The organism is Polaromonas sp. P4_F6, assembly GCF_056401275.1.
Window position 1 is genome coordinate 332,700 of record NZ_JBFUJQ010000002.1, and the last position, 115,343, is coordinate 448,042.

At 64.1% G+C, this 115,343-nt stretch carries 92 protein-coding genes and 1 riboswitch (2 of these 93 cut by a window edge); of the genes, 38 read left to right on the plus strand and 54 right to left on the minus strand.

Annotated elements, in window-relative coordinates; translation table 11 throughout:
• Positions 1 to 380: the 3' end of an RNA polymerase sigma factor RpoD gene (gene rpoD, locus AC1DUN_RS07485; RefSeq protein WP_477663971.1), read on the plus strand. The gene continues 1,792 nt to the left of window position 1, outside the view; only the last 380 of its 2,172 coding nucleotides appear in the window; its start codon lies off the left edge, out of view; it ends in the stop codon at positions 378 to 380.
• A gap of 331 nt (positions 381 to 711) precedes the next feature.
• Here rpoD and AC1DUN_RS07490 read toward each other — a convergent pair whose 3' ends face one another.
• The 14 genes from AC1DUN_RS07490 to AC1DUN_RS07555 all read right to left on the minus strand — a co-directional run bounded on the left by AC1DUN_RS07490 (position 712) and on the right by AC1DUN_RS07555 (position 15,163).
• Positions 712 to 1,614: a dienelactone hydrolase family protein gene (locus AC1DUN_RS07490; protein WP_477713408.1), complete on the minus strand. Its 903-nt coding sequence runs from the start codon at positions 1,612 to 1,614 to the stop codon at positions 712 to 714.
• Between the two features lie 54 nt (positions 1,615 to 1,668).
• On the minus strand, positions 1,669 to 2,742 hold the full coding sequence (locus tag AC1DUN_RS07495) for an aldose epimerase family protein (protein ID WP_477713409.1): 1,074 nt from the start codon (positions 2,740 to 2,742) through the stop codon (positions 1,669 to 1,671).
• 20 nt (positions 2,743 to 2,762) lie between these two features.
• Positions 2,763 to 3,731 carry a TRAP transporter substrate-binding protein gene (locus AC1DUN_RS07500; protein ID WP_477713410.1) on the minus strand — a complete coding sequence of 323 codons (969 nt, stop codon included), beginning with the start codon at positions 3,729 to 3,731 and terminating at the stop codon, positions 2,763 to 2,765.
• Between the two features lie 150 nt (positions 3,732 to 3,881).
• Positions 3,882 to 4,859 carry a Bug family tripartite tricarboxylate transporter substrate binding protein gene (locus AC1DUN_RS07505; RefSeq protein ID WP_477713411.1) on the minus strand — a complete coding sequence of 326 codons (978 nt, stop codon included), beginning with the start codon at positions 4,857 to 4,859 and terminating at the stop codon, positions 3,882 to 3,884.
• 97 nt (positions 4,860 to 4,956) lie between these two features.
• Complete coding sequence (glxR, locus tag AC1DUN_RS07510) at positions 4,957 to 5,847, minus strand: 2-hydroxy-3-oxopropionate reductase (protein WP_477713412.1); 891 nt, start codon at positions 5,845 to 5,847, stop codon at positions 4,957 to 4,959.
• A 53-nt stretch (positions 5,848 to 5,900) separates the two neighbouring features.
• The gene (gene garL, locus AC1DUN_RS07515; protein ID WP_477713413.1) at positions 5,901 to 6,683 is read right to left on the minus strand and encodes a 2-dehydro-3-deoxyglucarate aldolase; all 783 of its coding nucleotides are present in this window, start codon (positions 6,681 to 6,683) and stop codon (positions 5,901 to 5,903) included.
• Positions 6,684 to 6,734: 51 nt separating this feature from the next.
• Positions 6,735 to 7,727, minus strand: coding sequence for a Bug family tripartite tricarboxylate transporter substrate binding protein (locus tag AC1DUN_RS07520; RefSeq protein ID WP_477664012.1), 993 nt, complete (start codon positions 7,725 to 7,727; stop codon positions 6,735 to 6,737).
• A gap of 52 nt (positions 7,728 to 7,779) precedes the next feature.
• The gene (locus AC1DUN_RS07525) at positions 7,780 to 8,883 is read right to left on the minus strand and encodes a lactonase family protein (RefSeq protein WP_477713414.1); all 1,104 of its coding nucleotides are present in this window, start codon (positions 8,881 to 8,883) and stop codon (positions 7,780 to 7,782) included.
• A 41-nt stretch (positions 8,884 to 8,924) separates the two neighbouring features.
• Positions 8,925 to 10,499, minus strand: a complete 1,575-nt coding sequence (gene garD, locus AC1DUN_RS07530; RefSeq protein WP_477713415.1) for a galactarate dehydratase — start codon at positions 10,497 to 10,499, stop codon at positions 8,925 to 8,927.
• A gap of 14 nt (positions 10,500 to 10,513) precedes the next feature.
• Positions 10,514 to 11,812 (minus strand): TRAP transporter large permease, encoded by a 1,299-nt coding sequence (locus tag AC1DUN_RS07535; protein ID WP_477713416.1) that lies wholly within the window; start codon positions 11,810 to 11,812, stop codon positions 10,514 to 10,516.
• Positions 11,813 to 11,819: 7 nt separating this feature from the next.
• Positions 11,820 to 12,308, minus strand: coding sequence for a TRAP transporter small permease (locus AC1DUN_RS07540; RefSeq protein ID WP_477713417.1), 489 nt, complete (start codon positions 12,306 to 12,308; stop codon positions 11,820 to 11,822).
• A 103-nt stretch (positions 12,309 to 12,411) separates the two neighbouring features.
• Positions 12,412 to 13,383, minus strand: a complete 972-nt coding sequence (locus tag AC1DUN_RS07545; RefSeq protein WP_477713418.1) for a TRAP transporter substrate-binding protein — start codon at positions 13,381 to 13,383, stop codon at positions 12,412 to 12,414.
• 62 nt (positions 13,384 to 13,445) lie between these two features.
• Positions 13,446 to 14,339 (minus strand): SMP-30/gluconolactonase/LRE family protein, encoded by an 894-nt coding sequence (locus AC1DUN_RS07550; RefSeq protein ID WP_477713419.1) that lies wholly within the window; start codon positions 14,337 to 14,339, stop codon positions 13,446 to 13,448.
• 14 nt (positions 14,340 to 14,353) lie between these two features.
• A complete protein-coding gene (locus AC1DUN_RS07555; protein ID WP_477663983.1) occupies positions 14,354 to 15,163 on the minus strand; it encodes an NAD-dependent epimerase/dehydratase family protein in 810 nt (269 codons plus the stop codon).
• 154 nt (positions 15,164 to 15,317) lie between these two features.
• Here AC1DUN_RS07555 and AC1DUN_RS07560 point away from each other — a divergent pair, with 154 nt between their 5' ends.
• From AC1DUN_RS07560 to AC1DUN_RS07585, 6 genes are all read left to right on the plus strand, one after another.
• On the plus strand, positions 15,318 to 16,163 hold the full coding sequence (locus AC1DUN_RS07560) for a FadR/GntR family transcriptional regulator (RefSeq protein ID WP_477713420.1): 846 nt from the start codon (positions 15,318 to 15,320) through the stop codon (positions 16,161 to 16,163).
• Between the two features lie 64 nt (positions 16,164 to 16,227).
• Positions 16,228 to 17,604 (plus strand): glucarate dehydratase, encoded by a 1,377-nt coding sequence (gene gudD / locus AC1DUN_RS07565; protein WP_477713421.1) that lies wholly within the window; start codon positions 16,228 to 16,230, stop codon positions 17,602 to 17,604.
• Between the two features lie 163 nt (positions 17,605 to 17,767).
• Positions 17,768 to 18,757, plus strand: a complete 990-nt coding sequence (locus AC1DUN_RS07570) for a sialic acid TRAP transporter substrate-binding protein SiaP (protein ID WP_477713422.1) — start codon at positions 17,768 to 17,770, stop codon at positions 18,755 to 18,757.
• 16 nt (positions 18,758 to 18,773) lie between these two features.
• The gene (locus AC1DUN_RS07575) at positions 18,774 to 19,766 is read left to right on the plus strand and encodes a Bug family tripartite tricarboxylate transporter substrate binding protein (protein ID WP_477713423.1); all 993 of its coding nucleotides are present in this window, start codon (positions 18,774 to 18,776) and stop codon (positions 19,764 to 19,766) included.
• 27 nt (positions 19,767 to 19,793) lie between these two features.
• Entirely contained in the window at positions 19,794 to 20,855 is a 1,062-nt protein-coding gene (locus AC1DUN_RS07580) for a Gfo/Idh/MocA family protein (protein WP_477713424.1), read from the plus strand.
• A gap of 146 nt (positions 20,856 to 21,001) precedes the next feature.
• Positions 21,002 to 21,316, plus strand: a complete 315-nt coding sequence (locus tag AC1DUN_RS07585; RefSeq protein WP_413328205.1) for a winged helix-turn-helix transcriptional regulator — start codon at positions 21,002 to 21,004, stop codon at positions 21,314 to 21,316.
• 66 nt (positions 21,317 to 21,382) lie between these two features.
• On the opposite strand, the gene AC1DUN_RS07590 is transcribed toward AC1DUN_RS07585, so the two are convergent.
• Positions 21,383 to 22,396 (minus strand): Bug family tripartite tricarboxylate transporter substrate binding protein, encoded by a 1,014-nt coding sequence (locus AC1DUN_RS07590; RefSeq protein ID WP_477713425.1) that lies wholly within the window; start codon positions 22,394 to 22,396, stop codon positions 21,383 to 21,385.
• A gap of 156 nt (positions 22,397 to 22,552) precedes the next feature.
• On the opposite strand from AC1DUN_RS07590, the gene AC1DUN_RS07595 reads away from it, so the two are divergent.
• Entirely contained in the window at positions 22,553 to 23,254 is a 702-nt protein-coding gene (locus AC1DUN_RS07595; protein ID WP_477713426.1) for a GntR family transcriptional regulator, read from the plus strand.
• A gap of 1 nt (position 23,255) precedes the next feature.
• Here AC1DUN_RS07595 and AC1DUN_RS07600 read toward each other — a convergent pair whose 3' ends face one another.
• Complete coding sequence (locus AC1DUN_RS07600) at positions 23,256 to 23,846, minus strand: carboxymuconolactone decarboxylase family protein (RefSeq protein WP_477713427.1); 591 nt, start codon at positions 23,844 to 23,846, stop codon at positions 23,256 to 23,258.
• Positions 23,847 to 23,983: 137 nt separating this feature from the next.
• Here AC1DUN_RS07600 and AC1DUN_RS07605 point away from each other — a divergent pair, with 137 nt between their 5' ends.
• From AC1DUN_RS07605 to AC1DUN_RS07650, 10 genes are all read left to right on the plus strand, one after another.
• Positions 23,984 to 24,319, plus strand: coding sequence for a winged helix-turn-helix transcriptional regulator (locus AC1DUN_RS07605; RefSeq protein ID WP_074575048.1), 336 nt, complete (start codon positions 23,984 to 23,986; stop codon positions 24,317 to 24,319).
• 125 nt (positions 24,320 to 24,444) lie between these two features.
• Positions 24,445 to 25,005 carry a nucleotide exchange factor GrpE gene (gene grpE / locus AC1DUN_RS07610; RefSeq protein WP_413328202.1) on the plus strand — a complete coding sequence of 187 codons (561 nt, stop codon included), beginning with the start codon at positions 24,445 to 24,447 and terminating at the stop codon, positions 25,003 to 25,005.
• A gap of 146 nt (positions 25,006 to 25,151) precedes the next feature.
• The gene (gene dnaK / locus AC1DUN_RS07615) at positions 25,152 to 27,095 is read left to right on the plus strand and encodes a molecular chaperone DnaK (RefSeq protein WP_477663993.1); all 1,944 of its coding nucleotides are present in this window, start codon (positions 25,152 to 25,154) and stop codon (positions 27,093 to 27,095) included.
• Positions 27,096 to 27,283: 188 nt separating this feature from the next.
• Positions 27,284 to 28,426 (plus strand): molecular chaperone DnaJ, encoded by a 1,143-nt coding sequence (dnaJ, locus tag AC1DUN_RS07620; RefSeq protein ID WP_477663994.1) that lies wholly within the window; start codon positions 27,284 to 27,286, stop codon positions 28,424 to 28,426.
• A gap of 161 nt (positions 28,427 to 28,587) precedes the next feature.
• Positions 28,588 to 29,811, plus strand: a complete 1,224-nt coding sequence (locus AC1DUN_RS07625; RefSeq protein WP_477713428.1) for a glycerophosphodiester phosphodiesterase — start codon at positions 28,588 to 28,590, stop codon at positions 29,809 to 29,811.
• A gap of 200 nt (positions 29,812 to 30,011) precedes the next feature.
• Positions 30,012 to 31,118 (plus strand): S-(hydroxymethyl)glutathione dehydrogenase/class III alcohol dehydrogenase, encoded by a 1,107-nt coding sequence (locus tag AC1DUN_RS07630; protein ID WP_477695463.1) that lies wholly within the window; start codon positions 30,012 to 30,014, stop codon positions 31,116 to 31,118.
• Positions 31,119 to 31,228: 110 nt separating this feature from the next.
• Positions 31,229 to 32,101: an S-formylglutathione hydrolase gene (gene fghA, locus AC1DUN_RS07635; RefSeq protein WP_477713429.1), complete on the plus strand. Its 873-nt coding sequence runs from the start codon at positions 31,229 to 31,231 to the stop codon at positions 32,099 to 32,101.
• A gap of 37 nt (positions 32,102 to 32,138) precedes the next feature.
• A complete protein-coding gene (locus tag AC1DUN_RS07640) occupies positions 32,139 to 33,818 on the plus strand; it encodes a phosphoethanolamine transferase (RefSeq protein WP_477713430.1) in 1,680 nt (559 codons plus the stop codon).
• Between the two features lie 130 nt (positions 33,819 to 33,948).
• Positions 33,949 to 34,731, plus strand: coding sequence for a transporter substrate-binding domain-containing protein (locus tag AC1DUN_RS07645; RefSeq protein WP_477713431.1), 783 nt, complete (start codon positions 33,949 to 33,951; stop codon positions 34,729 to 34,731).
• A 93-nt stretch (positions 34,732 to 34,824) separates the two neighbouring features.
• Positions 34,825 to 35,493, plus strand: a complete 669-nt coding sequence (locus tag AC1DUN_RS07650; RefSeq protein ID WP_477713432.1) for an amino acid ABC transporter permease — start codon at positions 34,825 to 34,827, stop codon at positions 35,491 to 35,493.
• A gap of 13 nt (positions 35,494 to 35,506) precedes the next feature.
• On the opposite strand, the gene AC1DUN_RS07655 is transcribed toward AC1DUN_RS07650, so the two are convergent.
• The 9 genes from AC1DUN_RS07655 to AC1DUN_RS07695 all read right to left on the minus strand — a co-directional run bounded on the left by AC1DUN_RS07655 (position 35,507) and on the right by AC1DUN_RS07695 (position 58,285).
• Positions 35,507 to 35,938: a GNAT family N-acetyltransferase gene (locus AC1DUN_RS07655; RefSeq protein ID WP_477713433.1), complete on the minus strand. Its 432-nt coding sequence runs from the start codon at positions 35,936 to 35,938 to the stop codon at positions 35,507 to 35,509.
• Between the two features lie 61 nt (positions 35,939 to 35,999).
• Positions 36,000 to 37,088 (minus strand): PA0069 family radical SAM protein, encoded by a 1,089-nt coding sequence (locus AC1DUN_RS07660; RefSeq protein WP_477713434.1) that lies wholly within the window; start codon positions 37,086 to 37,088, stop codon positions 36,000 to 36,002.
• Positions 37,089 to 37,226: 138 nt separating this feature from the next.
• The gene (locus tag AC1DUN_RS07665; protein WP_477713435.1) at positions 37,227 to 44,522 is read right to left on the minus strand and encodes a calcium-binding protein; all 7,296 of its coding nucleotides are present in this window, start codon (positions 44,520 to 44,522) and stop codon (positions 37,227 to 37,229) included.
• Positions 44,523 to 44,544: 22 nt separating this feature from the next.
• Positions 44,545 to 45,336: an SEL1-like repeat protein gene (locus tag AC1DUN_RS07670; RefSeq protein WP_477713436.1), complete on the minus strand. Its 792-nt coding sequence runs from the start codon at positions 45,334 to 45,336 to the stop codon at positions 44,545 to 44,547.
• Positions 45,337 to 45,388: 52 nt separating this feature from the next.
• Entirely contained in the window at positions 45,389 to 45,625 is a 237-nt protein-coding gene (locus tag AC1DUN_RS07675) for a hypothetical protein (RefSeq protein WP_477713437.1), read from the minus strand.
• Between the two features lie 4 nt (positions 45,626 to 45,629).
• Complete coding sequence (locus AC1DUN_RS07680; protein WP_477713438.1) at positions 45,630 to 53,810, minus strand: calcium-binding protein; 8,181 nt, start codon at positions 53,808 to 53,810, stop codon at positions 45,630 to 45,632.
• Positions 53,803 to 54,441, minus strand: coding sequence for a hypothetical protein (locus AC1DUN_RS07685; protein ID WP_477713439.1), 639 nt, complete (start codon positions 54,439 to 54,441; stop codon positions 53,803 to 53,805). Before AC1DUN_RS07685 ends, AC1DUN_RS07680 begins: the two co-directional genes overlap by 8 nt.
• 116 nt (positions 54,442 to 54,557) lie before the next feature.
• A complete protein-coding gene (locus AC1DUN_RS07690) occupies positions 54,558 to 56,021 on the minus strand; it encodes an HlyD family type I secretion periplasmic adaptor subunit (protein WP_477713440.1) in 1,464 nt (487 codons plus the stop codon).
• The gene (locus AC1DUN_RS07695) at positions 56,018 to 58,285 is read right to left on the minus strand and encodes a peptidase domain-containing ABC transporter (RefSeq protein ID WP_477713721.1); all 2,268 of its coding nucleotides are present in this window, start codon (positions 58,283 to 58,285) and stop codon (positions 56,018 to 56,020) included. Before AC1DUN_RS07695 ends, AC1DUN_RS07690 begins: the two co-directional genes overlap by 4 nt.
• 485 nt (positions 58,286 to 58,770) lie before the next feature.
• Here AC1DUN_RS07695 and AC1DUN_RS07700 point away from each other — a divergent pair, with 485 nt between their 5' ends.
• Entirely contained in the window at positions 58,771 to 59,118 is a 348-nt protein-coding gene (locus AC1DUN_RS07700; protein ID WP_477713441.1) for a DOPA 4,5-dioxygenase family protein, read from the plus strand.
• Between the two features lie 3 nt (positions 59,119 to 59,121).
• Here AC1DUN_RS07700 and AC1DUN_RS07705 read toward each other — a convergent pair whose 3' ends face one another.
• From AC1DUN_RS07705 to AC1DUN_RS07740, 8 genes are all read right to left on the minus strand, one after another.
• Entirely contained in the window at positions 59,122 to 60,189 is a 1,068-nt protein-coding gene (locus AC1DUN_RS07705; protein WP_477713442.1) for an acyltransferase family protein, read from the minus strand.
• A gap of 18 nt (positions 60,190 to 60,207) precedes the next feature.
• Positions 60,208 to 61,170: an NAD(P)H-dependent flavin oxidoreductase gene (locus AC1DUN_RS07710; RefSeq protein ID WP_477713443.1), complete on the minus strand. Its 963-nt coding sequence runs from the start codon at positions 61,168 to 61,170 to the stop codon at positions 60,208 to 60,210.
• 73 nt (positions 61,171 to 61,243) lie between these two features.
• The gene (locus tag AC1DUN_RS07715) at positions 61,244 to 63,034 is read right to left on the minus strand and encodes an acyl-CoA dehydrogenase (protein WP_477713444.1); all 1,791 of its coding nucleotides are present in this window, start codon (positions 63,032 to 63,034) and stop codon (positions 61,244 to 61,246) included.
• A 114-nt stretch (positions 63,035 to 63,148) separates the two neighbouring features.
• Positions 63,149 to 64,081, minus strand: a complete 933-nt coding sequence (locus tag AC1DUN_RS07720) for an electron transfer flavoprotein subunit alpha/FixB family protein (protein ID WP_477713445.1) — start codon at positions 64,079 to 64,081, stop codon at positions 63,149 to 63,151.
• Positions 64,082 to 64,094: 13 nt separating this feature from the next.
• On the minus strand, positions 64,095 to 64,844 hold the full coding sequence (locus tag AC1DUN_RS07725; protein ID WP_477713446.1) for an electron transfer flavoprotein subunit beta/FixA family protein: 750 nt from the start codon (positions 64,842 to 64,844) through the stop codon (positions 64,095 to 64,097).
• A gap of 275 nt (positions 64,845 to 65,119) precedes the next feature.
• Positions 65,120 to 66,436 (minus strand): mechanosensitive ion channel family protein, encoded by a 1,317-nt coding sequence (locus AC1DUN_RS07730; protein ID WP_477713447.1) that lies wholly within the window; start codon positions 66,434 to 66,436, stop codon positions 65,120 to 65,122.
• A complete protein-coding gene (locus AC1DUN_RS07735; protein ID WP_477713448.1) occupies positions 66,421 to 67,224 on the minus strand; it encodes an enoyl-CoA hydratase in 804 nt (267 codons plus the stop codon). Before AC1DUN_RS07735 ends, AC1DUN_RS07730 begins: the two co-directional genes overlap by 16 nt.
• 10 nt (positions 67,225 to 67,234) lie before the next feature.
• The gene (locus tag AC1DUN_RS07740) at positions 67,235 to 68,188 is read right to left on the minus strand and encodes a histone deacetylase family protein (RefSeq protein ID WP_477713449.1); all 954 of its coding nucleotides are present in this window, start codon (positions 68,186 to 68,188) and stop codon (positions 67,235 to 67,237) included.
• 51 nt (positions 68,189 to 68,239) lie between these two features.
• Here AC1DUN_RS07740 and AC1DUN_RS07745 point away from each other — a divergent pair, with 51 nt between their 5' ends.
• The 5 genes from AC1DUN_RS07745 to AC1DUN_RS07765 all read left to right on the plus strand — a co-directional run bounded on the left by AC1DUN_RS07745 (position 68,240) and on the right by AC1DUN_RS07765 (position 75,308).
• Positions 68,240 to 69,160, plus strand: a complete 921-nt coding sequence (locus tag AC1DUN_RS07745) for an AAA family ATPase (RefSeq protein ID WP_477713450.1) — start codon at positions 68,240 to 68,242, stop codon at positions 69,158 to 69,160.
• Positions 69,161 to 69,188: 28 nt separating this feature from the next.
• Positions 69,189 to 70,208: a DUF58 domain-containing protein gene (locus tag AC1DUN_RS07750; protein ID WP_477713451.1), complete on the plus strand. Its 1,020-nt coding sequence runs from the start codon at positions 69,189 to 69,191 to the stop codon at positions 70,206 to 70,208.
• Positions 70,209 to 70,881: 673 nt separating this feature from the next.
• Positions 70,882 to 72,909, plus strand: coding sequence for a transglutaminase TgpA family protein (locus tag AC1DUN_RS07755; RefSeq protein WP_477713452.1), 2,028 nt, complete (start codon positions 70,882 to 70,884; stop codon positions 72,907 to 72,909).
• A 48-nt stretch (positions 72,910 to 72,957) separates the two neighbouring features.
• A complete protein-coding gene (gene mltB, locus AC1DUN_RS07760) occupies positions 72,958 to 74,043 on the plus strand; it encodes a lytic murein transglycosylase B (RefSeq protein ID WP_477713453.1) in 1,086 nt (361 codons plus the stop codon).
• 62 nt (positions 74,044 to 74,105) lie between these two features.
• Positions 74,106 to 75,308 carry a hypothetical protein gene (locus tag AC1DUN_RS07765; RefSeq protein ID WP_477713454.1) on the plus strand — a complete coding sequence of 401 codons (1,203 nt, stop codon included), beginning with the start codon at positions 74,106 to 74,108 and terminating at the stop codon, positions 75,306 to 75,308.
• 72 nt (positions 75,309 to 75,380) lie between these two features.
• On the opposite strand, the gene AC1DUN_RS07770 is transcribed toward AC1DUN_RS07765, so the two are convergent.
• The 10 genes from AC1DUN_RS07770 to AC1DUN_RS07815 form a co-directional block, all read right to left on the minus strand.
• Positions 75,381 to 76,352 (minus strand): Bug family tripartite tricarboxylate transporter substrate binding protein, encoded by a 972-nt coding sequence (locus AC1DUN_RS07770; protein ID WP_477713455.1) that lies wholly within the window; start codon positions 76,350 to 76,352, stop codon positions 75,381 to 75,383.
• A gap of 160 nt (positions 76,353 to 76,512) precedes the next feature.
• Positions 76,513 to 76,947, minus strand: coding sequence for a TIGR02594 family protein (locus tag AC1DUN_RS07775; RefSeq protein WP_477713456.1), 435 nt, complete (start codon positions 76,945 to 76,947; stop codon positions 76,513 to 76,515).
• A 10-nt stretch (positions 76,948 to 76,957) separates the two neighbouring features.
• Positions 76,958 to 77,506 carry a cysteine hydrolase family protein gene (locus AC1DUN_RS07780; protein ID WP_477713457.1) on the minus strand — a complete coding sequence of 183 codons (549 nt, stop codon included), beginning with the start codon at positions 77,504 to 77,506 and terminating at the stop codon, positions 76,958 to 76,960.
• Between the two features lie 75 nt (positions 77,507 to 77,581).
• The gene (locus tag AC1DUN_RS07785) at positions 77,582 to 78,076 is read right to left on the minus strand and encodes a GFA family protein (RefSeq protein ID WP_477713458.1); all 495 of its coding nucleotides are present in this window, start codon (positions 78,074 to 78,076) and stop codon (positions 77,582 to 77,584) included.
• Between the two features lie 81 nt (positions 78,077 to 78,157).
• Positions 78,158 to 78,934 (minus strand): hypothetical protein, encoded by a 777-nt coding sequence (locus AC1DUN_RS07790; protein ID WP_477713459.1) that lies wholly within the window; start codon positions 78,932 to 78,934, stop codon positions 78,158 to 78,160.
• Positions 78,935 to 79,046: 112 nt separating this feature from the next.
• Entirely contained in the window at positions 79,047 to 79,538 is a 492-nt protein-coding gene (locus AC1DUN_RS07795; protein WP_477713460.1) for a GNAT family N-acetyltransferase, read from the minus strand.
• Positions 79,539 to 79,548: 10 nt separating this feature from the next.
• Positions 79,549 to 80,367, minus strand: coding sequence for a transglutaminase family protein (locus AC1DUN_RS07800; protein WP_477713461.1), 819 nt, complete (start codon positions 80,365 to 80,367; stop codon positions 79,549 to 79,551).
• A 40-nt stretch (positions 80,368 to 80,407) separates the two neighbouring features.
• The gene (locus AC1DUN_RS07805; protein ID WP_477713462.1) at positions 80,408 to 81,370 is read right to left on the minus strand and encodes an alpha-E domain-containing protein; all 963 of its coding nucleotides are present in this window, start codon (positions 81,368 to 81,370) and stop codon (positions 80,408 to 80,410) included.
• Positions 81,371 to 81,372: 2 nt separating this feature from the next.
• A complete protein-coding gene (locus AC1DUN_RS07810) occupies positions 81,373 to 82,878 on the minus strand; it encodes a circularly permuted type 2 ATP-grasp protein (RefSeq protein ID WP_477713463.1) in 1,506 nt (501 codons plus the stop codon).
• 90 nt (positions 82,879 to 82,968) lie between these two features.
• Positions 82,969 to 85,452 (minus strand): DNA internalization-related competence protein ComEC/Rec2, encoded by a 2,484-nt coding sequence (locus AC1DUN_RS07815; protein WP_477713464.1) that lies wholly within the window; start codon positions 85,450 to 85,452, stop codon positions 82,969 to 82,971.
• Positions 85,453 to 85,966: 514 nt separating this feature from the next.
• Between AC1DUN_RS07815 and AC1DUN_RS07820 the strand changes: the two genes are divergently transcribed.
• The 3 genes from AC1DUN_RS07820 to AC1DUN_RS07830 all read left to right on the plus strand — a co-directional run bounded on the left by AC1DUN_RS07820 (position 85,967) and on the right by AC1DUN_RS07830 (position 93,450).
• A complete protein-coding gene (locus tag AC1DUN_RS07820) occupies positions 85,967 to 89,569 on the plus strand; it encodes a transglutaminase family protein (protein WP_477713465.1) in 3,603 nt (1,200 codons plus the stop codon).
• A gap of 151 nt (positions 89,570 to 89,720) precedes the next feature.
• Positions 89,721 to 92,492 carry a circularly permuted type 2 ATP-grasp protein gene (locus tag AC1DUN_RS07825; RefSeq protein WP_477713466.1) on the plus strand — a complete coding sequence of 924 codons (2,772 nt, stop codon included), beginning with the start codon at positions 89,721 to 89,723 and terminating at the stop codon, positions 92,490 to 92,492.
• A 22-nt stretch (positions 92,493 to 92,514) separates the two neighbouring features.
• A complete protein-coding gene (locus AC1DUN_RS07830) occupies positions 92,515 to 93,450 on the plus strand; it encodes a transglutaminase family protein (protein ID WP_477713467.1) in 936 nt (311 codons plus the stop codon).
• 183 nt (positions 93,451 to 93,633) lie between these two features.
• Here AC1DUN_RS07830 and AC1DUN_RS07835 read toward each other — a convergent pair whose 3' ends face one another.
• Positions 93,634 to 94,638: a LysR family transcriptional regulator gene (locus AC1DUN_RS07835; protein WP_477713468.1), complete on the minus strand. Its 1,005-nt coding sequence runs from the start codon at positions 94,636 to 94,638 to the stop codon at positions 93,634 to 93,636.
• Positions 94,639 to 94,721: 83 nt separating this feature from the next.
• Here AC1DUN_RS07835 and AC1DUN_RS07840 point away from each other — a divergent pair, with 83 nt between their 5' ends.
• From AC1DUN_RS07840 to AC1DUN_RS07855, 4 genes are all read left to right on the plus strand, one after another.
• Complete coding sequence (locus AC1DUN_RS07840; protein WP_477713469.1) at positions 94,722 to 95,897, plus strand: pyridoxal-phosphate dependent enzyme; 1,176 nt, start codon at positions 94,722 to 94,724, stop codon at positions 95,895 to 95,897.
• 56 nt (positions 95,898 to 95,953) lie between these two features.
• A complete protein-coding gene (locus tag AC1DUN_RS07845) occupies positions 95,954 to 96,919 on the plus strand; it encodes a tripartite tricarboxylate transporter substrate binding protein (protein WP_477713470.1) in 966 nt (321 codons plus the stop codon).
• A 122-nt stretch (positions 96,920 to 97,041) separates the two neighbouring features.
• Positions 97,042 to 97,494 carry a RidA family protein gene (locus AC1DUN_RS07850; RefSeq protein WP_413330199.1) on the plus strand — a complete coding sequence of 151 codons (453 nt, stop codon included), beginning with the start codon at positions 97,042 to 97,044 and terminating at the stop codon, positions 97,492 to 97,494.
• Positions 97,495 to 97,602: 108 nt separating this feature from the next.
• A riboswitch (FMN riboswitch) is annotated at positions 97,603 to 97,758 on the plus strand.
• A gap of 92 nt (positions 97,759 to 97,850) precedes the next feature.
• Positions 97,851 to 98,363, plus strand: a complete 513-nt coding sequence (locus AC1DUN_RS07855) for a 6,7-dimethyl-8-ribityllumazine synthase (protein WP_477713471.1) — start codon at positions 97,851 to 97,853, stop codon at positions 98,361 to 98,363.
• 47 nt (positions 98,364 to 98,410) lie between these two features.
• Here the strand turns inward: AC1DUN_RS07855 and parC are convergent, their stop codons facing one another.
• From parC to AC1DUN_RS07870, 3 genes are all read right to left on the minus strand, one after another.
• Positions 98,411 to 100,768 carry a DNA topoisomerase IV subunit A gene (parC, locus tag AC1DUN_RS07860; protein WP_477713472.1) on the minus strand — a complete coding sequence of 786 codons (2,358 nt, stop codon included), beginning with the start codon at positions 100,766 to 100,768 and terminating at the stop codon, positions 98,411 to 98,413.
• A 142-nt stretch (positions 100,769 to 100,910) separates the two neighbouring features.
• Positions 100,911 to 101,783, minus strand: coding sequence for a lytic transglycosylase domain-containing protein (locus AC1DUN_RS07865; RefSeq protein WP_477713473.1), 873 nt, complete (start codon positions 101,781 to 101,783; stop codon positions 100,911 to 100,913).
• Entirely contained in the window at positions 101,783 to 103,753 is a 1,971-nt protein-coding gene (locus tag AC1DUN_RS07870; protein WP_477713474.1) for a DNA topoisomerase IV subunit B, read from the minus strand. Before AC1DUN_RS07870 ends, AC1DUN_RS07865 begins: the two co-directional genes overlap by 1 nt.
• Before the next feature lie 191 nt (positions 103,754 to 103,944).
• On the opposite strand from AC1DUN_RS07870, the gene AC1DUN_RS07875 reads away from it, so the two are divergent.
• The 6 genes from AC1DUN_RS07875 (at position 103,945) to AC1DUN_RS07900 (ending at position 109,715) form a co-directional block, all read left to right on the plus strand.
• On the plus strand, positions 103,945 to 105,165 hold the full coding sequence (locus AC1DUN_RS07875; protein WP_477713475.1) for an MFS transporter: 1,221 nt from the start codon (positions 103,945 to 103,947) through the stop codon (positions 105,163 to 105,165).
• Between the two features lie 186 nt (positions 105,166 to 105,351).
• On the plus strand, positions 105,352 to 106,164 hold the full coding sequence (locus AC1DUN_RS07880; RefSeq protein WP_074577733.1) for an SDR family oxidoreductase: 813 nt from the start codon (positions 105,352 to 105,354) through the stop codon (positions 106,162 to 106,164).
• A complete protein-coding gene (locus AC1DUN_RS07885) occupies positions 106,161 to 106,742 on the plus strand; it encodes a class I SAM-dependent methyltransferase (RefSeq protein ID WP_477713476.1) in 582 nt (193 codons plus the stop codon). Before AC1DUN_RS07880 ends, AC1DUN_RS07885 begins: the two co-directional genes overlap by 4 nt.
• Before the next feature lie 92 nt (positions 106,743 to 106,834).
• Positions 106,835 to 107,719 (plus strand): 4-hydroxy-tetrahydrodipicolinate synthase, encoded by an 885-nt coding sequence (gene dapA, locus AC1DUN_RS07890; RefSeq protein ID WP_477713477.1) that lies wholly within the window; start codon positions 106,835 to 106,837, stop codon positions 107,717 to 107,719.
• A gap of 85 nt (positions 107,720 to 107,804) precedes the next feature.
• Positions 107,805 to 108,896 carry an outer membrane protein assembly factor BamC gene (gene bamC, locus AC1DUN_RS07895; protein WP_477713478.1) on the plus strand — a complete coding sequence of 364 codons (1,092 nt, stop codon included), beginning with the start codon at positions 107,805 to 107,807 and terminating at the stop codon, positions 108,894 to 108,896.
• 45 nt (positions 108,897 to 108,941) lie between these two features.
• On the plus strand, positions 108,942 to 109,715 hold the full coding sequence (locus AC1DUN_RS07900) for an MBL fold metallo-hydrolase (RefSeq protein WP_477713479.1): 774 nt from the start codon (positions 108,942 to 108,944) through the stop codon (positions 109,713 to 109,715).
• A gap of 75 nt (positions 109,716 to 109,790) precedes the next feature.
• Here the strand turns inward: AC1DUN_RS07900 and AC1DUN_RS07905 are convergent, their stop codons facing one another.
• The 3 genes from AC1DUN_RS07905 to AC1DUN_RS07915 all read right to left on the minus strand — a co-directional run bounded on the left by AC1DUN_RS07905 (position 109,791) and on the right by AC1DUN_RS07915 (position 112,041).
• Positions 109,791 to 110,021 carry a hypothetical protein gene (locus AC1DUN_RS07905; protein ID WP_477713480.1) on the minus strand — a complete coding sequence of 77 codons (231 nt, stop codon included), beginning with the start codon at positions 110,019 to 110,021 and terminating at the stop codon, positions 109,791 to 109,793.
• A gap of 246 nt (positions 110,022 to 110,267) precedes the next feature.
• The gene (locus AC1DUN_RS07910) at positions 110,268 to 110,780 is read right to left on the minus strand and encodes a hypothetical protein (protein ID WP_477713481.1); all 513 of its coding nucleotides are present in this window, start codon (positions 110,778 to 110,780) and stop codon (positions 110,268 to 110,270) included.
• Positions 110,781 to 110,823: 43 nt separating this feature from the next.
• Entirely contained in the window at positions 110,824 to 112,041 is a 1,218-nt protein-coding gene (locus AC1DUN_RS07915; RefSeq protein WP_477713482.1) for a cupin domain-containing protein, read from the minus strand.
• A 14-nt stretch (positions 112,042 to 112,055) separates the two neighbouring features.
• Here AC1DUN_RS07915 and AC1DUN_RS07920 point away from each other — a divergent pair, with 14 nt between their 5' ends.
• A complete protein-coding gene (locus AC1DUN_RS07920; RefSeq protein WP_477713483.1) occupies positions 112,056 to 112,580 on the plus strand; it encodes an FKBP-type peptidyl-prolyl cis-trans isomerase in 525 nt (174 codons plus the stop codon).
• A gap of 42 nt (positions 112,581 to 112,622) precedes the next feature.
• On the opposite strand, the gene AC1DUN_RS07925 is transcribed toward AC1DUN_RS07920, so the two are convergent.
• The 4 genes from AC1DUN_RS07925 to coaBC form a co-directional block, all read right to left on the minus strand.
• A complete protein-coding gene (locus AC1DUN_RS07925) occupies positions 112,623 to 113,174 on the minus strand; it encodes an outer membrane lipoprotein (RefSeq protein WP_477713484.1) in 552 nt (183 codons plus the stop codon).
• Between the two features lie 183 nt (positions 113,175 to 113,357).
• Complete coding sequence (gene dut / locus AC1DUN_RS07930) at positions 113,358 to 113,804, minus strand: dUTP diphosphatase (protein ID WP_074576942.1); 447 nt, start codon at positions 113,802 to 113,804, stop codon at positions 113,358 to 113,360.
• A 3-nt stretch (positions 113,805 to 113,807) separates the two neighbouring features.
• Entirely contained in the window at positions 113,808 to 114,212 is a 405-nt protein-coding gene (locus AC1DUN_RS07935; RefSeq protein WP_477713485.1) for a hypothetical protein, read from the minus strand.
• A gap of 44 nt (positions 114,213 to 114,256) precedes the next feature.
• Positions 114,257 to 115,343, minus strand: the 3' portion of a protein-coding gene (coaBC, locus tag AC1DUN_RS07940; protein WP_477713486.1) for a bifunctional phosphopantothenoylcysteine decarboxylase/phosphopantothenate--cysteine ligase CoaBC. 203 nt of this gene lie beyond the right edge of the window; 1,087 of the gene's 1,290 nt are visible here — the last part of the coding sequence; its start codon lies off the right edge, out of view — the gene reads right to left on this strand; its stop codon occupies positions 114,257 to 114,259.

Sequence of the window (115,343 nt, forward strand, 5' to 3'; positions counted from 1 at the left end):
TCCCGGAAGACAAGATCCGCAAGATCATGAAGATCGCCAAGGAGCCGATCTCCATGGAAACGCCTATCGGCGACGACGACGATTCGCACCTGGGCGACTTCATCGAGGACAGCGCCAACACCGCGCCGCTGGAAGCCGCGATGCAGGCCGGCCTGCGCGATGTGGTGAAAGACATCCTCGACAGCCTGACGCCGCGCGAAGCCAAGGTGCTGCGCATGCGCTTCGGTATCGAAATGTCCACCGACCACACGCTCGAAGAAGTCGGCAAGCAGTTCGACGTGACGCGCGAACGCATCCGCCAGATCGAAGCCAAGGCGCTGCGCAAGCTCAAGCACCCTTCGCGTTCGGACAAGCTGCGCAGCTTTATCGATACGCTGTAAACGCGCTTTCTCCCAAAAGCCCGGCCCCGCAAGGCGCCGGGCTTTTTTATGCCTAAGAACCTGTTCACGGTCTAAACGGGGCCGCGTTGGGGTGCAATCGCGATGAGTGGGCCGACCGGGCATGCCGCATGGGCTCATGCCCATGCAAGGGACCGGGTGGCTCAATCGCGCGATTTCACCCCAACCCGGAGGGCAAGCGCCTTCTCGGGCGGTCTGCGGCGTTGCGGCGCTAGCCCATAGCTGCACTATGGGCGTCGCACCGCGCCTTGCATCCCATCCCGAGAAGGCGCTTGCGCGGCCCCGTTTAGACCGTGAACAGGTTCTTAGAAACTCAGGGCGCTGTCAGCCCTATCTTGCGCACAAATGCATCCAGCGGAACCGACCACATCTTGCCGCCATAGGTCAGCAATGAATGCCCGTCGTGCCCCGCGAGCGCCCCGGTCTGGATGAACTGCGTGTCACTGCCACCTGCCTTGAAGGCCTCGTGCCACTGGCGCGGCGCCTCGGCGCCCCAGAACTGGTCGTTTTCTGCATAGAGCCACAGATTGGGAACCTTGACCAGCTTGCCGAGCTCGCCGTAGGTCTTGCGCATATTGTCCGGGCTGCAGCTTTTGGTGGGCGACGTTTCGGGATTGCCGCCCGAGCCACCCGCGAAATTGACAGCGCCGACGACGCCCGGCAGGTTGAGTGCGGCCACCGACACCGTGGTCATGCCGCCCACCGACTGCCCTTCCAGCAGCAGCCTGTCCTTGCGCACCCAGGGTTGCTGCAGCGCCCAGTGATGCAGCGCGACCACAGTCTGCCCGGCCCGACTGGCGACACCCGTGAAATCGGGGCTTCCGCTGCAGACGCTGCCGCTCCAGCGCGCACCTGAGTCTTCCCGGTCAAAGCCGCCGGTGTCACCGTAGCCGGGCCGCACCGGGGCAATCACGGCCACGCCTTTGCGCAGCCAGTAATTCGCGTGCCCCACCAGCACCGGGTATTCCAGCCTGGCCCTGTCGACGCGCGATGGCGCGCGCCCATGGGAAAAAATCACCAGCGGAAACGGGCCTTCGCCTTCGGGTTTGTAGAGATGGGTGACGACCTCAAGCTGCTTGCCGTCGACAAGCAATGGCAGCTTGACGATCTGCGGCGGCACACGTTCGGGCTGCTGCGCCCAAGCAGGCCAGGCGGCGAGCTGCGCCACCCACAAGACCCCCAGCATCCACCCCAGCTTCAACCACCGCATGTTCATGTTCGGCTCCCTGCTTGTTGCCGGAGCATTCTGACACGCGCAAGCCGTCTGCGGTTATGAAGTGCTGAAGCGGTACAAGGTGTGGCTCTGGCGGGGCTGGCCCGGCTGGTAGACCGCAGAAGGAAAAGCAGGTATGTTGGGCGCGTTGGGGTAAGCCTGCGGTTCAAAGCACAGGCTTTGCTGCTGCACATAGCCCCTGCCGCCCTTGCCCGGCCCGCCGGCCAGGGGTTCGCCGGCCAGCATGCCGGTGTAGAACTGCATGGTGGGCTCGCTCGACCAGACTTCCATCACACGGCCGCTGGCAGGCGCGCTCACGCGCGCGCACAGCGCCAGTTCACCAGCCGTGGCCGCATCGCGGTCTATCGCAAAGCAGTCGTCGTAGCCGGCGACCCCGCCTTCGGCTGGCGATTTGCCCACACGTGTATCGAGCGCCGCGGGCTGGCGCAGGTCAAACGGCGTGTCCTCCACCGGCAGCAGCCTGCCCGTGGCGATCAGTTCAGGGGTCATCTCGAAATAGCGACTCGCGCAAATCGTGACTTCATGCCCCAGCGCGCTGGCGCTGTGCGTGCTGTTCATGCCCTCGAGATTAAAAAAAGCGTGGGTGGTGAAGTTGGCCACGGTGGGCGCATCCAGCGCCACGGCCTCGTAATCGAGCGCCAGCTCGTTGGCCTCGGTCACGCGGTACAGCAGGCGCAAGGCCAGCGCACCGGGAAAGCCCTCTTCGCCGTCGGCAAACACATAACGCATCTCCACGCTGGAGGCGTCGTGCCGCACCGCGTCGAAAACCTGGAAGCGCGAACCCCGCAGCCCGCCATGCAGGCAGTGCGGACCGTTGTTGGCCGCCAGCTGGTGCTCTATGCCACCCAGCATGAAGCGCGCGTTTTCTATGCGCCCCGCATAGCGCCCCACAAAGGCGCCCACGGAGGGCGCGCCGCCCACCACGCCTTCAATGCTGTCGTAACCCAGCACCACATCGTCAAAATGTCCCGCGCGGTCGGGCACCAGCAGCTGCTCTATCTTGGCGCCGTAGTTGGTCACGCAGACTGCCATGCCCTGGCTGTTGCGCAGGGTGAACAGCCTGACGGGTTTTCCGTCGATCTCGCGCGCGAAACGCGCGGGATCGAGCAAAAGGCTAGGGTCCGGGCCGCTCACTTGGCAATAATCGTCAGCAGTTCTTCGCGCGTGGTCGGGTCGGCCATGTACTTGCCGTACAGCGGCCCCATGCGCCTGACCATGGGCGAGACGTCCTTGACCTTGACGAACTGCGAGCCCTGCTTGGTCGTGGCCTCCAGGGCAGCGGCGACGCGCTTGTTCCACAGCTCGCGCATCAGGATCGCGGATTTGGCGCCGGCCTCGGCGAAGGCGGCCTTGTCTTCCTTGCTGAGCTTGTCCCACAGTTTGGTGGACACCACCAGCGCCTCGGGCGAGATCACGTGGTTGGTCACATAGACGTTTTTGGCCACCTTGTAATGCCCCGTGGACTCATAGGAAGGCAGGTTGTTCTCGGCGCAATCGACCTTGCCCTGCTCCAGAGCACCGAGCACGTCCTTGAAGGGCAAGGCCACCGGCTTGGCTTCCATGAGCTTGATCATCTCGATGTAGACCTCGGACTGCTGCACGCGAATGTTCATGCCGGCCAGGTCGCGCAGGTTGTTGACGGGCTTGACGCAGTAAAACGAACGGCCGCCGCCGTCGTACCAGCCCAGCACCACAAAGCCGGCGGCTTTCAGGTTGGCGGAAAAACGCTCGCCCAGCTTGCCGTCCAGGTGGCGGAACATATGGGCCGAATCGGTGAAGAGGAAAGGCAGGTTCAGTACCTTGATGCCCGGCACAGCGTCCGACAGAGGGCCCGAGCTGAACTCGGCCACGTCGATCTCGCCGCTCTTGAGCATTTGCACCGCCTTGGGCTGGTCGCCCAGCGTGCCGCCGTTAAAAAGCTCGATGTTGTAGCGGCCGCCGGTGCTCTTGGCGACCTGCTCCACAAAGCTCTTCATGGCTTCGGAGACCGGGTAGCCCTCGGGGTGGATATTCCAGGCCCGCAGCTTGGTCTGGGCCATCGCGGCGCTCGCGCACAGCGCGAAGGAAAGGCATAAAAGCCCCTTGAAAGATATACGCAATTTTGTCTCCTGGAATGGGGCTAACGGCCGCCTCTGCGGGCTGGCTCGTAGTGTGTCAGTGTTCAAATCCCTGCTGGGATCTTCGCACGGATGACTCGCCTTCATCAAAAGATATCAGGCGATATCACCACTAATTCACGCAAGCGATTTTCAATCCAGCTTGATGTTGCCTTCCGCCACGACCTTGGCCCAGCGGCTGCGCTCCTGGTTGAAGAAACCGTCCTGCTGCGCCGGCGTCATGGTCACGACTTCCGCGCCCTGCCCCGCGAGCTTGGCGCGTATGTCGGGGCTGCGGATGATCTTGATGAGTTCGGCGTTCAGGCGGTTGATGATGGCTGCCGGCGTGCCGTTGGCCACCAGCAGGCCTTGCCAGGTGCCGGATTCGAAGTTGGCCAGGCCTTGCTCGGCCAGCGTCGGCACATTGCCGATCAGCGGCATGCGCGTGCTCTTGGAAACGCCGAGGATTTTCAGCTTGCCGCTTTGCACATGCGGCAAGGTGGCCAGCATGCCGTTCATCAGAATCTGCGTTTGCCCCGCGATGGTGTCGCTGACGGCCTGGGAGCCGCCCTTGTAGGGGATGTATTGCCACTTGGCCTTGCTGGCCCGCTCGACCGCCACGCCGGCCAGGTGCGGCGCGCTACCCATGGCCGTCACCGCGAAGTTCAGCTCGGTCTTGTGCGACAAGGCTACGAGTTCCTTGAGGTTGCTCGCGGGCACCGAGGGATGGACGACCAGCAGGTGCGGCGAATACGCCAGCATGGTGACGCCGCGCAAATCCTTGGACGGATCAAAGCCCAGCTTGGGATAAACCGAGGGGCTGATGGCCAGCGCGCCGGTGTCGCACAGCAGCAGCGTGTAGCCGTCGGGCGCGGACTTGGCCACGATGTCGGCGCCCAGGTTGCCGTTGGCGCCGGCCTTGTTGTCCACGATGACCGACTGCTTGAGAGCCTCGGCGAGCGGCTGCGAAATGGCGCGCGCGATGATGTCCGAAGAGCCGCCCGGCGGATAGGGCACCACCAGGCGTATCGGTTTGGACGGCCAGCCGGCCTGGGCGTTTGCGGCGCCGCTTGCGGCACCCACGCCCACGGCCAATGAAGCCGCGATCAGTTCTCGTCGATTGATAGCCATGTCTGTCTCCTGAATGTTCTCAAAAACGGGGTTGGCCCTCCGCCGCGCCGGGAGCCTCTTTCGGGCTCCTCGCACGCGCCTGTCTGGTCTGTCCGGTTTATGCCGGTTTGGCGACTTCGTGGTTGCCCAGCAATTCCAGCGCCCGCACCAAGGCGGAATGGTCCAGGTCCTGCATGCCGTTGGCGGCGCAGGCTTGCATCAGCTGGGCGGCGCCCGCCGTTTGCGGCAAGGCCAGGCCCAGGGTGCGCGCGCCGCTGAGCGCGAGGTTCAAGTCCTTCTGGTGCAGGCCGATGCGGAAACCCGGCGCGAAGGTGCGCTTGATCATGCGCTCGCCGTGCACTTCCAGGATGCGCGAGGAGGCAAAGCCGCCCATCAGCGCCTGGCGCACCTTGGCCGGGTCGGCGCCGGCCTTGCTGGCGAACAGCAGGGCTTCGCCCACGGCCGCGATGTTCAGCGCCACGATGATCTGGTTGGCTACCTTGCAGGTCTGGCCGTCGCCGTTGCCGCCCACCAGCGTGATGTTTTTGCCCATCAGCTCGAACAGCGGCTTGACGAGGTCGAAGGCCGCCTGCGGGCCGCCCACCATGATGGTGAGGCTGGCCGCCTTGGCGCCGACTTCGCCGCCCGACACCGGGGCGTCCAGGTAGTCGCAACCCAGGGCGTTGATTTTTTGGGCGAACTCCTTGGTGTCCATGGGCGAGATGGAACTCATGTCCACCACCGTCTTGCCCTTGCTCAGCGCGCCGGCCACGCCACCTTCGCCGAACAGCACCTTGGCCACGTCGGGCGTGTCGGGCAGCATCATGAAGATAATGTCCGCCTGCTTGACGACCTCGGCGATGGAGTCGCAGGCCTTGCCCTTGCCGGTCAGAAGTTCCGCGGGCACCTTGCCGCGCGTGTTCAGGAAAACCTCGTGCCCTGCCGCAATCAGGTGCGCCGCCATAGGGCTGCCCATGATGCCCAGGCCGATAAATCCAAGCTTGCTCATTCAAATACTCCAGTCAAAAATCCAGTCAGAAAACAATGCGCCCCTCAGGCGCGTCAGGTTCGGTAACGGTCGCACAGGGCTTGTGTGGCGGAGCGGAACACGCCGAGGTCGCTGCCCACGGCCACAAAGGTGGCGCCCATCTCCATGTAGCGCCGCGCGTCAGCTTCCACCGGCGCGAGGATGCCCGTGGGCTTGCCGCAGGCCTTGGCGTCGGCGAACACACCGGCGATGGCTTTCTGCACGTCGGGATGGCTCGCGTTGCCCAGGTGGCCCAGGCCGGCGGCCAGGTCCGAGGGGCCGACAAAAATGCAGTCCACGCCCTCTGTTTCGGCGATCGCGCGCGCGGCCGCAACACCGGCGCTGCTTTCAATCTGCACCGCGACGCAGATCTGGTCGTTGATGCCCTTGAAGTAGTCGGGCACAGTGCCGTAGCGGTTGCTGCGCTGCGAGACCGACACGCCGCGCACGCCCTGCGGCGGGTAGCGCGTGGCGGCCACCGCGCGCCGCGCCTCGTCGGCGCTTTCGACGAAGGGCACCAGGAAGTTGTAGAAGCCGGCATCGAGCAGGCGCTTGATCTCGACCTCGTTGTTGCTGGTGGGACGCACAAAGGGCGCACTCGGGCTGTCCTTGAGCGCCATCAGCTGCGGAATGAAGGTGCCCACGTCGTTGGGCGAATGTTCGCCGTCCAGCAGGATCCAGTCGAAACCGGCCACGCCCAGCACCTCGGTGGTGATGGCGTTGGCCAGGGAGGACCAGCAACCTATCAGTTTTTTGCCGGCCAGCAGGTCTCGCTTGAAGCTGTTGGGAAAGGATTGGTAGGGAGTTGCTTGTGTCATGGTGGTTTGCTTCTACGATGTCTGTTGCTTCGGTTTGCGGTCAGCCGGGCTTTATTCGGCCTTGATGTTCGCGGCCTTGATGACCTGCGCCCACTTGGCCACTTCCGCGCGCTGGAAGGCGGCGATCTGGGCCGTCGTCATGTTGGCCGGCTCCATGCCGAAGCCCTTGAGTTTTCCCTGCATCTCGGGTTCCGCCAGAATGCGGCCGATTTCCTTGTGCAGGCGATCGACCATGAGGGCGGGCGTTCCCGCCGGCGCAAAAATCGCCTGCCAGGACAGCACCTCAAAATTGGCCAGGCCCGGCAGGCCGGATTCGGCCACCGTCGGCACGTCCGGCATGGATGGCAGCCGGCTGGCGGAGGTCACCGCGATCGCGCGCAGCTTGCCGCTTTGCACATGCGGCGCCGCCACGACGCTGGTGTCGAACATCATGTCGACCTGCCCGCCTATCACGTCCTGGATGGCCGGGCCGCTGCCCTTGTAAGGCACGTGCGTGAACTTCACGCCGGAACGGAAGGCCAGCAGCTCCAGCGAAAGGTGCTGCGAAGTGCCGGTGCCGGCCGAGGCGGACGAGAGGCCGCCGCTTTTGCCCTTGCTGGCCTCAATCACGTCCTTCAGGGTTTTGTAGGGGCTGGCCTGGTTGACCACCAGCACCAGCGGGTTGGTGCCTATCAGCGTGACGGGCACAAAGGACTTGATCGGGTCGTAGCCGATCTTGGGATACAGGCTCACGTTGATCGCATGCGAGCTGACCGTGCCGCCCACCAGGGTGTAGCCGTCCGGCGCGGCGCGCGAGCCGACTTCCGAACCGACGCTGCCGCCGGCCCCGGGCTTGTTGTCGACGATGATGGTGGTGCCCAGCGCGGTGCCCAGCTTCTGCCCGATCAGCCGGCCCAGCACGTCGGTGGTGCCGCCCGCGGCAAACGGCACCAGGTAAGTGATGGGCTTGCCGGTCGGCCAGTTGCCCTGCGCGAATGCGGGAAGCGTTGAAAAACCGCCGGCCATGGCGGCCAGCGCGGTATTGAGCAGGGTACGGCGTTGCATCATGATGAGTCCTTAATATGTGTCAGAAAAAATTGCCCGGCGCTTCGCGCGCTCAGGGCATCTCGACAATTTCAATCCAGTTCGGGTTCTTGCCGACGGGCAGGCGCTTGGGCGCGCCCAGCGCGCCGGTGGCGGCATCAATGGCGTACACGGACACGCTGTGCGAATCCTGGCCCGCCGCGATCAGGTAACGCCCCTGCGCATCGATGGCGAAACCGCGCGGGGTCTTTTCGGTGGGCGTCTGGCCTAGAGGCTCCAGCAGGCCTGTGGCGGCGTCGACACGGAAGGCCGACAGCGTGCTGGAGGTCCGCTCCGAGGCATACAGGAAACGGCCGTCGGGCGTGAGGTGCAGGTCGGCGGCCCAGGGCTTGTCGGTGAAGCCGGCCGGCAGCGTGGTCCGGGTCTGCAGCAGCTTGAGCGTGCCGCGCGCGCCGTCCCAGGCGAAGACCTGGAGTTGCGCGTCCAGCTCATTGAGCAGGTAGGCAAAGCGCTGCGCCTTGTCCCAGACAAAATGGCGCGGGCCGGATTTCGCCGCGCTGGTGGTCAGCGCGGGGTCGTTGGGCGAGAGCACGCCGGTGGCGGCATCAAAGCGCCAGCTCGAGACGTTGTCGTTGCCCAGGCTGGTGGCCAGCACAAAGCGGTTGGCCGAGTCCGCATGAATGGCGTGCGCATTCGCGATCCCGGGAATCAGCTGCTGGATGGCGCCGACCTTGCCTTCCTTGTCGATGCCGTTGACGGTGATCTTGTGGCCGGGATAGGACGCCGCGAAAAGCCAGCGGCCCGTCAGGTCGGTGTCGATGTTGGCCATGCTGTCGGCCAGGGGAGCTTCCCCCAGCTTGCGCAGCTTGCCGCTGGCGCCGTCGATGGCAAAGCTCACGGCACGGAAAGGCTGCGAGCGCAGCGCCGCATACAGAAAACGTTTGTCCGGGCTCACGGCCATCGGCATCACGGTGCCGCCCACGTTCACGGTTTCCACCGGCTTGAGCATGCCCTGGGCGCGGTCCAGCTCAAGCACCGAAATCTCCTGGCTGTCCGCGTTCGACACATAGACCCAGGTGGCGGCGCCGGCCCCGCCGGCGAGGGCCGCGAGCCCGGCCGCCGCCGTCAATTGCAAGGCCAGGCGCAGCGCGCGCAGGCCGGATGGAACGATGGTCATGCTCTGTCTCCTTCTGTTTGTGTTGTGGATGCGGTGCAGGTTCAGGTGACAGGCGCCGGGTTGAACAGCACCAGCGCGTTGTGCAGCTTCCAGTGCTCGGCCCAGGTTTTTTTGCGCCCGCTGGCGACGTCCAGCATGAAGCGGAACAGCTCCCAGCCGACCTCTTCAATCGTGGCGTCGCCGTCGGCGATGCGGCCGGCGTTGATGTCCATCAGGTCGTGCCAGCGCCGCGCCAGGTCGCTGCGCGTGGCCACCTTGATGACCGGCACTTCGGCCAGGCCGTAAGGCGTGCCGCGGCCGGTGGTGAACACATGGATGTTGATGCCGGCGGCCAGCTGCAGCGTGCCGCAGATGAAGTCGCTGGCGGGCGTCGCGGCGTAGATCAGGCCCTTTTGTTTGACCTTCTCGCCGGGCGAGAGCACGCCGCTGATGGGCGCGCTGCCCGATTTCACGATGGAGCCCATGGCCTTTTCAACAATGTTGGAAAGGCCGCCTTTTTTGTTGCCCGGTGTGGTGTTGGCGCTGCGGTCCACCTGCCCCTTTTTGAGGTAGGCGTCGTACCAGGCCATCTCGCGGATCATGGCCTCGGCCACCTCCGGCGTGCTGGCCCGCGAGGTCAGCTGGTCTATGCCGTCGCGCACTTCGGTGGTTTCGGAGAACATCACCGTCGCGCCGGCGCGCACCAGCAGGTCGGTGGCAAAGCCCACCGCCGGGTTCGCCGTCACGCCGGAAAACGCGTCGCTGCCGCCGCACTGCACGCCGACCACCAGCTCGCTGGCGGGCACCGTCTCGCGCCTGCGCGCATTGAGCCGCTCCAGGTGCAGCAAGGCGGTCTGCATGATGGAGTCGATCATGGACATGAAACCGACGTGGTTCTCGGACTGCAGGCAGACCACGTCCAGCACGGCTTCGGCGCTCGTGCCCACATCGGCCACATTGCGCTCGTCAATGATCTGTATGCTGCCCGGCGGCAGCAGGCGCTCGGGCTGCAGCTTCTCGCAGCCCAGGCTCACCACCATGACCTCGCCGCCGAAGTTGGGGTTCAGGCTGATGTTGCGCAGGGTGCGGATGGGGATGATGGCGTCGGGCGCGTCAATCGCCACGCCGCAGCCGTAGGTGTGCTCCAGCCCCACCACGTCATCGACATTGGGAAAACGCGGCAGCAGCTCGGCCTTGATGCGCTGGACGGCGAAGTCCACCACGCCGGCCACGCACTGCACCGTGGTGGTGACGGCCAGGATGTTGCGGCTGCCGACCGAGCCGTCCGGGTTGCGAAAGCCCTCGAAGGTATAGCCTTCCAGCGCCGGCAGCGGCTCGGGCCGCACCGTGGCCTTGGGCAGGTTGTCCAGCGTGCGCGCATCGGGCATCTCCAGCAGGCGCTCATGCACCCAGCTGCCTGCCGGGATGTCTTTCAGCGCGTAGCCTATGGGCACGTTGTAGCGCAGCACCGCCGCGCCCTTGGGCAGGTCCACCAGCGCCACCTTGTGGCCCTGGGGCACGCGCTCCACCAGCCGCAGGCCGCCCTCAAAAACGCTGCCCTCGGGCAGGCCGCCGTCGTTGGCGACGATCGCGACGTTGTCGCGAGGATGCATGCGGATGTGAAGCGGTGCGGCCATGGCGTGCGATTTCCTTATTGGCCGACCGTCATGTAGAGGCTGGGCAGCCACATGGAGAAGGCCGGAACAAACGTGACCAGTGCCAGCGCGAAAATCAGCGCGCCGTAGAAAGGCCAGATGGTGCGCATCACGGTGCCCACGGACACCCCGCCTATGGCGCAGCCCACGAACTGGGTGGTGCCCACGGGCGGCGTGTTCAGGCCCAGCGCGCAGTTGATCAGCATCACGATGCCGAACTGCACCGAGCTCATGCCGTAGTGCTGGGCAATCGGCAGGAAGATCGGCGTGCACAGCAGGATGGTGGCGGCCATGTCCAGAAAGGTGCCGAGCACGAACAGGATGATGTTGATCAGCAGGAAGATCACCCAGGGCGTGCTGCTGATCTGGGACAGCATCTGGCCCGTCAGCTCGGCCACCCCGTACAGGCTGATGAGGTAACCGAAGGTGCTGGAAATGCCGATCAGCAGCAGGATGACGCCGGTCGTCTTGACAGCCTTGGAGGCGGCCTTGATGAAGTGCTCCCACTTGAGCGTGCGGTAGACGAAGATGGTCAGCGCCAGCGCATACAGGACCGCCACGGCGGCCGATTCGGTGGCGGTGAAGATACCCGAAAGAATGCCGCCGAGAATCAGCACCACAATCATCAGGCCAGGCAGCGCCGCGGCGAGCGAACGCCAGACAATCGCCCATCCCGGGAAACTGCCGGCCGGATAACCGCGTTTCACGGCGACCAGGTAGGCCGCCGCCAGGTTGCAGATGGTCAGGATGGCGGCAGGCAGCAGCGCCGCCAGAATCAGCGCGGCAATCGAAACCTTGCCGCCGGCAGCCAGCGAATAAATGATCAGGTTGTGGCTGGTCGGCATCAGGGCACCCACCAGCGCGGCGTGCGTCGTCACGTTGACGGCGTAGTCGGCGTGGTAGCCCTCTTTTTTCATCATCGGGATCATCACGGCGCCCATGGCCGACACGTCCGCCACGGGAGAGCCGGAAACGCCGCCGAACAAGGTGCAGGCCACCACGTTGGACATGCCCAGGCCGCCGCGCACATGGCCGACCAGGTTGCGGGCCAGGTTCACGATGCGGTCGGCGATACCGCCGTAAAGCATGAGCTCACCGGCGAAGATGAAAAACGGGATCGCGAGGAAGGAAAAAATCCCCATGCCCGAGGTCATCTGCTGGAAACCGACCGCCAGCGGCAGGCCTTCATAAAGCAGCGTGGCCAGCGCCGACAGGCCGATGGAAAACGCCACCGGCACGCCCAGCAAAAGAAAGAGCGTGAAGGAAATACAAAGTATCAACAATGGGATAGTCATGATTTTTTTAGCCCCAGGCTGGTTCGACTTCTTCGCCCTTGGCGAGCGCGATGATGTGTTCGATGGAGAACATCACAATGAGAACGCCCGCAATGGTTGCGGGAACATAGCGCCATCCCTCGGAAATCCACAGGGTGGGCAGGCGATAACTCCACACGGACTGGGCCAGCGAGGCGCAGTTGTAGGCCATGGCCGCGCCGAACAGCAACACCAGCGCGTGGATCAGGTATTCCATCTTCAGGCGAATGCTTTCGGGTGCGAGAACCAGAAAGGATTCCAGGCCGATGTGGCCGGCGTCGCGAACGCCCACGGCCGTGCCGAGCATCGTGACATACAGCACCAGCAGCAAAGCCAGGCTCTCCGCCCAGGTGGGGGTGTTGTTCAGGACGTAACGGCCGAAGACCTGCCAGCTGACGGCGCAAATCACCGCCACAAGGCCAAAAATGCCCAGCCACATGCAAGTCCGGGCGAGCCGGCGACAAATTTTTGTGTACATAAATAAAGTGCGGAAGTGAAGGCCGCCCCAGAGAAATTTTTCCAAGCGGCAGGAATTGCCGTAAAACGCGCCGGCCGCAAACGGGCCGGCGCGGGATCAGGGCTTACTTGGTGTCCTGGATCCGTTTGACGAGGCCTTTGAGCGCCGCGTCGGTGATGAACTTGTCATAAACAGGCTTCATGGCGTTCTGGAAGGACACCTTGTCGACCTGGATGATCTCGGCGCCGCCGGCTTTGACGGTGGCCAGCGATTTTTCCTCGCGCTCGTCCCACAGCTTGCGCATGTAAGGCACGGACTCCTTGGCCGCCTGGCGGATCGCCTTCTGGTCATCGGCGCTCAGGCCGTCCCAGGTGCGCTTGGAGAACAGCAGCATCTCGGGCGCCATCGAATGCTCGGTGATGGAGTAGAACTTGGCCACCTCAAAATGGCGCGAGCTTTCATACGAGGGGTAGTTGTTTTCGGCGGCGTCAACCAGGCCCGTCTTCAGCGCGGTGTAGACCTCGCCGAAGGGCATGGGCGTCGCGTTGGCACCCATGGCTTCGAGCAGCGAGACCCAGAGGTCCGACTGCTGGACGCGCACTTTCAGGCCTTTCGCGTCGGCGAGCGATCGAACCGGCTTTTTGACCGTGTACAGATTGCGCGCGCCGCTGTCGTAGTACGCCAGGCCGATAAAGCCCTGGGGCGCGCACGAAGCCAGGATCTGCTCGCCGATCGGGCCGTCAAGCACATGGCGCATGTGATCCTTGGAGCGGAACAGGAAAGGCATGGTCGGGACCTGCGTTTCGGGGCAGATGTTGTTCATCGGCGCAATGTTCACGCGCGTCATCGCCAGGGCGCCGATCTTGGTCTGCTCGATCGTGTCTTTCTCGCTGCCCAGTGCGCTGTTGTTGAACACCTTGATGCTGTGCTTGCCGTTGGTCAGCACTTTGAGCCGCTCGCCCATGAACTTCACGGCTTCCACCGTGGGGTAGCCGTCAGGGTGAATATCCGAAGAACGGAATTCCGTGGCGAAGCCGGCCAGCGGCGCCATGGCCAGCGCGGCGGCGACGGCGAACAGTGTTTTTTTAATCTTCATGTCTCATCCTCTAGGTTGGTGGTGGAAAGCAGGTAGCGGGAAAGGGATCGCGGAAACTTTTTTTAATACAGGCACGCGGTTTCGGGCAGCCCGCGCACGCCGGGGCGTAGCGCGAACACACCGCCGGCCAGCGGCTGGTCTGAGAGATCGACACCTTCGGGGCGTATCGATGTCACGAACAGGGTGTCCAGCCCGGCGCCGCCGAAGGCGCACATGGCGGGCTTCTTCACGGGCACGGCCAGCGAGCGGTCCAGCTTGCCGGCGGGCGTGAAGCGGTGAACCAGGCCGGCGTCGTTGCCGCAGATCCAGTAGCAGCCGTCGGCGTCGACGGCCGCGCCGTCGGGCCGCCCGGGCAGCGGGTTCATGTCGATAAAAAGGCGGCGGTTCGACGGCGTGCCGGTCGAGGTGTCGTAGTCGAAGGCCCAGACCGACTGCACCGAAGGATGTGAATCGGACAAATACATGGTGCGGCCGTCGGGGCTGAAGGCCATGCCGTTGGGCGTGATGAAACCCTCCAGCAGCACTTTGAGGCCGTCGCCCTGGTAGCTGTAGATGCTGCCGACGCGCGCGCCGGCGGCCATGTTCATCTGCATGGTGCCGGCCAGGAAGCGCCCCTGCCGGTCGCAGCGGCCGTCGTTAAAACGCATGCCGGCCTGCGCGTGGGTCACGCCGGCAAGCCGCTGGAACCCCAGCTGGCCGCCGGCCCCGGGGCTCAGGCGGAAGACGCCGCTCTCGGCGCCCGCGATCCAGTCCCGCGTGTTGCCCAGGCGGGCGATGCAGGCGGGCATTTCAGGGGCCAGCCACTCGGTCAGCGCGGCATCGGCCACGCTCCAGCGGCACAAACGGCGCGCCGGGATGTCGACCCAGTACAGCGCCTGCCCGGCAGCGTCCCAGACCGGGCTTTCGCCCACGCCGTTGCGCGCATCCAGAACCAGTTCAACCTGCAATTCGCTCATGCCGTACCTGCCGCTCAGTCGCCGAAAGGGCCGGCCACGACAAAACCGCCGCCCTGGTACTGGGCCACCGGGTCCTTCAGATCGGGCGCGGGCGTGCGGGCGTAAATGGCCTCGCGGAAGATGTCGGAGCTGTCCTTGGGCACATAGCCGATGTGGCGGGCGCGGCTGTTGTCCCACCAGGTCACGGCGTTGTCGGACATGCCGAACACGATGCTGTGGCCCAGCACCGGCGTCGTGAGGCAGGCGGTGATCAGGCGGTGCAGGTCGTCAAAGCTCAGCCAGGTGGCCAGCATGCGGCGGTCCTTGGGCTCGGCGAAGGAGGAGCCAATGCGCACGCAGGCGGTTTCAATGCCGTAGCGGTCGAAATACAGGCGCGACAGGTCTTCGCCGAAGGCCTTGCTCAGGCCGTACAAGCCGTCGGGGCGCGGCGGGTGGTCGGCGTTGATGGTCTGGTCCTGGCGGTAAAAGCCGGTGACGTGGTTGGAGCTGGCAAAGACAATGCGTTTGACGCCGTGCTTGCGCGCCGCCTCATATAAGTTATAGGCACCCAGGATGTTGGCCTGCAGGATGGGGCCGAAAGGCCCTTCCACCGAAACGCCGCCCAGGTGGACGATGGCGTCCACGCCCTGGACCATGGTGTGCACCGCGGCGGAGTCCGCCAGGTCGGCCAGGACGACCTCTTCGCCGGCCGCGGCGGCGCCGAAAGGCTGGACGTCCGACAGGCGCAGCACCGAGCAATTGGCCTTCAGGCGCTCGCGCAGGGCCTTGCCCAAACCGCCGGCCGCGCCGGTCAGCAACAGCTTTTCATGAACTTTGATGGTCATTTTTTACGTCCGGGTCCGGTGCCGCGATAAACGCCGACAAACACTGGACTTTTTTTCGGAGTTTGTTAAAGTCAAGCTACAAATGCATCAGTCATAGGTTGTCTGATGACTCGGAATTCTCGGTTTCGCCCCCTAGCTTGTCAATGGTTTTTTAATGGACTCAAGGAAAACCCCTAGTCGCCCGGAAGCAGGCCTTACGCCTGCCTTTCACGAGGAGCTGCCGCGCGTGCGCCGGCCCCGCGGGCTGGTGGGCGAGATCGTTGAAAGCCTGGCCAGCAGCATCCGCGAAGGGCGCCTGCAGCCCGGCGAGAAACTGCCCACCGAAGCCGAAATCATGGCCCGCTTCGACGTCAGCCGCACCGTGGTGCGCGAGTCGCTGTCCAAGCTGCAGGCCTCGGGCCTGGTGGAAACCCGGCACGGCATAGGCACTTTTGTGCTGCAGCCGCAGAACGCCGGCAACTTCAAGATCACGGCCGAAGACTTCGCCACCGTGGCCGACGTGATCTCGGTGCTGGAGCTGCGCATCAGCCTGGAAACCGAGGCCGCGGGCCTGGCCGCCCAGAGGCGGACGCCGGAAAACCTCAAGGCCATGGAGGCCGCCCTGCGCGCCTTCCACGACTCCATCAGCCTGGACTCCGACGCGGTGCCGCCCGACTTCCAGTTCCACATGGAAGTGGCCCGCTCGACCGGCAACCGGCACTTCGCCGATCTGATGACCTACCTGGGCACCATGATCATCCCGCGCACCCGCGTGAACACGGCGCACAGCGCGCCCGAGGGCCGCTTCAACTACCTGCAGCGCGTCAACAGCGAGCACGAAAGCATTTACAACGCCATCCGCAACCAGGACGCCGAGGCGGCGCGCGCCGCCATGCGCACCCACCTGTCCAACAGCCGCGAGCGGCTGCGCCGGGGCAACAATGCGCACACCATGCAGCCGCCCGGGGAGCCTGCGGGCGCCCCGGCCGCCCAGACCCTGGGTACAAACCTGGTTGCATAAAAAATCAGCGAGTTGTACGATAACTGATAAATCAGCTTTATCAACCCACTACAACACGCCCGGTATGCCCGCTTCCCAAGCCCCCCAAGCCTCCCCCGTTTCCCCACCCGCCGCTTCACAAACGCCCCGCATCACCCGAGTCCAGGTGATTCCCGTGGCCGGCCAGGACAGCATGCTGCTGAACCTGAGCGGTGCGCACGGCCCTTTCTTCACCCGCAACATCCTGATCCTGACCGACAGTTCCGGCCGCACCGGCGTGGGCGAGGTTCCGGGCGGCGAGAAGATACGCAAGACCCTGAACGATGCCGCCCCCCTCATTGAAGGCCAGTCGATAGGCGACTGGAACCGCATCCTCAACACGCTGCGCACCGCCTTCGCCGACCGCGACAGCGGCGGCCGCGGCAACCAGACCTTTGACCTGCGCGTGGCCATCCACGCCGTGACCGCCGTGGAAAGCGCCCTGCTCGACCTGCTGGGCCAGTTCCTGGGTGTGCCGGTCGCGGCTCTGCTGGGCGAAGGCCAGCAGCGCGACTCGGTGGCCATGCTGGGCTACCTGTTTTACGTCGCCGACCGCAAGAAGACCGACCTGGCCTACGCATCGGCGCCCGACGCCCAGGACGACTGGCTGCGCCTGCGCCATGAGGCCGCGATGGACGCCAAGGGCATCGTCGCGCTGGCCGAAGCCGCCTACCAACGCTACGGCTTCAAGGACTTCAAGCTCAAGGGCGGCGTGCTGCGCGGCGAGGAAGAAATGGAAGCCATCGTCGCGCTGTCCGAGCGTTTTCCTGACGCGCGCATCACGCTGGACCCGAACGGCGGCTGGCTGCTCAAGGACGCCATCCGTATCTGCAAGGACCGACACAAGGAACTGGCCTACGCCGAAGACCCCTGCGGCGCCGAAGGCGTGTTCTCGGGCCGCGAAGTGATGGCGGAGTTCCGCCGCGCCACGGGCCTGCCCACGGCCACCAACATGATCGCCACCGACTGGCGCGAGCTCTCGCACACCATCCACCTGCAATCGGTGGACATCCCGCTGGCCGACCCGCACTTCTGGACCATGCAGGGTTCGGTGCGCGTGGCGCAGGTCTGCCTGACCTGGGGGTTGACCTGGGGCTCGCACTCCAACAACCACTTCGACGTTTCGCTGGCCATGTTCACGCACGTGGCCGCCGCCGCGCCGGGCAAGGTCACTGCGATCGACACGCACTGGATCTGGCAGGACGGCCAGCGCCTGACCAAGGCGCCGCTGCAAATCGTGAACGGCGAAGTCGCGGTGCCCAAGCAGCCCGGCCTGGGCGTGGAGCTGGACATGGCCGAGGTGGAAAAAGCCCACCAGCTCTACCTCAAGCACGGCCTGGGCGCACGCGACGATGCCGTGGCCATGCAATACCTGATCCCGGGCTGGGCCTTCAACAACAAGATGCCCTGCATGGTGCGCTAAACACAACGGGCTTGCGGGAAGTTAGAGGCTCCCGCAGGTCTTTTTTTGTTTTTGCCATTGGGCGTGGCCGTAGCCCAAGCCGGGCGCCGGGGGCGGTATACCTCGGCGCCTTTTTCACCAGCGATACCCACTCAGCACCCATACCAATATCAGGAGACAAGACATGAAACGCAGAACCCTCTGCAGCCTTGCGGGCGCGGCCTTGCTGGCCCTGGCCGGCACGCTGGGCGCGGGCAGCGCCGCCGCCCAGACCAAACTCAAATGGGCGCACGTCTACGAGACGTCCGAATCCTTTCACAAGCAGGCTGTCTGGGCCGCCGATGAAATCAAGAAAAAGACCAATGGCCGCTATGTGGTCGAGGTCTTCCCGGCCTCATCGCTGGGCAAGGAAACCGAAATCAACCAGGGCCTGACACTGGGCACGGTGGACATCATCTACACCGGTGCCGCCTTTGCCGGCCGCGCCTACCCGCCGCTGTCAATTGCCGCCGCGCCTTTTGTGTTCCGCGACTACAACCACTTTCAGGCTTTCCGCAACGGCCCCATCTTCCAGGAACTGGCCCAGGGTTATGCGAGCAAGACCGGCGGCCAGCACATCGCGGGCTACACCTATTACGGCCTGCGCCACATGACCTCGAACAAGGTCATCTTCAAGCCCGAGGACATGAAGGGCCTCAAGCTGCGCGTGCCCGATGCGCCGCTGTTCGTGATGTTCCCCAAGGCAGTGGGCGCCAACCCCACGCCCATCGCCTTCGCCGAGGTCTACCTGGCGCTGCAGAACGGCACGGTCGATGCGCAGGAAAATCCGCTGCCGACCATCGAAGCCAAGAAGTTTTATGAAGTGCAGAAGTACATCACGCTGACGGGCCACATCACCGAATCGCTGGTCACCGCCGTCTCGGGCTCGGTCTGGTCCCAGCTCAGCGATGCCGACAAAAAGATTTTTGACCAGGTGCTGTGGGAAGCCTCCAGCCGCGCCAGCCAGGACATCGTCGATGCGGAAAACCGCCTGGTCGCCGAGTTCGAGAAAAAGGGCAAGACCGTCAACAAGGTGGACCGCGCGCCTTTCGCGGCCGCCGTGCTGCCCTCGCTGACCGCCGCAGACGCGCCCTGGCCCAAGAGCCTGTACGAGCGCATCCAGGCCATCAAGTAGGCGGGAAGGAAGCCCCATGAAACGCCGTTCCCTTATCCAATCTGCACTGGCCGGCGCTGCCTTGCCCCTGCTGGCAATTTCCGCCCTGCCCGCCTGGGCACAAGGCGCATGGCCTTCGGCCAGGCCCGTGGTCATCGTCGTGCCCTTTCCCGCGGGCGGCTCCACCGACATGGTGGCGCGCGCACTCGCGCTGCAGCTGCAGGCCAGGCTGGGCGGTAGCTTTGTGGTCGACAACCGGCCGGGTGCCACCGGCACCATAGGCGCCGGCCAGGTCAAGCGCGCGCCCGCCGACGGCTACACGCTGCTGGTGTCCTCGCTGGGCGCTTTTGTCGTCGCGCCGCACCTGCTCAAGGGCGTGCCCTATGACGCCACCAAGGATTTCGACTACATCAGCGTGCCGGTGCAGGCGCCCAATGTGCTGGTCGCCAATGCCGCGCGGCCCGAACGCAGCCTGGACGATGTGCTGGCGCTGCTGCGCAAAACGCCGGGCAAGGTCTCGTTCGCGAGTTCGGGCAACGGTTCCTCCGACCACCTGTCGGCCGAGCTCTTCTGGCAGCAGTCCAAAACCGAAGGCGTGCACGTGCCCTACAAAGGCGGCGCCCCGGCGGTCAACGACCTGCTGGGCAACCAGGTCGACTTCTCGTTCCAGAACGTCAATGCCGTGCTGCCGCACATACGCGCGGGCAAGCTGCGCGCCATCGCCGTCACCGGCGACAAGCGCTCACCCGTGCTGCCCGAGGTTCCCACGCTGGCCGAGGCCGGCGTGAAGGGTGCGGAGGTGTATTCGTGGCAAGGCATGGCCGCGCCCAAAGGCTTGCCCGGCCCCACGAAGAAGGCATTGAGCGATGCAGTCATTGCCGCCATGCAAGACCCTGAACTCAAAAAGCGCATGCTGGACCAGGGGCTGGAAGTCGTCGCCAGCACGCCCGAGGAATTCACCGCCTTCCAGCTGCGCGAATGGGCGCGCTGGAAGACCTTGATAGAGACCCGCCGCATCACCGCCGATTGAGGCGCCGGGCCCTGCCCCCACAAAACCATGCCCTTACCTTCCTCCCGGCGGCTGCGCGTTGCCGTCATAGGCGCGGGCCTCGGGTCCGCGCCGCATTTGCACAGCCTGCGGGACTTGGCGGACGAAGCCGAGCTCGTTTACGTCTATGGCCGTAGCGCCGAACGGCTGGCGGCCGTGCAAGTGCCCGCCGGCGCGCACAAGACCACGCGGCTGGAGGACATCCTCGAAGACGCCGACCTTGAAGCCGTGCTGGTGCTGACGCCGCCCAACACGCATCTTGAGATCGTGCGGCGCGTCGCGCGCGCGGGCAAACATGTGCTGGTCGAAAAGCCGCTGGAGATAGACCTGAACCGCGCCAGCGCGCTGGTCGAGTGCTGCGAGCAAGCCGGCGTCACGCTGGCCGTGATGCTGCAGCATCGCCTGCGCGAAGCGGCGGTGGCGCTGCGCGCCTTGATGGCGTCGCGCGAGCTGGGGCAGCTGGTAAGCGCCAGCGCTGCCGTACGCTGGTGGCGGCCGCAGAGTTACTACGACGAGCCTGGGCGCGGCACGCTGGCGCGTGACGGCGGCGGCGTGCTGATCACGCAGGCCATACACACGCTGGACCTGCTGCTGGATTTGATCGGCATGCCGGCACGCGTGACCGGCACAGCGAGCACCAGTGCCGTGCACCACATGGAAGGCGAGGACACGGCCGCCGCGCTGCTGCACTACGACAGCGGCGCGGTGGCGGTGCTGCAGGCCACGACGGCCGCCTATCCAGGCTTTCCCGAGCGCATCGAGCTCAACTTCACGCGCGGCACGGCGACGCTCGAAGGCGGCGAAATGCGGGCTGCTTTCCAGGATGGCAGGAGCGTGAGCGCCGGCGGTCGCCAGGCCTCGGGCGGCGGCGCGGATCCCATGGCCTTCGACCATGCCGCGCACAAAACCGTGCTGCAGGATTTCATACGCGCGGTGAAGACCGGCGCCGCGCCCGCCGTCAGCGGACGCTCCGCGCTGGGTGTGCAACAAGTGATAGAAGCCGTCATGGCATCGTCACGATCCGGCGCCGCGGTGGCCTTGCATTCGCAAGCGATTCTTCCCATGATGTAGCTGCGGGGCCGTCGTCCAGACGTGGCGGGCATGTGCAGCTATAAAACTCGTAGCAGTCAGGAAATTGCGTTATATTTGGTCCCGACAATAGAAGCTTTTTGCTTAACGACCACCTGTGACCGGATTGTGACCGAGGAGATGAGCTGATGAGCGCCAAAGAAAATGCAGCGGTAGGCCAGCTACTTGAATTGCTGGAAGCACGCTACGCATTGCGCGTGTTATGGGCGCTCAAAGACGGCCATCCCCAGACCTTTCGCCTGCTGCAGGACAGCGTCGGCAACATCACGCCCAACACCCTCAACACCCGCATCAAGGAATTGCGCGCGGCCGGCCTGATCAGCCATGGCAGCGACGGCTACATCGTCACCACGCTAGGCGCCGACCTGCTCAAGCGCCTGAACGACCTGCAGGCCTTCGCCGGCAAATGGGTGCTCAGCCAGGCCAAAAAACCCAAACCCTGAACCTCGCCGGTTCCACAAACAAAAGCGACCGTCAGGTCGCTTTTTTTATGGATGGCTGCGCGAACCCTAGTCCACTGCCGCGCCCGAACGCTTCACCGCATCGCCCCACAGCGCCATGTTGCTCGCGATGTGTTTGGCCAATTCTTCCGGCGTGCCGGGCGCGGCCTCGGCGCCGCGCGACTGCAATTGCGCGCGCAACTCGGGATCGGCCAGGGCTTTGTGGATCGCTTCATTCAGCCGGTTGACGATGGGGCGCGGCGTTCCGGCCGGCACAAAAATCGCGTCCCATGCGCTCACGTCGAAGCCGGCCAGGCCCGACTCCGCGATGGTCGGCAGCTCGGGCCAGCCCGCGACGCGCGTGGCCGTGGTCACCGCCAGCGGTTTGACGCGGCCGCCCTTGGCCTGGGGCGCGGCATTGGGCATCACCTCGATCATCAGGTCGGTCATGGCCTGCGCGCCGCCGCGGTAGGGAATGTGCACCACCGCCAGGCCCGCGCGCGACTTGTAGATTTCGCCGGCCAGGTGCGAGGTCGTGCCGTTGCCGGCCGAGCCGAAGGTATATTTGCCCGGATTGGCCTTGAGCAGCTTGGTCAGCTCGGCCATGGAGTTGGCCTGCAGCGTGGGCCGCACCACCACCATGGCCGCGATGCGCGTGAGCTGGCTCACCGGCTCAAAGTCCCGCACGCTGAAACCCGGCGACTTGTAGATCGCATGGTTGATGGCATGCGTGCCGTTGGTGCCGTAGAGCAGCGTGTAGCCGTCGGCCGGCGCCTTAGCCGCGGCCGCGCTGCCCACGTTGCCGCCGGCGCCGCCCAGGTTCTCCACCACGACGGGCTGGCCCAGTTCCTTCGCCGCGCGCAGCATCACAAGGCGTGCCAGTGTGTCGCCGCCGCCGCCGGCCGGAAAGGGCACGATCAGCTTGATGGGTTTATTGGGATAGGCCGTAGCAGACTGGGCATGGGCGGCAGGCGCCACCAGGGCCAGCGTAGCCATCGCGGCGGTATAGGCCAGCAGCAGGCGGCGAAGCCAAAAAGCCGACGACGGCGGGCGATGGGGAACGTGGCAGAGCGGCAAATTCATCGTGTCTCCTGGGAAATGCGTGCACCGGGGCAAGGCATGAAATTCTTAGTCATCTTATTTTATTGCACGCAATAGCATCAACAAATACCTAGTTAACCCTAATTTACGCAACTTTTGCATGCAATAATTTGAAAACCATTCCACCAGAATCCCCGCATGTCCTCACAGATTGACTACACCACCCACGAATTGAGGCGAAGAATCCTCAGCGGCCAGGCAGCGCCTGGCGAACGCATGGTGGAACTCGAACTTTCCGCCCAGCTGGCAGTGTCGCGCACCCCCATACGCATCGCGCTCGGTGAGCTTGAAAAAGAAGGCCTGCTGGAGCGCCTGCCGACGCGCGGTTTCCGCGTGCGGCAGTTCAGTGTGGACGAGATCGCCAACGCTGTCGACGTGCGCGGCGTGCTCGAAGGCATGGCGGCGCGGCAGGCGGCCGAGCGCGGCATCAGCCCCGAGACCCAGGCCGACCTGCAGGCCTGCATAGATGAGGGCCGGCTGCTGCTGGAAAAAGCCGCAGCCGCCGGCCATGTGATCGACGCGGCCCGCTGGGTACCCATGAATGCGCGCTTTCACGCCGCGCTGGTGGACGCCGCAGGCAACAGCACGCTGGTCTCGGCCCTCGCGCATGTGAGCAAAACACCGATGGCCGGCGCCGGCGCGCTGAGCCTGAACGGCTCGCTGCCGATGCTGGAGTTCGGCTTCATTCAGCGCGCCCAGAGCGACCATGAAGACGTGCTGGCCGCCCTGCTGGCCGGCGAAGGCGCACGCGCCGAGGCGCTGATGCGCGAACACGCCCACCGCAGCCGCGACAACAAGCGCGAACTCATGGCGCGCCTGAAAAAACGCGCGGCAGCGTGAGTCATCCCCTCGCCGGCCAGCGTGCCGCCCAAGGCTCCAGCGGCACGCGTGCCGCATTGCACACATAGCTGACCGCGTGGTACCAGCCGGCCAGCATCAGCAGTTCTATGAGCTGGGGCGGCGACCACAGGGCCGCCAGTTCCTGCCACAACGCATCGCTGACCGTGCTGCTGTCGTGCAACTCATCGACCAGTTGCAGCAAGAGCCTGTCGCGCTGCGCCAGGCCCCGGCCATCGGAGACCGGATCGGCAATCGCGGCCGTGTCCGCGTCGCTGAAACCCGCCGCCCGGCCGAAGGCGCCGACATGCACACCCCATTCATATTCGGCCCCGCAGCGCGCGCAGACGCGGTTGATCACCAGCTCGCGGTCGCGCAGGGACAGGCTGGCGCTGGTGCCGAGCAGATACCCGCCCCATGAAGGCATGCGCTCCAGCAGTTTGGGGTTGACGGCCAGCACACGAAACAGCGCCAGCACGTTGGGCGCGGCGGGCGGCGTGATTTTCTTGAGCAGCGCGTCCTGCTCCGGGGTGTAAGGCGGCTCCAGCGGCGCGATGCGCGGCAGGGCTGCGGTGGCGTTTGTCATTTGGGCCATGGTGATAGGTTTCCTGTTGTGTAGAGAGATCAGAGCTTCAATTCGCTACGGATTCCGTAGCGAATTGCAACTATATCGCTACGCATTCCGTAGCGACCGTCACGAACACGACAGGCGCAGCCCCTACAATCCGGGGCATGACTTCCACGCTACCCCTTCCCGGCAAACCGGTCCGCGGCTCCGCCACGGGCCGGCCCGTGATGGCGCTGCTGGACCTGCTGGGCCGCCGCGGCACGCTGCGGCTGCTGTGGGAGCTGCGTGACGGGCAGGCGCAAAATTTCCGGCAATTGGCAGCAAGCGCCGGAAACATGTCGCCTTCGGTCATGAACGACCGGCTCAAGGAGTTGCGCGAAGCGCGGCTGGTCGAACTCGGGAGCGGCGGCTACGGCCTCACCGCCACGGGCAGCGGCCTGCTGCACAAGCTCAAACCGCTCCACCAGTGGGCAGAAGAATGGGCCGCCCAGGACGCATAAGCCAAGCCGGCCGCCCTGCCCCCCGGCGGCCAAAACTTTCGTAGCCAAAACTGAAGCCCTTGTCTTGAAAAGGGCTTTGCCATCCCCAGTTGGGAACCTTACCAACACCAACCCTGTTGCCTCGCATGTCTGAAAACACACAACCCGAACAAAATCAAAACCTTAGCGGTGAACCCAGCCCTGAAGAACTGGAAGCGGCGCAGGCCGCCAACGAGTTTGACGCGCTGACCGTGGCCCAGGCCGAAGTCGCCACGCTGCAGGCCAAAAACACCGAGCTGGCCGACAGCTACCTGCGCGCCAAGGCCGAGACCGAAAACGCCCGCCGCCGTGCCGACGAGGACGTCGCCAAGGCCCGCAAGTTCGCGCTGGAGAGCTTTGCCGAAAGCCTGCTGCCGGTGGCCGACAGCCTGGAAGCCGGCCTGGCCATCAAGGAAGCCACGCCCGAGCAGATCCGCGAAGGCGCCGAAGCCACGCTCAAGCAGCTCAAGAGCGCGCTTGAACGCAACAAGGTGGTGGCGATCGACCCCGCCGCCGGCACCAAGTTCGACCCCGCCCAGCACCAGGCCATCAGCATGGTGCCGGCCGACCAGGAAGCCAACACCGTGGTCAGCGTGCTGCAAAAAGGCTATCTGATCGCCGAGCGCGTGCTGCGCCCCGCGCTGGTCACGGTGGCAGCCCCCAAATAAACAAACGAATGCAAAAACATGTTGAGGCCCTTGAAGCCCATCAACTTACCCACAAGTTATCAACATAGTCATTCACAGCGGCCAGGATGAAACCCCGGCCACACCACTTTTCATCTTCACGAATCAAAAAAGCAGGAGTAAATATCATGGGAAGAATCATCGGCATTGACCTGGGCACCACCAACAGCTGCGTGTCCATCATGGAGGGCAACACGCCCCGCGTGATCGAGAACTCGGAAGGCGTGCGCACCACCCCTTCCATCGTGGCTTACCAGGAAGACGGCGAAGTGCTGGTCGGCGCATCCGCCAAGCGCCAGGCCGTGACCAACCCCAAGAACACGCTGTACGCCGTCAAGCGCCTGATCGGCCGCAAGTTCAGCGAAAAAGAAGTCCAGAAGGACATCTCCCTGATGCCTTATTCCATCGTGGCCGCCGACAACGGCGACGCCTGGGTGGAAGTGCGCGGCAAGAAGATCTCGGCCCAGCAGGTCAGCGCCGACATCCTGCGCAAGATGAAAAAGACCGCCGAAGACTACCTCGGCGAGCCCGTCACCGACGCCGTGATCACCGTACCCGCCTACTTCAATGACGCACAGCGCCAGGCCACCAAGGACGCCGGCCGCATCGCAGGCCTGGACGTCAAGCGCATCATCAACGAACCCACCGCCGCTGCATTGGCCTTCGGCCTGGACAAGCAGGAAAAGGGCGACCGCAAGATCGCCGTGTATGACCTGGGCGGCGGTACCTTCGACATCTCCATCATCGAGATCGCAGACGTCGACGGCGAGAAGCAGTTCGAAGTGCTGTCCACCAACGGCGACACCTTCCTGGGCGGCGAAGACTTCGACCAGCGCGTCATCGACTACATCGTGGCCGAGTTCAAGAAAGACAGCGGCATCGACCTGTCCAAGGACGTGGTCGCACTGCAGCGCCTGAAGGACTCCGCCGAAAAAGCCAAGATCGAGCTGTCCAACAGCCCGCAAACCGAAGTCAACATTCCCTACATCGCACACGACCCCGCGACCGGCCCCAAGCACCTGCTGGTCAAGCTGACCCGCGCCAAGCTCGAAAGCCTGGTCGACGAGCTGATCGAGCGCACCATCGCCCCTTGCCGCGTGGCCATGAAGGACGCCGGCGTCAGCGCCTCCGACATCCATGACGTGATCCTGGTCGGCGGCCAGACCCGCATGCCCAAGGTGCAGGAAAAGGTCAAGGAGCTGTTCGGCAAGGAGCCGCGCAAGGACGTGAACCCCGACGAAGCCGTGGCCGTGGGCGCCGCCATCCAGGGCCAGGTGCTGTCCGGCGACCGCACCGACGTGCTGCTGCTCGACGTCACTCCGCTGTCCCTGGGCATTGAAACCATGGGCGGCGTGATGACCAAGATGATCAAGAAGAACACGACCATCCCGACCAAGTTCGCGCAGACCTTCTCGACCGCCGAGGACAACCAGCCGGCCGTGACCATCAAGGTGTTCCAGGGCGAACGGGAAATCGCCTCGGGCAACAAGGCGCTGGGCGAGTTCAACCTCGAGGGCATCCCGCCGGCCGCGCGCGGCACGCCGCAGATCGAAGTGTCTTTCGACATCGACGCCAACGGCATCCTGCACGTGGGCGCCAAGGACAAGGGCACCGGCAAGGAAAACAAGATCACCATCAAGGCCAACTCCGGTTTGTCCGAGGCTGAAATCCAGCAGATGGTGAAGGACGCCGAGCTCAACGCCGAAGAAGACAAGAAGAAGGTCGAGTTCGTGACCGCCAAGAACAACGCCGAAGCCATGGTGCACAGCGTGAAAAAATCGCTGGGCGAATACGGCGACAAGCTCGAAGCCGGCGAAAAGGAAAAGATTGAGACCGCCATCAAGGACATGGAAGAGGCGCTCAAGGGCGACGACAAGGCCGCCATCGACGCCAAGAACACGGCCCTGATGGAAGCCAGCCAGAAGCTCGGCGAAAAAATGTATGCCGACATGCAGGCTTCGCAAGCGGCTGCCGGTGGCGACGCAGGCGCGGCAGGCGCGGCGCAGGCAGAAGCCAAGCCGGCCGACGACAATGTCGTGGACGCTGAAGTCAAGGAAGTCAAAAAAGGCTGAGCGCCCTAAGGCAACAAGCCCCGCATTGGCGCGATAACTGCATGCAAAGGCAGGCGGCACAGGCGGATGCAAAAGGCGGAAACCAGGAGCAATCCCGGCTTTCCGCTTTTGCGCATCTGCCGCCACCCGCGAATGCCCGGACTGACCGCCTGCCTGACGAGACCGATCAACGAAGACCCTGAGCTGCCATGGCCACCAAAAAAGACTACTACGACGTACTGGGCGTACCCAAAAACGCCAGTGACGAGGACATCAAGAAAGCGTATCGCAAGCTCGCGATGAAGCACCACCCCGACCGCAACCAGGGGGATGCGTCCAAGGTCGCCGAGGAAAAATTCAAGGAGGCCAAAGAGGCCTACGAGATGCTCTCCGACGAGAACAAGCGCGCGGCCTACGACCAGTACGGCCACGCGGGCGTGGACCCGAATATGCGCGGCGGCCCCGGCGCCGAGGGCTTCGGCGGTTTTGCCGAGGCCTTTGGCGACATCTTCGGCGACGTGTTCGGCGGCCAGCGCGGCGGCCAGCAGCGCGGCGGGCGCCAGGTCTACCGCGGCGGCGACCTCAGCTACGCCATGGAAATCACGCTCGAGGAAGCGGCCCACGGCAAGGAAGCGCAGATCCGCATCCCGAGCTGGGACGACTGCAACACCTGCCACGGCAGCGGCGCCAAGCCCGGCACCAAGGTGGTGACCTGCACCACCTGCCACGGCCACGGCGTGGTGCAGATGCGCCAGGGCTTTTTCAGCGTGCAGCAGACCTGCCCGCAGTGCAAGGGCACAGGCAAGCTGATCCCCGAGCCCTGCGTGAGCTGCCACGGCGTGGGCAAGACCAAGAACAACAAGACGCTGGAAGTGAAAATTCCCGCGGGCATAGACGACGGCATGCGCATACGCTCGACCGGCAACGGCGAGCCCGGCACCAACGGCGGCCCGCCCGGCGACCTCTACATCGAGATTCGCCTGAAGAAGCACGACATCTTCGAGCGCGACGGCGACGACCTGCACTGCGCCGTGCCCATCAGCTTCACCACGGCCGCGCTGGGCGGCGAGATCGAAGTGCCGACCCTGGCCGGCAAGGCCGCCATCGACATCCCCGAAGGCACCCAGGCCGCCAAGCAGTTCCGCCTGCGCGGCAAGGGCATCAAGGGCGTGCGCTCCAGCTACCCCGGCGACCTGTACTGCCACATCACCGTGGAAACGCCGGTCAAGCTGACCGAGCACCAGCGCAAGCTGCTCAAGGAGCTCGACGAGTCCCTCAAAAAAGGCGGCGCCAAACATTCACCCAGCGAAGAAGGCTGGGCCGACAAACTCAAGAGCTTCTTCAGCGCCTGAACGTTTTGATGCTCAAACCCAAAATGCCGGACCTGTTCCGGCATTTTTTATGCCCGGCCGAAAAGACGCAGGTGTTGTTTTTGCCAACAAGACGCACACCCTGTCACAAGCCTGTCGTCATCACGCGCCTACGATCAGCCTTTTTAACTCAGGAAAATAAAATGACCGTCTCGACCCGCAAGGCCTTCAGCTTCAAGCAAGGCAGCTTGCTCGCCCTCGTCTGCAGCAGCGTGCTGCTGGCCGCCTGCTCCTCTTCGGGCACGCCCTCGCAAGCCGGCCTCTCCACCCTCGACGGCAAGGCACCGCTGGTCATCGCCCACCGCGGCGCTTCAGGCTACATCCCTGAAGAAACGCTGGAAGCCTATGTGCGCGCCATCGAGCTCGGCGCCGACGTGATCGAGATGGACCTGATCGTGACCAAGGACGGCGTGCTGATGATGCGCCACGACCCCAACCTGGCCATCAGCACCGACGTGGCCAAGCACCCCGAATTCGCTTCGCGCAAGAAAACCATCAAGGTCGACGGCGAGACCCAGACCGGCTGGTTCAGCGACGACTTCACGCTGGCCGAAATTCGCACCCTGGGCGCCATCTCGACCGATGCCGAGCGCCCGCAGCAGTTCAACGGCCAGTACAAGGTGCCGACCTTCCAGGAAGTCGTGGACCTGGCCAAGGCCCAATCCGCCAAGACCGGCCGCACCATCGCGATCTACCCTGAAACCAAGAACCCGACCTACTTCCGCGAGCGCGGCCTGCCGATGGAAGACAAGCTGATCGCCATCATCAACGCCGCCGGCTGGAACAGCAAGACCGCGCCCATCTACGTGCAGTCCTTTGAACCGGGCAGCCTCAAGTACATGAAGAGCAAGGGCCTGAACACGCGCCTGATCCAGCTCATAGACGGCGACGGCATAGACCCCAAGACCGGCAACGTGACCTTTGCCCTGCCCAGCGACCGCCCCTATGACTGGACCCTGGCCGGCGACAAGCGCTTCTTCGACGCCATGGTCACGCCCGCGGGCCTGGCCGAGATCAAGACCTACGCCGACGGCATAGGCCCCTGGAAGCGCTACATCATCAGCACCAAGGGCACCATAGGCGCCGACGGCAAGCAGGTCGACATCAATGGCGACGGCAAGCTCAACGATGCCGATTCGACCTCGCAACCCGCGACCAGCCTGGTGGCCGATGCGCACAAGGCGGGCCTGTTTGTCCACCCCTTCACCTTCCGCAATGAGCGCCGCCGCCTGGCCGCCGACTACCAGGGCGATCCCAAGGCCGAGTACCTGGCCTTCTACCGCGCCGGTGTGGACGGCGTGTTCACCGACTTCACCGACACCGCGATTGCCGCGCGCACGCAGTACCTGAAGGAAGCCGGCCGCTAAGCCCGCCCCTCCTACGACACGAGCCGCCTGTACTCCCTTTGGGGACCAGGCGGCTTTTTCTTTGGGGCCGCACTACCCCGGGGTTCCCGGGGTTTTCTCAAAATGAAACATCTTGCGAGCCGGGGCCCAGGGTGACTGGCTTATAGTGCCTTACGCAGCGCAACGCACCTTCGCCCACCTCCAACACAAGCCCTCTCACCATGAAAACCAAAGCCGCCGTCGCCTGGAAATCAGGCCAGCCCCTGACGATTGAAACCGTGGACCTGCAAGGCCCGAAGTTCGGCGAGGTGCTCGTCGAGATCAAGGCCACCGGCATCTGCCACACCGACTACTACACGCTCTCGGGCGCCGACCCCGAAGGTATCTTCCCGGCCATCCTGGGCCATGAAGGCGCGGGCATTGTGGTCGACGTCGGCCCCGGCGTGACGACCCTCAAAAAAGGCGACCACGTCATCCCGCTCTATACGCCCGAATGCCGGCAGTGCAAGTTCTGCCTCTCGCGCAAGACCAATTTGTGCCAGCTGATACGCGGCACCCAGGGCAAGGGCCTGATGCCCGACGCCACCAGCCGCTTCAGCCTGGACGGAAAGCCCATCTTCCACTACATGGGCACCTCCACTTTCAGCAACTACACGGTCGCGCCCGAAATCTCGCTGGCCAAAATCCGTGAAGATGCGCCCTTTGACAAGGTCTGCTACATCGGCTGCGGCGTCACCACCGGCATAGGCGCGGTGCTCTTCACCGCCAAGGTCGAAGCCGGCGCCAACGTCGTGGTGTTCGGCCTGGGCGGCATAGGCCTCAATGTGATCCAGGGCGCCAAGATGGTGGGCGCCGACAAGATCATAGGCGTCGACATCAACCCCGCGCGGCAAGAGATGGCGCGCAAATTCGGCATGACGCACTTCATCAACCCCAAGGAAACGGAAAACGTCGTCGACGCCATCGTGCAACTGACCGACGGCGGCGCCGACTACAGCTTTGAATGCATAGGCAACACCAAGGTCATGCGCCAGGCGCTGGAGTGCACCCACAAGGGCTGGGGCCGCAGCATCATCATCGGCGTGGCCGAAGCCGGCGCCGAGATCAGCACCCGGCCCTTCCAGCTGGTCACCGGCCGCAAATGGGAAGGCTCGGCCTTCGGCGGCGCGCGCGGCCGCACCGACGTGCCCAAGATCGTCGACTGGTATATGGAAGGCAAGATCAATATCGACGACCTGATCACGCACACCATGCCGCTGGAGGACATCAACAAGGGTTTTGATTTGATGAAAAGCGGCGAGTCCATCCGCGGCGTGGTCCTGTATTAAGGTAAGCCCCCACGGTCGCTCACTTCGTGTAGCTCCCTGCCCCCCGAGGGGGCCGCTGCGCCTGCGGTCTGGCAAAGCCAGTCCCGCGGCCCCTGCTTGAAAAGAAGAAGATGACCACACAACCTGAACTCCTTAGCGAACACGGCTGCTTTGGCGGCCTGCAGCGCTTTTACCAGCACGGCTCGCGCGAGATCGGCCTGCCCATGCGCTTTTCGGTCTTCCTGCCGCCGCAGGCCCTGGCCGGCGACAAGGTGCCTTTCCTGGTCTACCTCGCCGGCCTGACCTGCACCGAAGAGACCTTCATGATCAAAGCGGGTGCCCAGCGCCTGGCGGCCGAACTGGGCCTGGCCCTGGTCGCACCCGACACCAGCCCGCGCGGGGCAGGCGTTGCCGGCGAGACCGAGAGCTGGGACTTTGGCGTGGGCGCGGGCTTTTACCTCGACACCACGCAGGCACCATGGTCGCGGCACTACCGCATGGAGAGCTACATCACGGCGGAGCTGCTGCCGCTGCTGGCCGGCGCCCTGCCGCTGGACGCAAAGCGCATAGGCCTCTTCGGCCATTCCATGGGCGGCCACGGCGCGCTGACACTCGCGCTCAGGCATCCGGACCTGTTCAAATCGGTCTCGGCCTTTGCGCCCATCTGCGCACCCAGCCAGTGCCCCTGGGGGCGCAAGGCCTTCACTGGCTATCTTGGCAGCGATGAAGCCACCTGGGCCGAACACGACGCCACCGCCTTGATGAGCCTCATGCCCGCGGCGCCCTACCCTGGCGGCATTCGTATAGACCAGGGCCTGGCCGACAAATTCCTCGCCGAACAGCTGTACCCCGAGCTGTTTGAAGCCGCCTGCGCCAAGGCCGGCCAACCGCTGGAGCTGCACCGCCACACGGGCTACGACCACGGCTACTACTTCATCGCGAGTTTCATGGCCRAACACCTGAACCACCATGCGCGGCAGCTGGGTTTGACGGCCCAGGCTTAAGGACCGCATAAGCCCACGACCCATACAATGCAGCGCTATGCCGCTGCAACCCGCGCCCACCTCCCAGCCTCTCGCACCTCCCAACCAGCACAGCCGCGGCATGCGACCGCTGTGGCTGGTGGTGCTGGCCAGCCTCTGGATCGCCACCGTGTGCAACGTGGCGCTGTGGCGCGAACTGACCCGCCTGCCCGGCCTCAGCGGCGGTCAGGCCGCCGTCATCAGCGTCGCGCTGGTACTGGTGATCACGCTGGCCACCACGGCCCTGCTCAGCCTGCTGGCCTGGCGCTGGACGCTCAAGCCGGCCATCACCCTGTTCCTGCTCGCAGCGGCCTTCGGCGCCTACTTCATGATGGCCTACGGCGTGGTCATCGACAAGACCATGATGGTCAACACCCTGCAGACCGATGTACGGGAAACCCGCGACCTGCTGAACTGGCGATTGCTGGGCACGGTGCTGGTACTGGCGGTGCTGCCGCTGGTGCTGCTGTGGCGGCAAAAAGTCAGGCGGGCCAGCGCCGCGCGGCAGCTGCTGGGCAACTTTGCCACGCTGGCCGGTGCCTCCGTGCTGCTGGTGCTGGTGGTGTTCCTGTTTTTCCAGAGCATTGCCTCGGTCATGCGCAACTACACCCATGTGCGCTACCTGATCAACCCACTCAACTCCTTTTACGCACTGGGCTCCATCGCGGCCAAGCCTTTCCAGCGCGATGAATCCGTGGTGTTGCCGCTGGGTGAAGACGCCAAACTGGGCGCCAGCTACAACGCGCAAAACAAGCCGCCCCTGTTGCTGCTGGTGCTGGGCGAAACGGCGCGCAGCGGCAACTTCTCGCTCAACGGTTACGGCCGCCCCACCAACCCGCTGCTGGCCAAAGAGAACGTGGTGAGCCAGCGCAACGCCTGGTCCTGCGGCACCAGCACGGCCGCCTCCGTGCCCTGCATGTTCTCCCACTTCGGGCGCGAGGCCTATGACTCGCGGCCGGCCAATTACGAAGGCCTGCTCGACGTGCTGCAGCGCGCGGGCCTAGCCGTGCTCTGGATAGACAACCAGTCGGGCTGCAAGGGCGTGTGCGACCGGGTGCCCAACGTCAACACAGTGCAGCTCCAGGTGCCCGGCCTGTGCGACAGCGGCGAATGTTTTGACGAGGTGATGCTGCGCGGCATTGATGAGCGCATCGCCGCGCTGCCGGCCGAGCGCCGCGCCAAAGGCGTGGTGGTGGTGATGCACCAGATGGGCGGCCACGGCCCGGCCTATTACAAACGCTCGCCGCAGGCCGTCAAAAAATTCCTGCCCGAGTGCGCCGACAACGCGCTGCAAAGCTGCAGCAAGGAAGGCCTCGTCAATGCCTACGACAACAGCATCGTCTACACCGACCAGTTGCTGGCCTCGTCCATCCAGTGGCTCAAGGCGCAGGAAGCGCGCAGCGCGCCCGCCCTGCTCTACCTGGCTGACCACGGCGAATCGCTGGGCGAGAACAACCTCTACCTGCACGGCATGCCCTACGGCATCGCGCCCGATGTGCAAAAGCGCGTGCCCTGGATCACCTGGCTGTCACCCGGCTTCGAGCAGCGCAGCAAGCTGAGCACGGCCTGCCTCAAGCAGCAACTCGATGCGCCTGTCAGCCACGACAACTACTTTCATTCGGTGCTGGGCCTGATGAATGTGCAGACCAGCGTCTACAAGCCCCCGCTCGACATCTACGCGCGCTGCACCAAACCCTGAGACTTGAGACCTGGCCGGGAGCACCCGGATGCCACGTAGGGCTTTTTTGGGGCAGCATGCACCAGGATGGCGAACGGATTTAATATTCAACCTGCATCTCAATAACAACTCTCTTATGCAAGGGCTGAATATGAATATCCGCAAGGCTCTGGCCTCCACGCTCCTTCTCACACTCGCTTTCAGCGCCAGCGCCGCCGACCTGCTGGACACCGTCAAGCAGCGCGGCACGCTCAAGGTGGCGCTCGAAGGCACTTACCCCCCGTTCAATTACAAGGAAGGCGGCCAGCTCGCCGGCTTTGAAGTCGAGCTGGCCAATGCCCTGGCGCAAAAGCTGGGCGTGAAGGCCGAGTTCTCGACCAGCGAATGGAGCGCCATCCTGGCCGGCCTGCAAGCCGGCAAGTACGACGTGGTGATCAACCAGGTCGGCATCACCGACAAACGCAAGGAGACTTTTGATTTCTCCGAGCCCTACACCATCTCGGCCCCGCAGCTGATCATCCGCAAGGACGAAAAGCGCGAGTTCAAGTCGCTGGCCGACCTCAAGGGCAAAAAGCTGGGCCTGGGCCAGGGCACCAACTACGCCGACATCGCCAAGAAGGTGAGCGGCATAGACGTCAAGACCTATCCCGGCGCGCAAGAGTATTTGCAGGACCTGGCACTGGGCCGCATTGACGCGGCGCTTAACGACAGCCTCTTGATCCCCTACATCGTCAAGCAGACCAAGCTGCCGCTCAAGCCCGGCGCGCCTGTGGGCGATCTCGAAAAATCCGGCATCCCCTTCGTCAAGAACAACCCCAAGTTCAAGGCCGCCCTCGACAAGGCACTCGCCGACCTGCAGGCCGACGGCAGCTTCGCGAAAATCTCCACCAAGTGGTTTGACCGCGACGTGAGCAAGCCGCCTGTCGCAAAGTAATCGAAGTAACATCAATCCAGCCGCGCGCCTTCCTTCGGCGCCTGAAACACCCCGGCGCGCAGCCGGGGTTTTTATTTGTGGAGACTCCCCATCATGGACTTGTCTGGCTTGACCTCTTTGCTGCGCGACGCCCTGCCGCTGATGCTCAAGGGCGCGGGATGGACGCTGCTGCTGGCCGTGGCATCGATTTTTTTCGGCGCCATCGTCGGCACCTTCGTGGCCATCACGCGGCTGGCCAAGGTGCCGGGGCTGTCGCAGTTCGCGGCGCTGTACGTCAGCTGCATGCGCGGCACGCCGCTGCTGGTGCAACTCTTTGTCATCTACTTCGGCCTGCCCAGCATAGGCATACAGTTCGACCCCATCAGCGCCGGCATCCTGGGCCTGAGCCTGAACGTAGGCGCCTACCTGTCGGAAACGATTCGCGGCGCCATCAACGGCGTGGAGCACGGCCAGTGGAACGCGGCCCGCAGCCTGGGCCTCACGCAGGTGCAAACCCTGCGTTACGTGATAGGCCCGCAGGCCTTGAGGCTGGCCGTGCCCAGCCTGTCCAACAGCTTGATCAGCCTGATCAAGGACACCTCCCTGGTCTCGGTGATCGCCGTCGGCGAACTGATGCTGGCCACCAAGGAAGTGATCGCCACCACCTTCCAGCCCTTCCCGCTCTACCTGGCGGCCGCGGGCATCTACTGGGCCATGAGCGCTTCTTTCGAGAAGCTGCAGAGCAAACTTGAAGTGCGGCTGAACCGCAGTTATTTGCGCTAGAAACTGGATCGCTTCAGCGCTCGCTGATCAGCCCGCTCTGCAGCGCCTGCTCCTGGTTCTTGAAGATCGCCATCGCCGTCAGCATGCGTCTGAAGCCCAGCTTGCGGTAAAACGGCTCCTTGCCGGCCACCGCATAGAGGATGATCTTCTTGTGCCCCTTTGAGAGGCCGACCAGCGAGGCAACGATCTCCTTGCCCAGGCCAACCCCCTGGTGCTCCGGATGCACCGCGATGTCGCAGATATACGAGCAGTCCATGCCGTCTGCCAGCGCGCGGCCGGCGCCAATCAGTTGGCCGCCCTCGTACACAAAACTTTTGAACAGGCTGTTGGAGAACACGACTTTCAGGTCCGCCGCTTTCTTCTCGCCCAAAGGCGCAATCCGGTAGAGATGCGAGAGCGCGTCCCAGTCCACGTCCTCCGATGAATGCTTCCATTCGAATGCCAAGATGAACTCCTTCAATATTGGGCTTGCACTATAGCCCTCGCGGCCCCAAGCTGCCGGGCCCTCAGAACAGGCTGCCCTGCCCCGCCGCACCCGGCGGCCTGAAGCGGCTCAAGTCCAGCTCCACACGCTGGCGGTTAAAACCCAGGCGATTGCAGCATTTCTCAAAGCGCTGCTTGATCAGGTCTGCCCACAGGCCGTAGCCCTTCATGCGCGAGGCGAAATCGCTGTCGTAGTCCTTGCCCCCGCGCATCTCCTGGATGCGCGCCATGATGCGCGCGGCGCGCTGCGGGTAGTGCAGCTCCAGCCATTCCTTGAAAAGAGGCGCCACTTCCCAGGGCAGGCGGATTACCGTGTAAAACGCCGAACGCGCGCCGGCCTCCCAGGCCGCCTCCAGCACCTGCTCCATGTCCTCGTTCACAAAGGGAATCTGCGGCGCCACGCTCACACCCACAGGAACGCCGTGCTCGGCCAGGGTGCGCAGGGTGCGCAGGCGGCGGTGCGGCGCCGCGGCGCGCGGCTCCAGCTTGCGCGCGAGTTCGCCGTCCAGCGTGGTGATGGTGATGTACACGGCGGCCAGCTTGTCGGCCGCCAGCGGGGCAATCAGGTCCAGGTCGCGCTCCACGCCGCTCGATTTGGTGATCAAGGAAAACGGGTGGCAGGTATCACGCATCACCTCGATCAGGCCGCGCGTGAGCCGCAGCTCGCGCTCGGCCGGCTGGTAGCAGTCGGTGCCCGATCCTATGTTGAGCAGGCGCGGCACATAGCTGCGCTTGCCCAGGTCAGCGCGCAAGGCCTCGGCGATATTGCGCTTGGCAATGATTTTGGTTTCAAAGTCCAGGCCCGGCGAAAGATTCAGGTAGCTGTGCGTGGGCCGGGCATAACAGTACACACAGCCATGCTCGCAACCCCGGTAGGGATTGATGCTGTAGTCAAAAAAGATGTCGGGCGAATCGTTGCGCACAATGGCACTGCGAGCCTCCTCCAGGGTGACCGTGGTTTCCAGCCGCGGCGCCTCGCCCGCCACCCCCTCCTCCAGCGTGCCCCAGCCATCGTCCCAGGCCGTGCGCACGTCCTTCTCAAACCGGTGCGCGATGCGCGTGGCGGTGCCGCGGCCCTTGATGGCGTGCAGGGGGATGATGGCGTCGGACATGGGTGGAAACAGCCCGGCCCGGCAAAAACGAGCCAACCAGAATGCTGTATTTACGTACAGTATATTCAAGCCAACCGCTTTCATCAAGCCGGCCGTCTCCCACCCCTTCCATCCACAGGGGTAGACACTCCCAAGTCTTTAGCCGAGGCGGACCAACCCCTCCTGCAAGCTCGCAGTCGAATGCACGGCCTGCGCCTGCGCACCAAACTGCGCATTCGTCAGCACCTCCTGCGCCTTGCCCAGGCCCATGCCCGCCAGCGTGCCGTCCGCGCCATAGTGGTAGGCCAGGTCGCCGCCCAGGGCTTCGCTGTCGCTGCCCGCCAGGTGGAACTGCGTGAGCCCGTTGCTCAGCGCCCAGCTGCTCAGCCCCGGTGTGGCGGTGCGCGCCGCGTCGAACGCGCCCACCAGGCCCTGGAAGTCAAAGGTCTGTACCTTTTTATTGAGCAGCGGGTCACTGGAGTTGGCATCAAAGGCGCTCATCGCTTCGGCCACCAGTTGCAGGTTCAGCACGGTCCGGTTGCTCACATCGCCGTACCAGCCGGCAAGAGTCAGCATGTCGCCGTCGCTCACCTTGAGCACCAGGTCGTTACCGTTCTTTTGCAGGCTCAGGTTGGCGTAGTCCAGGCCGGCGCCGCCCAGGCTGACCGTGTCGTCCTGGCTTTGTGGGCTACCGTCCCCTCCATACACCGTGTCCTGGCCATCGCCCACGTTGAAGGCGATCACGTCGGGACCGTCTCCGCTGGTGATGAAGTCGTTGTCGGTGCCGCCCAGGAGAAAGTCGGCCGTAGCGCTGCCTCGCAGGTCATCATCACCAGCCCCACCGTTGTAATAGTTGCCGCCGTCGGCATCATGGAGGTTGTCACCGCCGGCGCCGCCTTCCAGGAAATCACTGCCGCCACCGCCATACAGAATGTCGCCGCCCCCCTCTCCAGCCAGGAAGTCGCTTCCGCCCAGACCCTGCACGAAATCATCGCCTTCAGTTCCACGCAAATAGTCGCTGTTTTCGGTGGAAGAAAACACCGCCATCCCGGCCAGATCGTCGGCAGTCCACACGGTGCCGTCGGCAAAGAGAACCCTCTCCACCTGATGGGCGTCGTTGTCAAACCAGTTGCTGAGCTGTATGCGGTCTGCGCTGCCCAGGTTCAGGAACAGGTTCAGGGAAGAGTCACGGGTGACATAGACCTCGTACGAGGCAATGCCACTGCCAAAGCGGATGGTGTCGACATTGCCTTCCTCATCTCCGTATTCGTTGACGATGTCGAAGCCGTCGCCGCGCTTGAACCGGTAAACGTCGTCGCCCGCGCCGCCGCTCAGCACGTCGTTGCCGGCGCCGCCGGCCATCACATCAGCCCCTGAGGTGCCAAAGAGGGTGTCATTGCCTTCCGTGCCTTGAACGGTCACATCGGACACGGCAACAGTGAGCGTGAAATTCGACGAGGCTGACAGGCCAAAAACATCCCTTGCCTTGACGGCAATGGAAAGCGCCCCGGCAAAGCCCGCCGGCGCGGTTCCCTCAAGCCTGAATGTGTCGACGTTGAAGTTGAGCCAGGCGGGCAAGGGGTCGCCGTTGGCAAGGCTGAAGCTGTACATCAACGGGTTGCCGTCCTCGTCAGAGAACAGGTCCGAGGGAATATCGAGGCCGACGTTCCCTTGTGCCTCGATTTCCAGGTCATCCAGGGGATACACCGCCTCGGGGGCATGGTTGAGGCGGCTCGCGTCAGCCAGCGCGAGTATGTCGCCCGCGTTCCAGACCACGCCGTTGTCGAAAACAATGCGCTCCAGGAAATAGCTCGCGGCCTCGGGGTTGAGGCCTTGTTGCACCGTCAATGTCTCGCCGGTGGAAATAATCTGGATGATCAGGTCCAGGTTCCCGGGCTCGTAGCTCAGCACGATATCGGCCGGGTCCAGCCCGGTCAGCTTGACGGTGTCAAAACCGCCGCCGATATCACCGGGGTCTCCAGAAGTATCACGGATGACGTCATCACCTGAACCTGCATACCAGACGTATGTGTCATTGCCGGCGCCGCCATACAGCTGGTCGTTGCCGCCCCCGCCGTCGAGGATGTCGTCCCCGTCGAAGCCGTAGAGGTAGTTTTCGTACGCGCCGCCGACGATGTGGTCAAACAGCGACCATCCCATCAAAACCGACTCGAAGGAATACCTTTCCCTCAGTTCCATGTGAAGCGCCTGGTCCTGGAGGTTCCAGCTGGTCCCATCCGCAAACCGGAACCACTCAATGCTATATAAAAGCCCGCCCTCCAAAAAGTTCTGCGCGATGTCCAGCGTCTCGCCCGTGTCGTTGATCCTCAGAAACGCGTTGCCGCCGTTGTGCCGGACCATGGTCAGGTCCGAGGCGTTGAGGCCCTGGAGTTCCAGCGTGTCATTGGCGCCCCCACCAAAATCATAGATGTGGTCGTCGCCGTCTCCGCGCCCCCAGACAAAGGTGTCGCTGCCTGAGCCCCCATCCAGGTTGTCGTTGCCGGCACCACCTATAAGACGATCATCACCGTCGCCGCCGCTCAGGCTGTCGTTGCCGTTGCCACCTTTGAGCAGGTCATTTCCTCCGCCGCCGTTCAGGCTGTCGTTGCCATCACCGCCGTCCAGCGTATCGTCGGTATCAAAGCCCCAGAGAATGTCACCGTCGGGGGTCCCTTCCATCGATTTGAGCCGGAGGGCCGACAGGTCCCACTCGGCCCCGTCCGCAAAGACCAGCTTTTCAACCACGCTGTGCAAACCAAGAGAGCTGCTGGTGAGCCTAAGCTGCTCACCGGTATCAATCACCTGAATCACAAAGCCGACGCCGCCATCGCCTCGAACCCGGATATCGGTGGCCAGCAAATTGCCCAGCAGCAAGGTGTCGAATCCACCTTCTTCGGTCACGGTGTCGTTGCCGCTCCCCCTTCCCCAAACATAGGTATCGTCACCGGTGCCGCCCACCATCGTGTCGTCGCCGGTGCCGCCGTCGAGTGTGTCGTTGAACGCGCTGCCCACCAGCACGTCGTTGCCCGCCGCGCCCGACAGAACGCTGGGTTTGTTAAAAGCCAGGAGGTAGTTGTCGCCCGCGTCCCCCTGGGCTTCCTGGCCCGCCGCCAGCAGGCCCGCCAGTGTGGTGGTCTGGCCCCCGGCCGTGACCACGATGTTGGCCAGGAACTGCTCCACATCGCCATCGCCGGAATCGGGCTCCAGCGTGATGCTGTCGGCGCCGGTCGAGTCGAGGTACAGCACCACCGCCCTGGAGTTGCGCTGCACCAGGCCGATGCGCAGGCTGGCCAGGTTGGCCTGTTCGCCCAGGGCGATGGTCACCGCCGAGGCGGCCGCCAGGACACCGGCGCCCAACTGCACAAGGTCCCGGCCGTCGCCGGATTGAAATTCCAGGGTGTTTCCGGCCGAGTCGAGCTGGATGCGGTCGTTATCGCCGCCTGCGGAAACAGTATTGCCGCCTTCATGCACCGTGATGTCGTCGGCACCTAGGCCGGTGACGATATTCTGGTTGCTGCCGGTCACATTCACGGTCCGGCTCGTCGGGCTGTGCCGCAGCAAGTCTGCGGCAGTGTAGGTCTGCCCGTCGACGGTGACAGACGCGAGGGAGCCATCGGCCCAGCCGGTGCCTCTGACTTGCAAGCCTCCAATGGTCAAAACCTGGTTGCCGTTCGAAAGAAAGGTCAAGACTGGGGCATTGCCTGCGCCGCCGGCATTGACGATTTCCAGCGTACCGCCTCCGCGCGAAACATCAAAGAGTGAGACCGAAGTGGCCTGGGCCGCATCGATGGTGTAGTGGTTTTGGCCCGACTCGTCGATCAGCAAAGCATTGCCGCTGACCTCGTAAACGTCATCGCCTGAGCCACCGAAAGCCGTGTCGCCCGTGCCCACCACCAGGGTGTCATCGCCTCCGCCGCCGTGCAGTGTGTCCATACCCGCCCCACCGTCAAGCATGTCGTCACCGTCCAGGCCGGGCGTGCCTTCGTCGGTATCGCCCCAGAGCACGTCGTTGCCATCGCCGCCCAGCAGCGTGTCGTCTCCGCCGTTGCCGGCCATGACATCGTCGCCAGCTCCGCCATCAAGGTAATCGTTGCCGTGATATTCGGCTGACAGATCGGCTTCCACGCTGTCGCCCAGCATGATGTCGTTGCCGTCGCCGCCGTAGAGCGTGTCGTCGCCGCCCAGGCCGTACAGCGTGTCGTTGCCGGCTTCCCCGTTCAGGTAGTCGTCGCCATGGTATTGCCCGGCCAGGCTGGCCTCCGAGGCATCGCCTTGCATCTCGTCGTCGCCGTCACCGCCGTACAAGGTGTCGTTACCACCGTCGCCGATGATCAGGTCGTTGCCGGCCCCTCCGTTCAGATAGTCGTCGCCGTGGTATTGGCCGGCCAGCGAAGACTCATACGCGTCACCGTGGAGCGTGTCCCGGCCCGCGCCGCCATACAGCGTGTCGTTGCCGCCCTGGCCAAAAAGCACATCGTTGCCGTCTTCCCCGTCGAGGTAGTCGTCCCCATGGTATTGGCCGGCCAGTGCCGATTCGTTGCTGTCGCCCTGAAGTTCGTCGTTTCCATCGCCGCCATACAGCGTATCGTCTCCGCCGTTGCCGAAAAGCAGGTCGTTGCCGGCTTCCCCATCCAGGTAATCGTTGCCGTGGTATTGGCCGGCAAGCGCGGCTACCAAGGCATCGCCCTGCAGCTCGTCGTTTCCTTCCCCACCATACAAGGTGTCGTTGCCGCCATCGCCAAAGAGGACGTCGTTGCCGTCTTCGCCGTCGAGGTAATCGTCGCCGTGGTACTGCGCAGCCAGGTCCGACTCGTCGGCATCTCCGAACAGGAGATCGTTGCCGCTCCCGCCATACAGGGTGTCGCCCTTGCCGTTGCCCGTCAGCGTGTCGTCGCCATCTTCCCCATCAAGATAGTCACTGCCGTGGTATTCACCGGCGAGGGCAGAGCCGGACGCGTCGCCCCACAGCAAGTCATTGCCTGCGCCGCCGAACAGCGAGTCGTCTTTGCCATAACCCAAAAGCCTGTCGCTGCCTTCGCCGCCGTCCAGAAAGTCGCTGCCGTGGCTCTCGCCAGGGGTATAACCATAGCCATCCGGCACATTGATCCCATCCCCCAACAACTCGTCGTCGCCCGCGCCGCCTTCAATGATGTCATCGCCCGCGAGGCCCCAGAGCTCGTCGTTGCCTGCACCGCCTTCGATACGGTCGTTGCCGCGGCCGGCATAGACGATGTCGTTGCCATCCCCGGCATCGATCACATCGGATGCATCGTCCATCTCGATGCTCCCGCCATGAATGGCCAGTGTCGGTTCCCAATTATCAGTAGGGCCTACACGCTGAGGAACTGCCACGTTGGTGGCGCTCAGGATGGTGTCGTTGCCCGCGCCGCCTTTGATGGTGTCGCTGCCCTTGCCTCCGCCTATCAGGTCGTCACCGTCACCCCCCTCAATCTCGTCGTTTCCGTCGCCGCCATACAGAAGATCATTGCCGCCCTTGCCGTCGATCTTGTCGTTGCCGCTGCTTCCGGTGATCACGTCTTTGTAGCCGGCGTCAACTACACCGCCCGTGAGCACGCCTTCGGATGTCCAACTGGTGCTGGCCCAGTCGTAATACTGGGCGCCGGTTACCGTGTCGATGGCGGTTTGGCCGCGCTGGTCGCCGAGGAAGGTGCTGACAACTTCGCCGGCATCCTTGAGGTTGATGTTCCAGGTGTTGGACGTAACGTTCTGCTCGTCGCCTTGGTAAGTCACACTCAGGCCACTTGCACCATCGCTTGTGACCTCGCCTTCCTGTACCAGAGTGAAGCTGACTTGAGTCTGACCTTCGGCAAGAGTAATAACCGCACCATCCGCGTCGACCGTGGTGTCTCCCAGAATCGCTTGAAACTTATCGGCAAGATTGCTCAGTGCCAAGGTGATTGTTTCACCGGATTTGGCTGGAGTATTGAGGTAAACGGTGAACGCTCTTCCGCCCCCTTCGTTGATAGTGTCGGCACCAGCGACTGTGGTTTCATCAAAATCGTAGTCCTGAAACGGGTTAACACTCAGGCCGGATTTGAGCACCGCCTTAGCTGTTGTTTCAAGCTTGATGCCCATATAGCCGGTGGTTTTGGCCTTTTCAATATCGAAATTTTTGATGGTAATGGTGTTAGCTTTGTCACCCTTCTTGGCAACGACGAATTGCTGGCTGCTTGCGTCATAGGTATAGGTGTAATACTGACCGGCGATCTTGGCGCCCCAAACTTGCGCCTTGCCACTTGTGGCTACCGACTTGCCTATCATGTCGCCGCTGGCAGCTATAGCCGTTTCATTAATTTCAATGCGGCCTTCACCGGTTGCGTCTTCTTCAACCGTGTCTTTTCCGAAATTCCCATTGAATTGGTAGACATCTACCCCAGCGCCACCTTTTAACGTGTCATTGCCAGCACCGCCATCCAGTTTGTTGTCAAGGCTATTGCCGATAATCAGATCGCTAGCAGTGCCTCCCTTGGCATTTTCTATTTCGCTACCCTTGTAGATCGAGACGTTGTGGATTGCCGTACTACTCATTCCAATGGAACTGAAATATGCTTTTCCGGTTGAGAAGTCCGTTGCACGCAAATCAATTTCGTTAGCGGTGTTGGTAGCAGAGGCGTCAATGACGTCATCGGACCCACCGCTGTCTATGATGAGTTTCCCCGTTACGGTTTGGTTGAACAAATGCTCGGTTTTATTTCCACTATTGAGATCCGTTTTAAGTAGACCCATCGCCTGAAGACCCAAAGCATCGAACAACATAGGCGTGGCCGGGCGAAAACCGGCAGGAAGAACCGGCTGGAGGGACATGACCGAATATTTCAGCAGGTCGTACTCTTCGTTTCCCAAGCGCCCTTGATGTTTTGCGGTTGGATGAAATAACCCAAGCACATGACCAAACTCATGGAATAACGCCAGTATTGCCCGGTCACCCAGCAGGCCGGTATCAGCCATGCCGGTGTTCAAATAGACATCCCCAAGTTTGGGGCTGCCGTCATGGGCGCCTGGGGCGAAGTTGATGTTGTAATTGGAGCTAAGTCCAATACGCACATCGGCTTCGGCGGTGTCGGTCACAAGAACAAACGTCACGTTAGCCATGCCATTCCATGTCGCAATACCTTTTTCAAAAATGGCCTGACGGAGCGTTTCGGGAATTTCCTGGAAACCAGCTAGCGAGCGCTTTGCCTCGTTGAATTGATCGGTGATGAGTTTGGTCCACCCGGCGAGCACGGGACTTTCTTCAGTGCTGATCTGGGGAAAGTAAGCCGCCCAATAAGCCTCAAGGGAGGAGGTGTGATAGTCCGGTGCGGCAGTAAGGAATGCAACTTTTATTACTTGGCCGGAAACTACACCACGCGACGCCTGGAGAACTGTCATAGCCTCGGCGATTTGCGATTCGGTATATGTTCCGCCGTTTAATGTACTGAGGACTTTTTCCATGCTTTTTCTCCCAGGTTTTGGTTTAGCGAGCGAATCTATGTGTGTCTTCGCCTGTTTTGCTCATCGGAAATTTATCTAGCAACGTACCCTTGTCAAAAGTGCAACTGTTGTGAGCAGAGACCATGCACCAACGTTCCGCAGCTTTTAAATCTTTAGCCTGCCCATAGTCCGCGCTCATGCCATTGAAAGCCGCTTGGCACATCCATTCCTGAGCGGCGGGATTTCCCCCAACGCCGGCGATCTCAGCCCATTTACTGAAATCAGCTTTTTGTATCAACCCGTTGAACTTTTCGATGGGTAACGCGCCGCAAGAACCACCGGCTTTCGCTGCGTCTGAACAGGGAAAATATTCGCGCGTGTAGTCCATCAACTCCGACGCCTCCCATGGATTCCCCGCCTCTGCGGCCTGCATCAGCGCACGCAGGTAGGTATCAAAATCAATTGCCGGTGGCTTGGCCAGCTTGTACTGAATTTCGGCCAACCGCGCTGCGGCCGATTTATGTCCCGCTTGCACAGCCTTTTGCAACCACTGAACGTTGTAGCTGTAGTCCCCAGCGGCAGCTGTCCATTTGCCATCCTTCGTACGTCGGACAAACCCCAACCGGTATTGAGCTTTCACATCCCCTGCCTCCGCACGCTTTTCCACCCCCTTGAGTTCGAACTCATATCCCATCTCTGCGGCGGGTCGCGTATTGGCGCGCGTCTTCCAGTCAATCTCGCATAGCGAGGTTTCCGGCCGGAAAGGCTGCCCGTGGGCGGCAGTTGCCACCAACAGCGCGGCCACCAGGCAAAGATCGCGTGTTATTGATTTCATGAAAATCTCTGCACGGTAGCTACCTGGCTATTCAACGTAATAGCAGTCCCTCTCACCTCTCCCTCCCCGACTCCTGCACCGCCTTCTGCACAGGCGACAGCAAATACTCGAGCACGGTCCGTTTGCCCTGGTTGATCTCGGCCACCACCTGCATGCCCGGCGTGATGACCAGGGCCTTGTCCTGCGGATCCTTGAGCACCTGGTCGTCAAGCCGCACCTTGTAGATCGCCATGGCGGCAGCCACGGCTGCCATGGCGTAGGCACTGCTGTGCACGAGCTTGTCCATCACGCCACTAGCCCAAGCGCACCAGTCCATCTTGCAAGCTGGCAGTCGAATGGATAGTCTGCGCCTGCGCACCAAACTGCGCATTCGTCAGCACCTCCTGCGCCTTGCCCAGGCCCATGCCGGCCAGCGTGCCGTCCGCGCCATAGTGGTAGGCCAGGTCGCCGCCCAGGGCTTCGCTGTCGCTGCCCGCCAGGTGGAACTGAGTCAGGCCATTGCTCAGCGCCCAGCTGCTCAGCCCAGGCGTTGCCGTGCGCGCCGCATCGAATGCGCCGACCAGGCCCTGGAAGTCAAAGGTCTGTACCTTTTTATTGAGCAGCGGGTCACTGGAGTTGGCATCAAAGGCGCTCATCGCTTCGGCCACCAGTTGCAGGTTCAGCACGCTCTGGTTGGCCGTGCTGTCATACCAGCCACTAAAGGTCAGCTGATCGGTTCCGCTGACCTTGAGCACCAGGTCGTTGCCGTTCTTTTGCAGGCTCAGGCCGGCATAGTCCAGACCGGCGCCGCCCAGGCTGACGGTGTCGTCCTGGGCGCCGCCGGGGTTGAGCGTATCCTGGCCGTCACCGATATTGAAGGCGATCACATCAGGGCCGTCGCCACCAGTGACGATGTCATTTCCAGCACCGCCCATGAGAAGGTCGGCTGCACCGCTTCCCTGCAGGGTGTCATCCCCGGCTCCGCCGTTGTAATAGTTGCTCCCCTCGCTATCCCACAGGTAGTCGTCACCCGCGCCACCTTGCAGGTAGTCGTTGCCGCTGCCGCCATCGATGATGTCGCCGCCGCCCTCTCCGCTCAGGAAGTCGTTGCCACCCTGGCCGTACAGGAAGTCCGTCTCCTCAGTCCCGCCGAGGTAGTCGCCGCCTTCGGTAGGGCCAAACTGGGCCATGGCGACCAGGTCATCCGGACCCCACATCGTGCCGTCGGCAAAGAGGACGCGTTCGACCTGGTGAGCGCTATCTTCAAACCAGTTGCCGAGCTGGATGCGGTCTTGGGTGCCGTCTATGCTTAGGAACAGGTTCAAGGACGAGTCGCGCGTGACCCGGACATCGGCAGCCGAAATACCGCTGTCAAAGCGTACGGCGTCGATATTGCCCAGGGTTTCGTCATAGTCGTTGATGGTGTCCTGGCCGTCGCCGCGTTTGAACAGGTAAACATCGTTGCCTGCGCCACCGCTAAGTAGATCGTTGCCGCCCTGGCCGTCAATGATTTCAAAGGCTTGCGAACCGCTCAGCTGGTCGTCCCCTTCAGTTCCGGTGATGGCCGTCGGTAACCTGGCTTCCAGCGCAGCCTTGTTCCACACTGTCCCGTCGGCAAACTCGACCAGCTCCACCGTATCAGCACCCTCGGCAAACCAGTTGCTGATCTCGATGCGGTCCGTGCTGCCGTCCATGCTCAGGTACAGGTTCATGCCCTCGCGGCTGACCCTGACGTCCGCCACTGCGACGGAGCTGTCAAAGCGGATGGTGTCCACATTCCCGGGTGTTGAATCAGCTTCATTAATGGTGTCCACACCATCACCGCGGCTGAACAGATACGCATCGCTGCCGGCCCCACCGTCCAGCGTGTCGTTGCCCTCGCCGCCCTGCAGCACGTCGTCACCCGCCCCGGCCAGGATGCGGTCGGTCACGCTGGTGCCGGTGATGGTGTCTGCGTCCGACGTGCCCGACAGGTCAAAGCCTTGGTCAAGGAGGTCTTCCAGGCTCAACACGCTGCCGTCGAACTCAAGGCGCTGCACACTCCAGAAGCCTTCGGCGTCTGTGGGGTCGAAGTTTTCGAGGTGGATCATATCGCCCTGGTTGCCCAGCCTGATCACCAGCGAACCCGCGCCAAGACCCAAGGTGGCGGCAGTGCTGATGCCGCTGCCAAAGCGCACGGTCCCGCCGCCCGGGTCGGTGATGTGTACCTCGCCGCTGCCCTGCTCGTAGATGTAGGTATCCCTGCCCGAGGCGCCTGTCATGCGGGTGTTGGGCCCGGCAATGAAGGTGGTGGCAAAGTCGGGCACGCCATGCAGGTCCATGTTGCCGGCGCTGCCGTCTTTGAGCAGGCCCTTGCCGGTCATCTCGGCCGCGGAAAGCATAGCGCCGCCTGAGGTGAAAAGGATTGCCTGCGACATCTCGCTGGAATCCGCGTACCAGCCGCTGATCCGCAAACTGTCGCTGCTGCCGATGATGGAGATCACCAGGTCCACACCATCGCTCTCGACCTGAATGTCGCTGGTGGAAGCAACCACGGCCCGAATTCCGGCCAAGTCGGCTGCATCCGAAGTCTGCGTGCCCATGCCCGCGTAAAGATGGGCGTACCCGACATCAAGATCGGGCATCGGTGGCGCCAGGGCGATCAAGTCCAGGAGGCCACTCACCGTGCCATCCGAAAATTCAAATTTCCGGATCACGCTGTTGAGCGCATCGCCGGTGCGCGGCATCATGATGCGTATGCCTTGGTCGGTTCCCCACGTAATGTCGAGCGTCACGTGCGTGGCACCGTCCAGGGGAGCGGCGACCTCACCCCAGGACAGGGTCAAGTCCGCCAGTGCAAGCCCCGGGCCGAAGCTCACCACGCCCCCGGGCATCAGGTCAGCGTCAACCAGGGGCTGCAGCACCGCGAAATTGTTCGCGGTCAGCACCACGGCCGGCACGGGGTGGGTGTCGTAGTAAGAGCTTGGTTGATAGTCGCTTCCGGGGCCAAAACCAAACGAGGAGTACGGCGTCGTGTACAAAACAGTCAGGGGCTCGACATAGCGCCATTTCGTATCGTCGCGGGCCATCGCTTCGTCAAAAGTAAGCCAACGGGGCTTGACATTAAAAGCCGCGCGTGCGTCTTCGATGGAATCAAAATATCCGGAGAATGTCTCAACAACCTGGAAATAAAACTTGCCGCCGCCGATGAAGTTTTCTCTCCAGTCCTGGTAGCCCATGGCTTGGTAAATGTCACCGACGGTCAAAGACCTTCCCAAGCCGTCCGTGTCTGTTTCGGCATTGAAGTCATACGCAATAAGGTCCACCCCCTGGTTGTCCGGATTCACCAGAATATGGCTGCCGGTCCGGCCGACCACGGTATCGTGACCGTCGCCAACCACCATGATCCTTCCGCCCTGAAGATATTGGTCGCCCGTACCGGCCATCAATGTGCCGCCACCGATCAACTGGGCATTGCCCGTTCCGCCATAAGCGAAACCGGCGCCGTAGATGATGTTGTTGCCGACACCGCCGATGACCGCGGCATACTGGTTGGCCATGACGGTATGGTCGCCGTCGGACAAAACCGTTTCGCCGATGCCGTAGGTTATTTGGGCATGTTGGTAGTCAACTGCCAAATAGGAAGGAAGCTCCCCCGCCATCGCAGGAGCTCCAGGGTCCTGAAAGCTCAGCGCAGATGCGACGCCAACATAGTCCTTGGCGATTTCGATGTTTCTTTGATAGCCGTCGATATATTCGGTGGGGTTCGGCATATTGGCGCCTGCCGCATCCGACCAAGTGTAGGAGCCCGTATATTGCCAGGCACGTGTGTACGTCGTGATCGAGGTGTTGGTCCAGGTGATGTCTCTCCATGCATTCTGGTGCGTCACTGACGTGCTGAAGGGGACGGTCAATGAAATGAAGCTATCTGACGCGGCCTGAACGTTCTCATCGATTGCAATCATTGAATCGTCCATCACACCTTGGTCCCACTGCGTTTGATTCCAGTAGGTGGGTGAGGTGTAAGACGAGTTGGTTACCCATTGGCTAGAGAAATTGGGCAGCGAGTGATGGATATTCCGCGATTCATGTGTGACGTCGACGCTGTAGTTGTATACGTTCCCGCCAAAGTTAACCGCGGGCCGGAACCAGGTGCCGTCTGACTGCAGTGAGTAGCCCTGCAAAAATGCTTCGTTACTGATCTCGCCTTTTGCCCAAATCTTGAAGTCCTGCAACAGGCTGTTTCGCAAGGTGTCCCACTGTGGCCGGGAGGCTTCGACCAGGGCATCCGCAGTGACCGTGTTTCCTTGCGCATCCTTCAAGAGCCATGATGTTTGGGTTGGGCCGTAATAGTCCTTGATGAGCATGCTGGTAACGCCGCCGCGGGCTTCTACCAGAAGGTCATTTTGATGGCGAGACGCCGTCAGGCTCTCCAGCTGAAGCCCTGGCCCGTCAAGTTCAATGACGGAGCCTTCAATGGAACCATCCACCACGGTGGCATGGCCCGTGCCGAAGCTCAGCACATAGGTATCCAGTCCGGCGCCCCCGGTCAGGGTGTCCTGGCCGGAACCGGCAAAGAGCCTGTCGTTGCCGTCGCCGCCATCGAGTGTGTCGTTGCCCTCGCCGCCGATGAGGGTGTCGTTACCAGCGCCGCCGGAAAGGGAGTCGTTGCCGCTTCCGCCGTCCAGCTTGTCGTCACCGTCCCCGGCCTGCAAGACGTCGTCTCCCGCCCCCCCGTTGAGGTCGTTGCCTCCGCCACCGGCCTCCAATACGTCGTCGCCTGCACCACCACGCAGGGTGCTGTTTCCGCCGCTTGCGAACAACGTGTCCCGGCCGCCTCCGCCCAGCAAAGTGGCAAAGCCATGCCCGGCTGTCAATTGGTCGTCGCCACCGCCGCCTGTGAGTTTTTGATGCCCGCGGGATGTCGAGATCTCCACATCATCTTCCAAGTTGCCTTCCAGCCAGTCAGAAACCGAGATTCCACCAATCGTGTCAATGCTGCCGGCCAGCGCATCGACGACGCGCAGAACGCCCCGGTCACCGTAATCCAGGATCAGGTCGGAGCCTTCCGCGCGCGTGGACGCAGGCAAGCCGTCGGCCAAAGTGAGGGTATTGGTGCCACCGCTGTCAACGACAGTATCGCCGGCACCGGCCTCAAAGACGTCATTGCCCTCGCCGCCGTCCATGTAGTCAACGCCATCGCCTCCGACCAGAAGATCGTTGCCGTCGCCGCCGTCGAGTATGTCATCGCCAGCATCGCCGTACAGCTTGTCATCACCATTGCCGCCGTCGAGCATGTCGTTGCCGTGAAATTCCACGGCCAGCTCATCGAGCGGAGCATCGCCGTGCAAGATATCGTTTCCGTCGCCGCCATAGATCGTGTCGGATCCGCCGTCACCCCACAGCTGATCATCACCTTCCTCGCCATCGAGAACGTCGTCCCCGTGGAATTCACCGGTCAGGTAACCCGGCTCTTCCGGAATCGCCCCGAAGGCGTCACCTCGAATAATGTCGTCACCCGTTCCCCCATACAGGGTGTCGGCGCCTCCATTGCCAGTGATCGTGTCGTTGCCGGCTTCCCCGTCGATGTAGTCGGCACCATGAAACGCTCCTTCCAATCTGCTGGCGTTGGCATCGCCCCACAATACATCTGCGCCGTCACCACCGTAGATGGTGTCTGCACCACCGCCGCCCTCGGCATAATCATCGCCATCCTCACCGTCGATGTAGTCGTCGCCGTGATACTCGGCTGCTACATAGTCTGCAGTGCCGATGTCGACGGAGGTGTCGCCCCAGAGCTCGTCATCTCCCGCGCCGCCGTACAGCATGTCAGAACCGCCGTCGCCGAAAATTTTGTCATTGCCATCTTCACCGTCCAGGTAATCGTTGCCATGGTATTGAGCCGCGAGATCTGAAACACTCGTGTCGCCATGGAGAACATCATTCCCGGCGCCGCCATACACGGTATCGTCTTTGCCACCGCCGACCAGAATATCATCGCCATCTTCACCGTCCAGATAGTCGTTGCCGTGGTACGCGTCAGGCACCTCTGATACAGAGGAATCGCCCAGGATGACGTCGTTTCCTGCGCCGCCAAAAAGCTGATCCGCTCCTCCGCCGCCCTCAATTTTGTCTGCGCCTTCGCCACCATCGATAAAGTCATCTCCATGCTGGCTGACGTCCAATACCACCCCGCTCCAGACACCCAGATATCTTTCAGATGAATACCCATCGCCGAAAAGCGTGTCGTCCCCCTGATCGCCTTCGATGATGTCGCCGCCTCCCATGCCCCAGATCACGTCGTCGCCCGCGCCGCCCTGTACGCGATCCGCGCCGCCGCCGGCCACGACCGCGTCATTGCCATCGCCCGCGTCTATCGCATCGGAGCTCGCGGTGTCATTCTTGCCCGTTTCCAGGCTGGCCTGATCAACGAATCGCCCCAAATCGCCCGAAGAATAATCACGCGCGAGAAAACCATCGTTGGCACTTGACCGTTGGCCGAAGACCAGGCCGTAGGCACTCAAAATGAGGTCGTCTCCGGTGCCGCCCTGAATGTCGTCGGAACCCAGTCCGCCGGCAAGCTTGTCGTCGCCATCACCCCCCAGAATGATGTCGTTGCCGGCCCGGCCATCCCCCGCATCATTGCCCCCCTTGGTGTCAATCTTGTCGTTGCCAGCGGTGCCGTAGATGACGTCGGCGAAGTTGGCCTGCGCCACCCCGCCTGTGAGCGTGCCGTCGGCGGCCCAACTGGTCACGCTCCATTTGTAGATGCCGAATGACGGCTGGTCAGGCGTAACATCCGGCTCGATCTCACTTCCAACCAGTTTTCCGCGTTGGTCGCCGATAAAAACCAGAGAAGCCTCGGGGATGTCCGCGGGAGCGTCATCCATCGTCAAACCCATTTGCCCGTTTTGCCAACCTTGCACTCGGATTGCGTTGGGGCTTGAGTCTTTTTTTATCAGCAAACTGCGGTGGTCACCAGTACCAATCAATGTAAAGACAAACCCTTGTTCTTTGTTATACCAAGTGCCATCCGTTACTTTCTTGCCGCCTTGCAGCGTGACGCCATCAACTTGAATCGCGCCACTGCCATCGGAGTCGACAATAGTGTCACTACCAAAATCTCCGGTGAATATATATGTGTCATTACCCGCTCCGCCATGCAGGTAGTCACCGCCAACGCCACCATCGAGCACATCGTCATCTGCACCACCAAATAGGTCATCGGTACCCGCACCTCCAAGCAAAGTATCGGCGCCACCTCCGCCAATAAGGTCATCGTTGCCAGCGCCGCCAATAAGACCGTCCACGCCGGCGCTGCCAATAAGCAAGCTGTCCTTGTCACTAGCCGCGTGGGTACCTGCGCCTTTCGCGATGACAACCCGGCTGGGGCCGGTGAGGGACCACCCCGTTTGGTCTACTAAGCTAAGCTGACTTTTCACGTAGTCCCGAAGGGATATCAGCGCAGTAGTTGAGAAATTGGGTAAATCTACCGTTACGTTTGCGAGATTTGTTGTTACTCGCTCGGTGGCATATCCATTGTCTTTGGCAAAGGTCAGGATACTCTTTAGAAGAAGGTCGCGCCCTATCAGAGCTTCTCCCGTGAAATTGGCTGCAAAGATTTTCTCAGCATCAAGCTTCAGAGCTTCGGTGTAAGCAATGTCAATGGAACCCGCTATCACTGTAGAAAGTGTCGCTTTTTGCTCGTTACTTAGATTAAGTCCTTGCATCCACGTCCCATCGAAATTCCCCACAGCAACCCACTGTGTCCGTAGACTCTGGATAGCAGCGTCCACAGGCCCTCCTTGTCGCAGGAGGGAATCAAGCATCGGTTTGATATAAGGTTCATAGGTGCTCTCACCGACCTTTCCGAGGAGGTATCCACCTGCAAGCGCTCCAAGGGCAACAACAGCCGCCGCAGCCAAAACTGGGACGGCAAAAACTGTTGCAGCTCCCGCAACCAACCCCCCCGCAACGAGAGCACCAATTGGAGCACCAGCCATTCCAGCCAATGCCCCCACTCCTTTCTTTGCCGCCTCTTCATACTCTCCTGCATAAACTGCCAGGCCAACCTGAGTGGCTCCAAGAGCAACGCCACCGAGCTTAAGTAGGCCCCGCGCGGCTTCCGTTAGTCGAACGGCAGCAGTTGTGGTACCGGCCGCGATCTCATCAAGCACCAAGCCGGTATCCTGAGCAAGTTTTTGTCCATTCTGTGCAAACTGGATAACAAATTGCTTAAGCTTGAGATCATCAACGCTAACCGCAGGCACATTGATACTGCTCACTCTAGCGGCAATGTTAGCGCCAGCCCTAGCAAAAAACTTGGCCAGCCCGTCTATCACCGTAGCATCAGCTGCCGTAAGTTGGCCCTTCTTCAGTTTCCCAACGACTTCACCCCATTGCCTGAAGAGTTCTTCCGTCGGTGCCATTGCACCTCCGGCCAGATCCCACTCATCAGGCTCAAGAATGGCTTTCCAAACTTCGGCTGCGTATTGACTCAAATTGGCATCAGGCATTCTCGAATCCTCCGAAGAAAAATTTATCAACTAACACAACGACATACAGCGGCTGCATCCAAATGCAGCCTGCGGAAAACATGATCACGCCAGTAGAAAGACAGGCGTACCCCAAACGGCTTTTGGTGGTGATGCCTGCATAAATTTGTGGATCACCCGGAATCGCGTAAAAAATATGAACAATCCAAATTCCAATCGGAATTCCCAAAAAAACAATAAATGCGATGACCAACAATTGAACGAAGGACATGCCAATGAATGGATTACTCTCCACCCGACCATATGAGTACCCCATCAACATGCCCATGGATGCTGCGAAAATTAGCCACGGGATCAGGATCATCGCCAGAGCGTCACATAACAAAGCAACTTGTGGAAAACTCGTACTCAACGAGTGATTGAGGAAGTTCAGTTCTGGATAAACGCTCGTCACAACATCGGCAACGCCAATTGCAAAAACCTTGAGCATCGGCAGTTTCTTCAGAACATCGTCTGGCATAAATAGCGCGAGCATGAAGTACGTGATCAGTGGCCATCCCACTCCATAGCCAAATACACGTTTGACCCACAATCTTCGCCCGGCAAATAGGTCTGTCCTATGAAGCGATTCATCCTCGTTGCGACTGTTCATCTCAAAATTTTTCTGCATGTCAATCCATGGACGAGTGGGTCGAGCGAATTACAGAGTTAACGTTACTAAAAGGCTCACTGTGACGTTATTCACCACAAGAAAACCGTGAAACTCCCTCACCTCTCCCTCCCCGACTCCTGCACCGCCTTCTGCACAGGCGACAGCAAATACTCGAGCACGGTCCGCTTGCCCTGGTTGATCTCGGCCACCACCTGCATGCCAGGCGTGATGACCAAGGCCTTGCCCTGCGGGTCCTTGAGCACCTGCTCGTCAAGCTTGACGCGCACCTTGTAGGTCGCCATGGCGGCAGCGGCAGCCGCAGCAGCATCGGCGCTGCTCGAGCCTGCGCTGGCTGATGACGTACTGCCACTGCCCTGGTTGTTTTGCGTGGCGTCGGCGCTGATGTGAATGACCTTGCCCATCAACATGCCGTACTTTTGAAACGGGTAGGCCGCGAGCTTGACTTGCGCGGACTGGCCGACCTGCACAAAACCCACGTCGTCGTTCTTGATGGAGACATCGGCAAACAGCTGCTCGCCCTGGGGCACCAAAGTCAACACCACACTGCCGGGCTGCACCACGGCGCCTACGGTGGTGGTGGCCAGGTCTTTGATAACGCCGTCCTGCGGGGCGCGCAGCTCCATCAGGCCTTCCTTGTAGATGCTCTTGTCTAGTGTGGGTTGCAGCTGTGCGGTTTTGGCGCGGACTTCGGCCAGCTCTTTTTGCAGCTCGCTTTTGTAGGCGCTTTGTAATTGGCTGATTTTTTTGGTTTGCGCGGCGATGGTGGCGGTGAAGGCCTGCACGGCGGATTGCTGGGCGTCGAGGTCTTTGCCTTTTTCAATCGCTTCGCGTTGTTTGTCGGCGGCGGCCAGGCTGCCCATAAAGCCTTCTTTTTCGAGCTTTTCGTACGCGGCGGCGGTGCGCTGGTAGGTCGGCAAGGTTTGCTGCAGCTTGGTGAGCATTTCGGCCGCGCCTTTTTTCTCGTGCTCGGCTTTGGTCAGCATGGACTTTTCCTGGTCCAGGCTGTCGAGAAAGGCTTTGCGGTGCGCGATGTACTGGCTTTGCACATGAGCATAGGCCTGCGGGTCGTCGCCGGCCTTGGGCAGCATGGGCTGGTCGGCGAGTTCGGCCTCCAGCCTGCGCATCTGCAACTGTTGCGTGGCCAGGTCGCTGCTGATGCCGGCCTTGTCGGCGCTGGCGAGCGTCGTGTCCAGCCTGGCCAGCACCTGGCCGCGCTTGACGCTGTCGCCTTCGTTGACGAGCAACTCCTTGACCACACCGGGCTCGGCGGGCTGCACGATCTTGACCAGGGTTTGCGGCACGAGTTTGCCTTCGGCGGTGGCGATGATGTCGAGCTTGCCGATGGCGGCCCAGATCAGCAAGATAAACACCAGCGCCGACACGGACCACAGCACAATGCGGCCGAACTCGCTGGGGGGCTCGTTCTGTATCAGCCTGAGCGGGTCGTGCCACTGGCTGGGCGGGCGCAGCTGGACGACCTTGGCGGAAGCTTGTGTGGAGGCCTGCGCGGCGGCGGCCGGGGCTTCGGCCTGCTGCGCGTTGGGTGGCATGGCGCTCATTCCTCTCGCTCCTCATTCTCCGCCTTGGGCACGGTGCGCAGCGTGGCGCCTCCGCTGTGAGGTGTATGGCTCATGGACGTGACCTTGCCGGGCTGGCCTGGCGCGGGCGACATCAGCTGCGCGCCCGTGGCCGTGAGGCGGAAGACCGCGTCTATCTTGAGGCCCTTGGGCAGGCCGTGGGTGATAAACAGCATGGTGACCTTGCCCTTGAGGGCGTTGATGGTTTGCGCGAAGTGTTCGGCCGTGGGACCGTCGAGCGCGCTGGTGGCTTCGTCAAACACCAGGATGCTGGGGCGCTTGAGCAGCGCGCGCGCAATGGCGATGCGCTGCTTCTGCCCGCCCGAGAGGCCGGCGCCGCGCTCGCCGATCTCGGTCTGGTAGCCCTGGGGCTGGGCCTCGATGACGCTGTGGATCTCGGCCATCTTGCAGGCGGCGGTGATCTGTTCAAAGGTGGCGTTGGGGCTGGCCATCTGCAAGTTGTCGTAGATGGTGCCGCTGAACAGCATGGTCTCTTGCGGCACCACGCCGAAGTGGCTGCGCAGTTCGTTAGCCGACAGGTAGCGTATGTCTATGCCGTCGATCAGGATGCGGCCGGCGCTGGGCTGGTAAAAGCCCTGCAGCAACTTGGCCAGCGTGCTTTTGCCGCAGCCCGAGGGGCCCATGATGCCTATCATCTGGCCGGGCTTGACGTTCAGCGAAAGGTTTTCATACACCAGCGGCAGATGCTCGGCGTATTTGAAGGCGATGTCGTGGATCTGGATCTCACCCTTGCGCGCGGTGTCGCGCGCGGGAATGACTGAATAGGGCTCGATCGGCGCGTTCATCAAATCGCCGAGGCGCGCGACCGAGAGGCTGGCCTGCTGGAACTGCTGCCACAGGCCGACCAGGCGCAGCATGGGCTGCGACAGCCGGCCTGAGAACATCTGGAAGGCCACCAGCATGCCGATGGTGAACTCCTTGCTGTGCATGACGGTGTAAGCGCCTATGCCCAGGATCAGCAGGCTCATCAATTGTTCAAGCAGGTTGGACGCGGTGTTGTAGGTATTGGCCAGCTGCTTGGTGGCAAACCCGGCCTGCAGGTAGCTGGCAAGGTAGCCGCTGTATTTGCTGTTGAGCTGGGGCTCAAGCTGCAGCGATTTGACGGTTTCCAGGCCCACCACGTATTCAGTGAGGAAGGCCTGGTTGCGCGCGCCCATCTGGAACTGTTCCTGCAGCCTCGCCTGGAAGAGCGGCGCGACGACCAAGCTCAGGCCGACGATGACGGCCAGGATGGCCAGCACGATCAGCGTCAGGGTGACGCTGTAATAAAACATGATGGCGACAAAGATCAGCAGAAAGGGAAAGTCCAGCACCAGCGTGACGGCCGCGCTGGCGATGAACTCGCGAATGGTTTCCACGCCATGCAGCCGGGCCGCGATGACGCCGGTGGGTCGGTGCTGGAAGTACAGCGGCGGCAGCTTGAACAAGCGCTCGAACACCGAGGAGCCCAGCACCGCATCGACCCGGTTGCCGGTGTGCAGCACCAGGTATTGGCGCAGCCATGACAGCGCCGCGGAAAAAGTCATGAACACCAGCATGCCGATGGCGATGACAATGAGCGTGCTTTCGGTGCGGTGCACCACCACCTTGTCGATGATGGCCTGGGTAAAGAGCGGCGTGGCCAGCGCGATGAGCTGGATGACCAGGGAAGCCAGCAGCACCTCCTGCCAGAGTCTTTTGTGTTTGAGCAGCTCGGGCACAAACCAGCTGAAACCGAACTTGCGCGACTGCCGCGCCTGGGCTTCGCTGTCGGGGTCGGCGGCCGGGTCGGCTTGTGGCGTGACGCGGGTGATGTGGCCGTTGTAGCGCAGCGCGAACTCGGCCAGCTCCAGCGTGCGCGGGCTGGCGTCGCCGGCTTCGATCAGCAGCAGCTTGGTGGCATCGGCTTGCAGGACCAGGGCGGGCGCTGTCTGTTCGGGCGCCTGCGCTTCTTCCTCGCTGGGGTCTGTTTGTTCTTCACCGGCCGCCTGGACCGGAGCGGGATCAGCCGCCTTGGGCTGCAGCCAGGCGATCAGCGGAAAGCTTTCCTTGTCCAGCTTCCCGGCCTTGGCCTTGTGGTGAACAGCGTCAAAGCCATAGGCCTGCATCGCATCCAGCAAGGAGCGCGTTGTGTAGGGCGCCGCCAATTGCTGGCGCGCCAGCGCGTCCGAAAACGGCTTGCGGTGCAAGGCGCAGACTCCCTGCAATGCCCAGAAAAAGGCATCCCCTGATAGTTTTTTGTCCATCATCCCGAATCCGCCCCGCTTGGGGCGCTTGCTTATTTTTGAACCAACCCGCGTCGTCGTCCCTCATCGACGCGCCACCTGCAAAGCCACCCGTTGATGTCAACGACATATCGCATGGCCGAGCCAGTTTAGATTTAAAACAAGCGCCAGCCCGGGCATTTTTTGGGGTGTTGCTTTTGCGAAGCAGTTTCTTCAACGCGCGAAATCTGCACCTTTTTGGATTGACCGCTGCGTGTGAATCCATTTTTACTACCGGTCTCCTCCAAACAGAGGAGAAGCGATTTCGCCTGATGGATAAGCACGGGCAGGCCGCCGTTGAAAAACAGTGCCCCTGGTTTGGAGATTGCGCCAGAAAACCATGATGACAACGCCGACGTCATCAAACCGCAATAATGGTGGCCCCGCTGGAGGTTTCACCACGGCATATGTACTGGCTGGATGGCTTCTGAAGACCTGTGTTTTTCCCCCGAACACCTTTGACTGACATGACACAACGCCCGGCAAATATTCACAGCCACTATCACGCCCACATCTATTTCGGGCCGGACACGGTGGAGCAGGCGCGCGCGCTGGCAAGCCGGGCCGGTGAGTTGTTCAAGGTGGGTGTGGGCCGCGTGCATGAGCGCGAGGTCGGACCGCACCCGCGCTGGAGCTGCCAGCTGTCGTTCGGCAGCGCGGAGTTCGACCGCATCATCCCCTGGCTGGAGAGCGAGCGCCAAGGCCTGGATGTGTTTGTGCACGGGGTCACGGGCGACGACCTGGCGGACCACACCACGCATGCTTCATGGCTGGGCCAGCCGGCCGAGCTGAAGCTGGAGATGTTCAGGCGCTGAGGTTCAGGCGCTGAGCTTGCGAGGGGCAAACCGCAGGGGCACGGATTCCACCCAGCGATATAGCCCCTGTCCCGCAAGCAAGGACAGCGCAAACGCCAGCAGCATGCCCAGCGCATTCACGGCCAATTGCGTGGGCCAGAAATGGCTGACCACGGCATTGACCAGCAGGCAGACCGGGAAGTGGATCAGGAACACCGAGTACGAGATGCGGCCCAGGTGCACGAGTGAGCGCTTCTGCAGCCAGCGCAGCGGCCAGGCATCTTGCGGCGCGCGGCTGAGCCACACCAGAGCCAGTGCAGTCACCACCGCCACCACCAGCCGCCCCCGGAAGTCCAGCGCCAGGGCCAGCGTGCCCAGGACGGCAATGGCCAAGAGCCAGAATCCGCGGCGCGCGCCCGCCTCGCGCGAGGCCCAGAAAGCCAGCATGCCCAGCGCGTAGGCGCCGAAGAAATACAGCGCGGTGATGTCAAAGGACGGTTGCCGGTTGAACACCAGCAAGGACAGCAGCGCGATGAGCACGACCGCCATGGCGCCCGCCGACACCGCCGCGCTGGTGCGCAGGCGCCGCGAGGCGGCAAACACCAGCACGGCCACCGCATACAGCTGCAAGTCCATCGCCACATACCAGACTCCGGCCGACAGCGACTCCTGGCCCAGCAGGTCCTGCAGCAACAGCGCATGGGCCAGCAGCTGGAACAGCGTGGGCGGCGCGGACACGGAAGGATGGTCAAACCAGGGCCTCACCAGCGCTGCCACAAGCACGCTCACCATCAGTGCGACGAGATAGGGTTTCACAAGCCGCGCATAGCGGCGCAAGATCAGAGGCCCCGCGGACTCGAAGATGGCCGTGCCCTTGGGCGCCAGCGACGCGGCGGCCAGGAAGCCGCCCACCACCAGAAAGAGCTGCACCGCCATGCGGCCGTAGTCATACAGCCAATCCATGAGCCCGGGCGCATAGCCGTACACCACGTCCGACATGGGCCCGTAAAAAGCCAGGTGGTGCCAGACGATGAGCACGCAGGCCAGGCCTTTAAGGGCGTCAAGGCCCTGGAGGCGCTGGGGTGCCGTCATACAGTCGCCGCCGAGGTGTCAGGCGCAGACGCGCTGGCGCGCGTCAAAGTATTCGCGCTTGAGCTGCTCCACAAAGGCCGCGGCGCTTTGCACCTTGCTGACGGCGCCTATGCCCTGGCCGCAGCCCCAGATGTCTTTCCAGGCCTTGGACTTGCTGCCTTCGCCGCCGCCGAAGTTCATGGTCTTGACGTCGCCCTCGGGCAGGTTTTCGGGGTCCATGCCGGCCGCGCGTATCGAGGGCGCGAGGTAGTTGCCGTGCACGCCGGTGAAAAGGCTGCTGTAGACGATGTCATCGGAATTGCCGTCGACGATAGCCTGCTTGTAGGCGTCGGCGGCGCGCGCTTCGTCGGTGGCGATAAAAGCCGAGCCAATATAGGCGAAGTCGGCGCCCATGGCCTGCGCGGCCAGCACCGCGCCGCCGGTCGAGATGGCGCCCGACAGCGCCAGCGGGCCGTCGAACCACTGGCGGATTTCCTGGATCAGCGCGAAGGGGCTTTTGACACCCGCATGGCCGCCCGCGCCGGCGGCCACGGCCACCAAGCCGTCCGCGCCTTTTTCAATCGCCTTGCGCGCGAACTTGTTGTTGATGATGTCGTGCAGCACCACGCCGCCGTAGCTGTGCGCGGCCGCGTTGATGTCCTCGCGAGCGCCCAGGCTGGTGATGTAGATGGGCACCTTGTACTTCACGCACAGCTCCATGTCGTGCTCCAGCCTGTCGTTGGACTTGTGCACGATCTGGTTGATGGCGAAGGGCGCGGCCGGCTTGTCGGGGTTGGCCTTGTTGTGGGCGGCCAGCCCTTCGGTGATTTCAGCCAGCCACTCATCGAGCTGCGATGCCGGGCGCGCATTGAGTGCGGGCATGGCGCCCACCACGCCGGCCTTGCACTGCGCGATGACCAGCTTGGGGTTGCTGATGATGAAGAGCGGCGAGCCGATGATGGGCAAGGGCAGCTGGTTCAATGCGCCGGGCAGTCTGGACATGGTGGCTCCGTGGGTATCAGGGACAGTGGGATTCAGAAAAACAGGCTGCCGCCGGTAAGTGGCGGCCGCCCCGTCAGAACGCGTCCAGCGCCAGCGCGGTCACGCTGTCCGCGCCTTCGACAATGCTGTCGCGCAGGCCGGGGGCCTTGGTCAGCAGGTGGTCGGCGTAAAAACGCGCGGTGGTGACCTTGGCCTGCATGAAGGCCACGTCGGTTCCCTGCGCGATTTGCTCCTGCGCGACCAGCAGCGAACGCGCCATCTGCCAGCCGGCGACCACATTGCCCGCCAGCATCAGGTAGGGCACGCTGCCCGCGAACACGGCATTGGGGCTGGCCTTGGTGTTGCCGGCCACAAAGTCGACCACATCGACAAAGGCTTCACGCGCGGCCTTCAGGCGCCTGGCCACGGCCACGGCATCCGCATTGCCCTGCTTCACAAGTTGTTTTTCGGTGGCCTCGATCTGGCCGGCGATGGCCTTGGCCACCTGGCCGCCGTCGCGCGAGGTCTTGCGGCCTATCAGGTCGTTGGCCTGGATGGCGGTCGTGCCCTCATAAATCGTCAGGATCTTGGCGTCGCGGTAATACTGGGCCGCGCCGGTTTCCTCGATAAAGCCCATGCCGCCGTGCACCTGCACGCCCAGCGAGGTGACTTCCAGGCTCATCTCGGTGCTGTAGCCCTTGACCAGCGGCACCATGAATTCATAAAAAGCCTGGTTTTGCTTGCGCACCTCGGCATCGGGATGGTGGTGGGCCGCGTCATAAGCAGCGGCAGCCACGGAAGCCATGGCGCGGCAGCCTTCGGTGTAGGCACGCATGGTCATCAGCATGCGCTTGACGTCGGGGTGGTGGATGATGGGCGCGCTGGCCTTGATGGAGCCGTCGACGGGCCGGCTCTGCACGCGGTCTTTCGAAAAAGCCACGGCCTTCTGGTAGGCGCGCTCGGCAATCGCGATGCCCTGCATGCCGACGGCATAACGCGCCGAGTTCATCATGATGAACATGTATTCGAGGCCGCGGTTCTCTTCGCCGACGATGTAGCCTACAGCGCCGCCATGGTCGCCGTACTGCAGCACGGCGGTGGGCGAGGCCTTGATGCCCATCTTGTGTTCGATGCTCACGCAGTGCACGTCGTTGCGCGCGCCCAGGGCGCCGTCCTTGCCGACCATGAACTTGGGCACCACAAACAGGCTGATGCCCTTGACGCCTTCGGGCGCACCCGTCACGCGGGCCAGCACCAGGTGCACGATGTTCTCGGCCATGTCGTGTTCACCATAGGTGATGAAGATCTTGGTGCCGAAAATCTTGTAGGTGCCGTCGGGCTGGGGCTCGGCACGGCTGCGCACCATGGCCAGGTCCGAGCCGGCCTGCGGTTCGGTCAGGTTCATGGTGCCTGTCCATTGGCCGCTCACGAGTTTTTCGAGGTAGACCGCCTTGAGCTCGTCGGAGCCGGCCGTCAGCAGCGCCTCGATGGCGCCGTCGCTGAGCAGCGGGCACAGCGCGAAGCTCATGTTGGCCGAATTGAGCATTTCACCGCAGGCCGCGCCTATGGTCTTGGGCAGGCCCTGGCCGCCGAAATCGGCCGGGTGCTGCAGGCCCTGCCAGCCGCCTTGGACGTATTGCCTGAACGCTTCCTTGAAGCCCGGCGTGGTGGTGACTTCACCGTTCTTCCAGCTCGAGGGGTTGATGTCGCCGTCGCGGTTCAGCGGCGCCAGCACGCCTTCGTTGAATTTCGCGCATTCCTCGAGCACCGCCTGCGCGGTGTCCAGGCCGGCTTCCTCAAAGCCCGGGATTTTGGCGATCTGTTCAATATTGGCCAGGTGCTGAATGTCAAACAGCATGTCTTTGACGGGGGCGGTGTAGCTCATTTTTGTCTCCAAATTTCTCGCTCCTTCCCCCGCTGGGGGAAGGTCGGGATGGGGGCCTTTCGGCGCACAGCCCCCACCCCTGCCCTCCCCTCAGCGGGAGAGGGAGTTCAACACTTACAGTGCCGCAACCAGCTCAGGCACAGCCGTGAACAGGTCGGCCTCCAGGCCGTAGTCGGCCACGCTGAAGATGGGGGCTTCAGGGTCCTTGTTGATCGCCACAATGACCTTGCTGTCCTTCATGCCGGCCAGGTGCTGGATCGCGCCACTGATGCCGGCGGCGATGTAGAGCTGCGGCGCGACAATCTTGCCGGTCTGGCCCACCTGCCAGTCGTTGGGGGCATAGCCCGCATCGACAGCCGCCCGGCTCGCGCCGAGGGCCGCGCCCAGCTTGTCGGCCAGCGGCGTGAGTACTTCGCTGAACTTCTCGCTGGAGCCCAGCGCGCGTCCGCCCGAGACAATGATCTTGGCGGCCGTCAGCTCGGGGCGGTCGCTCTTGGCGATCTCCGAACCCAGGAAGCTCGACTTGCCGCTGTCGGCCACGCCGGCCGGCGTTTCAATCGCGGCCGAGCCGCCGCTGGCGGCTGCCGCGTCAAAGCCCGTGGTGCGCACGGTGATGACCTTGGTCGCGTCCAGGCTTTGCACGATGGCGATCGCGTTGCCGGCGTAGATCGGGCGTTCGAAGGTGTCGGCGGCGTCGACCTTGGTGATGTCGGAGATCTGGCCCACGTCCAGCGTCGCGGCCACGCGCGGGGCGATGTTCTTGCCCGAGGCGGTGGCCGGAAACAGGATGTGCGAGTAGTTGCCGGCGATGGCCACCACCTGGGCGGCCATGTTCTCGGCCAGGCCGTGGGCGAAGTGCTCGCCTTCGACGTGGATCACCTTGGCCACGCCGGCGATCGCGGCGGCGGCCTTGGCGGCGGCTTCGGCGCCCTTGCCGGCCACCAGCACGTGAACGTCGCCGCCGCACTGGGCGGCAGCGGTCACGGTGTTGAGGGTCGCTGGCTTGATGCTGGCGTTGTCGTGTTCAGCAATAACGAGTGCGGTCATGTCATCAGTCCTCTTAAATTACTTTGGCTTCGTTCTTGAGCTTGTCCACCAGGGCGGCCACGTCGGCCACCTTGACGCCGGCGCTGCGCTTGGGCGGCTCGCTGACCTTCAGGGTCTTGATGCGCGGCTTGACGTCGACACCGAGGTCCTCGGGCTTGAGGCTGTCGAGCTGCTTTTTCTTGGCCTTCATGATGTTGGGCAGGGTGACGTAGCGCGGCTCATTGAGGCGCAGGTCGGTGGTGATGATGGCCGGCAGCGTGAGCGACAGGGTTTCCAGGCCGCCGTCGACTTCGCGCGTGACCTTAGCTTTGCCGCCTTCGACCTCGACCTTGGAGGCAAAGGTGGCCTGGGGCCAGCCCAGCAGCGCGGCCAGCATCTGGCCGGTCTGGTTGCAGTCGTCGTCAATGGCCTGCTTGCCCAGAATGACGAGCTGGGGTTGTTCTTTCTCGACCAGGGCCTTGAGCAGCTTGGCCACGGCCAGGGGCTGCAGCTCCTCGGCGGTTTCGACCAGGATGGCGCGGTCGGCGCCTATGGCCATGGCGGTGCGCAGGGTTTCCTGGCACTGGGCGACGCCGCAGCTGACGGCGATGACTTCGGTGACCACGCCTTTTTCTTTCAGGCGCGTGGCCTCTTCGACGGCGATCTCGTCAAACGGGTTCATGCTCATCTTGACGTTGGCGATGTCGACACCGCTGCCATCGGATTTGACGCGGACTTTCACGTTGTAGTCGACTACACGTTTGACGGGGACCAAGACCTTCATGACAGGGCTCCAGAGTTGTTGATTGGCTGAGAATGACGTATCAATTGACGTTGACGTAAACGTAAGCTTTGCATTCTATGCTGCGGCATGCCGGGTGCGGGCTGCGGAGCCGGCGGCCGGAGGGTATCCAGGGGTGCCGGGCAGAAAAAGAACGGTCGTTCTATTTTTCATTATAGAGGGCGGAACAAGGGGAATTAGAGCATCCTGCCCAACCGTTGTCCTAAAGGTGTCTTTCAGGCGTCAATTGGGTACCGGCCGGGGGACGGCGAGCCGGCTCAGGAGGGCTTGGCGGCGCTCTTTTCGTCCGCCACGACGCGGGTATGCACCACGCGCTGCGGATAGGGAATGTCGATGTTGTGCGCGCGCAGGGATTCGAGGATGGCCAGGTTGATGAGGGAGCGCAGGTTTTGCTGGCCGTTTTCCGGGTCACCCATCCAGTAGTTGAGCGTGAACTCCAGCCCGTCGGCGCCGAAATTGGTCAGGTTGACGCCGGGGGCCGGGTCGCGCAGCACGCGCTCCTGCTTGAGCGCCGCCTCGCTGAGCAGACGCATCACGAGTTCCACGTCGCTGTCGTAGCCCACCGAGACCACGGTGGACTGCAGCACCTGGGTGTCGCTCAGCGACAGGTTTTCAATGCGGGTGCTGATGAACATCTCGTTGGGCACGATGGATTCGCGCCCCGAGGGCGCGCGCACCACGGTGTAGCGCGCGTTGATGTCGGTGATGCGGCCTTCAAAGGTGTCGACCCGCACGTTGTCGCCTATGCGAACGCTGCGCTCGGCCAGCATGACAAAGCCGCTGACGTAATTGGCGGCCAGCTTCTGCAGGCCGAAGCCTACGCCCACGCCGACCGCACCGCCCAGCACTGAAAGCGCCGTGAGGTCTATGCCGACCGAGGACAGCGCCACCAGCAGGCCGATAAACATCAACGCGGCGCGCACCGCGTTGCTCACGGCCTTGCGCAGGGACAGCTCGTTGCCGGTAGCCTTGCGCAGCAGCCGCGCCTCGATGGCCGAGGATATCCACAGCGTGATCAGCAGCACCACGCCGGCCGTCAACGCGCCTTCGAGCATGGTGCGCACTGACAGGTTGCTGTTGCCGATCTTCCACTTGATGCCGTCGAGTTCGTCGAGCACCACGGGCAGCAGGCCGCTGACCCACAGCACCATGGCAATCCAGGCCAGCCAGGAGATGGTGCGCTCCAGCGCCCGCACCAGCGGCGCGTCCTTGAAGGCCACCTGCAGCACCTTCACACCCAGGCGTATGACGGCCAGCGACACCAGCACGGGAATCGCGACCTTGAAAAGCGCAACGGGAAACATGCGCTCCAGCAAGTCCTTGGCCATGTAAGCCAGGAACAGCAGCAGCACCGGAAACAGCACGCCGTCTATCACGCGGCGCCCGAACAGGATGGAGCTGTTGTCGACCGCCATGCGCGCGCGCCCGGCGACGCGCACCACCAGCCAGGCCAGCATGGCGCAAAGAACCAGCGCGGCCAGTTCCGTCAGGGTCGTGGGCTGGGCCAACGCGGCGAACCAGCTGTCCAGGCTGTCGATTTTGGCGGGGGGTCGGGTCGTTATGGCGCCGGCCATTGGGGTTTCCTTTTTTCGATGAAGGCTTTCACGCCTTCCTGTGCAACCGCATGCGCCATGTTGCGAGCCATGACCTGGCCCGCGAGCTGGTAGGCGGCCTCGATGCCGGTTTCACGTTGTTGATAGAACAGCGCCTTGCCCATGGCCAGCGCCTCGCGCGGCTTGGACAGCAGCGACTGCAGCAATTTCTCGATCTCGGCGTCGAGAGCCTCAAGCGGCACGACGCGGTTGACCAGCCCGCGGGCACGCGCTTCATCAGCCGTGATGAACTCGCCGGTCAGCAGCATTTCCATGGCCTGCTTGGCTGGCATGTTGCGCACCAGCGGCACACTGGGCGTGGCGCAAAAGAGGCCTACATCAATGCCATTGACGCCGAAGCTCGCGCCCTCGGCCGCCACGGCCAGGTCGCATTGCGCCACCAGCTGGCAACCGGCCGCGGTGGCCAGGCCCTGCACCCGCGCGATCACCGGCACCGGCAGCTTCTGGATGCTCAGCATCATGCGCGTGCACTGGGCGAACAGCTTCTGGTAATAGGCCAGATCAGCTTGCGCGCGCATTTCCTTGAGGTTGTGGCCGGCGCAAAAGGCCTTGCCCTCGGCCGCGATGACCAGCGCGCGCGCCGAGCCGTCAGCGGCGATGGCATCCAGCGCGGCCTGCAGCGCGGCCAGCACGTCCTCGCCCAGGGTGTTGAAAGCCGCCGGGCGGTTCAGCACCAGGTGGTGCACGCCGCGCGTGTCCTGGCTGTGCAGCACGGGGGCCGAAAGGTCGGCGGCGGATGCGGCGCTCATCAAAAAACTCCTACAAGTCGGCCAGCACGCGGATGTGGGCCTCCACGCTGCGCGCCAGTGCGTTCAGGTTGTAGCCGCCTTCGAGCGAGGAGACGATGCGGCCCTGCGCATGGCGCCTGGCGACATCCTTGATGCGCTGGGTGATCCAGGCGTAGTCCTGCTCGACCAGGCCCATCTGGCCCAGGTCGTCGTCGCGGTGGGCGTCGAAGCCGGCGCTGATAAAAATCATCTCTGGCCTGAATTCCTCCAGGCGCGGTATCCACATCATCTCGATGAGTTCGCGCACGTCCATGCCCTTGGTATAGGCCGGCACCGGCAGGTTGAGCATATTGCCGGCGTGGCCCTCGGTGCCGCTGTAGGGATAGAGCGGATGCTGGAAGAAGCTCACCATCAGTACGCGCTCGTCGCCGCTCAGGATGTCCTCCGTGCCGTTGCCGTGGTGCACGTCGAAGTCGACGATCGCCACGCGCTTCAAGCCATGGCGCTCCAGCGCATAGCGGGCGGCGATGGCAATGTTGTTGAAAAAGCAAAAACCCATGGCCTTGTCGTGGCAGGCATGGTGGCCGGGCGGGCGCACGGCGCAAAACGCGTTTTCGAGTTCGCCCGACAGCACCGCATCGGTGGCGGCCAGCGCGGCGCCAGCGGCGCGCAGGGCGGCGTTCCAGGTGTGCACATTGAGGGCGGTGTCGGGGTCGATCTGGGCATAGGCCGGCCCGCCCGCCTTGATGTCGTCGGCCAGCCGGTCGCTCAGACCGCGCAGCGCCGCGACCATCATGCGGTCGTGCGCGAGTTCGATATCGCCCAGGGCCGCCCGCGGCGCCTCGCGGGTGTCCAGCGCGTCCTTGACGCCGGTCGCCAGCAGCCAGTCGTCGATGGCATCGAGCCGCTCGGGGCATTCCGGGTGCCCGGCGCCCATCTCGTGCCTGCGGCAGTCCGGATGGCTGAAATAACCAGTCGCGTTCATCGGGAAATCATCGGCAAATGTTTTACGAAAAATTACGGTATGGTTGGCGGCATGAATGCCACAGAAAAACTCCAAGCGCTCCTGAATCAGCTTAACACGGTCATCGTCGGCAAGCCGGCCCAGGTGCAGGACTGCGTGGCCTGCCTGCTGGCCGGCGGCCACCTGCTGATCGAGGACGTTCCCGGCGTCGGCAAGACCACGCTGGCCCATGCGCTGTCGCGCTCCTTCGGCCTGCAATTTTCGCGGGTGCAGTTCACCGCCGACCTGATGCCCAGCGACCTGTCGGGCGTGTCGATTTACGAGCGGCAAAAGGAAAGTTTTGTGTTCCACCCCGGGCCGGTGTTCGCCCAGGTGCTGCTGGCTGACGAGATCAACCGCGCCAGCCCCAAAACCCAGAGCGCCCTGCTGGAAGCCATGGAAGAAAAACAGGTCACGGTCGAAGGCGAAACCCGCCCCTTGCCCCTGCCCTTTTTTGTGATCGCCACGCAAAACCCGCACGACCAGCTCGGCACCTACGCCCTGCCCGAATCGCAGCTGGACCGCTTTCACATGCGGATTTCCCTGGGCTATCCCGACCGCGCCGCCGAGCGCGAGCTGCTGCGCGGCGCCGACCGGCGCGAGATGGTCGAGCAGTTGCCGGCCCTGCTGGCGCCGCACGACCTGCTGGAGCTGCAGCAGATGGTGGCCCAGGTCCACGCCTCGGAAGCCCTGCTCAACTACCTGCAGGACCTGGTCGCCGCCACGCGGTCCGGCCGCTGGTTTTTGCAGGGCCTGAGCCCGCGTGCCGGCATCGCCATCATGCGGGCCGCCAGGGCCCAAGCCTTTTTGAGCAAACGCGACTACGTGGCGCCCGACGATATCGCCGCCGTGCTGCCGCAGACCGCGGCGCACCGGCTGATTCCCGTCAGCGACGCGGGCCGCGGCGCGGTGGAGCAGGTGCGCGCCATGCTGGACGCCGTGCCCCTGCCCTGAACACGAGCCGAGCGAAACCGCTTTTCCCATGGCCGCGCTGATCGCCCTCCCCAATCCCGCGGCTTTTGCCCGCGCGCGCTTCCAGGCCTGGTGGCAAAGCAAGCTGCCCTTTACCGACAGCGTGACGCTGACCCAGCGCAACGTCTACATCCTGCCCACCCGGCCGGGCTGGATGATGGCCGTCACCCTGCTGGTGCTGCTGGTGGCTTCCATCAATTACGAGTTGAGCCTGGGCTACCTGCTGACGTTTTTGCTGGCCGGCAGCGCGCTGGTCGGCATGCATGTTTGCCACGGCACGCTACGCGGCCTGTCCATGAACCTCGCCGCGCCCCATGCCCAGTATGTGGGTGCCACCGCCACCTTCGAGGTCAAGCTGACCAACACCCGGCGCGGCACGCGCCACGGAATAGGCCTGAGCGTGCTCAACCCGCAGGACGTGGACATCGAAAAAGGCCACGAGCGGCACTGGGCCTGGACCGACGTGCCCGCGCAGGGCAGCAGCACGGTGCAGGTGGCGTTCACCCCGCGGCGGCGCGGGCTGCACAGGCTGCCCACGCTGACCGCCGAGACCCGCTTTCCGCTGGGCACCTTTCGCGTCTGGACGGTCTGGCGGCCCGCCGCGCAAGTGCTGGTCTATCCCGCGCCCGAAGCCCACCCGCCACCCCTGCCCCCAGGTGAGCCCCGCTCCGGCGGCGCCGCGGCCGCCCTGCGCGCGCAAAGCAGCGGCGAATTCGACGGCGTGCGCGGCTACCGCCGCGGCGACCCGATGAAACTCGTGGTCTGGAAAAAAGCCGCCAAAGACGACGGCCAAGGCAACAGCCTGGTGGTGCGCGACACCCAGCAGGCCCAGCGGCACGAACTCTGGCTGGACTTCGCCCAGGCCGGCTCGGCTGGCGTCGAGCAGAAGCTGTCACGGCTGTGCGCCTGGGTTCTCTTGGCTGACAAGCTGTCGCTGGACTATGGGTTGCGGTTGCCCTCTCTGGACGTCAAGCCTGGCAGTGGGGAGGCACACAAGCGCTTGTGTTTGGAGGCGCTGGCGGTATGTTGAAGGTTTTTTTGTCTGCCCGACGGGGGTGGGGTTTGCTTAGTTCAGCTGGCCGGGTCTCGCCCCGGCGGGCGAGGCACTTTTCTTTGCTTCGCCAAAGAAAAGTACCCAAAAGAAAGGCGACCCGCAGTCTGGGTCCCTCCGCTGCGCTACGGGCAACCTGCGGTGCTCGAGCCAAGCGGGGTCCGGCTAAACTCGCCTTCGGCTCAGACAACGCCGGCCCTGATCCGCTTGTCTCTGCGCTCCTCGGCCCAGCCAGGACGGGGCAATCGGGATCGGGAACCGAATACCAAAAGACAAAGAAGACCAATACAAACAAGGACACGCCTTGGCGTGTCCTTGTTGATTTCGGTATTCGGCTGTTGGGTATTCCTGTCCCCACCCCCTTGTGTATGCGCCGAGGAGCGCAGGGCCAGACGGATAAGGGCTGGCGTTGTCTGAGCGAAGCGCAGCGTAGCGAGTTTAGCCAGACCCCGGCTGGACCGAGCACCGCAGGTTGCCCGGAGCGAAGCGCAGGGACGCAGACACCAGGGTCGCCTTTTCTTTTGCTTACTTTTCTTTTGGCGAAGCAAAAGAAAAGTGAGTTGCCGCCGGGCAACCCCCGGCCAGCAGCTCTCAGCAAGAACCACAGCGCTAAAACTATCACAGTCCGCAGAGGCGGCCAGCAGGTGCAAACATGCTGAGCCGCCTCACAACCCTGCCCCGCGACGCCCGCGACACCCTCTTCCTGCTGGCAGTCATCGCCTGGGTGTTGCTGCCGCAGGTCAACGAACTCCCAATCTGGTGCAGCGCCCTGGCAGGCGCGGTACTCCTCTGGCGCGGCTGGCTGGCGGTGAAGGCGCGGCCGCTGCCGGGCAAGCGCTGGTTGCTGCTGTTAATGGCGCTCACCCTGGCCGCGACCTGGCTCACGCACCGTACGCTGCTCGGGCGCGACGCGGGGGTGACGCTGCTGGTGGTGCTGCTGACGCTGAAAACCCTGGAGCTGCGCGCCAAGCGCGATGCCTTTGTGATTTTTTTCCTCGGCTTCTTTTGCATGCTGAGCAATTTCTTCTACTCGCAGTCACTGCTGACAGCCTTCAGCATGCTGCTGGGCCTGCTGGGCCTGCTGACCATGCTGGTCAATGCGCACATGCCGGTCGGCAGGCCGCCGCTGTCGCAGGCCGCCAAAACCGCCGGGTGGATGGCCCTCCTGGGCACACCCATCATGCTCGTGCTGTTCCTGCTGTTCCCGCGGCTGGCGCCCTTGTGGGGTGTGCCCAGCGACGCCATGACCGGGCGCAGCGGCCTGAGTTCCAGCATGCAGGTCGGCACCATCGCCAAACTGGCGCTCGATGAAAGCGTGGCCCTGCGCATCAAGTTTGATGGTGCGCCGCCGCGCAAGCAGGACATGTACTTTCGCGGCCCGGTGCTGTCCAGCTTCGACGGGCGCGAATGGCGGCCCTCGCGCCTGAACACCGCCGCGCGCTACGGCGTGACCGCCGATCTCGCCGTCTCCGGCACGCCGGTCAGCTACGAGGTCACCATGGAGCCCACCAACCGGCCCTGGCTATTCGTGATGGAAGCGGCGGCCCGGGGTCCCGCGCTGCCATCCGGCTACGAAAGCGCGATGCAGCCCGACCTCCAGTGGCTGGCAAACCGTCCCCTCAACGACCTCGTGCGCTACAAGGCCCAGAGCTATCCCGCTTTCCAGCACGGACCGCTGCAGTCCGTGCCGGGCCTGCAGGAATTCAGGGACCTGCCGCCAGGCTTCAATCCCCGTACCGTGGCGCTTGCCCGGGAATTGCGCGGCGACCCGCGCCTGAGGGGCGCGGACACCGCCCGGCTGGTGGAGGTAGTCCTGGACCGCCTGCGCACGGGCGGCTACACCTATACGCTGGAGCCCGGCCTTTATGGCCAGCACAGCGCCGACGAATTCTGGTTTGACCGCAAGCAGGGCTTTTGTGAACACATCGCCTCGGCCTTTGTCATCCTGATGCGCGCCATGGACGTCCCCGCGCGCATCGTCACCGGCTACCAGGGCGGGGAAGTCAATACCGTGGACGGCTTCTGGGTGGTGCGCCAGAGCAGCGCCCATGCCTGGGCCGAAGTCTGGGAAGCCGGCCGTGGCTGGGTGCGCGTGGACCCGACTTCAGTGGTCGCCCCGTCGCGCATCGGCGAATTTGAACGGCTGGTGGTACCGCAAGGCGCGGTGGCGCGGGCACTCGGGGCGTTCAGCCCGACGCTCATGACCCAGTTGCGCCTGTTTTGGGAAGCGGCCAACAACAACTGGAACCAGTGGGTGCTCAACTACACCCAGGGCAGCCAGCTCAACCTGCTGAAAAACCTCGGCTTTGAGTCGCCGAGCTGGGAAGACCTCAGCTACATCCTGATCGCCATCCTGGTGGCCGCCGCGATGCTGGGCGCGGGCTGGAGCTGGTGGGACCGCAGCCAGCACGACCCCTGGGTGCGTTTGCTCATGCGCGCGCGCCACCGCCTGGACAAGGCCGGCATCCCCAGCACGCCGGCCACCTCGCCGCGCCAGCTCGCCGAGGAGGTGCTGGCCCGCTATGGCCGACAGCCGGGCAGCGCCGCGCAAGCCCTGGCCGACTGGCTGCTGCGCCTGGAGCAGCAGCGTTACGCCGCCGCACCTGCAGGTGCGGGCAAGGCGGCGCCGCAACTGCATGCGCTCAGGCAAGAGTTCAGCCGGCTGAGCTGGCCTGCTTAAAATCGGGACTGGCTCCGCCGCCTTTCCCCTTATCCCATCACCCCACTCATGCCCCTTTACCGCTCCAGGTTCGCCCTTTTCCTGATCGCCGCGCTGGCCTGTTCCGCCTGGGCCGGTGACGCAAAACCGTTACGGAAAAAAGTGGCCGCGCCGGCGCAAACCCAGGGGCCGCTGTATTCGACGCGCCCCGAGGCCATGCAGTTCGCCGACGACATGGCCGCGCGCCGCGACCTGGACCCGGACTGGGTGCGCGACGCCATAGGCCAGTCGCGCTACAACGCCACCGTCGTGCGCCTCATGCAGCCGCCCACCAAAACCTTTGTCAAGAACTGGCGCGTCTACAGGAGCCGCTTCATAGACCCGGTGCGCATAGAGGCCGGCCGGCGTTTCTGGCTGGAGAACCAGGCGGCGCTGGAGCGCGCCGAAAAGGAATACGGCGTGCCCGCCGAAATCATCGTCGGCATCATTGGCGTGGAAACCATTTACGGCCGCGACACCGGCAACTTTCGCGTGATGGACGCGCTGACCACGTTGGCCTTTGATTTCCCCCCCAGCCACCCGCGTGCGAAAGAACGCAGCGAATTCTTCAAGGGCGAGATCGAGCAATTCCTGACCCTGCAGAACCGGCTGGCAGCCAACCCCTTTGACGCGCGCGGCAGCTTTGCCGGCGCCATGGGCATGCCGCAGTTCATGCCTTCGAGCTGGATCAAGTACGCCGTTGATTTCGATGGCGATGGAACGGTGGACCTCTGGAACAGCAAGGCCGACGTGATCGGCTCCGTCGCAAGTTATTTCAAAGCCTTCAACTGGCAGCCCGGCATGCCCACCCACTACCCCGTGAGCTTCGACAAAAGCCGCCTCGACATGGACGCGCTGATGGCGCCCGACATCCTGCCGACATTCAGCGTGGCCAGCTTCACCGAAAAAGGCGCGGTGCTCGAAGGCCCGGCCCTTCAGCACCAGGGGCCGCTCGCCCTGGTCGAACTGTTGAACGGGCAGGACGCGCCGCAGTATGTAGCCGGCACCGAGAACTTTTACGCCATCACGCGCTACAACTGGAGCAGCTACTACGCGATGGCGGTGATTGAGCTGGGGCGGGAAGTGGCGGCGCGGGTCAAATCAAGCACACCGTAATTGCCATTTAAATTCTGTCGCGGAATGGGCGGCTGTTTCTCTTTGAAGCCTGAAAGGCAGACATGAAGCAACTGACAGCATTGGCGCTTGGACTGCTGATGACTACGGCAGCGATGGCGCAGGGAGCGCCCGCGCCCCAGATACAACCAGTCGTACGCTGGTTTCCCATCTATGCCCGCTTCGCACCCGATGACAGCTGGGTGATCGTCAATCTTTGCAGCTACCACAACCCCTTGTATTGCCGCTTGGTGCGCTGGGAGCCGAATGGGCACGCGCAGCCCCTGGAAGACGGCACGCCGACCACCGGCCACTGGAGCCTCATTGCAGGGCAGGACCCAGGCAAGAGCTACATCTGGCCCAGCGTGTCCTGGGATGGCAAAAAGCTGGCTTATGTGGTTGCCGACTGTTCCGTCGAATCACGGCCCGCGCCGCCAAGGGCTTCGGGCGCCTTGCCATCAGCCCCGCATCCATTGGAAAAGCTGGACTGTGCCTTCTACAACGGCCAACCCGCCATGAGCGAATCCACAACCGACCTGAGGCAAGGACAAGCGATAGCGGCCGTTTACAGCGCAACCAGGCCCGCCTGGCGACCTGACGATCAGGCTATCCTGTATTGGCGAACTGTCGCCAAAGTCACCTTGGCCAGCGGACGAACCGGTGGTGTGCGTGATGTCTATGAATATGAGTTCAAGACGCAATCAGAAACGCCGAAGTTCGATCTGATTGCCACACATATATCGTGGGGTCGTGAGACTACAGGGCCTTTTTATGCACCCGATGGGAAGACGTTTGCATTCTGTGGATACGGATTTAACTTTCCCCCCGCGCTTGGACTGCAACACTTGTTCCAGTGTGTCCAGGTCAACCCTCAGAATGTTGTTGATTTCAAAGGCCTCAACCCTATTTCCCACAACACGACATTCCAATGGTTGATGGAAGATTGGCAGGGCACGCACTGGGTCACCAATGGAGATCAGGTACGTCTGGTCGATAAAAAAACGCTTCTTGTCACCGACGAACTTTTAAATACACGACTTCCAAACGGTCACATCGGCAATCTGACCCCCAATGACGTGAGCGTATCAAAAGAAAAAAATGCCGTTTTCGTCAATCGAACGCTTTTTAACTTGCAGCCAATTCGAAGAAGCGCTTATTGGATTGCAGATGAACGCGATGCACCACCTGCGCCGCATCTGTCTTACTACGACGCACAGACACGAGAAATCCGCCCCGTCTTTTGGCCCAACGTCGACCAGTTGAACTAAGGATTTTTACCTCACCCGGTCCGGCCTGGATGAATGGGCTGAGCCAAGCTCGCCTTCGTTAAACGGGCCGTGCTATTCGGGCTTTATGTTCGCGCTCTTGACCAGCTTGCCCCAGCGATCGGCCTCGGACTTGATCAAGGCGGCGAACTGCTCGGGTGTGCCGCCACCGATTTCGTTGCCCTGGCCCAGCATCTGCTCTTTAATGGTCGGGTCGGCGAGCGCCTTGTTGACGGTTTCATTGAGCAGCTTGATGAGGGCCGCGGGCGTGCCGGCCGGCGCCACCAGCCCTTGCCAGTTCTGGACTTCAAAGCCCGGCACGCCGGCCTCGGCCATGGTGGGCAGATCGGGAAACAGCGGTGAACGCGTCTTGCTGGTGATGGCCAGCGCGCGCAGCTTTCCGGCGCGGATCGAGGGCGCGGCCGAATACATCTGCTCAAACATCATGTCCACCTGTCCGCCCATCAGGTCGGTCGTGGCGGGCGCGCCGCCCTTGTAGGGGATGTGGGTGATGGACAGGCCGGCCAGCGACTTGAACATCTCGCCCGACAAATGGTGCGAGCCGCCCAAGCCGCCCGAAGCGAAGGACAGCTTGCCGGGGCTGGCCTTGGCGGCGGCGATGATGTCCTTGACGCTCTTGAACGGCGAGCTTGCGGGCACCATCAGCACCAGCGGCCCTTTTTCGATCAGGCAGACCGGCGCAAGGTCCTTGGCCGGGTCGAAGTTCAACTTCTTGAACATGGTGGGATTGACCGCCAGCGGTGCGAAGTTGCCCATGCCGATGACATAGCCGTCCGGCTTGGCGTGGGCCACAGCGTCGGTGCCGATGTTGCCGCCCGCGCCCGGCTTGTTGTCCACGAGCACCGGCTGGCCCAGTGCCGTGGAAATGAAACGGCCGATCTGGCGCGAGCGCTGGTCGGCATTGCCACCCGCCGAATAGGGGCAGATGAAAGTGATGGGCTTGCTGGGGTATTTGTCCTGGGCCCAGGCCAGCGAGGGCAAGGCGATGGCAACCGAAGTGGCTTGCAGGAGGTGACGGCGTTTCATGGGGAATCCTTGTAATCAGTGGTGTTCCCCAACCTTAATGTGCGCAGCTGTCAATCTGCTGGCACAGGCACCCGTGGTTTCCCCTACGCGGGTGGCCATCTACGCCAGACATCGAAAGCAGAATGAAAGACTTGGCCCAACACGGCCCCGAGGCGAAGAGTCAGGCTGTCTTTTGCGAAGGCCAGCGATAGGCCAGCACATTGGCCAACGGATAAAAATGCTCACGCACCTCATCGAGCTGGTTGCCGCCCCACAAATACACAAACTCCGCATCCGCGCGAAGAAAAAAACCGACATGGCCCTTCCAGCCGCCCGGGTCTTCGCGCGAGAGCACGGCAATGCAGCCGGGCACGGGCGCGGCCAGCGGCTCGCCCCACTCCAGCCATGAACGCGCCAGCGCCGACCCGGTGCCGGGGATGCCGGCCTGGTCCAAAGCCCAGTTCACGAACGACGAGCACCACGAAGCCTTGTCGTCATAACCGCGGATATTGGTGAGCGCGTGGTATTCGGTGACCCGGGGATTGCTCTGGCCCACGGGGAATGTGCGAACGCCGGCTTCGGCGCGGGCGATGGGCATCCAGGGTGCTTGCTGCATAAAAGTCCAATCAGGCGCAAGCCGTAACCTCAATCTCACACGCACGCTGCGGAGTGGCTCTTGGTCCAAAGCTCTCGATATTTGCCAACGTTACCGTATGGTGGGCCGAAATCTGTGCCGCGGTGAGGATTCCGTTGTCCACGGTGGAGTGGCCGTCAGAGACCAGGGTGACCGGATAACCGAGCGCCAGGGCTCGCCGGGTCGTTGTGTCTACGCAGAAGTCGCTTTGCAGGCCGCAGATAATCACTTTTTTGATTCCGCGCTCCTGCAGCAGCGCATGCAGCTCCGTGTTGTGAAACGAGTCGGTCGCCTTCTTCCGCAGGTGGATATCGCTCGGCTGGACATCCAGGCCATCCGCGAGTTTCCACCCTTCAGTTCCATATTCCAGCGGATCATCGGGTGCCTCGTGCTGGATCAAGATGACGGGAGCGCCTGCGGCACGGGCCTTGGCAGACACCTGGTTGATTCTGTCGATGACGCGCTGGCTTTCAAAGGCCCCGCCCTCACCGAAGCAAAGAGCCGTCTGAACGTCGATGATAAGGAGGGCAGTTGTCGTCATGGGTTCAGATCTGATACTGAGGTGTGGAAGGACAGGGAAATTCAGCCTGCCGCAATTTGCAGGCTTGACCAGTGCTTAGTTTGCATCGCCAGAGCCACGCTGTTGCATCGCCTCCTGCCACAGCCTGGCGAGTTCCCCCGGGCGATCGGGGTGGGTTTCGTATGCGGCTACGCCCTGTGGAATCATCACCCAGGAAAGCGCGCTTTTTGTCCAAAGGTGCGCAACAGGCTCAAACTCCCGCGCGTTATGCAATGTGCCGGGTAGCAGTGCCGCCATGGTTGGCTTGTCGGCCGGTTCCGCCCACAACCGGGTATCGCAATCAATGCACACCCTCGCCCTGCGTTGGCGCCCGTTTCCCATATCAAATGTCAGGAGCTGCGGGCTTCCCTGCGTGACTTCCAGCGCCGAACGGTCAACCCACATGGCAAGCCGCATGCTACTGCCGGAGCGCCGCTGGCAGTCTGTGCAATGACACGCGTAGAACGTCAGCGGATGCGCGGTCAGCTTGTAATGCACCTTCCCACAAAGGCAGCTGCCGGTCCATGGGGGGTTTGATTCGGGGTAACGCATTGCGGTCAAAGGCTAGCACTGTTTGGAATTTGCATATGGCGAAAAGCCGCATTGTGTTGCGTGTCGGTGTCTATCCAAATGCTAGACCACACCCGGCACCTGTAGACCGTGCCTTCTTGCAACCCATGCCAAGCAGTGGTTTCGATCATCGGGCCTGGACAATGAGGGGGCTGAAACCTCGATTCGATGGTACTCAATGAACTGAGCTGCCATGCCCGGGGGCGACTCGAGTTTCTTGAGGACCAGCGCTTCAGCTGCTGCTTTGTTTCCAACCCAAAGGGCAATGTCTACCGCCCAGTCGGGTATCCAGGTCACCTCGCGGCGTTCTAGAAGACGCGCCGATAGAGTTTCCTTGGTGCAACAAACATCAAACGCAGGCATGGCTAATTCATGAATGGTTTTCACCATCGAATCTATTTCCTCTTGCCGCCTGGCGGGATCGACAAGTTGCCACTTCAGGTACTCATGCGCCTGAGAAAGATATCCGATCTGCGTGCCCCATACATAATCGCCCGTGGTAACGCCATTTGCTTCGCGCCACCTGGCAAGCTCAGTAGATTTCGTCCGGGCGTGCAGCGCGACGCCCACATGGGACCCAGAGGAATTGGCACTATCGGCCTGGAAGGACACGACGTGCGTGAATGGTCCGACTTTCCTTGAAAAATGGAGTCCGCTTTTGGACCACCGAAAACCCAGCTCCGCAAATGCCCCCGCGACCGCGGCGCATGAGCTTGCAATCACATCGGCGACGCGCTCCGTGCCGGGAGTGACGGGATGAAATCGACCGGACTGAGTCCGCCGGCGTGCATCGAGCGTATCCTGAATGTGATCGTCAAGTGAGCGTAACGATTTAGGCATGGTGGTCGATTGTGCCTAGCCAAGACTAGGTCATTTGGCGGCCTGATGATTGATATGAGCGGCGTTCCACAGACAGCGGAGCCGGCTGTGAAATGTCCATTCGACGGAAGAATCAGGCCGCATCCGCAATCCGTGGCGGGGAGAGTTCAAGCGCCAGGAACTTGGTGCCGGGAACGGGGTTGAAGGCAACAGGCGCCGCCGGTTTAAAACCCAGCGATTCGTAAATGCGCTGCGCGGCGGAGAACTCGGGCAGCACATCCAGGCAGACGCGCGAGTAGCCCGCAGCGCGCGCCTCGGCGAGTAGGCTTTCGACGAGGCGCCGGCCGAGGTTCTCGCCTCGCGCACCCGGCCGCACATAGACACGCTTCATTTCGCAGCTGCTGTCATCAACGCGGCGAAGCGCCGCGCATCCGACGACGGCTTGGCCCTTCCATGCGAGCAGCAGCCGGCCCTCGGGCGCGGCGTACTTTCCCGGCAAGGCGGCGAATTCCGCCTCGTAGTCCTGGAAGCCCAGGTCCACGGTTGGGCTGGCGATGTATTCGCGAAAGATGGCGACGACGCGCTCAAGGTCGTCAGGAAATTTTGCGGGCTTGATATCGGTCATAGGGGAACCCTCACACCGGCTCAATCGTAATCTGCACCGTCATGGACTCTTCCCCGCCACCCTGGCGCACACCCTTGATGGGCGGGCAGGCGTTGTAGTCGGTGCCCATGGCCAGGCGCACGTGGCGCTGGTCGATCAGGCAGCTGTGGGTCACGTCTATGCTGGCCCAGCGGCGCGTGGCAACGTCCAGGCAGACGTCGCACCAGGCGTGGCTGGCCAGGTCGGGTTCGTTGGCCGCATAGAAGTAGCCGCTGACATAACGCGCCGGGTAGCCCAGGCTGCGGCAGATGGCGACCATCACATGGGCCTGGTCCTGGCAGACGCCCGCGCCGGACTTGAAGGCCTCCAGCGCGGTGGTGGTCACGCTGGTGCTGTTCTTGCGGTAGCTCACCGCATCGGCCACGCCCAAGCTCAGGGCCAGCAGGGACTGCAGGCTGGCCGTGCCGTCCAGGCTTTGCGGGATAAAGCGGCGGCCGAACTCGGCGAGCTCCCAGTGCGGCTCGGCCAGGTGGGTGGCGCGCAGAAAGAAGTAGGGATGCGGCAAGGTTTCGTCATCGTTGAACTCGGCCACACCCAGGGTTTCGACCTCGCCGGCCGCATTGACCAGGCTCCAGCGCACGTTGTCGGCCTCCTTGCCGACAAAGGTGTAGGCGCTCACGGTGTTGCCGAAAGCGTCGCGCTGGGTGAACAGCTTTTCGGGCGCGCCCAGGCTCCAGTAGTTCACGGTCTGCGCCGGGCCGGACTGCGGCGTGAGCCACAGCGTCTGCAGCGCGTAGCGCAGCGGCTCGGTATACCGGTAGTCGGTGGTATGCCGGACGTGTAGTTTCATGGGTGGCCAATTCCCACGTACAACGCGGCGCCTGTGGTGCTCAGTGGGTGGCCGGCACAAGAAACTCGCGGCTGATGTGCGCGCCTATCTCGTTGACGCGGTCCAGGAACTGGGTCAGGAAGGCGTGCAGGCCGGTGGCGAGGATCTCGTCGATGCGGGCGTACTGCAGGTCGGCGCGCAGCTTGCCGGCGCGGCGCTGGGTTTCGCTGGCCGTGTCGCTGGTCACCATGGCGAGATTGCCCATGAGTTCGTTGAGGCAGGCCAGCAGCGAGCGCGGCATGTCGGGCCGCAGGATCAGCAGCTCGGCCACGCGCTCGGGCTTAATCACGTCGCGATACACCTTGCGGTAGACCTCGAAGCCGGAGACGCTGCGCAGGATCGCGCTCCAGTGGTAGAAGTCGTATTCCTGGTCCTTCTCGCCGTTGGTGCCCAGGAAGTCGTTTTGCACCGCGTGGAATTTCACGTCCACCAGGCGGGCGGTGTTGTCGGCGCGCTCCAGGAAGGTGCCCAGGCGCAGGAAGTGGAAGGCCTCGTCCTGCAGCATGGTGCCGGCCGTGACGCCGCGCGAGAGGTGCGAGCGGAACTTGACCCACTCAAAGAACTGGCCGGGGTCGCGCTCGAAGTCGCCGTTGCGCAGCATGCGGATCACTTCGAGGTAGGTCTGGTTCTGGGTTTCCCAGACTTCGGTGGTCAGGGTGCCGCGCACGGCGCGCGCATTCTCGCGGGCATTCTTCAGGCAGGAGACGATGCTCGAGGAATTCTGCTCGTCGCGCACCATGAAGTCCATGACTTCGCGCGGGTTGATGCTGTCGCCGTATTTGGCGGCATAAGAGGGCTTGAGCTCGCTGATGCTCAGCAGGCTTTGCCAGCCGCCCTGCACCACGGCGGCCGATTGCGGCAGCAGCGAGGTCTGGTAGTTGACGTCCAGCATCCGGGCTGTGTTTTCGGCGCGCTCCGTGTAGCGAGACATCCAGAAAAGGTGATCGGCAGTACGAGACAACATGATTACTTCCCTCCCACTTGGATTTGAGTCTGCGACTGCGACTGCGATTGAAATGCCACGGGCGACGAAGGCCCCTCCAGAATCCAGGTGTCCTTGGTGCCGCCGCCCTGCGAGGAATTGACCACCAGCGAGCCGTCTTTCAGCGCCACGCGCGTGAGGCCGCCGGGCACCATCTGCACTTCCTTGCCGCTCAGCACAAAAGGCCGTAAATCGATGTGGCGCGGCGCGATGCCGCTTTCGACATAGGTCGGGCAGGTGGAAAGGCTCAGCGTGGGCTGGGCGATATAGCCCGAGGGGTTGGCCAGCAAGGCGGCGCGGAACTCCTCGATCTCGGCCTTGGTGGCGGCCGGGCCGACCAGCATGCCGTAGCCGCCGGCGCCGTGCACTTCCTTGACGACCAGGTCCTTGAGATTGGCCAGGGTGTACTGCAGGTCCTCGTTGTTGCGGCACATATAGGTGGGCACGTTTTTGAGGATGGGTTTTTCGCCGAGGTAGAACTCGATCATCTTGGGCACATAGGGGTAGATGGACTTGTCATCGGCCACACCGGTGCCTATGGCATTGCACAGCGAGACATTGCCGCTGCGGTAGACGTTGAGCAGGCCCGCGCAGCCCAGCGTGGAATTGGGACGGAAGGCCAGCGGGTCCAGGAAGTCGTCATCGACGCGGCGGTAGATCACGTCGACGCGGCGCGGGCCGCGCGTGGTGCGCATATAGACGAAGTTGTCCTTGACGAAGAGGTCCTGGCCTTCAACCAGCTCCACGCCCATTTGCTGCGCGAGAAAGGCGTGCTCGAAGTAGGCCGAGTTGTACATGCCGGGCGTGAGCACCACCACCGTGGGCTCGGCCGTGGCCGGCGGCGCCATGGCGCGCAGGGTTTCAAGCAGCAAATCGGGGTAGTGCGCGACCGGCGCGACGCGGTTTTCGCTGAAGAGCTCGGGGAACAGCCGCATCATCATCTTGCGGTCTTCCAGCATATAGCTCACACCGCTGGGCACGCGCAGGTTGTCTTCGAGCACGTAGTACTCGCCCTCGCCCTGGGCATTGGGCGCGCGCACGATGTCGATGCCGCTGATGTGCGAATAGATGTTGCCGGGAACGTCCACGCCCATCATCTCGGGACGGAACTGCGCGTTCTGGAAGATCTGCTCGGACGGGATGACACCGGCCTTGATGATCTCCTGGCCGTGGTAGACGTCGTGGATGAAGCGGTTCAGCGCCGTGACGCGCTGGACCAGGCCTTTTTCCATGCTGGCCCATTCGTGGGCGGGGATGATGCGGGGGATCAGGTCGAAGGGGATCAGGCGTTCGGTGCCGGCGCCGTCCTCGTCCTTGGCGCCGTAGACGGCAAAGGTGATGCCGACGCGGCGAAAAATCATCTCGGCTTCGGCGCGGCGCGCCTCCATCACGTCGGCCGGCTGTTTCGCCAGCCAGCGTTGGTAGCCCTGGTAGTGTTCACGGACGCTGGATTCCGTGGCATTCATTTCATCAAACATCGGTCGGCTCATTGGCTTGATCTCCAGCAAGTTATGCGCAGGGCACTGTTTTGACATAGCTTAGCAAGTTATGCGCCAAGGCGGCGCACACCCACCTTATTTTTAACGTGCAGGCACATGATGCCAGTAGCGTTTGCCCTCCTCCCGCTGGCAGCGCACAGCCTCGGCATGCTGGCTGTCCCATGTCGCCGCCCCGCATGTCGCGGATTTGACAAGGCTGATGCCGCGCGCTTCATAGCGCGCCACCACCGGCTCGGCCGGGTGGCCGAAGCGGTTGCGGTAGCCCGCCTGCGCCATGGCCCATTGCGGCTGGACGGCGTCCAGGAATACCGCGCTTGAGGATGTCTTGCTGCCGTGGTGCGGCACCAGCAGAAAGTCGGCCTGGAGACGGGCCGGATCGTCGGCGGCCAGGGTCGCTTCCTGCGGCGCCTCGATGTCGCCCACCAGCAAGGCCGTGCGCTTGCCGTTGGAGATGCGCAGCACGCAGCTCATGGCATTGGGCTTGGCCGGCGTGCCGTAGGCCGCGGCGGGCGGATGCAGCAGCTCGAACTGCACGCCGTCCCATTCCCAATGCTGGCCGGCCATGCAACGCTCCGCCTTGCGCTGGGCCTGCAGCGGGTGCGTGTCCTCAATCGAGCTGAGCAGCCGCGCCCCGGGCTGCATGGCCAGCACCGCGGCCGCCCCGCCTATGTGGTCTATGTCGCGGTGGCTGACCATCAGGACGTCCAGCCGCTCGCCCAGCGCGCGCAGCAGCGGCACCAGCACGCGGTGGCCGGCATCGCTTTCGCGCGAAAAACGCGGCCCCGCGTCGTAGAGCAGGCTATGGCCCGCGGTGCGCACCAGTACTGCATTGCCCTGGCCGATGTCGGCCGCCAGCAGCTCAAACTGACCGGGCGCGACCCGCAAGGGCTGCCACAGCAGCACGGGCAGCAGCAGCGGAACGCCCAGCAAGCGCCAATGCCAGGGCAGTCGCGTGGCCAGCAAGCCGCCGCCCGCCACACCGGCGACGGCGCACCACAGCGGCGCCGCGGCCACGCTGACGGACGCCAGCGGCCAGCTTGCCAGCCACTGCAGGAACAGCGCCAGCAGGCTGACGCAGGCGGCGGTTGCGGCCCAGGCCGGCGCCCACAGCACGCCCAGCAAGGCCAGCGGCGTGATCAGCAGGGTCACGGCGGGAATCGCCACGGCATTGGCCAGCAGGCCGACCAGCGAGACCTGGTTGAACAGCAGCAGCGACAGGGGCGTGAGCGCCAGCGTCACCACCCATTGCTCACGCGCGGCGCGGGCCAGGCCGGCCAGCCAGCGCGGCCCATGCCGCCGCCATCCGCCTTGCGAAACCGGCTCTTGAATGCCATGGCCAGGACGCACACCGGAATCCGTCGCGAACAGCACACCGACCGCCACAAAAGACAGCCAGAAACCAGCCTGCATCAAGGCCCAGGGGTCCACGGCCACCACCACGGCCATGGCCAGCAGCCAGGTCTGTGCCCAGGGCCATTGCCGGCCGCCCTGGCGCAGCAGGATCACGGTGGCCAGCATCAGGAGGGTGCGCTGCGCGGGCACGCCCCAGCCGGCAAACAGCGCATACAGGGTAGCCAGCAGCAGGCCGCCCAGCGCGCCGGCACCCGCGGCCGGCAATGCCAGGCACAGCCTGGGCGTGAGAAGCGCGGAGCGGCGCCAGAGGCCGCCGACCAGCAGCGAGGCGGCCCAGGCAAACATCGTGATGTGCAGCCCGGAAATGCTCATCAAATGCGCGACGCCCGTGGCGCGGAACACATCCCAGTCGGCGCGCTCTATGGCGTTCTGGTCGCCCACCACCAACGCGGCAATGATGCCGGCCCACTGGCGGTTCTCCACACGCGCGAAAATTTTCTCGCGCACCGCCTGCCGGGCCTGCTCGATGGGGTGTTGCCAGCTGCCGGAAAGTTTTGCCGGCGGTGCGTCATGCGCGCCGGCCCGCACATAGCCGGTGGCCTGTATGCCCTGCTCCCACAGCCACAGCTCGTAGTCAAAGCCATGCGGATTGCTGTTGCCGTGCGGCGCCTTGAGCCGCACCGTCATGCGCCAGCGCTCGCCGGCGCGCAAGGGCTGCGGCTGGCGCTGCAGGGCCAGCGCCGCCTCGAAGGGGTCCGCATCCTGCGCCAGGGGGCGGGGCTCGCGCCCGGCAAAGCCCGAATACCAGCCCAGCAGGATTTGTGGCGGCAGGCTGACCTTGCGGCCGTCCAGGCGCGCGGATTCCACATCAAGGCGAAAACGCAGGCCGTCCTCGCCGGGTTGCGGCATGGCGGGCACGCTGCCTGTGACCTCGATGTCGCGGCCTTCCAGGGCCGGGTCCAGCGCGGCGGACTGGAAAATACCAGCCCGCCAGCCGGTGGAGCCAAAACCCAGCAGCGCCGCCAGACCCAATACCCACAGGGCCCTGCTCAGGGAGGTTTTGGCTTGATGGCGCGCCAGCCGCCCTGACAAGGCCGCCAGGCAGGCCAGCCCGGCACACAGCGCATAGCCTTGCCACGGCCACAGCGCGGGCTGCTGCAATTGCAGGGCCACGCCCGCGATAAAACCGGCCAGGGCGAGCCCCGGGCTCATGGCGCGGGCCATGACACGATGATGAATACAGCTGGCCCCAAAGCCGCCTCCCCTGTTTTTTGCTTTTTTAGAACTTGTTTAACGGGAGGGCGATGCAGCAAGCCGACAGCCCGCCATGCAAACTCCGCATGGCGCAGCTCTTGCTTTCAGAAATACCGCCAAATCCGGGTAAGCTGTTGAGAACCTGTTCACGGCCTAAACGGAGCCGCGTTGGGGTGCAATCGGGATGAGTGGGCCGCCCGGGACCGCCGCATGGGCTAATGCCCATGCAAGGGCCTGGGTGGCTCAATCGCCCGATTTCACCCCAACCCGGAGGGCAAGCGCCTTCTCGGGCGGTCTGCAGCGTTGCGGCGCTAGCCCATAGCTATGCTATGGGCGTCGCACCGCGCCTTGCATCCCATCCCGATAAGGTGCTTGCGCGGCCCCGTTTAGGCCGTGAACAGGTTCTTAGTGTTTTCAAGACCGCATGATGTGGCGGTCCCCGCGCCCAGTTATTTTTTTAAGCGAGGTTGCCTTGTCCATCCACGTTGCCCTGAGCCACATCACCCATTACAAATACGACCGCCTGGTGCGGCTGGGCCCCCAGGTGGTCCGCCTGCGGCCCGCGCCGCACAGCCGCACCCAGGTGCTGTCCTATTCCCTCAAGGTCGAGCCCGCCGGGCATTTCATCAACTGGCAGCAGGACCCTTTCGCCAACTACCAGGCCCGGCTGGTGTTTCCCGAGCCGACGCGCGAGTTCAAGGTCACGGTGGACCTGGTCGTGGAAATGGCGGTGTTCAACCCCTTTGACTTCTTCCTGGAGCCGGCCGCCGAGGAATTTCCCTTCAGCTACAACGCGCTGCAGGCCCGGGAACTGGCGCCCTACCTGGCCACCCAGCCTGCCACGCCGCTGTTCAAGCGCTACCTCGAGAAAATCGACCGCACGCCCAAACGCACCATCGATTTCCTGGTGGGCCTGAACCAGAGCCTGCAGTCGGACATCCAGTACTCCATCCGCATGGAGCCCGGCGTGCAGACACCCGAGGAGACCCTGCGCCTGGCCTGCGGCTCCTGCCGCGACACCGGCTGGCTGCTGGTGCAGCTGCTGCGCCACATGGGCCTGGCCGCGCGTTTTGTCTCGGGCTACCTGATACAGCTCAAGGCCGACGTCAAGTCCATAGACGGCCCCAGCGGCGCCGAAGCCGATTTCACCGACCTGCACGCCTGGTGCGAGGTGTTTTTGCCAGGCGCGGGCTGGGTGGGCCTGGACCCGACATCGGGCCTGATGGCCGGCGAAGGCCATATCCCGCTGGCCTGCACGCCCGAGCCCTCGAGCGCCGCGCCTGTCGAGGGCGGCGTCGACAAATCCGAAGTCGAGTTCGAGCACCACATGGCGGTGCAGCGCATCTATGAATCGCCGCGTGTGACCAAGCCCTATACCGAAGAGCAATGGCAGAAAGTGCTGGCGCTGGGCGAGAAGGTCGACCAGGACCTGGCGGCCGGCGACGTGCGCCTGACCATGGGCGGCGAACCGACCTTTGTGGCCACCACCGACCGCGACGCGGCCGAATGGAATATCGCCGCGCTGGGCCCGACCAAGCGCGGCTATGCGACCGAACTCGTGCAAAAACTGCGCGCCGAATACGGCGAAGGCGGTTTCCTGCACTTCGGCCAGGGCAAGTGGTACCCGGGCGAGCAGCTGCCGCGCTGGGCGCTGAGCATTTTCTGGCGCAAGGACGGCCAGCCGATCTGGCAGAACCCGGCCCTGTTCGCCGACGAGCGCCAGCCTTGCAACTACACCAGCGCCGACGCGCAGCGTTTTGTGCAGACCCTGGCGGGCAAGCTGGGCCTGGCCACGACCTACATCACGCCGGGCTATGAGGACACCTGGTACTACCTCTGGCGCGAACGCCGGCTGCCGGTCAATGTCGACCCCTTTGATTCGCGGCTGGACGACGCCATGGAGCGCGAGCGCCTGCGCCGGGTCTTCATGCAGGGCCTGGATTCGGTGGTGGGCTATGTGCTGCCGCTGCAGACCAAGGAGCAGCTCACACAAAGAAACGCCAGCGCCTCGCCTGCGCTGGCCGGCCCGAAATGGACCACGGGACCCTGGTTTTTCCGCGACGAACGCATGTATTTGATGCCGGGCGATTCCCCCATGGGCTACCGCCTGCCGCTGGATTCCGTGCCCTGGGTGTCCAAGACCGACTATCCCTACATGATCGAGTCCGACCCTTTCGCGCCGCGGCAGGACCTGCCGGATGCCTCGGCGCTGGCCGCGCGCTACAACGGCGGCTTCAGCGATGCCCGCGGCGCCACAGCGGCGGCACCTTCCGCGGGCGGCAGCGCCAGTTCACTGGCGCAGTACATGGCGCGCTACCTGAGCGGCAACACCGCGCTGTCGCAGGCCAGCCGCATCCTGCAGTTCCGTCCGACGGGCAACAACGGCACTGGCGGTGCGGGCGGCCAGCCGGCCGGCGCATCGCCCGAGGCGGCCGCGCCCGCAGACGACCGCGCGCCCAAGCCTTTTGAGTCGGCCGCCTGGCTGACACGCACCGCGCTGTGCGTGGAAGTGCGCGACCCGCAGCGCGCCAACGGCCCCAGGGACAAACCCAAGGCCGACCCGGACAGTCAGGCCAACAAATCGGGCCGCGGCGAAGTGGGTGCGATCTATGTCTTCATGCCGCCCATGGAACGGCTCGAGGACTACCTGGACCTGCTGGCCGCAGTGGAAGCCACGGCGCAATCGCTGGGCGTGAGCATCGTGCTCGAAGGTTACCCGCCGCCGCGCGACCCGCGCCTGAAAATGCTGCAGGTCACGCCCGACCCCGGCGTCATCGAGGTCAACATCCACCCGGCCTACAACTGGGGCGAGCTGGTGGAGCACACCGAGTTCCTCTACAAGATCGCGCACGAGACCCGCCTGTCGGCCGAGAAGTTCATGACCGACGGCCGCCACACCGGCACCGGCGGCGGCAACCACTTTGTGCTGGGCGGCGCCACGCCGGCCGACAGCCCCTTCCTGCGCAAGCCGGAGGTGCTGGGCAGCCTGATCGCCTACTGGCACAACCATCCCTCGCTGAGCTATCTGTTCTCGGGCATGTTCATAGGCCCGACCAGCCAGGCGCCGCGCGTGGACGAGGCCCGCAACGACCAGCTCTACGAACTCGAAATCGCCCTGCGCGAGATTGAGAACAACCGCAAGAAATACGGCGCCGACATGCCGCCCTGGCTGGTGGACCGCACCTTGCGCAACATCCTGGTCGACGTGACCGGCAACACCCACCGCAGCGAGTTCTGCATCGACAAGATGTACTCGCCCGACTCCACCACCGGCCGCCTGGGCCTGCTGGAGCTGCGCGCCTTCGAGATGCCGCCGCATGCGCGCATGAGCATCGCCCAGCAGCTGCTGCTGCGCGCGCTGGTGGCGCGCTTCTGGAACAAGCCCTACCACGGCCGCGTCACGCGCTGGGGCACCGAGCTGCACGACCGCTTCCTGCTGCCCGGCTTTGTGCGCATGGACTTCGAGGACGTGCTGACCGAGCTGCGCGAAGCCGGCTACGCCTTCGACATGGCCTGGTTCGAGCCGCATTTCGAGTTCCGCTTCCCCCTCATCGGCCAGGTCAAATCCAACAGCATCGAGCTGACGCTGCGTAGCGCGCTCGAGCCCTGGCATGTGATGGGCGAGGAAGGCTCGGCCGGCGGCACGGTGCGTTATGTCGACTCCTCGCTGGAGCGCATCGAAGTGCACGTCACGGGCCTGAACGACAACCGCTACGTCATCACCGTCAACGGCCGGGCCCTGCCGCTGCAAAGCACGGGCCGCGTCGGCGAATATGTGGCCGGCGTGCGCTACAAGGCCTGGAACCCGCCTTCGGCGCTGCACCCGTCCATAGGCGTGCATGCGCCGCTGACCTTCGACATCGTCGACACCTGGATGGAGCGCTCGCTGGGCGGCTGCCAATACCATGTGGCGCACCCGGGCGGGCGCAATTACGACACGCTGCCGGTCAATTCGTACGAGGCCGAAAGCCGCCGCCTCACGCGCTTTTTCCGCATGGGCCACACGCCCGGCAAGATGCGCGTGGCGCCGGCGCAGCCCAGCCGGGAGTTTCCGTTCACGCTGGACCTGCGCTGAGGGCGGCTGGGGGGCGCCTTCCCCGGCGCCCATCAGCCTGTCTTATGGCTGCAACAATTGCATGCGCAAGCGGCATAAATCGTCCATTTGGCGGGAAAGCCGTACCTGATTGAGGCTTTGCGCCTGCGGGCCGCAGGCATACTTGCAGCACGTGGAAAATAACACCCAGTCCCTTTTTGCCGCCCAGGCGCTCGAATCCCCCTGCGCCCTGGCCGCCGCGCTGGCGCCGCATGCGGCAGCCGGCCATTTCGACGAGTTGCGGGGCCGTGTCTCCGAAGGCCCCGCGCCCGCGGAAACGGCCGCGCCGGCCCAGCCCGCGCTGCGCACGGCCGGCGCCCCTGAAACCGCCGCGCCCCCGCCCGAAGCCGCCGCCACCGACGACAGCCTGTCGCCCGACTGGACACGCTTTTTCAACTTCCTGGGCGCCGACGGGTTTTACGACCTGAACCACCGCACCGCCAACCTGCGCCGCCAGATCCGCGACAACGGCGTGACCTACAACGTCTACGCCGACGCCAACGGCCCGCAGCGCCCCTGGGCGCTGGACCTCTTTCCCATGATGGTCTCGGCCGGCGACTGGGCGCAGATCGAGGCCGGCATCCAGCAACGCGCCCGCCTGCTGGACCGTGTCATGGCCGATATCTACGGCCCGCAGGAGCTGCTCTCCAAAGGCCTCTTGCCCAGCGCGCTGGTGCATGCCCACCCGGGCTACCTGCGCGGCATGCAGGGCGTGCAGCCGGCCGGCGGCACCTATCTGCACATCGCCGCCTTCGACATCGCCCACGGCCCCGACGGCCGCTGGTCGGTGGTGTCGCAGCGCACGCAGGCGCCTTCGGGCCTGGGCTACCTGCTGGAAAACCGGCTGACCATCTCGCTGCTGTTCCCCGAAGCCTTCCGCGAGATGAAAGTCGAGCGCCTGGCCGCGTCGTACAAGGCGCTGGTGGACGGCCTCAAGGCCATGAGCCCGGCCGACGGCAACGAGGAAAGCCGCGTGGTGCTGCTGACCCCGGGGCCTTACAACGAAACCTATTTTGAACACGCCTACCTCGCGCGCTTCCTGGGCCTGACCCTGGTCGAGGGCAGCGACCTGCTGGTGCGCGACGACAAGCTTTACCTCAAGACCCTGCGCGGCCTGGAGCCGGTGCACGGCCTTCTCAAGCGCCTGGACGACGAGTTCCTGGACCCGCTGGAGCTGCGCTCGGACTCCACGCTGGGCGTGCCCGGCCTGCTGCAGGTTATCCGTGCCGGCAATGTGCTGGTGGTCAACACGCCGGGCTCGGCCTTCCTTGAATCGAGCGCGCTGCTGGGCTTTTTGCCCGCGCTGTCCGAACACCTGCTGGGCGAGACCCTGGCCCTGCCCTCGCTGGCCACCTGGTGGTGCGGCGAGCAAGCGGTGCTGCAGGATGTGCTGGGCCAGCTCAAGAACTGCGTGATCAAGCCAACCTACCCGGGCTCGGGCATGGAGTCGGTGATAGGCCACACGCTGTCGCGCCGCGCGCTGGACGAATGGGCCGGCCGCATCGTGCGCCGCGGCGAGGACTACACGGTGCAGGCCTATTTGCCGCTGCCGCAGACGCCGACCTGGCAGGGCGAGCGGATTTCCCCGCGATCGGCCATGCTGCGCGTGTTTGCCGTGGCCGACGGCAAGGGCTCCTGGCAGGTGCTGCCCGGCGGGTTGGCGCGGCTGGCCGGCAAGAACGAGAACATGTCCTCCATGCAGCACGGCGGCAGCAGCGCCGACGTCTGGGTGCTGGGCGATGCGTCCGCGGCCAAGGCGACAGCTCCGCGTGCCGAGCAGCCCTCGCCCGCCTGGGCCACCGCCCCGCTGCGCCACCGCCCGCCGGTGACCAGCCGCGCGGCCGAAAACCTTTTCTGGCTGGGCCGCTACACCGAGCGCGCCGAAAATTCCACGCGCCTGGCGCAGATCACTTTGCAATGCCTGGGCGGTGAAGACCAGACCTCGCAGCCCCTGCTGGCCTGGCTGACCACCATGGCGGTCGGCAATGCGCTGGTGCTGGACACCGTGCCGCCAGCCACGCATGCGCGCCGCGTGTTTGAACGCGCGCTGATCGCCAACCTGGCCGACACCGAGCAGGCCGCCAGCGTGGGCTTTAACCTGCGCGCGCTCAAGAGCGCGGCCTCGGCCGTGCGCGAGCGCCTGTCGCAGGAACAGTGGCACATGATCGTGCGCACCGAAGCCGATTTTTTCCAGCGCTGCGCGGTGTTCAGCAGCGTGGGCCAAAGCCAGTCGCAAAGCCAGGGCGGCCAAGGCCAGAGCCAGTACCTGCTCGAATACTCCTCCGTCGAGGCGCTGCGCGCGCTCGAATCGGCCAGCGGTTTCCTCTCGGCCATGACGGGCGCGCAGACCGACCGCATGACGCGCGACGACGGCTGGCGCCTGCTCAGCGTGGGCCGGCTGATCGAGCGGCTCAACACCCTGGCCGGCGCGCTGGCGCGCGGTTTTGAAACCGGCTCGGTCTTCGAGGAAGGCGGCTTCAACGCCATGGTGGCGCTGTTCGACAGCACCATCACCTTCCACGCGCAATACCAGCAGCGCCGCGACATCCCCGCCCTGCTGGATTTGCTGGTGCTGGACCGCGACAACCCGCGCTCCCTGGGCTGGGTGGTGCAGACCCTGCGCGGGCGCCTGGCCAAGCTGGCCGGCAGCGCGCCGGGCGACATGCCCGAACTCGCGATGGAGCTGCCCGACCCCGGCAGCTGGGCCCTGGCCGATTTGTGCGCGGGCATGCAAACCGGCGCGGACAGCGAAGCAGCCGACGGCGACGAAGACTGCCGGCAGCATGACGGCCGCCTGGTGCAGATGCTGGAGCAATGCTGCGACGCCGCGCTGGACCTGTCGGACACCCTGAGCCGCCGCTACTTCAGCCACGCGGCCTCCGGCAGCCAGAGCCTGGGCGCTTGAGCCCCAGGCGCGGAGTTACCCCATGCTGCTGCACGTCGTCCATGAAACCCGCTACCGCTATGCGCCGGCGGTGGAAAACGCCCACCATGTGGTGCACCTCAAACCCGCCAGCCGCAACGGCCAGAGCCTGCTGAGCTACGCGCTGCGCGTCGACCCGGCGCCCGTGCAATTGCGCGAGACCGTGGACGTCTACGGCAACACGCGCAGCTATTTTTCGCTGCAGGCTGCGCATGAAAGCCTGACCGTGGTGGCCGACAGCGTGGTCGCCACCACGGCCCTCAACCCGCTGCAGTCCGAAAGCGCCCTGTCTGCCGGCGCCGCGGTGTCGCAGCCCTGGGAGCAGGTGCGCGAGCAGTTCCGCTACCGCGCCGGCGCGGCCTACGACAGCGCCTCCGAATTCCTGTTCGCCTCGCCCTATGTGCCGCGCGACGAGGCCTTCGCCGAATTCGCGCGACCCAGCTTCCTGCCAGGCAGGCCGCTGCCCGAGGCGGCGCGCGACCTGATGGAACGCATCCATGACACCATGACCTACGAGAGCGAAAGCACGGAGGTCAACACGCCGGCGCTCGAGGCGCTCAGGCAGGGCAAGGGCGTGTGCCAGGACTTTGCCCACATCATGGTGGCCTGCTGCCGCGCCATGGGCCTGCCGGCGCGTTATGTGAGCGGCTACCTGCTGACCAGCCCGCCACCCGGCCAGCCGCGCCTGGTCGGCAGCGACGCCTCGCATGCCTGGGCCTCGGTCTATTGCCCGGGCCTGGGCGCCTGGCTGGACTTCGACCCCACCAACAACCGCGCGCCGGGCGAAGACTATGTCACGCTGGCCACGGGGCGCGACTTCCTCGACGTCTCGCCCATGCGCGGCGTGATACGCGGCGGGGCGCAGCACATCCTCGACGTGGCGGTGACGGTGCAGCCCCTGGCCGAGACCGAGGCCGAGTCCCTGGTTAGCGGGAACTGAGCGCCTCCCTAGGGCCTGCTAACACTGTGTTTGCAAGATGCGTTGCGAGTCAAAAAGGCCTTGAGCAAGGCGCAAAACGCAGGCGGGGTAGACCCCGTCAAGGCTTTGCAACGCCGCGCAAGGCCTTTTTGATTGCAACCCGGAGGGAATGGGGTGAAAACGGCGCCACTCGGCGTTGCGCTCCTAGCGCAGACACCCGGTCTGCGCGTCGTCGCGCGCCTTGATTGGCGCCGTTTTCACCCCATTCGCATTTGCAAACACAGTGTTAACAGGCCCTAGCAACGAACCCTCGGGCAGGCTGCCCACCAGGCGGCGCCTGCACAGGCCCACAAACTCCTGCGCCGCGCCCGACTGCGCCTGCTTGGGCTTGAAGGCCAGCAAGGCGCGGAACCACACCCCGGCCGCCAGCGGCACACTGCGCAGGCCCAGCGCCAGGTATTCGCGCGCCACCAGCGGATTGGTCACGGCCAGCCCGGCGCCGGCCAGCACCAGCGCACATTGCGTCGCGCTGTAAGGCGTTTCGATCACAAAACGCGGCTGCACGCCGGCCTGCGCGAGCGCCGCCTCCAGCCGCCGCTGCGCCGGGTCGGACGCCGACAGGCCCACCAGCGGCACCTCCTGCAAATCCTGCGGCTGCAGCACCTGCTTGCGCGCCAGCGGATGGGCGGCCGGCATGATGCAGACGGCGGGCGCCTGGTAGAACAGCGAGGACACCAGGCCGCTGGTGTCGGCCTCGTCGCCCAGGAAAGCCAGGTCCACCGCACCCTGGAACAAAGCCTCGCGCAGCACCTTGGAGCTGTCGACCAAAAGCAGGCAGCGCGTGCGCGGGTAGCTGCGCTGGAACTCGGCCAGGGCCCAGGGCATGACGCTGGCGGCCATGGCGTGCAGCGAGCCGATGCGCAGCACCGTGTCTTCATGCGACTGCAGCGCCACGATTTTTCGCTGCACGGCCTCCAGGCCTTCGTAGACCCGCTCGACCTCTTCCATCAGCGCATGGGCTTCGGGCGTGGGTGTGAGCTTGCCCTTGGGCCGGTCAAACAGCTTGAGGCCGGCGCGCGCTTCGAGCTGCTGGAGCAGCTGCGTGACCGCCGGCTGGCTCACATGCAGGGCCGCGGCCGCGCGGTTGGCCGTGCCCAGCCGCATGACCATGCGGAACACCTCGATCTGGCGCGCGCTTGCTTCGGCCATGGCCATCTCCTTATAAGTTTGACTTATTCTAAATCGCCAACAAAGCCTGCACGGCAGGCCTCGGCCTTCCTACCATTGGCCGCATGAATTCCCTTGTTTCCGAATCCCCCGCCGTGACCCGCAACCCGCGGCTGTCCGGGCTGCGCTGCATCCATTGCGCCCGCGAATATCCCTTGCAGGACCTGCCGGCCGGCTGCCCGCACTGCGCGGCAGCCGGCACGCCCGCGAGCCTGGAAGCGGTGTATGCCGAACTGCCCAAAACCTTCAAAACCGCCAGCACGGGTTATAAGTGGGGCGCCTGGCTGCCTTACACCCAGGGCGTGTCCCTGGGCGAAGGCGGCACGCCCTGCCTGGACCTGCCGCGCCTGGCGCGCGCCCTGGGCTTGCGCCAGCTCTCGGCCAAACACGAGGGCATGAACCCCACAGGCTCGCACAAGGACCGCATGTCGGCCCAGGCCGTGAGCCGGGCGCTGGACGTGGGCGCGCAAACCGTGGTGCTGGCCTCCAGCGGCAACGCGGCGGTGTCGGCCGCGGCGTATTGCGCGGCCGCCGGCCTGGCCTGCGAAGTCGCCACCTACCACGACATGCCGGAGCCCTTCGCGCGCGCGCTGCAGCGCCTGGGCGCCAAACGCCTGATGTTCGAGCGCGGCTTCGGCCGCTGGGAACACCTGCGCCGCCGCGTCGAGCAGGACGGCGCCTTCGCGCTGACCAACTACAGCGTGCCCGCCGTCGGTAGCCCGGCCTTCGGCGTCGAAGGCTACCGCGCGGTGGCGCTCGAATGTGTGGCCGAGGGCTGCATCCCCGACCATGTGCTGGTGCCCACCGCGCGCGGCGACCTGCTCTGGGGTGTTTACAGCGGCCTGCGCGACCTGCTGCAAGCCGGGCTGATCGCGCGCATGCCGCGCCTCTGGGCGGTCGAGCCCTTTCCCCGCCTGGCCCGCGCGCTGGGCGGCGAGCCGCTGCAGGCCGACTTCGCCGGCCAGACCGCGCAGTTTTCCACCGGCGGCAGCACCGTCACGCTGCAGCAGGCGCTGGCCGTGCAGCGCTCGGGCGGCGGCGCGGTGGTGGTGGACGATGCCGGCGCCGCCGAAGGCAGCGCCCGGCTGGCCGCGCAAGGCCTGTGGGTGGAGCTGTGCGCGGGCGCTTGTCTTACCGCGCTCGCGCAGCTGCGCGCGCGCGGCGAGGTCGCGCCTTCCGAACATGCCCTGCTGCTGCTGACCGCCAAGGGCGACCGCGACACCTTTGACACTTTTTCCTGACTCCCTGAACCCTCCCTGAACCCTCCTTGAACCGACCCCCCGTAAAGGATTTCCCCATGAAGACCCGATTGCTCACCGCCCTGCTGCTGGCCGGCAGCCTGATCAGCACCGCCGCCCAGGCGGCCTACCCCGACAAACCGCTGCGCCTCATCGTGCCCTGGGCGCCCGGCGGCAGCACCGATGCGATTGCGCGCGCCGTCGCGCAGCGCATGGGCGAGACCATGGGCCAGAGCGTGGTGGTGGACAACCGCTCCGGCGCCTCGGGCCGCATAGGCACCGAGGCCGCGGCCAAGGCCGCGCCCGACGGCTACACCTTCGCCATCGTCGAGCTGCCGCATGCGATCGCACCGGCCGTGTTCAACAAAATGCCTTATGACCTGCTGCGCGACTTCACGCCGATTTCCATGGTCGGCACCTCGCCGCTGATGCTGTTTGCCAGCGGCACGCCCTACAAGAACGGCGACATCAAGGGCTTCCTCAAACACTACCGCGCCAGCAAGGTGCCGCTGGCGCTGGCCAACAGCGGCAATGGCTCGATCAGCCATCTTTCGAGCGAGCTGTTCGCCACGGCTGCCGGTATCAAGGTCAACGCGATCCCCTACCGCGGCTCGGCGCCGGCGCTCACCGACGTCGCGGCCGGTCAGGTGGACGCCCATTTCGCGACGCTGGCCAGCGCCAGCGCGCTGCTGGGCGCGGGAAAAATCTCGGCCCTGATGGTGACCGGCAACACGCGTGTGGCCTCGCTGCCCGAGGTGCCCACCGCGCGCGAGGCCGGCATGGACGGCATGCAGTTCAACCAGTGGTGGGCCCTGGTGGCGCCGGCCACCACACCCATCGAGATCGTCGAGCGGCTGCGCAGCGAAGCCGTCGCTGCGCTGGCCCATCCGTCGACGCGCGAGCGGCTCACCACGCTGGGCATAGACCTCAAGGGCTCGAGCCGAGACGAGCTGCGCGCCTTTATGCGCAGCGAGGTGGACCGCTGGGGCGCGGTGGTGCGCAAGGCCGGCATCAAGCCCGAATAAGCGGTTACGCCGGCCGGGGCTGCATCACTTCCTTTCATGCCGCTACAGGCCGGCGCGCTGACGGGCCCGCCCTACAATTCCCCGAACCGCCCGCCGGGCCTGTCTTCAACCAAGGAAACACCATGAGCGCCTACGACAAGCTGAAAGCACTGAACATCACCCTGCCCCCCGTGGCAATTCCCGTCGCCGCCTACCTGCCTTTTGTGCGGACCGGCAACCTGGTGTTCCTGAGCGGCCATATCGCCAAGAAGGACGGCAAGCCCCTGGTCGGCCAGCTGGGCAAGAACATGACGACCGAAGAAGGCAAGGCGGCGGCGCGCTCGGTCGCTATCGACCTGATGGGCACACTCGAAGCCGCCGTCGGCCTGGGCAAGGTCAAGCGCATCGTCAAGCTCGTGAGCCTGGTCAACTCGACCGGCGACTACACCGAGCATCACCTGGTGACCAACGGCGCCAGTGAACTTTTCGCTGAAATTTTCGGTGATGCCGGCACGCATGCGCGCGCCGCCTTCGGTGTGGCGCAGATTCCCATGGGTGCCTGCGTCGAGATCGACCTGGTCGCGGAAGTCGAGTAAACACTGCCACCGCAAGCACCCGCAATCACTGTGGGGCCGGCAAAGTGGCGGCGAGCGCCCGTTCGCGCGAGCCTTTAAACTCAACACGCCCCGGCCATTTCGCCGGGGCAGCGTTCTCAGGGCGGGGTGAAATTCCCCACCGGCGGTGTTTGCAGGTAACTGCATCAGCCCGCGAGCGCCCGGCCCTCTCACCGAGGGCCGGGGTCAGCAGATTTGGTTCAACTCCAAAGCCGACGGTCACAGTCCGGATGAAAGAGAGCGCGATGCCATCGGCTATGCCGTGGGCGCCCGCGCGTCCCTGGCCGGCCGCGGGCTCGTGCGCCCTGATTCTGGTAACACCTAGTTAGAGGCCATCCATGAGTCAGACCATTGTTTCCTCCCCTTCCACCGCCCAATCCGGCGGCTCCCCTTCCAAGGCGCGTTTCGCCTTTATCCAGTCGTCCTGGCACGAAGACATCGTGGACCAGGGGCGCGGCGCCTTCCTGTCCGAAATGGCCAGGCAGGGCGTGGGCCCTGAATCCATAGACACCTTTGAAGTGCCGGGCGCTTTCGAGATTCCGCTGCACGCGAAAAAACTCGCGCAGTCGGGCCGTTATGCGGGCGTGGTCTGCTGCGGGCTGGTGGTGGATGGCGGCATTTACCGCCACGAATTCGTCGCCGACGCGGTGATCAGCGCGCTGATGGGCATTCAGCTGGAGACCGGCGTGCCGGTGTTCTCGGCGGTGCTGACGCCGCAGCATTTCCATGAGCATGAGGAACACCGCCAGTTCTTCAGCGCCCACTTCCTGACCAAGGGCAAGGAAGTGGCTCAGGCCTGCCTGGAAACGGTGGCGGGCCTCAGGAAGCTGGAAACACTGCTCGCGGCCTGAGGCCGGATGCCCGCCCCCTCTTCACAAGGCGGCGGGCACCAAACTTCTTACTCGACGCGGATGACGCCGCTGGGCTTGAAGCCCAGGTCGGCCGCTTTGCCCTTGCGTGCGCGCGCCGCGCGGGCATTGTTCAGCGTGCGGATTTCCAGGGTTTCCTCGCGCGCCTTGCCGCCGCGGCCTATGCCTTCAATCTTCACGCTGCGGGTGTAAGCCGCCGCGCCGGCCAGGGTGTCCTTGGCCTCGAGGTCTATCAGCATCAAGCCGCGTCCGCCGGCGGCCTGCATTTTCAGCTCGCCGATTTCAAAGGTCAGGATGCGGCCGCCCGTGGAGGCGCAAGCCACATGGGTGGCCGGCAGCATGGGCGTCGTGCCGCTGTTGAAGGCGGCGTGCGAGGGCCTGCAAATGGTTTCGCCTTCGGCGCAGCTGATAAAGGCCTTGCCGGCTTTCAGGCGGGAAGTCATGTTCTCGACCGTGGCGAGGAAGCCATAGCCGCCGCTGGCGCTGAGCAACAGCGCGGCATTGGACGGGCCCGCGAAGTAATGCACCAGCTGCGTGCCCGATTCAAGGTCAATCATCGTGGTCAGCGGCTGGCCGTCGCCACGCGCGCCGGGCAGCGAGGACACCGGCACCGAATAAATCCGGCCGCGCGAGCCAAAGGCCAGCAGCGTGTCGACGGTGCGGCATTCAAAAGTGCCGTACAACCCGTCGCCGGCCTTGAAGGCAAAACCCGCCGGGTCATGGCCGTGGCCGCTGCGCGCGCGCACCCAGCCTTTGTCGCTGATGACCACGGTCACGGGTTCATCGAGCACCTTGACTTCGAGCACGGCTTTTTTCTCGGCCTGGATCAGGGTGCGGCGCGCATCGGCGAACTGCTTGGCGTCGGCCTCGATTTCCTTGACCAGCAGGCGCTTGAGCGCCGCCGGGCTGCCGAGAATTTCCTCGAGCCGGCCCTGCTCTTCGCGCAGGTTCTTGAGCTCCTGCTCGATCTTGATGGCTTCAAGCCGCGCGAGCTGGCGCAGGCGGATTTCCAGGATGTCCTCGGCCTGGCGGTCGCTGAGCCTGAAGCGCGCTATCAGCGCGGCCTTGGGCTCGTCCGACTGGCGGATGATGGCGATCACCTCGTCGATATTGAGCAGCACCAGCTGCCGGCCTTCGAGGATGTGGATGCGGTCCAGCACCTTGTCCAGGCGGTGCTGCGAACGTTTTTGCACCGTGGTCTGGCGGAATTCAATCCACTCGCCCAGCATCTGGCGCAGGGTTTTCTGCGTCGGCTTGCCGTCCAGCCCGACCATGGTCAGGTTGATCGGCGAGGAGCTTTCAAGGCTGGTGTTGGCCAGCAGGGTGTTGATGAGTTCGGACTGGCCGATCTTGCTGGTCTTGGGCTCGAACACCAGGCGCACCGGGGCGTCCTTGCTGGATTCGTCGCGCACCACGTCGAGCACGGCCAGCACGGTCTGCTTGAGCTGCACCTGGTCCTGGCTCAGGGCTTTTTTGCCGGCCTTGATTTTCGGGTTGGTGAGTTCCTCGATCTCCTCGAGCACACGCTGGGTGCTGACGCCGGGCGGCAGTTCCTGCACCACCAGCTGCCACTGGCCGCGCGCGAGTTCCTCGATTTTCCAGCGCGCGCGCACCTTGAGCGAGCCGCGGCCCGTGCTGTAGGCGGCCGCGATCTCCGCGCCGCTGGAGATGATCTGCCCGCCGCCCGGGTAGTCGGGGCCGGTGATCAGCGAAAACAGCTCGTCGTCGGACAGCTTGGGCGTCTTGATCAGGGCCACGCAGGCGTCGGCGACTTCGCGCAGGTTGTGGCTGGGGATTTCGGTGGCCAGGCCGACGGCGATGCCGCTGGCGCCGTTGAGCAGCGCAAACGGCAGGCGCGCGGGCAGCTGGCGCGGCTCCTCGAAGGAGCCGTCGTAGTTGGGCACGAAGTCGACCGTGCCTTCGTCGAGCTCGTCGAGCAGCAAGGTGGTGATGCGCGCCAGCCGCGCCTCGGTGTAGCGCATGGCCGCCGCGCCGTCGCCGTCGCGCGAGCCGAAGTTGCCCTGGCCGTCGATCAGCGGGTAGCGCTGGCTGAAATCCTGGGCCATGCGCACCATGGCGTCGTAAGCCGCCTGGTCGCCGTGCGGGTGGTATTTGCCGAGCACGTCGCCGACCACACGGGCGCTTTTGACGGGCTTGGCCCCGCTGGCGCCGTTGGCGCCGCCAAAGCCCAGGCCCATGCGCGACATGCTGAAAAGAATGCGGCGCTGCACCGGCTTCTGGCCGTCGCAGACGTCGGGCAAGGCCCGGCCCTTGACGACGCTGAGCGCGTATTCAAGATAGGCCCGCTGCGCGTACGCGGCCAGCGAATCCTGGTCGGCGGGCTCGGGAACGGGGGCGACTGCGTCCGGTGTGAAAAGGTCATCCATCGTGAATTTGGCTTGGGGCTAAGTCGGTTGATGCCGGGTCGGCGCGCACAGGCGCGGCCGGTACGGGATTATGAAAAGAAAAAATGGGGGGCCTGCTTTGCAGGCTGCCGGGGGTACCGGCGAAACGCCAGCTGCATGGGTCTCAGTTCCGCTCGGGTGGGGCCTCTGGCGTGGTGGTGGCCGCGACCGTGGTCGGCACCATGTTGCCGCGGCCCGTGCTGCCGCCCATCATCTCCATGCGCACGCGGCCGCCGGGGGCCATCATGCTGGGAGGCTTGAGGTGGTTGTAGAGCTGCATCACGGTTTTCACGTAGTTTTTGGTCTCTGGGTAATTGGGGATTTTGTTGCCCGCGCGCTGCACGGCGCCCTCGCCGGCGTTGTAGGCGGCAATCGCCAGCTCGAGCTGGCCGGGGAACATGGCGATCAGGTCGCTGAGGTAGCTGGAGCCGGCCCGGATGTTGGTCTTGGGGTCGGTCAGTTTTTTGTGGACCGTGGAGTCCTTGCTGGCCCGCACGCCGTAGCGCTCCGCCGTCGGCGGGATCAGCTGCATCAAGCCGACCGCGCCCTTGGGCGAGACGGCCTGGGTGTTAAAGCCCGACTCGGTGGCGATCAGGGCCTGCAGCAGTTCGTAGTCAATGCCGTGCGTGGCCGAAGCCTCGCGCAGCAAATGCTTGACGGCCTTGTAGTTGGGCGACACGTCGAAGTAGGCCAGCAGCTTGGGCGGAGCGGCGGCCACGCCGGTGGCGCGGTTGGCGCCGCTGCCCACGGCCTTGCCGCTGCGGCCGCTGTTGCTGCCGTCGGCGCTGAAGCTTTCGCCGCCGCGGAAAAAGAGTTCATAGCGGTCATCCAGCCGCACGGCCGAAAAATGCGCAATGCCGTCCTTGTCGACATAACCCCAGATGTCGGCATGGGCGGGAGACGCGAACAGCGCAGCCAGGCCCATGACCGCCAGCGGCAGGCCCAGCGCGCGCAGGGGTCGCCGCAGAAAGGAAAGAAAAGTCTCAGTCAGGTTCATCAAATATCAATTTCCACGGCGTCACCGTGCAACTCCATCAGTTCGCGGCGCGCCGCGGCTTCGCCCTTGCCCATCAGCTTGGTGATCAGGGTCTCGGTTTGCAGGAAATCCTGGTTGCCCAGTTGCACGGGCAACAAACGGCGGGTATCCGGATTGAGTGTGGTCTCCCAGAGCTGTTCCGCGCTCATTTCACCCAGGCCCTTGAAGCGGCTGATGCTCCAGGCGCCTTCGCGCACACCGTCCTTGCGCAATTTATCCAGGATGGCGGTCAACTCGCCTTCATCAAGGGCATAAAACTTGGATGCCGGTTTTTTGCCTCGCGCCGGCGCGTCCACCCGGAACAGCGGCGGCCGCGCGACATAGACATTACCCGATTCAATCAGCTTGGGGAAGTGGCGGAAAAACAGCGTGAGCAACAGCACCTGGATGTGCGAGCCGTCGACGTCGGCGTCGCTCAGGATGCAGACCTTGCCGTAGCGCAGGCCGCTGAGGTCGGGCGTGTCGTTGGGGCCGTGCGGGTCCACGCCGATGGCGACCGCAATGTCGTGGATTTCGGTGTTGGCGAACAGGCGGTCGCGCTCGACCTCCCAGGTGTTGAGTACCTTGCCGCGCAGCGGCAGTATGGCCTGGCTTTCCTTGTCGCGGCCCATTTTGGCACTGCCGCCGGCCGAGTCGCCCTCAACCAGAAAGACTTCGTTGTGCGCCAGGTCGCGGCTTTCGCAGTCGGTCAGCTTGCCGGGCAGCACGGCCACGCCCGAACCCTTGCGCTTTTCGACCTTCTGGCCGGCCTTCTGGCGGGTTTGCGCGGCCTTGATGGCGAGTTCGGCCAGCTTGCGGCCGTAGTCGACGTGCTGGTTGAGCCACAGCTCCAGCGCCGGGCGCACAAAGCTGGAAACCAGGCGCACCGCGTCGCGCGAATTGAGGCGTTCCTTGATCTGGCCCTGGAACTGCGGGTCCAGCACCTTGGCGCTCAGCACATAGCTGGCGCGGGCAAAAACGTCTTCGGGCAGCAGCTTGACGCCCTTGGGCAGCAGCGAATGCAGGTCGATAAAGCTTTTGACGGCATTGAAGAGGCCGTCGCGCAGGCCGCTTTCATGGGTGCCGCCGGCGCTGGTCGGGATCAGGTTGACGTAGCTCTCGCGCATGGGCTGGCCGTCTTCGGTGAAGGCCACGCACCACTGCGCGCCCTCGCCTTCGGCGAAGCTGTCGTGCTGGGTGTCGGCAAAACCTTCGCCTTCAAACATCGGGATCACCGGGTCGCCGGTCAGGGTCTGCATCAGGTAGTCGCGCAGGCCGCCTTTATAGAGCCAAGTCTGGGTGTCCTTGGTTTTCTCGTTGGTCAGCGTGACGGTGACGCCGGGCATGAGCACGGCCTTGCTGCGCAGCAGGTGGGTAAGCTCGGCCATGGGCAAAGCCGCCGACTCGAAGTACTTGGCGTCGGGCCAGGCCCGGACCGTGGTGCCGGTCTTACGGTCGCCGTCGCCGTTTTTGCGCAGGTGCAGCTTTTCGGTGACGTCGCCGCCCGAAAACACCAGGTGGGCGACCATGCCTTCACGGTAGGAGGTGACCTCCAGGCGCTTGGACAGCGCGTTGGTCACGCTGACGCCCACGCCGTGCAGGCCGCCCGAGAAGCTGTAGGCGCCGCCCTTGCCCTTGTCGAACTTGCCGCCGGCATGCAGCCGGGTGTACACGAGCTCGATCACGGGCGCCTTTTCTTCCGGGTGCATGCCGAAGGGAACGCCCCGGCCGTCGTCGTCCACGCTGACCGAGCCGTCGCTGTGCAGCGTGACCTTGATCTTCTTGCCGTAGCCGGCCAGGGCCTCGTCGGCGGAGTTGTCCAGCACTTCCTGGATGATGTGCAGGGGGTTGTCAGTGCGTGTGTACATGCCCGGGCGCTGCTTGACGGGCTCCAGGCCCTTGAGCACGCGGATCGAACCTTCGGAATATTCGGTGGGTAGTTTGTCAGCCATGGCAGTTGAAAGAATTGCCGCAATTGTAGTCCGGGCCGCAAAAGTCACTGTATAGGCATACAGCCAACCCGATTCGGGCGTGGAAACCGGGGGCGGGCGCGGCAGCGTTTTGCCATTTTCGTTACAGTCGGCTGATCGCTTCCCCACCCACCCCGGGGCCCTTCTTTTTTCGCCGCTTGCGGCGGCCACCCATGACCACCGACACCAAAAAACTCTCCATGCTGCAGGTGCTGATCTGCGGCGCCACCATCGTCACGCTGTCCATGGGCATACGCCACGGCTTCGGGCTGTGGCTGCAGCCCATCACCCAGGCCCAGGGCTGGACGCGCGAAACCTTTGCCTTCGCGCTGGCGGTGCAAAACCTGTCCTGGGGCGTGTTCGGCATTTTTGCCGGCATGGCGGCCGACCGCTTCGGCGCCTTCCGCGTGATCGTGGGCGGCGCCCTGCTGTACGGGCTGGGCCTGGTGGGCATGGCGCTGTCGCCCACGGGCTTTTTGTTCACCATGACGGCAGGGGTGCTGATAGGCGCGGCGCAGGCCGGCACCACCTATGCCGTGATCTATGGCGTGATAGGCCGCAACATCCCGGCGGAAAAGCGCTCCTGGGCCATGGGCGTGGCCGCGGCGGCCGGCTCTTTCGGCCAGTTCCTGATGGTGCCGGTCGAAGGCCTGCTGATCAGCGGCCTGGGCTGGAAGGAAGCGCTGCTGGTGCTCAGCGGCGCGGTGCTGCTGATCGCGCCGCTGGCGCTGGGCCTGCGCGAAGGCGGCTTTGCCGGCGGCCAGCCGGCCAAACGCGAGCAGACCATAGGCCAGGCGCTGCGCGAGGCCTTCAAGTACCCAAGCTTCCAGTTGCTGATGGCGGGCTATTTCGTCTGCGGCTTCCAGGTGGTGTTCATCGGCGTGCACATGCCCAGCTACCTCAAGGACAAGGGCCTGTCGCCCCAGGTGGCCAGCTACGCGCTGGCGCTGATAGGCCTGTTCAATGTTTTTGGCACCTATATCGCCGGCTCGCTGGGCCAGAAGATCGCCAAGCGGAAAATCCTGGCGACGATTTATTTCTCGCGTGCGGTGGTGATCGCCGTATTCCTGGCGGCGCCGCTGAGCCCGCTGAGCGTCTACATCTTCGCCAGCCTGATGGGCCTGTTGTGGCTGTCCACCATCCCGCCGACCAACGCGGTGGTGGCGCAGATCTTCGGCATCCAGCACATGTCGATGCTGGGCGGCTTTATTTTCTTCAGCCACCAGATCGGCTCTTTCCTGGGCGTGTGGCTGGGCGGCTATTTATATGACCGCACCGGCAGCTACGACATCGTCTGGTACATCGCCATCGCGCTGGGCGTGTTTGCCGCCCTGGTGAACCTGCCGGTACGCGAGGCGCCGATTGCACGCGCCGGCGTGCCGCAAGGGGCCTGAGATGGCCAAAAAAGCCGGCCTGTGGGCGCTCGCGGTCATCGCGTCGCTGGGGGTGTTTGCCCTCTACACACGGCCGGAATTCCTGGTCACACTCGCCAACCAGATCTGGGCTTGCTTTTAGGGCCTGCCCGGCGGTTTTGCGAGTGATGGGGGCCGCGCCCCCAAAAAAAGCGGGAAGAGGACATCATGAAAACCATCATCATCACCGGCGCCTCGGACGGCATAGGCGCGGAAATGGCGCGGCAGCTGGCCAAAACCCATGGCGCCGGCGTGGCGCTGGTGCTGGCCGCGCGCAATGAAACGCTGCTGGACGAGGTCGCGCACCAGTGCGCCGCGCACGGCGCGCAAACCCTGGCTGTCAAGACCGACGTGTCCATCGAGGCCCAATGCCGGCACCTGGTGGATGCCGCCGTGGGCCGCTTCGGCCATATCGACGCCCTGATCAACAACGCCGGCATGTCGGCGCAGGCGCTGCTGGAGGACGTCAAGGCCCAGGACCTGGGCTGGTATGAGCAGCTGATGCGCATCAACTTCTGGGGCAGCGTCTGGTGCACCCATGCCGCCCTGCCCTACCTGAGGCTGCGCCACGGCAGCATCGTCGCCGTTTCCAGCCTGGCCGGGCTGATAGGCGTGCCGGGCCGCACGGCCTACAGCGCCACCAAATTCGCCATGGTGGGATTTTTCGAGGCGCTGCGCGCCGAAATGAAGGGCGCCGGGGTCGGCGTGACCACCGCCTACCCGGGCGTGGTCGCCACCCACATCCGCCACCGCGGCTTCAACGCGGCGGGCGTGGCCGCGGGCTCCAGCGGGCTCAAGGAAGACAAGGCCATGAGCGTGGAGGAATGCGCCCGGCTGATCCTGCAGGGCATGGAGCGCCGGGACCGCGAGGTGGTCATGACGGCCAAGGGCAAGCTGGGCCGCTGGCTCAAGCTGATCGCGCCCGGCCGGGTCGAGGCGATGGCGCTGGCGGCGCTCAAGGATGAGGTGAAACCACTTTGACGGACCCCAGGCCGCACGGAACGGAGCCGCCCTCCGCCTGGGTGCAGCGCTGGTCGCACCTGGTGCGCGAAGGCGGCATGGTGCTGGACGTCGCCTGCGGTCATGGCCGCCACGCCCGCTGGTTTCACGGGCGAAACCACCCCCTGGTGCTGGTGGACCGGTCGCGGGAAGCCCTGGACGCCGCCGCAAGCGCCCTCCCCGCATCGGCCTGCGAGGCCGTGGTGGCCGATATTGAAGCCGGCCCCTGGCCTTTTGCGGGCCGCCAGTTCGACGCGGTCGTCGTCACCAACTACCTCTGGCGCCCGCTGTTGCCGACCCTGCTGGCCAGCCTGGCGCCGGGTGGCGTGCTGATTTACGAAACTTTTACGCAGGGCAACGAGACCGTGGGCAAGCCCTCGCGGCCCGATTTTTTGCTGTGCACCGGCGAATTGCTCGAAATCTGCCGGGGCCTGCGCGTCGTGGCCTTCGAGGAGGGCTTCCACGAAAACCCGCCGCGCTTCATCCAGCGTATAGCGGCCGTCCGCGAAACCGCCGCGACTGCGGGTTTGCCCGCACCGCCGCGCTATTTCCTGCCCTAGGCTCTGGGTAGAATGCAGGATTGGCTTTTCGGGGCCGGCCCGGCGGTATTGCGGCCAGGCCCTATCCGGCCGCGAACGTTTTTAAGTACAGCATGAAACCCATTACTGGCAGCATCGTTGCATTGGCAACACCCTTGCATGATGACGGCAGCGTAGATTACCCCACCCTGCGCAAACTGGTGGACTGGCACATCGCCGAAGGCACCGACTGCATAGGCGTGGTCGGCACCACCGGTGAATCCCCGACCGTCAACGTCGAAGAGCACTGCGAAATCATCCGTGTCTCGGTGGAGCAGGCCAAAAAGCGCGTGCCCATCATGGCCGGCTGCGGCGCCAACTCCACCGCCGAGGCGATCGAACTCGCCAAATTCGCCAAGCAGGTGGGTGCCGACTGCCAGCTGCAGGTCGTCCCCTACTACAACAAGCCCACGCAGGAAGGCCAGTACCGGCACTTCAAGGCGATTGCCGAAGCCGTCGGCGACCTGCCCACCGTGCTCTACAACGTGCCCGGCCGCAGCGTGGCCGATATGGCGCACGCCACCGTGCTGCGCCTGGCCCAGGTGCCCGGCATTGTCGGCATCAAGGAAGCCACCGGCAACATCGAGCGCGCGCAGTGGCTGATCAAGGAAGTGCCCAAGGGCTTTGCCGTGTATTCGGGCGACGACCCGACGGCCGTGGCGCTCATGCTCTGCGGCGGCCAGGGCAACGTCAGCGTGACCGCCAACGTGGCGCCCCGGCTCATGCACGAGCTGTGCGTGGCCGCCGTGGCGGGCGACACCCGCCGCGCCATGGAACTGCAGCTCAAGCTCCTGCCGCTGCACAGGAACCTGTTCATTGAAGCCAACCCGATACCCGTCAAATGGGCCATGGCCCGGATGGGTCTTTGCGGCGGCACCTTGCGCCTGCCCATGACGCCGCTGGAAACATCGAACGAAGCGGCCGTGGAAAGCGCCTTGCGCGCCTGCGGCCTGATTTGATTTGCCTGATCTGATTTTTAAGGGAACCCAAGTGAAGATATCGCCAACACGTCCTGCATTTTCAAAAGCCCGGAGCGCCGCAGCCGTGTCCGCGCTGGTTGCCCTCGGCCTGCTCGCCGGCTGCTCCTCCCTGCGCGAAGTGATGGACGGTGAACGCGTCGATTACAAGAGCAGCGGCGCCAAGGGCCCTTCGCTGGACATCCCCCCCGACCTGACCCAGCTCAGCCGCGACACCCGTTACGTGGTGCCCGGCACGGCGGTATCCGCCAGCAGCTACCAGGTGGGCCAGCCCACGCAAGCCGTGCAGACGGCCGCCACCGCCGTCGGCGACGTGCGCATCGAGCGCGCGGGCAGCCAGCGATGGCTGGTCGTGAACCGGCCCGCCGACAAGCTCTGGGGCCCTGTGCGCGACTTCTGGCTGGAAAGCGGCTTCCTGCTCGCGCAGGACCAGGAAAACCTGGGCATCATGGAAACCGACTTCGCCGAAAACCGCGCCAAGCTGCCGCAGGACTTCATCCGCAGCGCGCTGGGCAAGGTGTTCGACGGCCTCTATTCGACCGGCGAGCGCGACAAGTTCCGCACGCGCCTGGAGCGCCGCCCCGATGGCGGCACCGAAATTTACGTCAGCCACCGCGGCATGGTTGAAGTGATTACCGGCGCAAAATCCGGCAGTTCCTCCGGCGACAGCACGGTCTGGCAGCCCCGTCCCGCCGATCCGGAACTCGAAGCCGAATTCCTGCGCCGCCTGATGGTCAAGCTGGGCGTGTCGCAAGAGCAGTCCAAGGCCCTGGTGGCCGCGGGCGCCACCAAACAGACCTCGCGTATCGCCACTGTCAACAACCTGCCTGTCGTGCAGATCGACGAAGGTTTTGACCGCGCCTGGCGCCGGGTCGGCCTGGCGCTGGACCGCACCGGCTTCACCGTTGAAGACCGCGACCGCAGCCAGGGCACCTACTTCGTGCGCTACGTCGAGCCCGTCGTGAACAAGACCGAGCCCGGCTTCTTCAGCAAGCTGTTCAGCGGATCGCCGGCCGCCACGCCGCCCCTGAAGTACCGTATCGCCGTCAAGAGCCAGGGCGAGAGCACCACGGTTTCCGTCCTCAATGCACAAGGCACCGCCGAATCGTCGGCCAATGCCCAGCGCATCGTGCAGGTGATCGCCGACGACCTCAAATAATCCGGGCTTGCCGCCCGACCGCCCCGGCCACGGATTGCGACGCCCATGTTGAGGTTCAAAAGCCTGGGCAGCGGCAGTTCGGGCAATGCCACCGTGGTCGAAGCGGCGGGAATCGCGCCATCGCGGGTTCTTGTCGACTGCGGGCTGGGCCTCAAACACCTGCTTTACCGGCTTGGTGAAGCCGGCTTGCAGCCCGAGGACATCCATGCCGTGTTCATCACGCATGAACACGGCGACCATATCGGCTGCGCGCGCTCGCTCGCCCTGCGCTATCGCATCCCGGTCTGGATGAGCCACGGCACGCATGCCGCCATAGGGGCGCCGGATTTCGACGGGCTGCTGCATACCGCGCGTGACGGCAAAGCCATAGAGCTGGGAGGCCTGCAGCTCACGCCTTTTACCGTGCCGCACGACGCCAGGGAGCCCTTGCAGCTCAGTTGCACCGACGGCTCGGCCAAGCTCGGCATCCTGACCGACCTGGGCCACGCCACCACCCATGTCATGTCACATCTCATGACGTGCGATGCCCTGATGCTGGAATGCAACCACGACACCGACATGCTGGCGCGGTCGTCGTATCCGCCTTTTTTAAAGCGGCGCGTGGGCGGCCAGTACGGCCATCTCTCCAATGCCGCGGCGGTGGAGATTGCCCGCACCCTGGTTCACGGGCGTTTCAAGCACCTGGTAGCCGCGCACCTGAGCGTACAGAACAACCGGCCTGCGCTGGTGCGGGCGCTGATGGCTGAAACCCTGGGTTGCGGCGAGGACGACATCGTCGTGGCCGCGCCCGACACCGGAACGCCCTGGCTTTCGGTTTGAGGCCGGAGCGCCCGCCGAGAACACGATGCGGCGAAAAAAATAAGGGCAAAAAAAAGCCGCCTTACGGCGGCTTTTTCAATTCACTGAAGAATTACTTGGCGGCGCTTGCAGGAGCTGCGGTAGCGGTAGCAGCAGCGGCAGCGGCGGCGGCATCAGCAGCTGGAGCAGCAGACGCGGCAGCGGCGGGTGCGGATGCAGCAGCAGCAGGTGCGGAAGCTTCAGCAGCAGGTGCAGGAGCTGCAGCGGCTGGTGCAGGAGCTGCGGCTTCTTCTTTCTTGCCGCAAGCAGCCAGTGCAACAGCGGCAACGATAGCTGCCAAAACGAGGGACTTGTTCATTTTTTCGATCCTTGATGATATTTAAGAAAACAATTTCCGGAAATTGTCAAAAGAAACCCAAACCGGAATTCAAGTTATTTTTGACCGGGGAAAGGACTCGAGCTCTTTCTACCCAGCTTTAAATTATATGCTGGATATTACAAGTCTGAAAACCCTTAGTCGACGAATCGTGACCGTACGACGGGCCCCGCGCAATGCTTGCGCAATCCTTGCGTTTAAAGACCCAGGGTGGTGGCCGGGAAGGCCGGCGAACTTTTCAGCAGCCTTTCATTAAGCCGCTCCCTGAGCGCAACCCGGCGCGCCGGCTCGGACCCGGCCATGCCCGTGCAGCGCTGCAGGTCCAGGCGCTCAAAGACCCAGCCCGGCCCCAGCAAGGCGCTGGGCAGGTCATCGGCCGGGGCCGACGCGTTGGCCCGGCATTCCACGATATGGGCCCAGGTCCGCCGCCAGGTGACGAAGCGCGCATGCCGGCGCAGCACCTCGTCGTAGTTCCTGGCCAGCATGGTGAAGGTCCGGCCGGTTTTGGACCAGTCGTTCAAGGCCTGCACCACCGCGCGCTCGCCCAGGGGCCAGTCTTCAAAATCCGGGTCGCAGACGATGATTTCACGCCAGCCCTGCTGCGCCGCCGCGGAAAAAGCCTGGCGGATCATCTCGGTGAAATCGGCGCGCCCGCTGAAACGGCCTTCCGGCAAGGCCTGCGGCGGGGTGGGTGTTGTGTCGGTTTCCATGGAGTATCTCCTTGGCAAAAGTGGCAAACAGTTGCTGGGCCGATCAGGAATCCGCGCACGGCTCCTGCCGCAGCCAGCCGGCATCGTGCCAGTCGCCCAGCAAGGCCATCGCGGAGGCGCCGGCCTTGCGCAGCTCATGCGGCGCCAGGCCGCGGCCGTCGGCCAGCCGGCGCATCAGCGTCGCATCGGCGCCTTTGGCGCGGTAGCTCTCCCCGTTGATGAACACATGGTCGGCGTCATACATCATCCGGGTGCGCGCATCCAGCCTGACGCCCGCGCGGCCTGCCCGCGCGGCCTCGGCATCCCATTCATGGTCGGCTTCGTCAAACCACACGGAAGGCTTGGGTTCGGTCATGTACTCGCCCAGGGCGCAAGCCAGCGCGAGGGGGTCTTTCAGCGCCTCCTGCACGGCCTGGCTGGCAAAGGCCGCCAGCTCTGCCGGCAAGGCCGCCGGGGTGGCCGTGGCATCCTGCCCGGGATCGCGGTAGATCTCGGAGGCTTTGGCTGCGCGGCGCCCCGCAGGAGCATCCGCCTGCCTGTCGTCCTCGCTGAATTCCGCCAGGCGCTGCAGCAGTTCCGCCGCCAGTTCGCCGCGCCCTGGCGACCGGAACCCGATCGAATAGGTCATGCAGTCGGCCGCCTTGCCGTCACCCGGCGGCGCCGCTTCGGCAATGCCGTCATGGGCGTAACGCGGGGGCAGGTACAGCATGTCGCCGGCTTCCAACACAAACTCCTGCTCGGGCTCGAAGTTCTGCAATATCTTCAGCGGCACGCCCTCCTGCAGGCTCAGGTCTTTTTGCCGCCCTATCTTCCAGCGCCGCCGCCCGCTGGCCTGCAGCAGGAACACGTCATAGCTGTCAAAGTGCGGCCCCACGCCGCCGCCCGCTGTGGCGAACGAGATCATCAAGTCGTCAAGCCGCGCATCGGGAACAAAACGAAACTGCTGCAGCAGCTCGTGCGCCCCGGCGTCATGCAGGTCCACGCCCTGCACCAGCAAGGTCCAGGCCTTCTGGCTCAGCGGCGGCAGGCCGCGCGGCGCAAAAGGCCCCTGCTTCATGCGCCAGCCCTTGGCTTGCTGGACGATCAGGCGCGACTCCACCTGTTCACTCGCGGCCAGCTTGAACAAGGCCGCGCGGCTCAGCAAAGGCTGGAATCCAGGCAGGGCCTGGCGCACGAGCAGCGGCTTTTTTTGCCAGTGGCGGCGCATGAATTGCGCCGGGCTCAGGCCGGCGAGGAGCGCTAGAGATTGGTTTACATCCATGGGACAATTGTCGGATGAAAATCACCCCGCAATGCGTCGTAGCCCTGACATGGACGCTGAAAGACACCCTGGGCGATGTGCTGGACGAACTGGATGAGCCCATCGAGTTCCTGCTGGGCGGTGACGACCTGCTGGCCAAGATCGAGCATGCCCTGCAAGGCCATGAAGCCGGCGACACGCTTGAGCTGCACCTGGAGCCCGAGGACGCCTTTGGTGACTATGACGAAAGCCTGGTGTTCCTGGAGCCCCGCAAGGTTTTCCCGGCCGAGCTCGAAGAAGGCATGACCTTCGACGGCGCGGCCCTGCCCAAAGGTGTCAGCGGATCGGCACCGCATGACCATATCTACACGGTCACAGAAATCTATCCCGAGCACGTGGTGCTGGACGGCAACCATCCGCTGGCGGGCATCGCCATCCGGCTGGCGGTCAAGGTCGAGTCGGTGCGTGAAGCAAGCGAAGAGGAAATCGGCCAGGGCTCGCTGGGCACCGGCTTCTTCAAGCTCGAGCCCCTCACGCCCGGAAGCGGCACCCTGCACTAAGGTCAAGGCGGCATGCCGCCGCCTTTTGACAACCCCGGCCGCTTACATCCGGTACAGCAGGCCGTTCTCAATCCTCACGCGATCACCTATGCGCAGGTCGCCGGTAGAAGGCACGTCATAGGCACGGCCGGTGCCATTGTCGAGCTGGACGGATACGCGGTAGGTTTCGCGAACCGCACCGGGATTGCGGTTTTTCTCAATCGCATTACCAGCCACGGCGCCGCCCACTGCGCCGACAACCGTCGCCACATCCTTGCCGGTGCCGCCGCCGATCTGGTGGCCCACCACCGCGCCGGCCACACCGCCGAGGATGGCGCCTACGCCCGAGCTCCTGGCCTGTTCCTGGGTGCGAAACACTTCGACATTGCTGACGCGTCCGTATTCGATATAGCGGTTCTGCTGGTTGGCGGGATAGGTGCCCGCCGGGTAGGTTCCAGCGGGATAGGTCTGGTTGGGGTAGCTGGCGGTGTTGGGATAGGCGGGCGGGTAATTTGCGTCAGAGGTCGGCGGCGGGTTCATGGGCGCGCAGGCCGCAAGGGCGGCCAGCGCCAGCACCACGGACGCGGATGAAATAAAGCGGGATGTGTTTCGCATGAGTCTCTCCTGTTGGTAAGTCATGAGATCCCGGCACCACAGGCGCATGGACTCTCATGGCTTATTAAGGATGCGGCCCGCGCCTTCCCAGGTGGGGATTGGGCCTGTGGTGGCGTGGGAGCCTTGTTGCAGGGGTTGTAGGAAAACCCCCACCCCTGCGCACGGCGGCCCGGAGTGCCGGGCTCAGGCCTTGCCGGTGGAGCCGTAGCCGCCTTCCCCGCGCTCACTGGCGGGAAATTCGGACACCACATTGAACTGCGCCTGCACCACGGGCACGATCATCAGCTGCGCGATCCGCTCCATGGGTTCAATCGTGAAGGGCACATCGCTGCGGTTCCAGGCGCTGACCATCAGCTGGCCCTGGTAATCGCTGTCGATCAGGCCCACCAGGTTGCCCAGCACGATGCCGTGTTTGTGGCCCAGGCCCGAGCGCGGCAGGATCAGCGCGGCATAGCCCGGGTTGTGCAGGTAGATGGCGATGCCGGTAGGCACCAGTTGCCAGGCGTTGGCCGCCAGCGTGAGCGGCGCATCCAGGCAAGCGCGCAGGTCCAGGCCGGCGCTGCCGGGCGTGGCGTAGGTGGGGAGGTTGTTCTGAAGGCGCGGGTCGAGAATCTTGACGTCGATGTGCATGAACTATTTTTTCTTCGGAGGTTGATTTTTTTGGGCCTTTTGGGCCTTTTGGGCCTCTTCGGCCGCTTGCTGCGCCAGTTCACGCAGGCGCTGGAGCAGCGCCCCGGATGACCGGCGGTTGGCCTGGAACACCGCCCACGCGCCGTACACCAGCAGCGCGGGCAGGAACAGGAAACCGGTTCCGGGCACCACCTCGGACAAAACCTGGGTGGCGATCCACAGAATAACAACCCATTTGACGTGGGTGGCAAAGGCGGCGACGGCGGCGGCGACTGGCGCGGGCTTGTCGGATGGCGCAGCGATGTTTGCCGGAGATGGCGTGCGCGGCGCGGTTTTGTCCTGGGGCTTGAGCCGGTCTTCACGGGCTTCGGCCGGCGCAGGCGCATTCGCATGGGTCAGGCGCTCCACGTAAGCCACAAAATCGCCGTCCGGCGGCGTGTTGGAAGGAAGGTTCACGGTGCGGCCGTTTTCCCTTTGGGGGTATCCGCCATCCTGGCCGCGATCTCGCCCACCAGCCGCCGCGCCAATGAGAGCTTGGAGGCCCGGGGCAAGGCTTTGCTGCCCTGCGCATCCACCAGCAGCAGCGCGTTATGGTCCTGGCCGAAGGTGTCGGGGCCGATGTTGCCGACCAGCAGCGGCACTTTTTTGCGCAGTCGCTTGGCCTCGGCGTTTTCCGCGAGGTCCTGGCTTTCCGCCGCGAAACCCACGCAGAAAAGCCGGCCGGCTTGCGCCGCGGCGGACTGGGCCACAGTGGCCAGGATGTCCGGGTTCTCGGTGAACGCAAGTTGCGGCGCCTGGCCGGAGCCGTCTTTTTTGATCTTCTGGGCCGACGGCGCGGCGGGCCGCCAGTCGGCCACCGCCGCCGTGGCGATAAAAACGCTGGCGGCCTGGGCGCGCGCCGCCACGGCGTCCAGCATTTGCTGCGCGGACCTCACGTCGATGCGGGTCACGCCGCGCGGCGTGGGCTGGCTCACCGGGCCGGCGACCAGCGTGACCTCGGCGCCCGCCTCGCGCGCCGCGCGCGCGATGGCAAAACCCATCTTGCCGCTGGACAGGTTGGTGATGCCGCGCACCGGGTCTATGGCTTCATAGGTGGGGCCGGCGGTGACCAGCACGCGCTGGCCAACCAGCACTTTGGGCGCAAAAAAGGCCACCAGGTCCTCGAGAATCTGCTCGGGCTCCAGCATGCGCCCATCGCCGGTCTCGCCGCAGGCCTGGAAGCCGCTGCCCACGCCCAGCACCGTGGCGCCGTCGGCGTCCAGCTGCACAAAATTGCGCTGCGTGGCCGGGTGGGCGTACATCTCGCGGTTCATGGCCGGCGCCACCAGCAGCGGCACCTTGTCGATGGGTCGGGCCAGGCACATCAGGCTGAGCAGGTCGTCGGCGCGGCCGTGCAGTAGCTTGGCCATGAAGTCGGCGCTCATGGGCGCGACCAGGATGGCGTCGGACTCGCGCGACAGGTTGATGTGCGCCATGTTGTTGTCTTCGCGGCTGTCCCACTGGCTGGTGTAGACCGGCCGGCCGCTCAGGGCCTGCAGC

Excerpts from the sequence above, each read along its gene's own strand:
- AC1DUN_RS07920 (WP_477713483.1), top strand. The coding sequence starts at position 112,056 with ATGAAAATCACCCCGCAATGCGTCGTAGCCCTGACATGGACGCTGAAA.
- AC1DUN_RS07815 (WP_477713464.1), bottom strand. The coding sequence starts at position 85,452 with ATGAGCCCGGGGCTCGCCCTGGCCGGTTTTATCGCGGGCGTGGCCCTG.
- garD (WP_477713415.1), bottom strand. The coding sequence starts at position 10,499 with ATGGCCGCACCGCTTCACATCCGCATGCATCCTCGCGACAACGTCGCG.
- AC1DUN_RS07590 (WP_477713425.1), bottom strand. The coding sequence starts at position 22,396 with ATGAATTTGCCGCTCTGCCACGTTCCCCATCGCCCGCCGTCGTCGGCT.
- AC1DUN_RS07700 (WP_477713441.1), top strand. The coding sequence starts at position 58,771 with ATGACACAACGCCCGGCAAATATTCACAGCCACTATCACGCCCACATC.
- AC1DUN_RS07570 (WP_477713422.1), top strand. The coding sequence starts at position 17,768 with ATGAAACGCAGAACCCTCTGCAGCCTTGCGGGCGCGGCCTTGCTGGCC.
- AC1DUN_RS07650 (WP_477713432.1), top strand. The coding sequence starts at position 34,825 with ATGGACTTGTCTGGCTTGACCTCTTTGCTGCGCGACGCCCTGCCGCTG.
- AC1DUN_RS07730 (WP_477713447.1), bottom strand. The coding sequence starts at position 66,436 with ATGGCCGGCGCCATAACGACCCGACCCCCCGCCAAAATCGACAGCCTG.
- AC1DUN_RS07535 (WP_477713416.1), bottom strand. The coding sequence starts at position 11,812 with ATGACTATCCCATTGTTGATACTTTGTATTTCCTTCACGCTCTTTCTT.
- grpE (WP_413328202.1), top strand. The coding sequence starts at position 24,445 with ATGTCTGAAAACACACAACCCGAACAAAATCAAAACCTTAGCGGTGAA.
- AC1DUN_RS07835 (WP_477713468.1), bottom strand. The coding sequence starts at position 94,638 with ATGGCCGAAGCAAGCGCGCGCCAGATCGAGGTGTTCCGCATGGTCATG.
- AC1DUN_RS07870 (WP_477713474.1), bottom strand. The coding sequence starts at position 103,753 with ATGGCTGACAAACTACCCACCGAATATTCCGAAGGTTCGATCCGCGTG.
- AC1DUN_RS07605 (WP_074575048.1), top strand. The coding sequence starts at position 23,984 with ATGACTTCCACGCTACCCCTTCCCGGCAAACCGGTCCGCGGCTCCGCC.
- AC1DUN_RS07725 (WP_477713446.1), bottom strand. The coding sequence starts at position 64,844 with ATGAAGGTCTTGGTCCCCGTCAAACGTGTAGTCGACTACAACGTGAAA.
- AC1DUN_RS07585 (WP_413328205.1), top strand. The coding sequence starts at position 21,002 with ATGAGCGCCAAAGAAAATGCAGCGGTAGGCCAGCTACTTGAATTGCTG.
- AC1DUN_RS07750 (WP_477713451.1), top strand. The coding sequence starts at position 69,189 with ATGGCCGCGCTGATCGCCCTCCCCAATCCCGCGGCTTTTGCCCGCGCG.
- AC1DUN_RS07665 (WP_477713435.1), bottom strand. The coding sequence starts at position 44,522 with ATGGAAAAAGTCCTCAGTACATTAAACGGCGGAACATATACCGAATCG.
- AC1DUN_RS07680 (WP_477713438.1), bottom strand. The coding sequence starts at position 53,810 with ATGCCTGATGCCAATTTGAGTCAATACGCAGCCGAAGTTTGGAAAGCC.
- AC1DUN_RS07880 (WP_074577733.1), top strand. The coding sequence starts at position 105,352 with ATGAAAACCATCATCATCACCGGCGCCTCGGACGGCATAGGCGCGGAA.
- AC1DUN_RS07800 (WP_477713461.1), bottom strand. The coding sequence starts at position 80,367 with ATGAAACTACACGTCCGGCATACCACCGACTACCGGTATACCGAGCCG.
- AC1DUN_RS07545 (WP_477713418.1), bottom strand. The coding sequence starts at position 13,383 with ATGAAGATTAAAAAAACACTGTTCGCCGTCGCCGCCGCGCTGGCCATG.
- dnaJ (WP_477663994.1), top strand. The coding sequence starts at position 27,284 with ATGGCCACCAAAAAAGACTACTACGACGTACTGGGCGTACCCAAAAAC.
- AC1DUN_RS07830 (WP_477713467.1), top strand. The coding sequence starts at position 92,515 with ATGCTGCTGCACGTCGTCCATGAAACCCGCTACCGCTATGCGCCGGCG.
- AC1DUN_RS07865 (WP_477713473.1), bottom strand. The coding sequence starts at position 101,783 with ATGAACCTGACTGAGACTTTTCTTTCCTTTCTGCGGCGACCCCTGCGC.
- AC1DUN_RS07775 (WP_477713456.1), bottom strand. The coding sequence starts at position 76,947 with ATGCAGCAAGCACCCTGGATGCCCATCGCCCGCGCCGAAGCCGGCGTT.
- AC1DUN_RS07845 (WP_477713470.1), top strand. The coding sequence starts at position 95,954 with ATGAAGACCCGATTGCTCACCGCCCTGCTGCTGGCCGGCAGCCTGATC.
- garL (WP_477713413.1), bottom strand. The coding sequence starts at position 6,683 with ATGACACAAGCAACTCCCTACCAATCCTTTCCCAACAGCTTCAAGCGA.
- AC1DUN_RS07505 (WP_477713411.1), bottom strand. The coding sequence starts at position 4,859 with ATGGCTATCAATCGACGAGAACTGATCGCGGCTTCATTGGCCGTGGGC.
- AC1DUN_RS07575 (WP_477713423.1), top strand. The coding sequence starts at position 18,774 with ATGAAACGCCGTTCCCTTATCCAATCTGCACTGGCCGGCGCTGCCTTG.
- AC1DUN_RS07595 (WP_477713426.1), top strand. The coding sequence starts at position 22,553 with ATGTCCTCACAGATTGACTACACCACCCACGAATTGAGGCGAAGAATC.
- dapA (WP_477713477.1), top strand. The coding sequence starts at position 106,835 with ATGAAACCCATTACTGGCAGCATCGTTGCATTGGCAACACCCTTGCAT.
- AC1DUN_RS07525 (WP_477713414.1), bottom strand. The coding sequence starts at position 8,883 with ATGACCATCGTTCCATCCGGCCTGCGCGCGCTGCGCCTGGCCTTGCAA.
- AC1DUN_RS07765 (WP_477713454.1), top strand. The coding sequence starts at position 74,106 with ATGAAGCAACTGACAGCATTGGCGCTTGGACTGCTGATGACTACGGCA.
- AC1DUN_RS07900 (WP_477713479.1), top strand. The coding sequence starts at position 108,942 with ATGTTGAGGTTCAAAAGCCTGGGCAGCGGCAGTTCGGGCAATGCCACC.
- AC1DUN_RS07795 (WP_477713460.1), bottom strand. The coding sequence starts at position 79,538 with ATGACCGATATCAAGCCCGCAAAATTTCCTGACGACCTTGAGCGCGTC.
- AC1DUN_RS07695 (WP_477713721.1), bottom strand. The coding sequence starts at position 58,285 with ATGGACAAAAAACTATCAGGGGATGCCTTTTTCTGGGCATTGCAGGGA.
- AC1DUN_RS07840 (WP_477713469.1), top strand. The coding sequence starts at position 94,722 with ATGAATTCCCTTGTTTCCGAATCCCCCGCCGTGACCCGCAACCCGCGG.
- AC1DUN_RS07925 (WP_477713484.1), bottom strand. The coding sequence starts at position 113,174 with ATGCGAAACACATCCCGCTTTATTTCATCCGCGTCCGTGGTGCTGGCG.
- dnaK (WP_477663993.1), top strand. The coding sequence starts at position 25,152 with ATGGGAAGAATCATCGGCATTGACCTGGGCACCACCAACAGCTGCGTG.
- AC1DUN_RS07755 (WP_477713452.1), top strand. The coding sequence starts at position 70,882 with ATGCTGAGCCGCCTCACAACCCTGCCCCGCGACGCCCGCGACACCCTC.
- AC1DUN_RS07560 (WP_477713420.1), top strand. The coding sequence starts at position 15,318 with ATGGACTCAAGGAAAACCCCTAGTCGCCCGGAAGCAGGCCTTACGCCT.
- AC1DUN_RS07805 (WP_477713462.1), bottom strand. The coding sequence starts at position 81,370 with ATGTTGTCTCGTACTGCCGATCACCTTTTCTGGATGTCTCGCTACACG.
- AC1DUN_RS07685 (WP_477713439.1), bottom strand. The coding sequence starts at position 54,441 with ATGAACAGTCGCAACGAGGATGAATCGCTTCATAGGACAGACCTATTT.
- AC1DUN_RS07740 (WP_477713449.1), bottom strand. The coding sequence starts at position 68,188 with ATGAACGCGACTGGTTATTTCAGCCATCCGGACTGCCGCAGGCACGAG.
- dut (WP_074576942.1), bottom strand. The coding sequence starts at position 113,804 with ATGCACATCGACGTCAAGATTCTCGACCCGCGCCTTCAGAACAACCTC.
- AC1DUN_RS07630 (WP_477695463.1), top strand. The coding sequence starts at position 30,012 with ATGAAAACCAAAGCCGCCGTCGCCTGGAAATCAGGCCAGCCCCTGACG.
- gudD (WP_477713421.1), top strand. The coding sequence starts at position 16,228 with ATGCCCGCTTCCCAAGCCCCCCAAGCCTCCCCCGTTTCCCCACCCGCC.
- AC1DUN_RS07790 (WP_477713459.1), bottom strand. The coding sequence starts at position 78,934 with ATGCCTAAATCGTTACGCTCACTTGACGATCACATTCAGGATACGCTC.
- AC1DUN_RS07745 (WP_477713450.1), top strand. The coding sequence starts at position 68,240 with ATGAATGCCACAGAAAAACTCCAAGCGCTCCTGAATCAGCTTAACACG.
- AC1DUN_RS07735 (WP_477713448.1), bottom strand. The coding sequence starts at position 67,224 with ATGAGCGCCGCATCCGCCGCCGACCTTTCGGCCCCCGTGCTGCACAGC.
- AC1DUN_RS07810 (WP_477713463.1), bottom strand. The coding sequence starts at position 82,878 with ATGAGCCGACCGATGTTTGATGAAATGAATGCCACGGAATCCAGCGTC.
- AC1DUN_RS07600 (WP_477713427.1), bottom strand. The coding sequence starts at position 23,846 with ATGGCCCAAATGACAAACGCCACCGCAGCCCTGCCGCGCATCGCGCCG.
- parC (WP_477713472.1), bottom strand. The coding sequence starts at position 100,768 with ATGGATGACCTTTTCACACCGGACGCAGTCGCCCCCGTTCCCGAGCCC.
- AC1DUN_RS07780 (WP_477713457.1), bottom strand. The coding sequence starts at position 77,506 with ATGACGACAACTGCCCTCCTTATCATCGACGTTCAGACGGCTCTTTGC.
- AC1DUN_RS07670 (WP_477713436.1), bottom strand. The coding sequence starts at position 45,336 with ATGAAATCAATAACACGCGATCTTTGCCTGGTGGCCGCGCTGTTGGTG.
- AC1DUN_RS07555 (WP_477663983.1), bottom strand. The coding sequence starts at position 15,163 with ATGACCATCAAAGTTCATGAAAAGCTGTTGCTGACCGGCGCGGCCGGC.
- AC1DUN_RS07705 (WP_477713442.1), bottom strand. The coding sequence starts at position 60,189 with ATGACGGCACCCCAGCGCCTCCAGGGCCTTGACGCCCTTAAAGGCCTG.
- AC1DUN_RS07850 (WP_413330199.1), top strand. The coding sequence starts at position 97,042 with ATGAGCGCCTACGACAAGCTGAAAGCACTGAACATCACCCTGCCCCCC.
- AC1DUN_RS07770 (WP_477713455.1), bottom strand. The coding sequence starts at position 76,352 with ATGAAACGCCGTCACCTCCTGCAAGCCACTTCGGTTGCCATCGCCTTG.
- AC1DUN_RS07715 (WP_477713444.1), bottom strand. The coding sequence starts at position 63,034 with ATGAGCTACACCGCCCCCGTCAAAGACATGCTGTTTGACATTCAGCAC.
- AC1DUN_RS07910 (WP_477713481.1), bottom strand. The coding sequence starts at position 110,780 with ATGGAAACCGACACAACACCCACCCCGCCGCAGGCCTTGCCGGAAGGC.
- AC1DUN_RS07645 (WP_477713431.1), top strand. The coding sequence starts at position 33,949 with ATGAATATCCGCAAGGCTCTGGCCTCCACGCTCCTTCTCACACTCGCT.
- AC1DUN_RS07710 (WP_477713443.1), bottom strand. The coding sequence starts at position 61,170 with ATGTCCAGACTGCCCGGCGCATTGAACCAGCTGCCCTTGCCCATCATC.
- mltB (WP_477713453.1), top strand. The coding sequence starts at position 72,958 with ATGCCCCTTTACCGCTCCAGGTTCGCCCTTTTCCTGATCGCCGCGCTG.
- AC1DUN_RS07540 (WP_477713417.1), bottom strand. The coding sequence starts at position 12,308 with ATGTACACAAAAATTTGTCGCCGGCTCGCCCGGACTTGCATGTGGCTG.
- AC1DUN_RS07690 (WP_477713440.1), bottom strand. The coding sequence starts at position 56,021 with ATGAGCGCCATGCCACCCAACGCGCAGCAGGCCGAAGCCCCGGCCGCC.
- AC1DUN_RS07720 (WP_477713445.1), bottom strand. The coding sequence starts at position 64,081 with ATGACCGCACTCGTTATTGCTGAACACGACAACGCCAGCATCAAGCCA.
- glxR (WP_477713412.1), bottom strand. The coding sequence starts at position 5,847 with ATGAGCAAGCTTGGATTTATCGGCCTGGGCATCATGGGCAGCCCTATG.
- AC1DUN_RS07625 (WP_477713428.1), top strand. The coding sequence starts at position 28,588 with ATGACCGTCTCGACCCGCAAGGCCTTCAGCTTCAAGCAAGGCAGCTTG.
- AC1DUN_RS07660 (WP_477713434.1), bottom strand. The coding sequence starts at position 37,088 with ATGTCCGACGCCATCATCCCCCTGCACGCCATCAAGGGCCGCGGCACC.
- AC1DUN_RS07785 (WP_477713458.1), bottom strand. The coding sequence starts at position 78,076 with ATGCGTTACCCCGAATCAAACCCCCCATGGACCGGCAGCTGCCTTTGT.
- AC1DUN_RS07490 (WP_477713408.1), bottom strand. The coding sequence starts at position 1,614 with ATGAACATGCGGTGGTTGAAGCTGGGGTGGATGCTGGGGGTCTTGTGG.
- AC1DUN_RS07580 (WP_477713424.1), top strand. The coding sequence starts at position 19,794 with ATGCCCTTACCTTCCTCCCGGCGGCTGCGCGTTGCCGTCATAGGCGCG.
- AC1DUN_RS07915 (WP_477713482.1), bottom strand. The coding sequence starts at position 112,041 with ATGGATGTAAACCAATCTCTAGCGCTCCTCGCCGGCCTGAGCCCGGCG.
- AC1DUN_RS07520 (WP_477664012.1), bottom strand. The coding sequence starts at position 7,727 with ATGCAACGCCGTACCCTGCTCAATACCGCGCTGGCCGCCATGGCCGGC.
- AC1DUN_RS07875 (WP_477713475.1), top strand. The coding sequence starts at position 103,945 with ATGACCACCGACACCAAAAAACTCTCCATGCTGCAGGTGCTGATCTGC.
- AC1DUN_RS07640 (WP_477713430.1), top strand. The coding sequence starts at position 32,139 with ATGCCGCTGCAACCCGCGCCCACCTCCCAGCCTCTCGCACCTCCCAAC.
- AC1DUN_RS07550 (WP_477713419.1), bottom strand. The coding sequence starts at position 14,339 with ATGAGCGAATTGCAGGTTGAACTGGTTCTGGATGCGCGCAACGGCGTG.
- AC1DUN_RS07855 (WP_477713471.1), top strand. The coding sequence starts at position 97,851 with ATGAGTCAGACCATTGTTTCCTCCCCTTCCACCGCCCAATCCGGCGGC.